Source organism: Priestia sp. FSL P4-0332, from assembly GCF_038005845.1.
In the GTDB taxonomy this organism is placed as follows: Bacteria; Bacillota; Bacilli; order Bacillales; family Bacillaceae_H; genus Priestia.
Window position 1 is genome coordinate 4,843,260 of sequence record NZ_JBBOUA010000001.1, and the last position, 115,343, is coordinate 4,958,602.

115 protein-coding genes, 1 tRNA gene and 1 other RNA gene (1 of these 117 only partly in view) are annotated in these 115,343 nt (G+C 39.0%); 21 read left to right on the forward strand and 96 right to left on the reverse strand.

Features of this window, described 5'->3' with window-relative positions; translation table 11 throughout:
• From MKY06_RS25455 to MKY06_RS25485, 7 genes are all read right to left on the reverse strand, one after another.
• Window positions 1-89, reverse strand: partial view of a toprim domain-containing protein gene (locus tag MKY06_RS25455; RefSeq protein ID WP_013059653.1) — the start only. 262 nt of this gene lie to the left of the window's left edge; only the first 89 of its 351 coding nucleotides appear in the window; the start codon lies at window positions 87-89; the stop codon falls past the left edge of the window.
• 181 nt (window positions 90-270) lie between these two features.
• Entirely contained in the window at window positions 271-516 is a 246-nt protein-coding gene (locus tag MKY06_RS25460; RefSeq protein ID WP_013059654.1) for a YusG family protein, read from the reverse strand.
• Between the two features lie 79 nt (window positions 517-595).
• Window positions 596-979 carry a glycine cleavage system protein GcvH gene (gene gcvH / locus MKY06_RS25465; RefSeq protein WP_013059655.1) on the reverse strand — a complete coding sequence of 128 codons (384 nt, stop codon included), beginning with the start codon at window positions 977-979 and terminating at the stop codon, window positions 596-598.
• 135 nt (window positions 980-1,114) lie between these two features.
• The gene (locus MKY06_RS25470; RefSeq protein WP_013059656.1) at window positions 1,115-1,471 is read right to left on the reverse strand and encodes an arsenate reductase family protein; all 357 of its coding nucleotides are present in this window, start codon (window positions 1,469-1,471) and stop codon (window positions 1,115-1,117) included.
• A 115-nt stretch (window positions 1,472-1,586) separates the two neighbouring features.
• Complete coding sequence (locus MKY06_RS25475; RefSeq protein ID WP_029319253.1) at window positions 1,587-3,371, reverse strand: acyl-CoA dehydrogenase family protein; 1,785 nt, start codon at window positions 3,369-3,371, stop codon at window positions 1,587-1,589.
• Between the two features lie 23 nt (window positions 3,372-3,394).
• Window positions 3,395-4,573: an acetyl-CoA C-acetyltransferase gene (locus MKY06_RS25480; RefSeq protein WP_013059658.1), complete on the reverse strand. Its 1,179-nt coding sequence runs from the start codon at window positions 4,571-4,573 to the stop codon at window positions 3,395-3,397.
• Between the two features lie 12 nt (window positions 4,574-4,585).
• Window positions 4,586-6,967: a 3-hydroxyacyl-CoA dehydrogenase/enoyl-CoA hydratase family protein gene (locus tag MKY06_RS25485; RefSeq protein WP_170960121.1), complete on the reverse strand. Its 2,382-nt coding sequence runs from the start codon at window positions 6,965-6,967 to the stop codon at window positions 4,586-4,588.
• 184 nt (window positions 6,968-7,151) lie between these two features.
• Between MKY06_RS25485 and MKY06_RS25490 the strand changes: the two genes are divergently transcribed.
• Complete coding sequence (locus tag MKY06_RS25490; RefSeq protein ID WP_013059660.1) at window positions 7,152-7,301, forward strand: YuzL family protein; 150 nt, start codon at window positions 7,152-7,154, stop codon at window positions 7,299-7,301.
• 79 nt (window positions 7,302-7,380) lie between these two features.
• Here the strand turns inward: MKY06_RS25490 and MKY06_RS25495 are convergent, their stop codons facing one another.
• From MKY06_RS25495 to MKY06_RS25520, 6 genes are all read right to left on the reverse strand, one after another.
• A complete protein-coding gene (locus tag MKY06_RS25495) occupies window positions 7,381-8,298 on the reverse strand; it encodes a proline dehydrogenase family protein (protein ID WP_013059661.1) in 918 nt (305 codons plus the stop codon).
• 177 nt (window positions 8,299-8,475) lie between these two features.
• A complete protein-coding gene (locus MKY06_RS25500; protein ID WP_013059662.1) occupies window positions 8,476-8,733 on the reverse strand; it encodes a YusU family protein in 258 nt (85 codons plus the stop codon).
• Window positions 8,726-9,496 carry an IucA/IucC family C-terminal-domain containing protein gene (locus tag MKY06_RS25505; protein WP_098277585.1) on the reverse strand — a complete coding sequence of 257 codons (771 nt, stop codon included), beginning with the start codon at window positions 9,494-9,496 and terminating at the stop codon, window positions 8,726-8,728. The genes MKY06_RS25500 and MKY06_RS25505 overlap by 8 nt, the downstream gene beginning before the upstream one ends.
• On the reverse strand, window positions 9,486-10,313 hold the full coding sequence (locus tag MKY06_RS25510) for an ABC transporter ATP-binding protein (protein WP_013059664.1): 828 nt from the start codon (window positions 10,311-10,313) through the stop codon (window positions 9,486-9,488). Before MKY06_RS25510 ends, MKY06_RS25505 begins: the two co-directional genes overlap by 11 nt.
• A gap of 26 nt (window positions 10,314-10,339) precedes the next feature.
• Window positions 10,340-11,389, reverse strand: a complete 1,050-nt coding sequence (locus MKY06_RS25515; RefSeq protein ID WP_013059665.1) for a FecCD family ABC transporter permease — start codon at window positions 11,387-11,389, stop codon at window positions 10,340-10,342.
• On the reverse strand, window positions 11,386-12,390 hold the full coding sequence (locus tag MKY06_RS25520) for a FecCD family ABC transporter permease (protein ID WP_013059666.1): 1,005 nt from the start codon (window positions 12,388-12,390) through the stop codon (window positions 11,386-11,388). Before MKY06_RS25520 ends, MKY06_RS25515 begins: the two co-directional genes overlap by 4 nt.
• Before the next feature lie 179 nt (window positions 12,391-12,569).
• Between MKY06_RS25520 and MKY06_RS25525 the strand changes: the two genes are divergently transcribed.
• Complete coding sequence (locus tag MKY06_RS25525; protein ID WP_081252119.1) at window positions 12,570-13,556, forward strand: ABC transporter substrate-binding protein; 987 nt, start codon at window positions 12,570-12,572, stop codon at window positions 13,554-13,556.
• 111 nt (window positions 13,557-13,667) lie between these two features.
• The gene (locus MKY06_RS25530) at window positions 13,668-13,841 is read left to right on the forward strand and encodes a YozQ family protein (RefSeq protein WP_013085357.1); all 174 of its coding nucleotides are present in this window, start codon (window positions 13,668-13,670) and stop codon (window positions 13,839-13,841) included.
• Window positions 13,842-13,875: 34 nt separating this feature from the next.
• Here MKY06_RS25530 and MKY06_RS25535 read toward each other — a convergent pair whose 3' ends face one another.
• Window positions 13,876-14,013 carry a hypothetical protein gene (locus MKY06_RS25535; RefSeq protein WP_014457868.1) on the reverse strand — a complete coding sequence of 46 codons (138 nt, stop codon included), beginning with the start codon at window positions 14,011-14,013 and terminating at the stop codon, window positions 13,876-13,878.
• Between the two features lie 36 nt (window positions 14,014-14,049).
• On the reverse strand, window positions 14,050-17,160 hold the full coding sequence (locus tag MKY06_RS25540) for an efflux RND transporter permease subunit (protein WP_098277586.1): 3,111 nt from the start codon (window positions 17,158-17,160) through the stop codon (window positions 14,050-14,052).
• A gap of 269 nt (window positions 17,161-17,429) precedes the next feature.
• Between MKY06_RS25540 and MKY06_RS25545 the strand changes: the two genes are divergently transcribed.
• Complete coding sequence (locus tag MKY06_RS25545) at window positions 17,430-18,302, forward strand: TetR/AcrR family transcriptional regulator (protein WP_029319268.1); 873 nt, start codon at window positions 17,430-17,432, stop codon at window positions 18,300-18,302.
• 24 nt (window positions 18,303-18,326) lie between these two features.
• On the opposite strand, the gene MKY06_RS25550 is transcribed toward MKY06_RS25545, so the two are convergent.
• Complete coding sequence (locus MKY06_RS25550) at window positions 18,327-18,911, reverse strand: DUF502 domain-containing protein (protein ID WP_075421564.1); 585 nt, start codon at window positions 18,909-18,911, stop codon at window positions 18,327-18,329.
• A gap of 170 nt (window positions 18,912-19,081) precedes the next feature.
• Between MKY06_RS25550 and MKY06_RS25555 the strand changes: the two genes are divergently transcribed.
• Together MKY06_RS25555 and MKY06_RS25560 are read left to right on the forward strand one after the other, a co-directional pair.
• Complete coding sequence (locus MKY06_RS25555) at window positions 19,082-19,504, forward strand: SDR family oxidoreductase (protein WP_098277587.1); 423 nt, start codon at window positions 19,082-19,084, stop codon at window positions 19,502-19,504.
• A 129-nt stretch (window positions 19,505-19,633) separates the two neighbouring features.
• The gene (locus MKY06_RS25560) at window positions 19,634-20,836 is read left to right on the forward strand and encodes an MFS transporter (protein ID WP_064472187.1); all 1,203 of its coding nucleotides are present in this window, start codon (window positions 19,634-19,636) and stop codon (window positions 20,834-20,836) included.
• A gap of 191 nt (window positions 20,837-21,027) precedes the next feature.
• On the opposite strand, the gene MKY06_RS25565 is transcribed toward MKY06_RS25560, so the two are convergent.
• The 4 genes from MKY06_RS25565 to MKY06_RS25580 form a co-directional block, all read right to left on the reverse strand.
• Window positions 21,028-21,654, reverse strand: coding sequence for an FMN-dependent NADH-azoreductase (locus tag MKY06_RS25565; RefSeq protein ID WP_013059674.1), 627 nt, complete (start codon window positions 21,652-21,654; stop codon window positions 21,028-21,030).
• 142 nt (window positions 21,655-21,796) lie between these two features.
• A complete protein-coding gene (locus MKY06_RS25570) occupies window positions 21,797-23,152 on the reverse strand; it encodes a sensor histidine kinase (protein ID WP_098287162.1) in 1,356 nt (451 codons plus the stop codon).
• Window positions 23,130-23,855: a response regulator transcription factor gene (locus MKY06_RS25575; RefSeq protein ID WP_013059676.1), complete on the reverse strand. Its 726-nt coding sequence runs from the start codon at window positions 23,853-23,855 to the stop codon at window positions 23,130-23,132. The genes MKY06_RS25570 and MKY06_RS25575 overlap by 23 nt, the downstream gene beginning before the upstream one ends.
• A gap of 158 nt (window positions 23,856-24,013) precedes the next feature.
• Entirely contained in the window at window positions 24,014-25,141 is a 1,128-nt protein-coding gene (locus MKY06_RS25580; protein ID WP_013059677.1) for an MGDG synthase family glycosyltransferase, read from the reverse strand.
• 162 nt (window positions 25,142-25,303) lie between these two features.
• On the opposite strand from MKY06_RS25580, the gene MKY06_RS25585 reads away from it, so the two are divergent.
• The 3 genes from MKY06_RS25585 (at window position 25,304) to MKY06_RS25595 (ending at window position 27,443) form a co-directional block, all read left to right on the forward strand.
• Window positions 25,304-25,930, forward strand: a complete 627-nt coding sequence (locus MKY06_RS25585; RefSeq protein WP_029319284.1) for an undecaprenyl-diphosphatase — start codon at window positions 25,304-25,306, stop codon at window positions 25,928-25,930.
• A gap of 406 nt (window positions 25,931-26,336) precedes the next feature.
• Entirely contained in the window at window positions 26,337-26,774 is a 438-nt protein-coding gene (locus tag MKY06_RS25590; RefSeq protein WP_013085370.1) for a MarR family winged helix-turn-helix transcriptional regulator, read from the forward strand.
• Between the two features lie 27 nt (window positions 26,775-26,801).
• Entirely contained in the window at window positions 26,802-27,443 is a 642-nt protein-coding gene (locus MKY06_RS25595) for a nitroreductase family protein (protein ID WP_013059680.1), read from the forward strand.
• Between the two features lie 33 nt (window positions 27,444-27,476).
• Here MKY06_RS25595 and moaD read toward each other — a convergent pair whose 3' ends face one another.
• Genes moaD through MKY06_RS25620 form a run of 5 tightly spaced genes read right to left on the reverse strand, consistent with a single transcriptional unit; the run spans window position 27,477 to window position 30,997 of the window.
• Window positions 27,477-27,710, reverse strand: a complete 234-nt coding sequence (gene moaD / locus MKY06_RS25600; RefSeq protein WP_013059681.1) for a molybdopterin converting factor subunit 1 — start codon at window positions 27,708-27,710, stop codon at window positions 27,477-27,479.
• A gap of 2 nt (window positions 27,711-27,712) precedes the next feature.
• On the reverse strand, window positions 27,713-28,177 hold the full coding sequence (locus tag MKY06_RS25605; protein ID WP_013059682.1) for a molybdenum cofactor biosynthesis protein MoaE: 465 nt from the start codon (window positions 28,175-28,177) through the stop codon (window positions 27,713-27,715).
• A complete protein-coding gene (mobB, locus tag MKY06_RS25610; protein ID WP_013059683.1) occupies window positions 28,174-28,701 on the reverse strand; it encodes a molybdopterin-guanine dinucleotide biosynthesis protein B in 528 nt (175 codons plus the stop codon). The genes MKY06_RS25605 and mobB overlap by 4 nt, the downstream gene beginning before the upstream one ends.
• Entirely contained in the window at window positions 28,689-29,954 is a 1,266-nt protein-coding gene (locus MKY06_RS25615; protein ID WP_013059684.1) for a molybdopterin molybdotransferase MoeA, read from the reverse strand. The genes mobB and MKY06_RS25615 overlap by 13 nt, the downstream gene beginning before the upstream one ends.
• Window positions 29,955-29,980: 26 nt before the next feature.
• Window positions 29,981-30,997: a molybdopterin-synthase adenylyltransferase MoeB gene (locus tag MKY06_RS25620; RefSeq protein ID WP_013059685.1), complete on the reverse strand. Its 1,017-nt coding sequence runs from the start codon at window positions 30,995-30,997 to the stop codon at window positions 29,981-29,983.
• A gap of 161 nt (window positions 30,998-31,158) precedes the next feature.
• On the opposite strand from MKY06_RS25620, the gene mobA reads away from it, so the two are divergent.
• Window positions 31,159-31,728, forward strand: a complete 570-nt coding sequence (gene mobA / locus MKY06_RS25625; protein ID WP_098287160.1) for a molybdenum cofactor guanylyltransferase — start codon at window positions 31,159-31,161, stop codon at window positions 31,726-31,728.
• Between the two features lie 12 nt (window positions 31,729-31,740).
• Here mobA and moaA read toward each other — a convergent pair whose 3' ends face one another.
• From moaA to MKY06_RS25640, 3 genes are all read right to left on the reverse strand, one after another.
• Window positions 31,741-32,757: a GTP 3',8-cyclase MoaA gene (moaA, locus tag MKY06_RS25630; RefSeq protein ID WP_013059687.1), complete on the reverse strand. Its 1,017-nt coding sequence runs from the start codon at window positions 32,755-32,757 to the stop codon at window positions 31,741-31,743.
• Between the two features lie 46 nt (window positions 32,758-32,803).
• Complete coding sequence (gene fdhD, locus MKY06_RS25635) at window positions 32,804-33,550, reverse strand: formate dehydrogenase accessory sulfurtransferase FdhD (RefSeq protein WP_371388474.1); 747 nt, start codon at window positions 33,548-33,550, stop codon at window positions 32,804-32,806.
• A 66-nt stretch (window positions 33,551-33,616) separates the two neighbouring features.
• Complete coding sequence (locus MKY06_RS25640; protein ID WP_013059689.1) at window positions 33,617-33,961, reverse strand: DUF2294 domain-containing protein; 345 nt, start codon at window positions 33,959-33,961, stop codon at window positions 33,617-33,619.
• Between the two features lie 370 nt (window positions 33,962-34,331).
• Here MKY06_RS25640 and fdhF point away from each other — a divergent pair, with 370 nt between their 5' ends.
• From fdhF to modB, 4 genes are all read left to right on the forward strand, one after another.
• Window positions 34,332-37,271: a formate dehydrogenase subunit alpha gene (fdhF, locus tag MKY06_RS25645; RefSeq protein ID WP_029319296.1), complete on the forward strand. Its 2,940-nt coding sequence runs from the start codon at window positions 34,332-34,334 to the stop codon at window positions 37,269-37,271.
• Between the two features lie 11 nt (window positions 37,272-37,282).
• Window positions 37,283-37,762 carry a DUF1641 domain-containing protein gene (locus MKY06_RS25650; protein WP_013085382.1) on the forward strand — a complete coding sequence of 160 codons (480 nt, stop codon included), beginning with the start codon at window positions 37,283-37,285 and terminating at the stop codon, window positions 37,760-37,762.
• 125 nt (window positions 37,763-37,887) lie between these two features.
• On the forward strand, window positions 37,888-38,685 hold the full coding sequence (gene modA, locus MKY06_RS25655; RefSeq protein WP_098287159.1) for a molybdate ABC transporter substrate-binding protein: 798 nt from the start codon (window positions 37,888-37,890) through the stop codon (window positions 38,683-38,685).
• Between the two features lie 7 nt (window positions 38,686-38,692).
• Window positions 38,693-39,349, forward strand: a complete 657-nt coding sequence (gene modB / locus MKY06_RS25660) for a molybdate ABC transporter permease subunit (RefSeq protein ID WP_013059693.1) — start codon at window positions 38,693-38,695, stop codon at window positions 39,347-39,349.
• Between the two features lie 130 nt (window positions 39,350-39,479).
• On the opposite strand, the gene ssrA is transcribed toward modB, so the two are convergent.
• The 15 genes from ssrA to MKY06_RS25735 form a co-directional block, all read right to left on the reverse strand.
• Window positions 39,480-39,841: a transfer-messenger RNA gene (gene ssrA, locus MKY06_RS25665) on the reverse strand.
• A gap of 137 nt (window positions 39,842-39,978) precedes the next feature.
• A complete protein-coding gene (smpB, locus tag MKY06_RS25670; protein WP_013059694.1) occupies window positions 39,979-40,446 on the reverse strand; it encodes an SsrA-binding protein SmpB in 468 nt (155 codons plus the stop codon).
• Between the two features lie 151 nt (window positions 40,447-40,597).
• Entirely contained in the window at window positions 40,598-42,940 is a 2,343-nt protein-coding gene (gene rnr / locus MKY06_RS25675; protein WP_098287158.1) for a ribonuclease R, read from the reverse strand.
• A gap of 38 nt (window positions 42,941-42,978) precedes the next feature.
• Entirely contained in the window at window positions 42,979-43,719 is a 741-nt protein-coding gene (locus tag MKY06_RS25680; RefSeq protein ID WP_013059696.1) for an alpha/beta hydrolase, read from the reverse strand.
• Window positions 43,720-43,986: 267 nt separating this feature from the next.
• Entirely contained in the window at window positions 43,987-44,220 is a 234-nt protein-coding gene (gene secG, locus MKY06_RS25685; protein ID WP_013059697.1) for a preprotein translocase subunit SecG, read from the reverse strand.
• A gap of 209 nt (window positions 44,221-44,429) precedes the next feature.
• Window positions 44,430-45,725, reverse strand: coding sequence for a phosphopyruvate hydratase (gene eno, locus MKY06_RS25690; protein ID WP_013059698.1), 1,296 nt, complete (start codon window positions 45,723-45,725; stop codon window positions 44,430-44,432).
• Between the two features lie 24 nt (window positions 45,726-45,749).
• Complete coding sequence (gpmI, locus tag MKY06_RS25695; RefSeq protein WP_029319301.1) at window positions 45,750-47,282, reverse strand: 2,3-bisphosphoglycerate-independent phosphoglycerate mutase; 1,533 nt, start codon at window positions 47,280-47,282, stop codon at window positions 45,750-45,752.
• Window positions 47,282-48,037 carry a triose-phosphate isomerase gene (tpiA, locus tag MKY06_RS25700; protein ID WP_013059700.1) on the reverse strand — a complete coding sequence of 252 codons (756 nt, stop codon included), beginning with the start codon at window positions 48,035-48,037 and terminating at the stop codon, window positions 47,282-47,284. The genes gpmI and tpiA overlap by 1 nt, the downstream gene beginning before the upstream one ends.
• 175 nt (window positions 48,038-48,212) lie before the next feature.
• Window positions 48,213-49,397, reverse strand: coding sequence for a phosphoglycerate kinase (locus MKY06_RS25705; protein WP_013059701.1), 1,185 nt, complete (start codon window positions 49,395-49,397; stop codon window positions 48,213-48,215).
• A gap of 309 nt (window positions 49,398-49,706) precedes the next feature.
• The gene (gene gap, locus MKY06_RS25710) at window positions 49,707-50,714 is read right to left on the reverse strand and encodes a type I glyceraldehyde-3-phosphate dehydrogenase (RefSeq protein WP_013059702.1); all 1,008 of its coding nucleotides are present in this window, start codon (window positions 50,712-50,714) and stop codon (window positions 49,707-49,709) included.
• Window positions 50,715-50,759: 45 nt separating this feature from the next.
• The gene (locus MKY06_RS25715) at window positions 50,760-51,788 is read right to left on the reverse strand and encodes a sugar-binding transcriptional regulator (protein WP_013059703.1); all 1,029 of its coding nucleotides are present in this window, start codon (window positions 51,786-51,788) and stop codon (window positions 50,760-50,762) included.
• 133 nt (window positions 51,789-51,921) lie between these two features.
• Window positions 51,922-52,170, reverse strand: a complete 249-nt coding sequence (locus MKY06_RS25720) for a glutaredoxin family protein (RefSeq protein WP_025601476.1) — start codon at window positions 52,168-52,170, stop codon at window positions 51,922-51,924.
• A 12-nt stretch (window positions 52,171-52,182) separates the two neighbouring features.
• Window positions 52,183-53,493 (reverse strand): RNA polymerase factor sigma-54, encoded by a 1,311-nt coding sequence (rpoN, locus tag MKY06_RS25725; protein ID WP_013059705.1) that lies wholly within the window; start codon window positions 53,491-53,493, stop codon window positions 52,183-52,185.
• Between the two features lie 286 nt (window positions 53,494-53,779).
• Window positions 53,780-54,454, reverse strand: a complete 675-nt coding sequence (locus MKY06_RS25730) for a hypothetical protein (protein WP_025601472.1) — start codon at window positions 54,452-54,454, stop codon at window positions 53,780-53,782.
• A gap of 201 nt (window positions 54,455-54,655) precedes the next feature.
• Window positions 54,656-54,727, reverse strand: a tRNA-Arg gene (locus tag MKY06_RS25735).
• Between the two features lie 220 nt (window positions 54,728-54,947).
• On the opposite strand from MKY06_RS25735, the gene clpP reads away from it, so the two are divergent.
• Complete coding sequence (gene clpP / locus MKY06_RS25740) at window positions 54,948-55,535, forward strand: ATP-dependent Clp endopeptidase proteolytic subunit ClpP (RefSeq protein WP_013059707.1); 588 nt, start codon at window positions 54,948-54,950, stop codon at window positions 55,533-55,535.
• 34 nt (window positions 55,536-55,569) lie between these two features.
• On the opposite strand, the gene MKY06_RS25745 is transcribed toward clpP, so the two are convergent.
• The 25 genes from MKY06_RS25745 to uvrB all read right to left on the reverse strand — a co-directional run bounded on the left by MKY06_RS25745 (window position 55,570) and on the right by uvrB (window position 79,153).
• A complete protein-coding gene (locus MKY06_RS25745; RefSeq protein ID WP_013059708.1) occupies window positions 55,570-55,824 on the reverse strand; it encodes an HPr family phosphocarrier protein in 255 nt (84 codons plus the stop codon).
• Between the two features lie 28 nt (window positions 55,825-55,852).
• Window positions 55,853-56,797, reverse strand: a complete 945-nt coding sequence (gene whiA / locus MKY06_RS25750) for a DNA-binding protein WhiA (RefSeq protein WP_013059709.1) — start codon at window positions 56,795-56,797, stop codon at window positions 55,853-55,855.
• A 33-nt stretch (window positions 56,798-56,830) separates the two neighbouring features.
• On the reverse strand, window positions 56,831-57,817 hold the full coding sequence (locus MKY06_RS25755; protein ID WP_013059710.1) for a gluconeogenesis factor YvcK family protein: 987 nt from the start codon (window positions 57,815-57,817) through the stop codon (window positions 56,831-56,833).
• Complete coding sequence (gene rapZ, locus MKY06_RS25760; RefSeq protein WP_013059711.1) at window positions 57,814-58,707, reverse strand: RNase adapter RapZ; 894 nt, start codon at window positions 58,705-58,707, stop codon at window positions 57,814-57,816. Before rapZ ends, MKY06_RS25755 begins: the two co-directional genes overlap by 4 nt.
• 41 nt (window positions 58,708-58,748) lie before the next feature.
• Entirely contained in the window at window positions 58,749-59,207 is a 459-nt protein-coding gene (locus MKY06_RS25765) for an 8-oxo-dGTP diphosphatase (protein WP_013059712.1), read from the reverse strand.
• A gap of 303 nt (window positions 59,208-59,510) precedes the next feature.
• Complete coding sequence (trxB, locus tag MKY06_RS25770) at window positions 59,511-60,464, reverse strand: thioredoxin-disulfide reductase (RefSeq protein WP_013059713.1); 954 nt, start codon at window positions 60,462-60,464, stop codon at window positions 59,511-59,513.
• Between the two features lie 111 nt (window positions 60,465-60,575).
• The gene (locus tag MKY06_RS25775) at window positions 60,576-62,078 is read right to left on the reverse strand and encodes a tetratricopeptide repeat protein (RefSeq protein WP_025601653.1); all 1,503 of its coding nucleotides are present in this window, start codon (window positions 62,076-62,078) and stop codon (window positions 60,576-60,578) included.
• A 181-nt stretch (window positions 62,079-62,259) separates the two neighbouring features.
• A complete protein-coding gene (gene hisIE / locus MKY06_RS25780; protein WP_013059715.1) occupies window positions 62,260-62,883 on the reverse strand; it encodes a bifunctional phosphoribosyl-AMP cyclohydrolase/phosphoribosyl-ATP diphosphatase HisIE in 624 nt (207 codons plus the stop codon).
• Window positions 62,880-63,638, reverse strand: coding sequence for an imidazole glycerol phosphate synthase subunit HisF (hisF, locus tag MKY06_RS25785; protein WP_013059716.1), 759 nt, complete (start codon window positions 63,636-63,638; stop codon window positions 62,880-62,882). The genes hisIE and hisF overlap by 4 nt, the downstream gene beginning before the upstream one ends.
• Window positions 63,638-64,372: a 1-(5-phosphoribosyl)-5-[(5-phosphoribosylamino)methylideneamino]imidazole-4-carboxamide isomerase gene (gene hisA / locus MKY06_RS25790; protein ID WP_013059717.1), complete on the reverse strand. Its 735-nt coding sequence runs from the start codon at window positions 64,370-64,372 to the stop codon at window positions 63,638-63,640. Before hisA ends, hisF begins: the two co-directional genes overlap by 1 nt.
• Window positions 64,359-65,006 (reverse strand): imidazole glycerol phosphate synthase subunit HisH, encoded by a 648-nt coding sequence (gene hisH, locus MKY06_RS25795; RefSeq protein ID WP_013059718.1) that lies wholly within the window; start codon window positions 65,004-65,006, stop codon window positions 64,359-64,361. Before hisH ends, hisA begins: the two co-directional genes overlap by 14 nt.
• Window positions 65,007-65,591 carry an imidazoleglycerol-phosphate dehydratase HisB gene (gene hisB / locus MKY06_RS25800; RefSeq protein ID WP_013059719.1) on the reverse strand — a complete coding sequence of 195 codons (585 nt, stop codon included), beginning with the start codon at window positions 65,589-65,591 and terminating at the stop codon, window positions 65,007-65,009.
• A gap of 75 nt (window positions 65,592-65,666) precedes the next feature.
• Window positions 65,667-66,935, reverse strand: a complete 1,269-nt coding sequence (gene hisD / locus MKY06_RS25805) for a histidinol dehydrogenase (protein WP_025601780.1) — start codon at window positions 66,933-66,935, stop codon at window positions 65,667-65,669.
• A gap of 15 nt (window positions 66,936-66,950) precedes the next feature.
• Entirely contained in the window at window positions 66,951-67,583 is a 633-nt protein-coding gene (gene hisG / locus MKY06_RS25810) for an ATP phosphoribosyltransferase (RefSeq protein ID WP_013059721.1), read from the reverse strand.
• The gene (locus tag MKY06_RS25815; RefSeq protein WP_013059722.1) at window positions 67,583-68,764 is read right to left on the reverse strand and encodes an ATP phosphoribosyltransferase regulatory subunit; all 1,182 of its coding nucleotides are present in this window, start codon (window positions 68,762-68,764) and stop codon (window positions 67,583-67,585) included. The genes hisG and MKY06_RS25815 overlap by 1 nt, the downstream gene beginning before the upstream one ends.
• Before the next feature lie 183 nt (window positions 68,765-68,947).
• Window positions 68,948-69,475 (reverse strand): acyltransferase, encoded by a 528-nt coding sequence (locus tag MKY06_RS25820; protein ID WP_013059723.1) that lies wholly within the window; start codon window positions 69,473-69,475, stop codon window positions 68,948-68,950.
• Window positions 69,472-70,119, reverse strand: a complete 648-nt coding sequence (gene ppaX / locus MKY06_RS25825; RefSeq protein ID WP_013059724.1) for a pyrophosphatase PpaX — start codon at window positions 70,117-70,119, stop codon at window positions 69,472-69,474. The genes MKY06_RS25820 and ppaX overlap by 4 nt, the downstream gene beginning before the upstream one ends.
• 60 nt (window positions 70,120-70,179) lie before the next feature.
• Window positions 70,180-71,013, reverse strand: a complete 834-nt coding sequence (gene lgt / locus MKY06_RS25830; RefSeq protein WP_013059725.1) for a prolipoprotein diacylglyceryl transferase — start codon at window positions 71,011-71,013, stop codon at window positions 70,180-70,182.
• Window positions 71,014-71,029: 16 nt separating this feature from the next.
• Window positions 71,030-71,965 (reverse strand): HPr(Ser) kinase/phosphatase, encoded by a 936-nt coding sequence (gene hprK / locus MKY06_RS25835; protein WP_013059726.1) that lies wholly within the window; start codon window positions 71,963-71,965, stop codon window positions 71,030-71,032.
• 191 nt (window positions 71,966-72,156) lie between these two features.
• Window positions 72,157-72,522, reverse strand: coding sequence for a phage holin family protein (locus tag MKY06_RS25840; protein WP_013059727.1), 366 nt, complete (start codon window positions 72,520-72,522; stop codon window positions 72,157-72,159).
• A 2-nt stretch (window positions 72,523-72,524) separates the two neighbouring features.
• Window positions 72,525-72,719, reverse strand: coding sequence for a PspC domain-containing protein (locus tag MKY06_RS25845; protein WP_013059728.1), 195 nt, complete (start codon window positions 72,717-72,719; stop codon window positions 72,525-72,527).
• 41 nt (window positions 72,720-72,760) lie between these two features.
• Window positions 72,761-73,852: a DUF4097 family beta strand repeat-containing protein gene (locus MKY06_RS25850; protein ID WP_013059729.1), complete on the reverse strand. Its 1,092-nt coding sequence runs from the start codon at window positions 73,850-73,852 to the stop codon at window positions 72,761-72,763.
• A gap of 39 nt (window positions 73,853-73,891) precedes the next feature.
• Complete coding sequence (locus tag MKY06_RS25855; protein ID WP_013059730.1) at window positions 73,892-74,203, reverse strand: hypothetical protein; 312 nt, start codon at window positions 74,201-74,203, stop codon at window positions 73,892-73,894.
• 87 nt (window positions 74,204-74,290) lie between these two features.
• Window positions 74,291-77,167 carry an excinuclease ABC subunit UvrA gene (gene uvrA, locus MKY06_RS25860; RefSeq protein ID WP_053487810.1) on the reverse strand — a complete coding sequence of 959 codons (2,877 nt, stop codon included), beginning with the start codon at window positions 77,165-77,167 and terminating at the stop codon, window positions 74,291-74,293.
• Between the two features lie 6 nt (window positions 77,168-77,173).
• Window positions 77,174-79,153 (reverse strand): excinuclease ABC subunit UvrB, encoded by a 1,980-nt coding sequence (gene uvrB, locus MKY06_RS25865; protein WP_289920321.1) that lies wholly within the window; start codon window positions 79,151-79,153, stop codon window positions 77,174-77,176.
• A gap of 335 nt (window positions 79,154-79,488) precedes the next feature.
• On the opposite strand from uvrB, the gene MKY06_RS25870 reads away from it, so the two are divergent.
• Window positions 79,489-81,150 carry a sigma-54 interaction domain-containing protein gene (locus MKY06_RS25870; protein WP_098287155.1) on the forward strand — a complete coding sequence of 554 codons (1,662 nt, stop codon included), beginning with the start codon at window positions 79,489-79,491 and terminating at the stop codon, window positions 81,148-81,150.
• A gap of 65 nt (window positions 81,151-81,215) precedes the next feature.
• Here the strand turns inward: MKY06_RS25870 and pruA are convergent, their stop codons facing one another.
• From pruA to ftsE, 8 genes are all read right to left on the reverse strand, one after another.
• The gene (pruA, locus tag MKY06_RS25875; protein ID WP_025601666.1) at window positions 81,216-82,787 is read right to left on the reverse strand and encodes an L-glutamate gamma-semialdehyde dehydrogenase; all 1,572 of its coding nucleotides are present in this window, start codon (window positions 82,785-82,787) and stop codon (window positions 81,216-81,218) included.
• 27 nt (window positions 82,788-82,814) lie between these two features.
• A complete protein-coding gene (locus MKY06_RS25880; protein ID WP_025601664.1) occupies window positions 82,815-83,729 on the reverse strand; it encodes a proline dehydrogenase family protein in 915 nt (304 codons plus the stop codon).
• Window positions 83,730-84,044: 315 nt separating this feature from the next.
• Window positions 84,045-84,269, reverse strand: coding sequence for a DUF2198 family protein (locus tag MKY06_RS25885; RefSeq protein WP_013059736.1), 225 nt, complete (start codon window positions 84,267-84,269; stop codon window positions 84,045-84,047).
• 26 nt (window positions 84,270-84,295) lie between these two features.
• A complete protein-coding gene (locus tag MKY06_RS25890) occupies window positions 84,296-85,486 on the reverse strand; it encodes a PDZ domain-containing protein (RefSeq protein WP_013059737.1) in 1,191 nt (396 codons plus the stop codon).
• A 162-nt stretch (window positions 85,487-85,648) separates the two neighbouring features.
• Window positions 85,649-87,088 carry a S41 family peptidase gene (locus MKY06_RS25895; RefSeq protein WP_013059738.1) on the reverse strand — a complete coding sequence of 480 codons (1,440 nt, stop codon included), beginning with the start codon at window positions 87,086-87,088 and terminating at the stop codon, window positions 85,649-85,651.
• A gap of 173 nt (window positions 87,089-87,261) precedes the next feature.
• Window positions 87,262-88,470 (reverse strand): murein hydrolase activator EnvC family protein, encoded by a 1,209-nt coding sequence (locus MKY06_RS25900; protein WP_029711202.1) that lies wholly within the window; start codon window positions 88,468-88,470, stop codon window positions 87,262-87,264.
• Window positions 88,471-88,630: 160 nt separating this feature from the next.
• The gene (gene ftsX, locus MKY06_RS25905) at window positions 88,631-89,521 is read right to left on the reverse strand and encodes a permease-like cell division protein FtsX (protein ID WP_014457813.1); all 891 of its coding nucleotides are present in this window, start codon (window positions 89,519-89,521) and stop codon (window positions 88,631-88,633) included.
• Window positions 89,511-90,197, reverse strand: coding sequence for a cell division ATP-binding protein FtsE (gene ftsE, locus MKY06_RS25910; protein WP_013059741.1), 687 nt, complete (start codon window positions 90,195-90,197; stop codon window positions 89,511-89,513). Before ftsE ends, ftsX begins: the two co-directional genes overlap by 11 nt.
• Before the next feature lie 341 nt (window positions 90,198-90,538).
• On the opposite strand from ftsE, the gene MKY06_RS25915 reads away from it, so the two are divergent.
• On the forward strand, window positions 90,539-91,075 hold the full coding sequence (locus MKY06_RS25915; protein ID WP_025601660.1) for a flavodoxin family protein: 537 nt from the start codon (window positions 90,539-90,541) through the stop codon (window positions 91,073-91,075).
• Between the two features lie 25 nt (window positions 91,076-91,100).
• On the opposite strand, the gene cccB is transcribed toward MKY06_RS25915, so the two are convergent.
• The 6 genes from cccB to secA form a co-directional block, all read right to left on the reverse strand.
• Complete coding sequence (gene cccB / locus MKY06_RS25920; protein WP_013059743.1) at window positions 91,101-91,415, reverse strand: cytochrome c551; 315 nt, start codon at window positions 91,413-91,415, stop codon at window positions 91,101-91,103.
• 124 nt (window positions 91,416-91,539) lie between these two features.
• Window positions 91,540-92,256: a twin-arginine translocase subunit TatC gene (gene tatC, locus MKY06_RS25925; protein WP_013059744.1), complete on the reverse strand. Its 717-nt coding sequence runs from the start codon at window positions 92,254-92,256 to the stop codon at window positions 91,540-91,542.
• 59 nt (window positions 92,257-92,315) lie between these two features.
• Window positions 92,316-92,534 carry a twin-arginine translocase TatA/TatE family subunit gene (locus MKY06_RS25930; RefSeq protein ID WP_013059745.1) on the reverse strand — a complete coding sequence of 73 codons (219 nt, stop codon included), beginning with the start codon at window positions 92,532-92,534 and terminating at the stop codon, window positions 92,316-92,318.
• 26 nt (window positions 92,535-92,560) lie between these two features.
• On the reverse strand, window positions 92,561-94,294 hold the full coding sequence (locus MKY06_RS25935) for an alkaline phosphatase D family protein (protein ID WP_371399837.1): 1,734 nt from the start codon (window positions 94,292-94,294) through the stop codon (window positions 92,561-92,563).
• Window positions 94,295-94,599: 305 nt separating this feature from the next.
• Window positions 94,600-95,698 (reverse strand): peptide chain release factor 2 gene (gene prfB / locus MKY06_RS25940; protein WP_115655064.1). Its coding sequence is split into 2 segments (ribosomal slippage): window positions 94,600-95,634 and window positions 95,636-95,698, totalling 1,098 coding nucleotides; the frame shifts between segments, so codons are not numbered across the junction.
• Between the two features lie 99 nt (window positions 95,699-95,797).
• Window positions 95,798-98,314: a preprotein translocase subunit SecA gene (gene secA / locus MKY06_RS25945; protein ID WP_013059748.1), complete on the reverse strand. Its 2,517-nt coding sequence runs from the start codon at window positions 98,312-98,314 to the stop codon at window positions 95,798-95,800.
• 226 nt (window positions 98,315-98,540) lie between these two features.
• On the opposite strand from secA, the gene MKY06_RS25950 reads away from it, so the two are divergent.
• The gene (locus MKY06_RS25950; RefSeq protein ID WP_013059749.1) at window positions 98,541-98,945 is read left to right on the forward strand and encodes a GNAT family N-acetyltransferase; all 405 of its coding nucleotides are present in this window, start codon (window positions 98,541-98,543) and stop codon (window positions 98,943-98,945) included.
• A gap of 71 nt (window positions 98,946-99,016) precedes the next feature.
• On the opposite strand, the gene hpf is transcribed toward MKY06_RS25950, so the two are convergent.
• The 5 genes from hpf to MKY06_RS25975 all read right to left on the reverse strand — a co-directional run bounded on the left by hpf (window position 99,017) and on the right by MKY06_RS25975 (window position 103,195).
• Entirely contained in the window at window positions 99,017-99,568 is a 552-nt protein-coding gene (gene hpf, locus MKY06_RS25955) for a ribosome hibernation-promoting factor, HPF/YfiA family (RefSeq protein WP_013059750.1), read from the reverse strand.
• A 189-nt stretch (window positions 99,569-99,757) separates the two neighbouring features.
• Window positions 99,758-100,096, reverse strand: a complete 339-nt coding sequence (locus tag MKY06_RS25960) for a flagellar assembly protein FliT (protein WP_098287153.1) — start codon at window positions 100,094-100,096, stop codon at window positions 99,758-99,760.
• Between the two features lie 2 nt (window positions 100,097-100,098).
• A complete protein-coding gene (gene fliS / locus MKY06_RS25965; protein ID WP_013059752.1) occupies window positions 100,099-100,500 on the reverse strand; it encodes a flagellar export chaperone FliS in 402 nt (133 codons plus the stop codon).
• Between the two features lie 16 nt (window positions 100,501-100,516).
• Window positions 100,517-102,313, reverse strand: a complete 1,797-nt coding sequence (gene fliD / locus MKY06_RS25970) for a flagellar filament capping protein FliD (protein ID WP_029319343.1) — start codon at window positions 102,311-102,313, stop codon at window positions 100,517-100,519.
• 201 nt (window positions 102,314-102,514) lie between these two features.
• Window positions 102,515-103,195 (reverse strand): hypothetical protein, encoded by a 681-nt coding sequence (locus MKY06_RS25975; RefSeq protein ID WP_029319345.1) that lies wholly within the window; start codon window positions 103,193-103,195, stop codon window positions 102,515-102,517.
• Between the two features lie 331 nt (window positions 103,196-103,526).
• Here MKY06_RS25975 and MKY06_RS25980 point away from each other — a divergent pair, with 331 nt between their 5' ends.
• Window positions 103,527-104,924 (forward strand): amino acid permease, encoded by a 1,398-nt coding sequence (locus tag MKY06_RS25980; protein WP_013059755.1) that lies wholly within the window; start codon window positions 103,527-103,529, stop codon window positions 104,922-104,924.
• A 37-nt stretch (window positions 104,925-104,961) separates the two neighbouring features.
• Here MKY06_RS25980 and MKY06_RS25985 read toward each other — a convergent pair whose 3' ends face one another.
• On the reverse strand, window positions 104,962-106,674 hold the full coding sequence (locus MKY06_RS25985; RefSeq protein WP_340961587.1) for a sodium:solute symporter family protein: 1,713 nt from the start codon (window positions 106,672-106,674) through the stop codon (window positions 104,962-104,964).
• Between the two features lie 618 nt (window positions 106,675-107,292).
• Here MKY06_RS25985 and betB point away from each other — a divergent pair.
• Complete coding sequence (gene betB, locus MKY06_RS25990) at window positions 107,293-108,783, forward strand: betaine-aldehyde dehydrogenase (protein WP_176524224.1); 1,491 nt, start codon at window positions 107,293-107,295, stop codon at window positions 108,781-108,783.
• 21 nt (window positions 108,784-108,804) lie between these two features.
• Window positions 108,805-110,007, forward strand: coding sequence for an iron-containing alcohol dehydrogenase (locus MKY06_RS25995; RefSeq protein ID WP_016765895.1), 1,203 nt, complete (start codon window positions 108,805-108,807; stop codon window positions 110,005-110,007).
• Window positions 110,008-110,049: 42 nt separating this feature from the next.
• On the opposite strand, the gene cudC is transcribed toward MKY06_RS25995, so the two are convergent.
• From cudC to MKY06_RS26035, 8 genes are all read right to left on the reverse strand, one after another.
• A complete protein-coding gene (gene cudC, locus MKY06_RS26000; protein ID WP_013059759.1) occupies window positions 110,050-110,604 on the reverse strand; it encodes a choline uptake/conversion transcriptional regulator CudC in 555 nt (184 codons plus the stop codon).
• A 228-nt stretch (window positions 110,605-110,832) separates the two neighbouring features.
• On the reverse strand, window positions 110,833-111,063 hold the full coding sequence (gene csrA / locus MKY06_RS26005; RefSeq protein WP_013059760.1) for a carbon storage regulator CsrA: 231 nt from the start codon (window positions 111,061-111,063) through the stop codon (window positions 110,833-110,835).
• Between the two features lie 24 nt (window positions 111,064-111,087).
• Window positions 111,088-111,510 carry a flagellar assembly protein FliW gene (gene fliW / locus MKY06_RS26010; protein ID WP_013059761.1) on the reverse strand — a complete coding sequence of 141 codons (423 nt, stop codon included), beginning with the start codon at window positions 111,508-111,510 and terminating at the stop codon, window positions 111,088-111,090.
• A gap of 81 nt (window positions 111,511-111,591) precedes the next feature.
• Entirely contained in the window at window positions 111,592-112,473 is an 882-nt protein-coding gene (flgL, locus tag MKY06_RS26015; protein WP_013059762.1) for a flagellar hook-associated protein FlgL, read from the reverse strand.
• A gap of 2 nt (window positions 112,474-112,475) precedes the next feature.
• Entirely contained in the window at window positions 112,476-113,999 is a 1,524-nt protein-coding gene (gene flgK, locus MKY06_RS26020) for a flagellar hook-associated protein FlgK (protein WP_057275289.1), read from the reverse strand.
• Window positions 114,000-114,017: 18 nt separating this feature from the next.
• A complete protein-coding gene (locus MKY06_RS26025) occupies window positions 114,018-114,479 on the reverse strand; it encodes a flagellar protein FlgN (protein WP_223269021.1) in 462 nt (153 codons plus the stop codon).
• Window positions 114,480-114,500: 21 nt separating this feature from the next.
• A complete protein-coding gene (gene flgM, locus MKY06_RS26030; protein WP_289920357.1) occupies window positions 114,501-114,755 on the reverse strand; it encodes a flagellar biosynthesis anti-sigma factor FlgM in 255 nt (84 codons plus the stop codon).
• Window positions 114,756-114,914: 159 nt separating this feature from the next.
• Complete coding sequence (locus MKY06_RS26035; protein WP_013059766.1) at window positions 114,915-115,328, reverse strand: TIGR03826 family flagellar region protein; 414 nt, start codon at window positions 115,326-115,328, stop codon at window positions 114,915-114,917.
• Window positions 115,329-115,343 lie beyond the last annotated feature (15 nt).

The window sequence follows — 115,343 nt, forward strand, 5'->3', positions numbered from 1 at the left end:
TCAATTGGTTCTCGAATGATATCTTGGATACGTTTTTTATCTGATTTTCCTTCGACAATAATTACTTTTTCGATTTCAATTAGCCCCATTTTCATCACCCATAATCGTCAGTTGTATAGTAACATCATTTCTTTATGCTATACAATATTCGTTAATGTATCACAGTTCACCTGTTTTTTAAAAGAAATTTGCAAGAAAGAACTGTTTTAAAAGGCAGCTTAGGCCATATTGTTTCCATAAAACAAGAAAAACAGCGGCAGTTGCCACTGTTTAGCACCATCCTGCTTCTTCGTCGCAGTCTGTATATTTTTGCGTTTCACCTTGCTTTTGTACATCCGTATATTGGTAGAACTTATTATTTTCTTGCGAATACCCTTCTTCAAAGCGGTATTCATTGCCGCTTGTTCCGTAACTAACTTCACCAATTGGCTGCTTATCAACATATAATTTCATGCCGCCGTCATGAAATTTAGCTGTAACGCGATCTGTAACGTCCATTTTTTGTTTTTCAAACATAAAAAGACACTCCTTTAGCTTGTTTACTAATAGAGTGTCCAGTCAAAAACTTTTCATAAAGACAATTTATGGAGGAATATTATCCTTCGTTTGTCATTTCTTCGTATTGCTCTGCTGTCATTAGCTTGTCTACTTGAGAAGCATCAGACGGTTTGATTGTAATCATCCATGCTTCTTCGTATGGAGATTCATTAACAAGCTCAGGGCTATCGCTTAAGTTGTCGTTGACTGCTACAACTTCACCGCTAATTGGTGCATAAAGCTCAGAAACTGTTTTTACTGATTCAACGCTGCCAAACGGCTCGTCAGCTTCTACTGTTGCTCCTACTTCTGGCAGTTCAACGAATACGATGTCGCCAAGCTCAGCTTGAGCGAAATGCGTAATACCTACGCGGACAACGTCTCCTTCTGTTTTTACCCATTCATGCTCTTCAGAATAACGCAAATCTTTTGGTGTACTCATCTTAATCCCTCCAAAATATGTATCGTAATTTGTTTATATAAAAAGCGCCTTCAACGTGGAGAACACTTTCTACAACCTAAAATAACTTCCTATTAACAGTGTAACGTAAAACGTAAAAATTTTCTATTTGAAAACTTACTTCCACACGTCCTCAAACTGCTCTTCTTTGAAGCCAAGCGTTACTTTTTGTCCATCTGTTAGCAGCGGACGTTTAATTAACATGCCATCTGACGCAAGAATAGACAGAAGTTCGTCTTCACTCGCACTGCTTACTTTATCTTTAAGCCCTAATTCGCGATACTTTTTACCGCTTGTATTAAAGAATTTTTTTAATTCTAAGCCGCTGTTCTGATAATAAGATTGCAGCTGCTCTTTTGTTGGCGGGTTTTCTACAATATGAATTTCTTCATACGCTACTCCGTTATCATCCAGCCACTTCTTTGCTTTTCGGCACGTACCACACTTTGGATATGAATAAAAAAATAATGACATTTCGTCAACCACCCTTTATTTTAAGCTTTTTTCGTATTTTAACACATCCTTTATCATTTACCTAGATAGAGGCTTCTTAAACAAAAAGAAGCTCGCGAAGCGAGCTCCTTTTCCCTTAAACTGTGAACTTTTCTACTTCTAAAAGCGTTTTTGCAATCTCGCGCTTTACGCTAATCACATTGATTGGTGTATAGCGCGTTAACTTGCGAAGAGACGAAAGCATGACTCTAAGCGTATCACCTTGTTCAACGCCAATTAACGTTTCTTTTGCATCTGCTTCAATTCGATTAAATGCTTCTTGGCAAAATACTTGCGTATATTTTACTTTCAAGCTGTTTTGATCTGCACCTGTTTTGGAAATGGCTTTTTCAGTACGTAAAACAGTGGATTCCATTGCATATACGTTACTAATCATATCGGAAATATTAACGAGAATTTCTTGTTCTTTCTCTAATTCTTTACCATACTTCTGTGCAGCCAGACCTAAAAGCAAGAGCGCAATTTTCTTCCCATTTTGCACAAGCATTTTTTCTTGATCTAAAGGCTCATTTCCTACTTCCTGCGGCATAAGCATCATCAATTCTTCTTGAAGCGTTTGTGCTTTTTGAAGCAGCGGAAGCTCTCCTTTTAGCGCTTTGCGTAAATATGTGCCTGGTACTAAGAGTCGATTAATTTCATTTGTTCCTTCAAAAATACGGTTAATGCGAGAATCACGATACAGGCGCTCAATTTCATACTCGCTCATAAAACCATAGCCTCCGTGAAGCTGCACCCCTTCATCTACGATGTAGTCAAGAGATTCCGTGGCAAACACTTTGTTTAATGAGCATTCAATGGCATATTCAGCAATGGAAGCGGCAATTTGTTTTCCGTCTTTTTGCTGTTCTTCTGAAAGCTGGCCCATATGGTCTTCAAAAAGTCCTACCGTACGATAGACGGAGCTTTCAGTTGCGTACAATTTAGAAGCCATTGTTGCTAACTTTTCTTGGGTTAATGAAAATTTAGCAATGGGCGTTTTAAACTGCTGACGCTGGTTAACATATTGAGACGTAATTTCTAACGCACGTTTACCTGCTCCAACTGCTCCAACTCCAAGCTTATAGCGCCCAATATTTAAAATGTTAAACGCAATCACATGGCCTTTTCCAATTTCACCTAACACGTTTTCTTTTGGAACAAGCGCATCTTCAAGAATCAACGTTCTTGTTGATGAACTCTTGATTCCCATCTTCTTTTCTTCCGGTCCAACCGAAACGCCTGGGAATTGGCGTTCAACGATAAAAGCAGAAAATTTATCGCCGTCGATTTTCGCATACACCACGAACACATCAGCAAATCCGGCATTCGTAATCCACTGCTTTTCTCCATTTAACACATAGTGTGTGCCTTCGGCGTTAAGGCGAGCTGTTGTGCGAGCACCGAGGGCATCGGAACCAGAACCAGGTTCTGTTAACGCATATGCGGCTATTTTTTCCCCAACTGCTAAAGCAGGTAAATATGCTTGTTTTTGCTCTTCTGTTCCAAATAAGACGATTGGCAATGACCCAATTCCTACGTGAGCACCATGAGTGATGGAAAACCCGCCTGCTCGAGACATTTTTTCAGCAATTAAAGCGGAGGTAATTTTATCTAAACCGAGTCCGCCGTATTCTTCCGGTACATCTGCACCAAGTAACCCTAATTCACCAGCTTGTTTTAATAACTTGACAGAACGGTCAAACTCATGCTTTTCTAAATATTCCACTTGTGGAAGGACTTCATTTTCTACAAATTCATCTGTCGTTTTGGCAATCATCTTTTGTTCAGATGTATAATCCTCCGGCGTGTAGACGCGGCTTGCATCGCCTTCTTCAATTAAAAAGCTTCCACCTTTAATCATTTGTTTTGTTTTATTTGACATGTTCATATCCCCCTTTGAAATGATTATGCTAACAATTCAAATACACCAGCAGCTCCCATTCCTCCGCCAATACACATCGTGACAATTCCAAACTGCTCATTTCGACGCTTCATTTCGTGCATTAAGCTAAGAGTCAGCTTAGCTCCGGTACAGCCTAATGGATGACCTAAGGCAATAGCGCCTCCGTTTACATTTACTTTATCTTCATTAATATTTAATTCACGAATAACGCCAAGTGCTTGAGAAGCAAATGCTTCATTTAATTCAAACAATCCGATATCAGAAAGCTCCAGCCCTGCTAGTTTAAGAGCTTTAGGGATGGCAGCTACCGGGCCAATCCCCATTACTTCAGGCGGAACTCCTCCAACTGCAAATGAGCGAAACTTAAGCAAAGGCTTTAACCCTTCTGCTTCAGCTTGTTCTTTATCCATTAGAAAAACGGATGCAGCTCCGTCACTTGTCTGCGAAGAGTTTCCAGCTGTTACGGATCCTTTAACCGAAAAAGCTGGACGAAGTTTCCCTAATACATCCGCAGTTGTGCCAGGACGAACTCCTTCATCTTGAGAGAACATCAGCTTTTGTTCACGGAGCTTATTGTTTTCATCCACTTTTCGAAGCGTCACTTCCACCGGAACAATTTCGTCGTTAAACTTCCCTTCTTGAAGTGCTTTTGCTGCTTTTTGATGGCTGCGTACAGCAAACGCGTCCTGGTCTTCACGTGAAATGCCGTATTTCATGGCCACTTGTTCTGCTGTATGTCCCATGCCCATATAATACTCCGGCGCATTTTCAACCAGCTGAACATTCGGACGCGCTACGTTTCCAAACATCGGAACAAAACTCATTGATTCTGCTCCTCCAGCTAACACTGCTTTGGCTTGCCCTAGCATAATTCGTTCTGCACCATAGGCAATACTTTGCAAACCTGATGAACAATAACGATTAATCGTTATTGCTGGCACCGTATAAGGCAAACCCGCAAGAGCGCCAATATTTCGAGCCATATTCAAACCTTGTTCTGCTTCAGGCATCGCACAGCCAATAATTAAATCATCAATTGGTCCTTCGTATCCTCCTGCTCGGCGAAGAGTTTCTTTAACCGCGATGGCCCCCAAATCATCAGGTCTAACACTTGCCAGTGAACCTTTTTTTGCTTTTCCAACCGGTGTCCTAGCACCTGCTACAATAACTGCTTCTCTCATTTTTTCTCCCCCTTAATTACGCAGTGGTTTTCCTTTAACTAACATGTGCTGCATACGTTCTTGAGACTTCGCTTCTCCAACAAGGCTTAAAAATGCTTCTCTCTCTAAGTCCAGTAAATACTCTTCATCAACTTCCGAACCAAACGCTACACGTCCTCCGGCTAACACAAATGCTAACTTACTAGCAATTTTATAATCATGTTCTGATATATATCCTGAATACTTCATGGATTGGGCTCCTAGCAGCAACGTTGCATATCCTGTTTCTCCAACCACAGGAATCTTAGTTCTTACAGGTGGTTTATAGCCCGTGTCATGTAAAGCAAGGACTGAGTTCTTCGCATCATTCAGCAAGTGATCTCCGTTTACGCTGATGCCATCATGGCGGTTTAAAAAGTTTAGCTGTCTAGCTTCTGCAGCAGAAGTAGATACTTTTGCAGTAGCAATTGTTTCAAATGTTTTATTGGCAATTTGCTGGAGATCGAGCGTTACACCGTTAGGTAAACCATTTAGCTGTTTGATATAAAGCTCCTTATTACCTCCTCCACCAGGAATGAGTCCGACTCCTACTTCTACAAGGCCCATGTAAGTTTCAGCAGAAGCTTGGATTTTAGCTGACGGTAAGCAAATTTCTGCTCCGCCTCCGAGAGTCATCGCAAATGGAGCTGCAACAACCGGCTTTTCATTATATTTCACCTTCATCATTGCCTGTTGAAATTGTTTAATAACAAATTCAATTTCAAAATAATTGTCATCTTGTGCTTCCATTAAAATCATAGCTAAGTTAGCGCCAACGCAGAAATTTTTCCCTTGATTTCCTATGACCAGCCCTTTATAGTTCTTATTCACTTCTTCAAGAGACTGATTTAATAAGCTAATAATGTCTAGCCCGATTGCATTGTTAGGAGAGGTGAACTGCAGGCACGCCACATCATCTCCTAAATCAATTAAACTCGCTCCGCTGTTTTCTAAAATGACATTATTTTGAGAACGTAAAGATGACAGGTGAATCACCTTTTTATTTTCTTTTACTGCTTTATACTCATCATCTTCGTAGTAAAGCGTTTGACCTTCCATTTCTTTATAGAAGCTTGTAAATCCATTTTCCTGCATTTGTTTTACCCATTGCGGAACTGCTAAGCCAGACTGCTCCATCTTCTCAATTGACTTTTCTAAACCAATTGCATCCCACGTCTCAAAAGGACCCATTTTCCAACCAAATCCCCACTTCATAGCTTGATCAATGGCCACGATATCGTCGGCGATTTCATTTTTTAACTGTGCTGCATATACAAGAACGGGACTGATCACATTCCAAAGAAGCTGGCCGGCACGATCACCCGAATATATAAGCGCTTTCATTTTATTTTGCAGCCCTTTTGCCTGCTTGCTTAATTCGGTAGAAGCTGTTTTTAACTTCTTTCTCTCGACGTATTGAAGTGTACTAGGATCAAGTTCCAAAATTTCCTTTCCTTTCTTCAAAAAGAAGCCTTGCCCCGACTTGCTTCCCAGCCAGCCATTTTCCTGCATTTGTTTCATAAATAAAGGGACATCGAACACTTCTTTTTCTTTGCCTTCTACTTTGTCAAATACATTGTTGGCCACATGAATAAATGTGTCTAGTCCCACTACGTCTAACGTTCGAAACGTTGCGCTTTTTGGTCTTCCAATTAAGGGGCCCGTCACAGAGTCAACTTCTCCCACGCTGTAATTACCTTTTAACATTTCTTGAACGGTCACAAGTAAACCGTACGTACCGATACGGTTGGCGATAAAGTTAGGCGTATCTTTTGCAATAACTACTCCTTTACCTAATACATCTTCACCAAACGTTTTCACATATTCAACAATTTCTGATTTTGTGTCATGAGTTGGAATGATTTCTAATAACTTTAAATAACGCGGTGGATTAAAAAAGTGCGTTCCTAAAAAATGCGCTTTAAAATCTTCTGAGCGTCCTTTAGCCATTTCGTGGATCGATATTCCTGAAGTATTTGAACTTACAATACTTCCTTTTTTTCGTACACTGTCAATTCTTTCAAACAACTGCTGTTTAATATCAAGACGTTCCACTACTACTTCAATAATCCAATCACAGTCGCTTAACTGCTGTAAATGATCTTCAAGATTTCCTGGAGTAATTAACGATAGTGATGACTTCGACGTTAAAGGCGCCGGTTTTTGCTTCGTTAATTTAGCTAGAGCAGTTGTACTCAACCGATTTCTCACTTGCCTATCTTCAAGCGTTAGCTGCTTTTTTTCCTCGTCTGCTGTTAATGAAGTTGGAACCACGTCTAGCAAAAGCGTTGGAATTCCTACATTTGCTAAATGAGCTGCAATTCCAGAGCCCATAACTCCTGAACCTAAAACGGCGGCTTTTTTTATGTTCATAATTATCCCCACATCCCCTTTAATATATTGAATGAATGGTCATTCATTTTATGCGTAAAAAAAGAGAGTCACTGTTAATCTCTGTTTTTACTATAAAACATTTTTTAAATTTTCGCAATATATTCACAATATTATCTCTAACTATTTTTAATGTGTTTGGTTATCTTAATACACAGGAGGTGATTTTGTGAGCAAATTAAAGAAGGATCCATCGTCAGCAGGCGTAAGCGCAGCAAGCGTTAAAGGAAATGCTGGACCGGTCAATGAACCGCACGGACGCGGCAAAAAGACATCTCAAAACCAACAGTACACAAAGCATAACACTCAAGGACATTAACCTCAAAATCGAACATGAGTAATCGAATCATGTTCGATTTTTGATTATTTCTTACTTTGTCATCACGACCATTTCATTATTATTTTTTTACAATTCCTTTTAAGACAAATGCGACATTTGCAGGTCTTTCTGCAAGGCGCCTCATAAAGTACCCATACCAGTCCGTTCCATAAGGAACGTACACTCTCATTTTATATTGTTCTGCTACGAGCTGAACTTGCCTTTCTGATCGAATGCCGTATAGCATCTGAAATTCAAACTGATTCATTGAAATTCCATGCTTTTTAACAAACTCTTTTGCATACTGAATGATTCGTTCATCGTGAGTAGCAACTGCTGTGTAGTGACCGTTTAATAAGTGGAGTCCAATTATGTTTTTGAAGTTTTCATCTACGTCTTCTTTATCAGGAAACGCCACGTCTGCTGCTTCTTTGTACGCCCCTTTCACTAACCTTAATTTAGGAGCATAAGCATCTAATTCACGGACGTCACTTTCTGTTCGATATAAGTACGCTTGAAGCACCGTCCCTACGTGTTCATACTCATTTTTTAATTGTTTAAATAGCTTAATCGTCTTGCTGCATCGCTTATAGTCCTCCATATCAATCGTCACAAATACGCTATATTTTTCCGCTTCTTCAAGAATACGCCGCATATGATGAAGTGCCAAATCCTCTGAAATATCCAGTCCCATAGACGTTAATTTTAAAGAAATTTCTGAATCTAATCTTTCTTTGTGTATAAGGTGAATGGCCTTTATGCATTGAGCTGCAGCATGATCAACTTCAGCTTCACTTTCCACAAACTCGCCAAGATAATCAATCGTTACTTTTAATCCCTGTTCATTTAGCTTTTTTATCACACTAACAGCTTCATCGATGGTTTCCCCTGCAACAAAACGTGCTGCTCCAAAACGTAAGCCATAGCGCTTAGCCAGCTTTGTTAACTTTTTGCTTTTTGATAACAATAAAAAAAAGTTTCTTATCGTTTGTTCCAAAGCAACCCCCCGCCTTCACTTGTCATACGCCTCACAAAATTTATTTAATTATCATTAATTTTACCATTTTTTAAACTAGATAGATAGGCACCCTTTATTAACATATGCATACAAAATCAAAAAGCGACCGAGAGCTTTTTGATAAAAAAACATCCATCAGCTTTGTGATGAATGTTTTTATTCTGGTTTTCGCTGTGACGCTCGATGCGCTTCATTCAGCTCTTTTATTTCCTTCACAATCTCGACCATTTCCGCTTTTGCTTCTGGATATAATTGATTCCAATGCTTTGTTAAAGGCGGCATGGATTTTGAGATATGGTTGTAAAGTGCCCACATTTTCACTTTTTCCTGCAGCTGTTCGTCACTTTGACCAACCATTAGTTCCGTATACTTTTCAATCAAACCGTCGAATTGCTCTTGAAAGGTTTTACTCATGCACAATCACTCCTTTCTTTGGTTTACAAATAACCGGACACGTTCGACAATAAGTCTTTTTATCTCCTGTTTGGTAAGACAAACAGCACGTTTGCCGACCTCTTATCTCCTGCTTTTGCTTCTCTACATATGGAGGAAGTGAACTGTACCTAGCAAACGGATTATGATGGTATGAACCAAAGTGATGACCCTCAGCTTCTTCCAACACGTATCGTAAATTCTTTTGTACTTGCACATTTTCTATTTCTTCATTTGCCAAAAGCAAATCATAAAGCCAGTGGATATAAACAGCTACGTTTTCCCATAGAGTCAGCTTCGAGATTTTTGTCACTTTACGCAGCGATGACCATATCGGCTCAATGTGATGAGCAAACAATTCATCAAGAAGTTCATCAAGAAGAATTTTCCGATTTTCCTCTGTTACTTCTTTCGTCTCAATTTCTGAGATAAACACTTTTGGGAGCCACATCGTTTCAGCGTCTTCTGTATGCAACGAAACATTTTTAGTCGATGCGTTTATCTTTTTTTGAAACACAATAAATGAATACAAAGCCGCCACCACAACAAAGCTATACCGCTTCGCTAACATGGAAGCAGCTGCTCTCAAGTTATCAGCCTCCATCGTCTGTTGAATCCACAGCAGCTGCATCCTCAGCGTGCTTTCGTCCATGCAGCTGGAGGGAGACAACCTATACAGCGAGTTATCTTTAAACGTACAGCGGAATTTTTCTGCTAACTCGCTTTGCTCTTTCTTATTGAGCATGCTGCGTTTCAACGCGCAGCTTATTCACAATACATCGTCCGCGCCCATGAGGAATACAAAGAGGCGTTCCAAATAACGGATCCACCGTCACTTCACAGTTCATATTAAAGACTCGCTGTACTAAATCGCAGTTAATGACTTCTTCTGGTCTTCCCTGTGCATAGATTTTTTTATCTTGAAGCGCCACAATATGATGAGCATAGCGGCAGGCTAAGTTTAAATCATGCAGCACCATTACGATGGTACGATTTTCTTTTTCATTCAGTTCAAACAACAAGTCCAAGATCTCAATTTGATGCGTCATATCTAAATACGTTGTCGGTTCATCAAGTAAAATAATATCCGTATCTTGTGCTAATGTCATAGCAATCCATGCGCGCTGACGCTGTCCTCCAGAAAGCGAATCAACTTGACGATCAGCCAAGTCTGCTAACCCTGTTGCTTCGAGTGCATTTTGTACTTTTTCTTCATCTTCTTGAGACCACTGACGGAACCAATTTTGATACGGATAGCGCCCTTGTTTAACAAGCTGAAGCACTGTCAACCCTTCAGGTGCAACAGGACCTTGCGGAAGGATTGCTAGCTGCTTTGCAATTTCCTTTGTCGGAAGAGAGGAAATTTTAGAGCCTTCTAGTAAAATAGAGCCGGCATGTGGCTTTAATAATCTTGCTAGTGAACGCAGCAGCGTAGATTTTCCGCATCCATTACTGCCGATAAAAACCGTAATCTCACCCTTTGGGATGGTAACGTCAAGCTCATCTATAATCATCGCTTCTCCATATGATAATGTTAGCGATTTTGTTTCTAACGAATGCATGCGAATCGCTCCTTCTACAAAGAATGCTATACGTTTCTTTGTTTGTATAGTAAATAAATGAAGTACGGTGCGCCAATTGCAGCTGTAAATACACCTGCTGGCACTTCGATTGGCAAGAAAAATGTTCGGCCAATTAAATCTGCTGCTGTGATTAAGATTGCTCCGATTAATGCCGATAGCGGTATTAAAGCTCCGAATGAAGAACCTACCAGCTTTCGGGCAATATGTGGAGCAAGCAATCCTACAAAGCTAATTCCGCCGGCAAATGCAACGGCGCTTCCTGTTAAAGCTGTACTCATCAGCAATAGTGCCAAACGATTTTTTTGAACGCGACTTCCAACGTTAGTCGCAATTTCTTCACCTAATTCTTGAACATTTAAATTTCGAATCATTAAAATCGTGATTATAACTAGCCCTATTGTAACAGGAACTAGTATGGAAACACTGGCCCAATTTGAGCCATACACCGTTCCTGTGATCCAAATATTTGCCTGACTAGCGCGATAGATAGGACCCATAATCATAAACAGCGTGGTCATAGCTTTCGTTAACGCTGTTAATCCAATTCCTATTAATACTAGTGTAATAGGAGAGACGCCATTTTTCCAGGCAAACACATAAAGTAAAAGCGCCACTGCCACTGCACCTAAAAATGCGCTAACAGGCATCCAATTAATACTTACGGTTAACGAGTTGCTTTTATCACTAAATAGTGTCAAAAATAACACTACACCGACTGACGCTCCTCCTGTTAATCCAATTAAGTCTGGTGAAGCAAGCGGATTTCTCACAAGCCCCTGCAAGATAGCGCCTGCAATAGCTAGGCAAATACCGGCACAAATGGCAACAATAATGCGTGGAAGTCTGAAAGATGTAACAACTAATCGTTCAAACTCCAATCCATGACCCGCTAAAATTTTAATCACACGAAGTGGATTAATAAATAAGTCACCCGTACCTGCACTCAATAAAAAGAGAGCAACAAGTGCAGCTGAAAATCCAATAATGATCAGAGCTGCTTTTATGTTAACCAAAAATGAAATTCTCTTTAAGCGAAGAGATAAGTATGTTTTCATGACGCCTTTGCCCCTTTCCTTGCCATATAGATAAAGAAAGGTGTACCAATAACAGCAGTCATGACTCCAACAGGGATTTCTTGAGGCATAATGACATACCTGGCCGCAACATCGGCTAATAAAATTAAGATCCCGCCGGCAACCGCACTATAGGGAAATACCCAACGATAATCTTGTCCTACAATTGCTCTTACAACATGAGGAACAATAATTCCGACAAAGCTGATCGGACCGGCTACTGCAACGGCTCCACCAGCTAAAATGGCAATAATGATGCCGCTTATAATTTTGACAAGAGCCGTTCTTTGACCTAATCCTTTAGCTACATCTTCACCAATCGTTAAAATATTAATTTTTGAAGCGATAAAAAACGTGACAATGATTGCTGGTACTATATAAGGCAGTATGCCATACAGCATTTCCACCTTGCGTCCTTGCACAGATCCAGCCAGCCAAAAGAGAACTTGATCAAGTGAAGATTCATCCACAGCCAGCAGTCCTTGTGTTAAAGAAGAGAAAAAGGCTGCAATAGCCGCTCCTGCGAGCGTCAATTTAATAGGCGTTAATCCTTCTTTTCCGATGGACCCAAGAAAATAGACAACCACTACGGTTAATGCCGCTCCTACAAATGCAATCCATGTAAAAGCTTGAAGTGAATTGACCGAAAAAATCATCACTGCAACAACAATAAAAAAGCTGGCCCCAGCGTTCACACCAATAATATCCGGTGAAGCAAGTGGGTTTTTCGTTAACGCCTGCATCATTGCTCCTGCAATTCCTAAACAAATACCTACCACAGCACCGATTATAGCGCGCGGCAATCGAATATTTTGAATAACTATGTGCTCATTCGAACCGTTAAACGCTTGAAAAGCTTCAAATGCTGTCTTGATACTTGTATCTGTGTATCCGAGTACGATACTTAATCCAATACAGATTAAAAGCAGCATGATTCCAATGATGAGCCCCATTACTTTCATTTGAACACTGCGTAGCATCATTTTCATTGCTCTCCTCTAAGATGATTCCTATATATATCTAACCTTTAGTTTAGGAAACATTGAAAAAAGTGTCAATGATTTTGAGAATCATTTTCAATTTTTAATTGACACCGCTTAAAAGTTAGAATATTATCTTAATTGTTAATGAAAATCATTATCACTTAAGAGGGGGAAGAGATGTGAATACATATTCTAAAGGCAAGTTGTCATATTTGTTATCCATTCTTACCATTATGACACTGCTTGTGCTGGCAGCCTGCGGTAATTCAAACAGCGCTGACGGCGATAAAAAAGAAAAAACGGAAGGTTCTGGCGAAACTTATACAGTAAAACACGCAATGGATAAAACAGAGATTAAAGGAACACCTAAACGAGTGGTCGTTTTAACAAACGAAGGTACTGAAGCTCTTCTTGCAATGGGTGTAAAGCCTGTGGGTGCTGTTCAATCATGGTTAGGAAATCCGTGGTATGACCATATTAAAGGTCAGATGAAAGGCGTTAAAAGTGTAGGTACAGAAAGCGAGCCAAGCTTAGAAGCAATCGCAGCTTTAAAACCTGACTTGATTATCGGAAATAAAATGCGCCAAGAAAAAGTATACGATCAGCTGAGTCAAATTGCTCCGACTGTCTTCTCTGAAGAACTGCGCGGAGACTGGAAATCAAACTTTAAGCTATATGCAAAAGCTGTAAATAAAGAAGAAAAAGGTAAAGAAGTATTAGCGGACTACGACAATCGCGTAGCTGATTTAAAGAAACGTCTTGGTAATCAGTTAAAACAAAAAATCTCAGTTGTACGCTTTACAGCTGGAGACGTTCGTATCTATCATAAAGATTCGTTCTCAGGCGTTATTTTAGATCAGCTTGGCTTTGCTCGCCCTGAATCTCAAGACAAAAATGATTTTGCTGAAATGAATGCAACAAAAGAACGCATTCCGGCAATGGACGGCGATCAGCTATTCTACTTCTCTTATGAAACGGGAGACGGCGAAGCAACAAAGCTTGAAAAAGAATGGATAAACGATCCGCTTTTCAAAAAGTTAAAAGTAGCTCAAGAAGACCATGTTCATAAAGTAGATGATGCTACTTGGAATACAGCAGGCGGTGTGTTAGCAGCTAATATCGTACTTGATGATATTGAAAAAATCTTCTTAGATAAAAAACAATAATAATATGAAAGAAAGAGCTTCGACCAATCGAAGCTCTTTTTGCATGTATAATGTATTTCCTTTCATCGCACACTAACCGTGGTCTCACTTTATTAAATAGGAGTGGTGAAAATGAATTCAAAAAAACAGCCTAAAAAGCAGCCTGATACAAATGAAATGGCTGACCGTCAGTTCGAAACAGAAGATTATAACCGACAAGATGCACTCTCACAAGGTCTAGCGGAAACACATGAGCAAGTAAGCGACGCCTATCAAGAAGGATCATTTGAAGATACAGATCGTTAATAAAAAAAGAGCTGACTCTAAGTCAGCTCTTTTTTTATTTTGAATGCTGCCATGCCGTTTTAGGCAATGACATGGACATCCACTGCTGGCGCTTTGATTTATCAATCGTTACTTTCTTTGCTTTAATTCCTTGTTGAATCAGCTGTTTCATTAGTTTATCAATTGACTTCATCGCTATTCACCTCAAAAGCGGAAATTTGTTTTGCTTCTATTTTTTTACTTTTTTGCGCTTAAACTTCATAAAAAACTCATAGACAATTGGAACGATAATGAGCGTAAGCAGCGTAGAACTTGTTAGTCCTCCGATTACCGTAACCCCTAGCCCTTTTGAAATAAGGCCTCCACCTTCAAATCCAAAAGCTAATGGAAGCAGTGCACCAATCGTTGCAATAGCTGTCATTAAGATCGGGCGAAGACGTGTCATTCCAGCTTCTAGTAACGCTTCACGCGTCGACAGACCCTCTTGCTCTTTATGAATCACGCGGTCAATCAGCACAATTGCATTTGTTACCACAATTCCAATCAGCATAAGAGCTCCAATCATCGAAGAAATGCTGATCGTTTCTCCAGAGATTAAAAGCGCCACTAGTGCACCGATGAGTGTAAATGGAAGTGAGAATAAGATAGCAAATGGTGCTAGCCCTCCACCAAATGTCAGTACTAGTACGAAGTACACGATACCGATGGCTGCGAGCATAGCAATTCCTAATTGACTAAATGAGTCATTAATTTGCTCTGATGCTCCGCCAAAGTTAATATCCATATCACTTGGCAAATCAATTTTCTTCACTTCTTTTTGGACGTTAGAAGAAACGCCGCCTACATCGTCACTCTTAATATCGGCACTTACCTCTGCATAAATTTTATTATCACGGCGAGTTACCGTATTCGATGTTTTACCCTTTTTAATATCGACAACTTCATTTAATGTAACTTCCTGTCCAGTTTGAGAGGTCACTTTTGTGCTTGAAAGTTCGGCAAAAGTAGAGAAATCCTCTTTTTCTTTTGGAAGGTATACGTTAATTTCGTTTCCGTCTTTTTGGATAGTCGTTAATACTTCACGCTGTCCAAGGTTCGAAATTTGCATGCCGATTTGACTAGCAGACAAGCCCAGTTCAGCGGCTTTCTTTTGATTCGGTACTAGCGTATATTCATCAAACGTATCTGAAAGCGTAGAATCGACATTTTTCAGTTCTTTATGCTTTTCTAAAACATGCTGAACTTTATCAGCATAAGGTTTGATTTCATCTAAGCTATCTCCGTAAATAAGGACGTTTAATGAATTATTGCTGCCGCTAGACGCCGTATTCATTGAGCCCCATTCACCTTGATTCGCTTGTTTATTAAGAGCTTTTAATACTTTATCCTGCTCTTTATCAAAGTTTTGTGTATCCTCGTCATATTGCACAAATGTTAAAACGTTATTTTTGCTTCCCGGATTAAAAGAGTTACCTTCACCGAACGAATACTGAACCGTTTTGACACCATCTCGCTTCATCAAGTACGCTTCTGCGCGATTTGCTGCTTTTTCTACGTCGCTTTGAGACTGTCCGGCTTTCGGTGTATACGTAAGCGTCAGCGTTTTTTCTTGATCGGATGATAAGAAGCTCACGCCAATAGAAGGAACTAAGAATAAACTTCCTACTAACAGTAGTACGGCTAACCCAAAGGAAATAAGCTTATGGTTTAGCGTCCAGTTCAAAATTCGCTTATATCCGTGCGCTAGTTTGCTTGGTTTTTCTTCTTTTACTTTTACATTTGTTTTAAATAACGAATGAGCAAGCATTGGCACGAGTGTTACCGCTACTAGCAGTGATGCTAACAGTGCAAAAACAACGGTTAACGCAAACGGTAAGAATAGCTCTCCTACCGGTCCTTCTACTAGACCTAACGGTAAGAATACGGCCACGGTTACGATTGTAGAAGAGAAAATTGGAACAAACATCTCTTTCGTCGCCGCGACAATTAAATCTTTTCCTTTAAGTTTTTCTTCCTGATAAGCCATGCGGCGGTAAATATTTTCAATAACGACAATGGAATCATCTACAACCCTTCCGATGGCTACAGTCATCGCTCCAAGCGTCATAATATTTAAAGAGATATCCATTGATTTGAGCGCTAAAATGGCGATTAATAACGAAAGCGGAATCGAAATAACGGCAATAATCGTTGAACGAATATCACGTAAAAATAAAAGAATAATAATAACCGCAAAGACCGCACCGATAATAGCTTTATTTAGCATCGTATGAACAGAATCTTCAATCGGTTTACCTTGATCAAAAATATTGTCAACGTGAAGGTCTTTATTTTTCTTTTCTAGGCTATTCATTTTTTCTTTAATATCATTTACAACATTTACTGTGTTCGCATCCTTCGCTTTGACAACTTGTACAGCAATTGAAGGTTTTCCGTTCGTGCGAGAAATAGATTCTGCTTTCCCCGTCACTTTAATATCCGCAATTTCTTTTAATTTCACAGTTGGAATAGAAGCTGCGGACGGCGCCTGCTGCACGGCTCCTTGTGTCTGCTGCTGGCTCATTCCTTGTTGCTGATCTTGAGCAGCTCCTTGACTAGGAACAGCTGGAATCTCTAAGTTTTCCAAATCTTTTTCTGTTGTCATCTTTCCGTCTACCACAACAGATTTTTGAGATCCATCCATCGTATACGTACCAGCCGGCACTTTTGCATCAGATGCTTGGATAAGCTTTTTCACCATATCTTCATCGAGTCCCAGCTGCTTGAGCTTGTCTTGTTTGAATACAAGTTCTGCTTCTTCAACTTGTTCTCCTGACACACTGACCGAAGAAATCCCTTGCACTTTTTCAACTTGTGGAACAACGGTATTTTTTACATACTTCGTTAATTCTTCTAATGATTTTTTATCATCTGAAACGCTTAATGAAATAATCGGAAAATCACTAATGCTTTGTCTTGAAACATTTGGTTCCTCTACATCACCTGGCAGATCTACGTTTGAAAGAGCTCGTCTAACTTCGTCTTCTGCCTTCTCCATATCTTTACTAAAGCTATATTCAACTTGAATAGTAGCCATATTTTCATAAGAAGATGAGCTAACTGTCTCAACGCCGCTCAGTCCCTGAAGCTTTTGTTCAATCGGCTTACTCACCTTATCTGCCACTTGTTCCGGAGTGGCTCCCGGATAAGTTGCAGTGACTGTTACAACAGGCGTTGAAATATCAGGAATGGTCTCTAGTTTCATATTAAACCCTGAATACAGCCCTGCAATAATGACAAAGAGTGTTAACAGCCATACTGCAAATTTATTTTTCAATGAAAATTTAATAAACTTCCCCAATGCATATCCTCCTTCAAATATATGTATACTAATAAAATTGACTGATCGGTCACAACAACTTAAAATATAAATGACTAATCGGTCAGTGTCAACCCTAAGCAGGCTCTCTCCTAACATGTTCATAATAAAGACATATTTACGATAAATCGTTTTTTAAAGGAACTGACTCCCGGTTTTAACTTTGATATATACCTTTATCTTTTTTAGTGTATGATACTATTATCTAACGAAATGAATAGCTAAATTGTTCAATAAAGGAGGTAGAATACATGAAAGAAAAAGAAAAGAGAATAATTGAAGCTTCGATTAAGCTTTTTGCAAAAAAAGGATTTAATGCTACCTCTGTGCAAGAAATTGTAGATGAATGCAACATTTCAAAAGGTGCATTTTACCTGCACTTCAAATCTAAGGATGCACTTCTATTATCAATTCTAAACTTTTACTATGAAAAGCTCTTTAGCTCTGTTTATGCTCTCGACGAGGAAGTAAACGATGCCCGCAGCCGCTATATGAATCAGCTCATCTATTTCTATGAATTTATTACGGAGCACAGAGATTTTATTATCATGCAAATTCGTGAAAAATCTATTCCATTTAACAAAGAAGTGGAGACCTTTGTTCATAAAATGCAACGAGAAACGTTTTACTTTCATCGCAAAAGCCTCGTTAGCGTATATGGAGAAGACGTAACTCCTTATATCTCGGATTTAACGAAAATGATTGAAGGTATTCATCATTCCTTTTTAGAAATTATTATCTTCAATCAATTCGAGCTTACCTTTAAAGAAGTAGCACAGTACATAATGGACCGAGTTGATGTGTTAGTAGAAGATTTATTAGCTAGAAAACCTCGTCCCCTTATTCCCGCTTCTTTTGGTGAAGATATATACGGAAAGGAACGAACGACTTTTCTAAGTAAAAATGAGCAGGTAAAACAAGCTCTTGAGGAAATTAAACATCTGCTAGACACCAGCGATCATATTTCTGATGAGTACGCAGACAGCTTTCACATTTTACAAACGGAGCTAAAAAAAGATAAGCCTACCGCTGCTATTGTAAAAGGCATGGTTGGAAATTTAACGGAACTTAAATCGTTGGAAGAACCGCTTAATCTTTTAACAGCCTTACTCCAACAAAAATAACAGAAGGCTTCAACAAGCCTTCTGTTATTTTTCTGCTTTTGAACTAGATACTCCCCCAGATAACACGAACTTCATTGCTTCTTCCGGCTTAATATCTAACCATTCAATTTCTTCTTTTGGAATCAAAAAAGTAAAACCAGCTACTTGAAAAGTTTGTGGAACATAGACGGCGAAATGGTCTTTTAACGAGTGAATCACCTCTTCTACTTCTTCAGAGGTCACAAACCCTATGACTTTCATTGACGTGCCGGGCATCGTCACTAAAACTACTTTTGAAAAGGACTTTTTCTCTCCAAGAAAAGATTGAAACGTATCTTTAATGACGGTATATAGCGTTTTAACAAGCGGTATTCTTTCTAACAATCGGTCAATTAAGTTAATGATTTTCCCTGCAAAAAAACGAGTGGATAACCATCCTAAGAACGTAATTAAGACAAGAGTCGCTAAGATCCCAACCCCCGGTATATAATCCTGCTTCATATAGGGCTTCAATACGTTTCCTAAAATGCTGTCTAAAAAATTAAACACTCTTACCAAAATATAAATAACAAGGATAATAGGGACAATCGTTAAGAGTCCGTTAATAAAACTTTTTATGATTGCTTTCATGCAAACACCTCATTTTTTCTGACATACTGCTGTTCATTATACACTGGATTTGTTTTGCTGCGTCTCTTTATTTCTATTCACATATGTATAAACTAGCAACGTTTTATCAAAATAATAGATGGGTACATGAACATACATACTTATATATTTATTTTTTCGGAGGGATACAATTGGGACGTCTAGAATCAAAAATTGCTGTTATTACAGGGTCAAGCTCTGGTATAGGAAAAGCAACCGCTGAGCGCTTTGCGAAAGAAGGCGCGGCTGTTATTTGTGCCGATATTAATGTAGACGGTGTGAAAAAAGTAGCACAAGAAATTAAAGATGCTGAAGGTGAAGCATACGCCTACTATATCGATGTAACTGAAGAAGAAAAAGTAAAAGAGTTCGCAGCGAAAATTGAAAAGAAATTTGGAACAGCTTATGAATGGGTCGATCCGATGGGCCGTCTAGGCAAACCGGAAGAAGTAGCCGGTGCTGTATTATTTTTAGCATCTGATGACAGCTCATATGTAACAGGTGATTGCATTACTGTAGACGGCGGTCATATGGCGTATACATGGCCTGGAAAAATGCTGTACGATAAAATGTAAGAATAAAATTAGCTCTATACCATTAGGTATAGAGCTTTTCCGTTTGAATTTTTTCTTTAAAATAGACGTGACATTATGTCAAGACAGGTGTAAACTTAAAGCAAAATTCTTTGCTTCTAGGAGGAAGACATGAAAACAAAACAATTATCAGAACGTCAGCTTCTTGGCATCGCGGGGCTCGGATGGCTCTTCGATGCAATGGATGTTGGCATTTTGTCTTTTATCATTGCAGCTCTTCACGCTGAATGGGGACTTTCCCCTACTGAAATGAGTTGGATAGGCAGCGTTAACTCGATCGGAATGGCGGTTGGAGCTCTGGTGTTCGGATTGCTGGCTGATCGAATTGGGCGAAAAACCGTTTTTATTGTAACTCTTGTTCTTTTTTCAGTGGCAAGCGGCCTTTCGGCTCTTACTACTACCCTTGCTGCTTTTTTAGTATTTCGATTTTTAATTGGAATGGGTTTAGGAGGAGAGCTGCCTGTTGCTTCTACACTTGTTTCTGAGACCGTGGCGCCGGAAAAACGCGGTAAAGTGGTCGTCTTGTTAGAAAGTTTTTGGGCGTTCGGCTGGCTACTGGCAGCGCTTATTTCTTACTTTGTAATCCCAGCTTACGGGTGGCAGCTAGCGCTTATCCTAACGGCTATTCCAGCGTTTTATGCCATTTATTTGCGCATTAAACTGCCCGATTCTCCTCAGTTTGTGGAAGCGACAAAAGAAAAGAAACCGTCGATTGCGGACAATGTAAGAAGCGTGTGGTCTAAGCCTTATCGTCAATCTACCATTATGCTGTGGGTTCTGTGGTTTTGCGTTGTATTTTCATATTACGGCATGTTTTTATGGTTACCTAGCGTCATGGTCATTAAAGGTTTTAGCTTGATCAAAAGCTTTGAATACGTATTGATTATGACATTAGCTCAACTGCCTGGCTATTATACGGCTGCTTGGTTTATTGAACGCATGGGCCGAAAATTCGTATTGGTTACTTATTTGTTAGGTACTGCTGCCAGCGCATATATCTTTGGAAATGCGGAGTCACTTTGGCTGCTGCTAACAGCAGGTATGCTGCTGTCTTTCTTCAATTTGGGCGCTTGGGGAGCTTTATACGCGTATACACCTGAGCAATATCCGACATCTATCCGAGGCACAGGAGCTGGAATGGCCGCTTCTTTTGGACGAATTGGAGGAATTTTAGGGCCGCTGTTAGTTGGATATATGTCAACGCAAGGTACGTCTTTAACCGTTACGTTCTCAATCTTTTGTGCAGCTATTTTGATTGGTGTCATTTCGGTTGTTTTTCTAGGAAAAGAAACTAAACAAAAGCAGCTCGCATAAAAAAGACGCTCTTTTAGAGCGTCTTTTTTTTCTTATTATTTATTTCCTACTAAACCTTCTTTATTTACCTCCACTTTGATATCATAATGAGCAGCTATTTCTAATCTCGTTTTACCGGTTATATTTTTAAAGGTATACAATAGAAATATAAAGAAGCCAGACTTTGTAAGCCTGGCTTTTACTACTGTTATTTAAAATGTTTTGGCTGCTTGTACTGCTTGTTCTAGGCCGCTTTTAATAATTTGTTGAGCACGATCTGGAAATTGATTATGCCCTTCAATAATAACAGAGTTCACCTTTGTGATGCCAAAGAATTGAAGTATGCTGCTGACATATTTAACAGCCATTTCGACAGCGGCTGACGGACCTTCTGAATATACTCCACCTCGTGCATTTAATAACATCACCTTTTTATCGCCTAGTAATCCCACAGGACCTTCTGGCGTATACTTAAACGTTTTGCCTGCTTGATTTAAATAATCAAAGTACGTATGAAGAACGGCCGGCACAGTAAAATTCCAAAGCGGAAAAGCAATGACAATTTTATCAGCTTTCACAAATTGTTCTAAGTAATGATTCGCAATTTCTGCTGCTTTATTTTCCGCTGCTGTCACTTCTAATCCTCTTGCTAATTTAAACTGACCGTTTATCATGTCTGCATCTAAATAAGGAAGTTCTTCTTTGAACAGATTCAATTCTATTATTTCTTCACCTGGATGCGATTGTTTGTAGCTTTCTAAAAACGCATCATATAGTTTCACGCTTACGGCTTCACTTGTCGATCTGTCATTTGCTTTTATAAAAAGAGTATAACTCATACTAAAACCTCCACTGATTGTTGATACTCTTATCTTATTCGCTTTTTTCTTGCATTTCGAACGACTTTGTAATGAAATACCTTCATACTTTAGTCGGAGAAAAATCATATAATCACACAAAAGCCGCCTAACGGCGGCTTTCTCAGTTTGTAGATGAAATGGGAAGATGAATAACAACTTCCGTGCCTTGTTCTTCTTCACTTTTAATAAAAATCTCGCCCTTGTGCTGACGGACAATAGTTTGTGCAATCGATAGTCCAAGCCCCGTTCCTCCCGTAGCTCTGCTTCTAGCTTTATCAACTCGATAGAAGCGTTCAAAAATATGTGCAAGATCTTCTTTTGGAATGCCAATTCCATAGTCTTTTACTTTGATAATGACATCTTCCTGCTCTTTTTCAACGGTCACTTCAATTTTATCCGTACTGTATTTAATTGCATTATCAAGCAAAATAATCAACACTTGCTTCATTTTCAGTTCATCCACTTCAATCATAATGGGCGTTTGATCATAATGAAGAACTAATTCTCTTTTGTATACCTGCTGCAGCTGCTTAACGATTTGTTCAAAAATAAGAACAAGATCTGTTTGCTTCATATCAAGCGTTTGTTCTTTTTCCACACTTGCCAGATCAAGCAGCGTTTCAATCATTTTTTGCATTTTGGTTGCTTCCGCATAGATGGTGTCGATCGCATCCAGCGTAATTTCTTCATTTTTAATCCCTCTTCTTCTTAATAAATTAGAATAACTGCGAATAACGGTTAGAGGGGTTTTTAATTCATGAGAAGCATCGGAAACAAACTGGTTTTGCTTTTCAATATTTTCTCGCAAGCGGTCAATCATATGATTAAAGGTAACGGTCATACCCTGCAGTTCATCTCTCGTTTCCGTTTGAATTAGGACTTTTTTAGGAACACCGCTCTCTTCAATCTCTTTCATCGTTGTGACCATATTTTTAATAGGATGCATAATGACGCGTGATAACCATCTTCCTCCTAAAAGAGACAGTAAAATGGACACAAGCGAACAAAAAATCAAAATTGATAGCAAAATATCTTTACGGGTTTCAAAACCAGTCAGGAGCTCACCAATTTCCAGCGTTTCAACGACTTGATTATTGACTTTGACAGGCATGCGAATAACCAATACTTGCTTTTCTCTGATTTTGCGAAGCTTCACCTTTTTTTTCTTTGAAAATTCGGGCTTAATTTTCACCAGATGAGGATCATTTGATACTTGGTTAATGACCGTAGAATTTTCTGAGACTGTTCGGATAAATGAATGGTTGGTCAAATAAAATTTTAGTAACTCTGGCGAGAGCTCCACGGAATGATTTTGTTGACCTTTTTGAATAATCTCGCGTGCTTTTTCGAATAAAATGTCCTGTTCCATATTCACCGTAGATTTAGTAAAGGAGAAAAAAACAACGATGTTCATGATTAATAAAATAACCACTAGCCATGCTGTTGTCAGCAAATTAATCTTCGTCGTGATCTTCATGTTTCTCCTCTTTCATCATATATCCTACGCCCCGCACCGTATGAATGAGAGAAGTAGAAAAACCTTCATCTACTTTTTTTCTTAAGTGGCGAATATACACATCAATTACGTTTGTTTCTCCTTCATATTCATAGCCCCAAACGTTTGTGAGAATTCCTTCTCTCGTGACAATTTTATTTTTGTTCGTAAGCAAATACACGACTAAATCATACTCTTTCGGTGTCAACGTAATGGATTCATTGTTTCTTAGGACTTCCCTTGTTTCAAGATTAATGGTCAAATCACTGATCGTTAAGAGCTCCGCTTCAGCTTCTTTCGTTCCTGATGCTTCTACGAGCGAACGATAGCGAATACAAGAGCGAACCCGTGCTAACAGTTCTTCAATTTCAAACGGTTTTGTAACATAATCATTAGCTCCTTGGTCTAAGCCCATTACCTTATCCAGCGTCGTATTTCTGGCAGTTAATAAAATAACTGGCGTAAATACTTCCGCTTTCCGAAGTCTTCTTAACACCTCAATACCGCTCAGACTTGGAAGCATCACGTCTAGCAAAATGAGGTCATATTGAGCCGATGTTGCCGTCTCTAACCCCGCTTTCCCGTCGTACTCAACATCTACTTCATAATCTTCAAATTCCAATTCAATCTTTAACACTTTCGCAATTTGCGCTTCATCTTCCACAATTAAAATTTTCTCTTTCATGTTATACACCTCTCACCACATGTCTTAAGTGAAAGAATAGCTTCTTTAGATAAAAAAACAACACCTTTTTCAAAAGATGTTTGTTTTTTTATCTAAACCCTACTTTTTCAACATACTTGTCTTTTAGCTTATCCTTATTGTTTGTAAACATGAATGTTTTACGCATGAAGACCAATCGTTTGCTTTTCACCTAAAATCCAATTGACTACTGCTAAAAGTTCTTCAGGCGTTTGTGCTTCGATTTCTTTATGGTAAGCAGCAATCGCGTTATATAATGTGCTCATTTTATCAGCATCCTGCAGCACTGCCTGCAGCTGACTTTCTAACGATTGATCCGCCTTTAGTTCTTGAACTAAGTTTCGTTCTGTTAAATAGCGTAAATTCACTTCTTCTTGACCTGGTAAAGCAGAATGAACAAAAATCGGTAAATTCTTGCGAAGAGCTTCACTGACCGTTATACCACCTGGCTTTGTTACAATAGCATCCACTCGTTCATACAGTTCATTCATTTCTGTGCGTGATGAAATGTACGGAATTGGTGTAACGTGCTGTAATTCCCATCCCTTGATTTCTTCATATAACTTTTGATTTTTGCCGCATAAGACAAAGTAATGAAAATGGCGCGCATCTTTTAAATCATTGTAGAAATCCATAATATTGCCTAAGCCGCTGCTGCCTCCAGCAATTAAAATATTTCGGTTACCAGGATGCTTAAATGTTCTTGTTTTTGTTATTTCTTCATGTACCGGTATTCCTGTGACCATCATATTTTGAAGTGGAATTTCACTTTGAGCACGAAGTCCTTTTTTTACTTCTTCACTAGGGAGAAAGTGAAAATCAATCTCTTCTTTTCCCCATAAATTATTAATAAAGAAATCCGTGTAGACATTTATAATAGGTACATCGCACTTGCCTTTTGCTTTTAATTGACTGAGCAAATAAGAAGGAAACCCATGTGTGCATATAATTAAATCCGGATTTTCTTCTTTAACTAAGTGCTCCATTTTTTTTGCGAATACGTGATGATACCATTTGAATGAATGAACAGGCGGTTCATAAAAGAGATGTTTGTATGCCATATTGTACGTTTCTGGAGCATAACGAATCCATTTCAAATATGTGCCTGTGACCACTTTTTCTAATAGTTCGTTTGTATAGCTTAATAAATCTATTTTTTTATAACAAATATTTGTTGTTCTTCTTTCCAATATATCCATTAACGCCTCTGCCACTTGATGATGGCCAGAAGGCATTTTTAGAAGAGGTAAAAATAAAACCTTTTTCAACTGTTTCATCTCCTATTCTAAAAGCAGTTTCTTCCTCTCCTTTTTATATCATTAAATGCCCTTAAATTTTGGATTTTAATTGATTTTTAATGTGAAATTCATTGTTTTTTTAGAGTGTCAATCTAAACTAAGAGTGAAAAGTACTGCATAAGGAGAAAACAAATGAACCTTAATTACGAAGTATTTCAATGGATTAACTCGTTTGCTGGTAAATCCAGCGCAATGGATTCTGTAATGATTATCATCACGAATAGCGTTCCTTATTTTATAATGGCTTGTTTGCTTTTGCTTTGGTTTAGCGGAAAAACAGAAAGAACAATTTATCACCGTTATACGGCTTTATACATGTTGTTTACAATTGTACTTTCTCTATGTATCAATGAAGTCATTCACCTGGTGTATTACCACCCGCGTCCGTTTGTGACTCATCACGTTCATAAGCTGATTCCGCACCCGGCTAATTCATCTTTTGTGAGTGATCATTCGATTTTAGTCTTTTCTGCTGCTTGGATCATGTGGTTACGAAAAAACAAATGGAGAAGCATCATTTTTATATGGGCTGTCATTTCGGGCCTTTCACGTATTTACGTAGGCGTTCACTATCCAGCAGATGTACTTGGAGGCATGGTGATTGCGGGAGCTATCGGATGCTTTATTATATACGTTTCAGCTAAAACAGCTCCTCTTATTCAGCGATTATTCTGGATTCACGATTTGATTATCAAGCGTATTCCGTTTCTATCTCCCTATACGCATGAACAAATTAGCAAAAAAAATCATTCAGCTTAAAGAGGCTGAGACAAAAATAGTTTAGCTGAAGTGAAAAACGAACCACTAATCAAACAGTTTGATTAGTGGTTCGTTTTTTTTGTTATGGTGAACGTAGATTTTATCTGTTTCGTTCCTTCCAGCAGTTAATTGGAGGGCAAGGCTCACGGGACGCCCGCGGAAAGCGAAGCCTTGCACGGAAATCAACTGCGGTCGAGCAAGCAGTCCAGATTATATATCCAGATTATTCGCCTTTGGATGGGATTCATTTCGTTACGTCTTAGCCTCTTTTTTTATTATTTTTAAAAACCAACGTTCACTTTCTTGACTTTCACTTTTATTTATTTTATATTAGTTGATGTATCAAACATTGATGTATCAAATATTAATCCATCTATAAATATCATAGAAAAAGGGAGCGACTTTCTTGTCACATTCATGTTCTGAAAAAGCAAATGTTCTGTATGCTCTGCAAGAAGTTAATAAACAAATTAATCAAAAGTTTGAGCATTGTACCGGTGTTAGCCAATCACGTCTTGATATTTTACATCAGCTTTATGAAACAGGTGAAATGAGTCAAAAGGCGCTTCAACAGCAAGTAAACATTGACAATGCTGCAATTACAAGGCATTTAAAGCAGCTCGAAGAAAGAGATGTTGTATCACGCCGTAAAAACCCTGATGACAACCGCGTAACATTTGTAAAGCTTACGAAAAGCGGACATGAAAAAATCGGTGCATTTCGAAACGAAAAAGCTCGCTTTATTGATGAAGCATTTAAAGATTTCAGCGAAGAAGAACAGCTGCTGCTTTCCAAAATGCTCGAGCGTTTAAAAGTAAACATTTCGGCCATTGAACGGTCATAACATTTTTAACATAAAGGAGAGTTCATCATGACACAAACAAAAACACTAAACAATGATTTCCAAGATATTATTACAGGGCGCAGATCTATTCGTTATTACGACCCATCTGTCAAAATCAGCCGTGAAGAAATGAAAGAAATTTTAACAGAAGCGACGCTAGCTCCATCTTCTGTTAATGCACAGCCTTGGCGCTTTCTAGTAATTGATAGCCCTGAAGGAAAAGCAACATTAGCTCCGCTTGCTAAATTTAATCAATCACAAGTAGAAACATCAGCAGCTGTTATTGCGATATTCGGCGATTTAAAAAGTGAAGAAAATTTAGATGAAATTTACGATAAAGCTGTTGAACTAGGCTATATGCCACAAGAAATTAGAGACATGCAAATTCCTAAAATCAAAGCGCACTACGCAGCTGCTTCTGAAGAATTAAATAAAGAAACAGTATTAATTGACGGCGGTTTAGTATCCATGCAGTTAATGCTTGCTGCACGTGCTCACGGTTATGATACAAACGCTATTGGCGGTTATGAAAAAGATCAAATTGCCGAAGCATTCGGTTTAGACAAAGAGCGCTATGCACCGGTTATGTTACTTTCAATCGGCAAAGCAGCAAATAGCGGTTACCCGTCTGTACGTTTACCAATCGAAAAAGTAGCTCAATTTAGATAATAAAAAAAGGTGCTGTATATTCAGCACCTTTTTTTATCCTCCACTAACGGGCGGAATAAATGCGACGGTATCTCCCGTTCCAATGGTTTCTTCATCTGTTACAAACTCTTCGTTGACTGCGGTCATCGTTTGCTTCAGAGAGGACAGCTTATACGTTTCTTGCACATATTCCTTTAATTCCTTCACTGTTATATCTTGTTTATCAACTGTTACTTGTTCCACTCCAGCCTCTTCACGTATAGCAGCGAAAAATAAGACGTTAATCATTTTTACATCTCCTTCATTGGCTTTCCTTCAGGATATTCTTTCGTTTCTAACTGATCTCCAATCCATTTTGTTCCGTCTTCCCAAAATTCCTTTTTCCAAATTGGCACAATTTGCTTAATACGTTCAATAGCATACTCGTTTGCTTCATAAGCTGTTTTGCGATGCGGAGAAGAAACGGCAATAACTACTGCGACTTCTGTTATATCAAGCTTCCCGATTCGATGAGTAATAGCTGTCAAAGCATCGGGCCACTTTTCCTGAATTTCGTCACCAATTTGGCTAAGCATTTTCACTGCCATTGGCACATAGGCTTGATATTCAAGAGAGAGCGTCTTCTTGCCTTTTGTAAATTCTCTTACCGTTCCAATAAATGTCGTAATAGCTCCCGCGTCTCTTCTAGAAACTTTTTTAATTATTTCATCTACGGCAATTGGCTGATTTACTACTTCAAATAAGTGCTGGTTCATCTTCTTTCCCCCACTTCTTTCAATAAAAAATTAAGATAATGCTCGTCTTCTTGTAAGTGAAATATTGGATATGCTCGCTGCACTTCTTTTTTAAGCGGAACGTGGCTAATCACGCATATAATATTGGTTAGAGAGGAAAGCAGAACAAGATCTTCTTCACTTCGAATCAAGACTGCTTTTGGATAGGGTTCTTTTTTATATCCTTCAACAAAAATGACATCTGGCGAGAAAAATTGATAAAAATCAATCAGCTTTTTTAGGCTCCAGTCTTTACTATCTGCCGTAAGCTGAAGGATTCCACCTCCCTCTACACCTGCCACATTGGCACCTGCTTGCTGGTGGCGATGACTGTCTTTTAGCTCACTGCTGCTGTCTGGAGGTCCGCCGTGTCCATGGTGCTTAATAGAACCTACACATAGATTGAATTGTTTCGCTCTTTTAATTAGCTTTTCCACTAAAGTAGTTTTTCCGCTGTTTTGAAATCCAACTACTTGTAAAACGGTACAACAAGCTACCAAGGCCATTCACTTCCCCGCACGTCATCTAGCAATAAGACGTCAACCAGCATTCCTTCTTTGTATCCTCTCGTCCCTCCAGGAAATATAATTAACGTATCCGCATGAGCTAAAGAAGAAACAGCACTAGATTTTGTAAAGCTTAATGGAGAAGCAATCAGCTGTCCTTCCCTGTATGAAAGCCTCCCAGATACAAATCGCATAAAAGGATTTGGCTTTAAGAAGTCCTTTCCTAACAAAGCTTTTTCTTTCCGAAGATGAGGGGTTCTTTTACCCGCATATGTACTGATTACCGGACGAGCCAGAAGTTCAAAACCGACATAGCACGCTGTGGGATTTCCCGAGAGGCCAAATAAAAGCTTTTCTTCCATACGAGCAACCGTTGTTACACTGCCTGGTCTCATCGCTATTTTATTAAAAAGAACTTCGGCTTGTAATTGTTTATACACATCTGGTAGATAATCATAGTCTCCTACTGAAACGCCGCCCGTTGTAATCAGCATGTCCACTTCTGATAGTGCAGCTTTTACCGCATTGTAGCACTGACTTAAATCATCAGGCATAATACCAAAATAGTTCACTTCGCCTCCAGCTTTTTCAATTTGCGCACGCAGCATATGAGCATTGCTATTACGAATTTTGCCCCGTTCAACAGGATCACTCACTTCCACTAGTTCACTTCCAGTTGCAAGTAATCCAACTACAGGTTTTTTGAAGACAGCTACGTTACTATAGCCAAATGTGGCTAAAAGAGCAGCTACTCCCGGAGTGATATACGTTCCTTTCGAAGCTAACACAGTTCCTTTTGTTGTTTCTTCTCCTTGAAAAGAAATGTTATCTCCGCTGTTAAACGAACGCTTGATTTGAACGATCGGCTGATTGTCTTTTGTATATTCTTTTGTTACTTCAAGCATGGCAACCGCATCGCAGCCTTTGGGAATAGGAGCTCCTGTCATAATACGCACAGCCTGCATCGCGCTGACTGTATGTTCAAAAACAGAACCTGCTCCTATTTCTCCTCGAACAGCCAGTTCTACTGGATGAAGTGATGATGCTTCTTTCGTATCTTGCGACCGAACGGCAAAACCATCATATGGAGAACGATCAAAAGCAGGAATATCATGATCTGCTATTAAATCTTCAGCTAAAAATCTGCCGTGAGCTTCTTCAAGCGCAATGATTTCTTGCTTTCTGTTTTTTGCATACGGCATCACTCGTCCAACGCATTCTCCGACAGGAATAGGAGTTCGCTTTTCTCTCATTCTTTTCATTCTTTTCACTCCTTTACTCATCCTAGTAAACGATAATATAAGCTTCTCGCAAATTGAATATCATTCGTTCCATGAATAAATACACGGCCATCTTGAAAAATTACAAAGCGCTGCTCTGGAAGCTGACATGACAGAAGATATGGATTGCGGTCCACTTTCCCCTGTTTTTTTAACCGTTTTTCCAATTCATCGAAGTTGTACAAATGGCGCTGCGAGGGTCTGATTTGAACCGTCTCTCTGCCGCACAGAACTTCTGTTTTAAGCTGATTTTCATACGCTAAGTACGGATATGTTTGGGTCGATCCGCAAGAAGAACATTTATCACTTTTCATTTTGCCCGTCTTAAATTCAGCATGCTGATTATTCCAGACGTCAAAGGTTAGAAATGTGTGGCGCAAAGCTTCAACATCTTCGACTAAAATTTTTAATGCTTCGGTTATTTGATAGGCTGCCACAATTTGAACAGCGGGACTAATGATTCCTGCTGTCTCACAGGTTGCTCCTCCGACAGGCACTTTTTTCAATATGCAGTGCAGACAAGGGGTTACATTTGGGATAACGGTATAAGTGGCGCCATAACTCCCTACACATGAGCCGTATATCCATGGAACTTCATACTTATGTGACAAATCATTTAAAATAAAACGGATGTCGAAGTTGTCTGTCGCATCGATGATTACATCAGCTGTTTGGACGATACTTTCTAAATTAGCAGGCTGAGCATCCATCACCAGCGCTTCAATCTTCACTTCCGTATTTATTTGACGCAGACGATTTTTTGCTGCTACAGCTTTAGGTAGTTTGTTTTGCGCATCTTGTTCTGTATAAAGCTGCTGACGCTGTAGATTACTCCATTCTACATAATCACGATCTACAAGAGTCAATTTTCCAATTCCAGCACGCACGAGGGCTTCTGCGCTAGCGCTGCCTAGAGCCCCTGCACCTACAACTAAAACATGCTTACTTCTAATTTGCTGCTGCCCTTTGTTTCCAACGGGCTGGAAAAGCTGCTGACGTGAATAACGTTCTGTCACTCTTTTCTCTTCCTTTCTCATTCAATCTCTGACTTCACTATCTATTCCTTCGTCAAAGATATTTCTTTAAAAACATGCTATTATACACATAAAGCTACGCTGCTTTACGGAGGCTTTTTTGCATAAATATACAAATATGTTTTGATGGAGGTATTTAATAAATGTCCATTGCCGGCATTGTATTAGCAGGAGGAAAATCTTCTCGCTACGGTCAACCAAAAATGTTTGAAACCTATAACAAGAAATCATTTTACGAATATAGTATAGATGCACTAAAAGAAAATCACGTCACACCTATACTTGTGTCTACCAACCAAGATTTACTCCCTTATTTTCAAAGAAAGGATGTTGCATTTGCAGCTGAAAAATGCCCGTATCAAGGTCCTTTGTATGCAATTCATCACGCTTTAACTGCGATCGATTGTTGCGCTGAATGGTTCTTTATTCTTTCTTGCGATATTCCTTTTATTAATGCTGAGTTTGTTCATCACATGATCACACTGACTCAAACGGACTCACCTGACATTGTTCTTCCTGTTCAGCCTGATCACATTCACCCGCTTCTAGCACTCTATCACCGTAGAACGCTTCCTCTTATTGAACAACTCGTTACACAAGGTGAAAGAAGGCTTACGCAATTGTTGAATCAGACAAACGTCCTTCGCGTGCCTTTTTCAGCAGAAGATCCCACTTTTATAAATGTGAATCATCGCAGTGATTGGCATGTATAAAGCTTTTTTGAATTATCCACCAATATGAGACATTTCCACTTTTTCAGCGTCTTGGACCTGTCTTCCATTAGCTCGTTCGTCTGAGTACCGATCTTTCCGATGATTCCAGATATCAGAAATGGTGTCACAAACAGTATGATCAGAGGCTTCTGACCGTATCAGTGTGCGGAGGTCATATCCTTTTGACGCGAACAAACAGGTATAGAGCTTTCCTTCAGCCGATACTCTTGCGCGTGAACAAGTGGAACAGAATGAATCTGTGACAGATGAAATGATACCAATTTCCTCTTCTGTCCCGACGTATCGATACCTGGTGGCTACTTCTCCCGTATAATGAGGTGGAATTTCTTCAAGAGGCATTTCTTTTCCAACTATATCAAGAATTTGTTTCTTTGTTATAACCTCATCCATTTTCCATCCGTTTGAATTTCCCACATCCATATATTCAATAAAACGCAGCGTATGTTTTTTGTCTTTAAAATATTGAGCCATCCGAAGAATATCCTGCTCATTCTTGCCTTTTTGGACAACCATGTTTATTTTGACTGAAATCCCTGCAAGAGCTGCTGCTTCTATTCCTTCTAATACTCGTTTTACGCTTCCTCGGTTTCCATTCAACTCTTGAAATCTCACTTCATCAAGCGAGTCTAAGCTAACGGTTACTCTTGATAATCCCGCTTTTGATAAGGCTTCTGCATGCTTCTTTAACAGTGAGCCGTTTGTTGTTATGGCAATATCATCTATACCCTCAATTTGCTTCAGACGATTGATTAGATCTGGCAAGCCTTTTCTTAGCAGCGGCTCTCCTCCCGTTATACGCACTTTTTTTACTCCTAGCAATGCAAATAATCTAGTGAGTCTCTCTAATTCATCAAACGAAAGAATGTTTTCGGCAGGTAAAAATGGATAGTCTGCCCCAAAAATTTCTTCAGGCATACAATATCGACAGCGAAAGTTACAGCGATCTGTTACTGACAAACGCAAGTCTCGTAAAGGACGCTTTAAAGTATCAACTATAGCGTATGACATCTGCTTCATCTCTCCTCTCTCTAGCTGTCAGCTTCTCCACAGCAGATTAACTCTCTCTTAAAATTCTTTCCGGGCATGTATAAATATTCAACGAATCATTTCGAATAAACCCTACCGTTGTAATTCCCAATTCTTCTGCTAGATTTAAAGCAAGTTCAGTCGGGGCAGATTTTGAAAGAACCACTTCACACCCGATCTTCGCTACTTTCAACAAAATTTCTGAAGAAATACGGCCGCTGAAAACGACTACTTTATCTCTAATTGAAATATGGTGTTTTAAGCAATACCCGTATAGTTTATCTAGAGCATTATGCCTACCAATGTCCATTCTGCTAAGCATAAAGCCATTTTTATCACAAATAGCAGCGTTATGAACGCCACCCGTTTCTTGAAACGTAGCAGCAGATTGCTGCAGCTTATTCATCAATTGAAAACAATCCTTAATTGAAAGTTCTACCGATATACCGTTCATTTTTTTAGCAGTCAGCGCATCATTTATAAAGACAAACCCTTGTCTGCTCGCCCCGCAGCAAGACGTGATATATCGTTTATTTTGAAGGTTTTGAAAATACGGGTTTAATTTATCTATTGTAACATGAACATACCCTTCCTTTTCTTGAACCCATATGTTTTTAATGTCTGTGTATGCTCGAATAACCCCTTCAGATGCTAAATAGCCAATTACCATATCTTCAATGTATTGTGGGCTACATACCATCGTGACAAACTCTTCTTCATTAATTTTCACAGTCACAGGAAACTCCGTTACAATTTTATCTTCCACGCTTTCCATTTGACCATTTTTAAATCTAAGAACTGTACGCTTCTTAACGGTCGAGTTCATGTGATGTCTCCTTTTTTAAATAATGTTTTTATCAAAAACGAATACGGAAACCGCTATATTTTCTTTTATTTTCATATCTGAAAATAAATTAACCAACTTTGCTCCTACCAATTCTTCTAGCCCTTCCGGCGGATTCGATGCATATACATCTTGGATCATTTTTGTTCGAGCTAGATGAACCATGTCACATCCTTCAGAAGTGCTTGCAATAAATGTTTCTGTCGGAGTTAAATTTCCATACAGTGTTGAGACAGCCATATTTTCAACAAAAACCGTATGTATTCTTTCCGGTCCTTTTCCAAATAAATCTTTTCGAAGCTTCCGAATAATATCATTAAATTCATGAATAGTTTTTGACATAATCAACGCTCTCCCACCGATTAAAATTAAATTGTGCATTTTATTCCTACAGTTTTTTTATCATAAATCAACACTTCAAAAAATAAAAGCCTAAAATCTTTGCAGCAAAACTTTTGAAGAGAGTTGGGTATTTAAAAAAGTTGTGCATTTAAAAACGTAGCGATATAATTATAAATAACCGAGATGGAATAATAATAATAATAATGAATTGTTATTACTCTATCACTTTTTCTTAACGATATAAATGGGCCGGATTGGCATATTAGTAAGACCTGCTAGTAAACTATTCCACCATGATTGCACTTCCCTTATTTAATTAGGCGTGTGTATTCATGGTGGTTTTTTGTTTTTATATAAAGGAGGAAAACAAATGAGTCGTGAAACCATCACTGTTCATATAAATGGCAACGAATACAAGGCAGCTTCAGGCTCTACCATACTCGAAATTATTAACCAGCAAAGCATTGAGCACCCTCAGATTTGTTATGTGCCTGAAGTAGACCCTATTCAAACTTGTGACACATGTATCGTTGAAATGAATGGCGAGTTAGTTCGTTCTTGTTCTACAAAAGCTGAAAACGGCATGAAGATTGAATTACAATCAGCACCCGCAAAAGCGGCACAGACGGAAGCAATGGATCGTTTATTAGAGAATCATTTGCTATACTGCACCGTTTGCGATAATAACAACGGAAACTGTAAATTACATAACACGGCTGAAATGATGGAGATTGAACATCAAAAATACCCCTATACGCCAAAGGCCTCAGAGAATGAAGTCGATATGTCTCATCCGTTCTACCGTTATGACCCTAATCAATGCATTGCTTGTGGACAATGCGTAGAGGTTTGTCAAAATCTTCAAGTTAATGAAACACTCTCTATCGACTGGGAAGCGAAACGTCCCCGCGTTCTCTGGGATGACGGTGTAGCAATCAATGAATCTTCTTGTGTGAGCTGCGGTCAATGTGTAACCGTATGCCCTTGTAATGCCTTAATGGAAAAATCCATGCTTGGAGAAGCTGGATTTATGACTGGACTTCCAAAAGACGTTTTAAACCCAATGATTGATTTAGTTAAAGAAGTAGAACCTGGATACAGCGGAATTTTTGCTGTTTCAGAAGTGGAAGCCGCTATGCGCGAAACACGCACGAAAAAAACAAAAACTGTCTGTACATTTTGCGGAGTTGGATGTTCATTTGAAGTATGGACAAAAGGCCGTGAAATCCTTAAAGTTCAGCCTAGCTCTGATGCTCCCGCAAATGCTATTTCAACCTGTGTGAAAGGAAAATTCGGCTGGGATTTTGTAAACTCTGAAAAACGTATTACTAAGCCTTTAATCCGAAAAAATGGCGCATTTGTAGAGTCGTCATGGGAAGAAGCCCTCGACTTAGTAGCAAGCAGGTTAAGCTCTATTAATCAGCAGTATGGACATGGATCAGTTGGTTTTATTTCTTCTTCTAAGATTACAAACGAAGAAAACTATGTTATTCAAAAGCTGGCTCGCCAAATGTTTGAAACAAATGACGTAGACAACTGCTCTCGCTATTGTCAGTCTCCTGCAACTGATGGATTATTTCGAACAGTGGGAATGGGAGGCGATGCCGGCACGATAAAAGACATCGCAAAAGCTGGACTGGTTATCATCGTTGGAGCTAACCCTGCTGAAGGTCACCCTGTATTAGCAACTCGTATCAAACGCGCGCATAAGCTTCATGACCAAAAACTAATTGTCGCAGATTTGCGCAAAAACGAAATGGCTGAACGCTCTGACATTTTTATCAGTCCAAAACAAGGTACGGACCAAGTATGGCTAATGGCTGTAACAAAATACATGATTGACCAAGGATGGCACAATGAAAAATTCATCCAAGAAAACGTCAACTATTTTGAAGACTTTCACTCTTTGCTTGAAAAGTACACGCTTGAATATGCTGAACAAATTACGGGTATTCCAGCAGCAACGCTCATTCAAATAGCTGAAATGATTCGAGACGCCGATGGAACCTGTGTGCTGTGGGGCATGGGCGTAACGCAAAATACGGGAGGCTCTGATACATCAGCGGCTATCTCAAACCTGTTGCTTGCTACTGGAAACTATCGACGCCCTGGAGCAGGCGCTTATCCGCTCCGAGGCCACAATAACGTCCAAGGAGCATGTGATATGGGAACTCTTCCGGCTTGGCTTCCAGGCTATCAGCACGTCACAGACTCAGTCGCCCGGGCGAAATTTGAAAAAGCATACGGTGTAAAAATTAAAGATAAGCCAGGGCTTGATAATATTCAAATGCTGCATTCAATTGATGAAGGAAAAATGAAGGCCATGTACCTTGTCGGAGAAGATATGGCTCTTGTTGATTCAAATGCTAACCACGTGCATGAAATATTATCAAATTTAGATTTTTTTGTCGTCCAAGACATTTTCCTTTCGAGAACGGCTCAATATGCTGATGTTGTACTTCCTGCTGTTCCTTCTCTTGAAAAAGACGGAACGTTTACCAATACAGAGCGACGTGTCCAAAGATTATATCAAGCATTACCAACGCTCGGTGATTCAAAGCCGGATTGGTGGATTGTTCAAGAGATTGCCAACCGCTTAGGGGCGAACTGGACGTATGCACATCCTGGTGATATCTTTGCAGAAATGGCTAGTCTATCCCCCCTATTCAGCCAAGCCAGCTACGAAAACCTTGAAGGCTGGAATAGCTTCTTATGGGGGAGCTTAGAGGGGAAAAGCACGCCGTTACTTTACGTCGATGGGTTTAATTTCCCAGATAAAAAAGCGCGCTTTGCTTTATCACATTGGGTACTTCCTGCCGAATTCCCAGAAGAATATGATCTACACATTAATAATGGAAGAATGTTAGAACATTTTCATGAAGGGAATATGACCAATAAATCGAGCGGCATCCAATCAAAAGTACCGGAAGTATTTGTAGAAATTTCACCTCAGCTTGCCAAGGAGCGTGAAATTGAAGAAGGTTCGCTTGTCAGATTAATCTCACCGTTTGGAACAGTAAAAGTACAGGCATTAATTACAGAGCGAGTAAAAGCGAATGAGCTGTATCTTCCAATGCACTCTGTTCATAAAGATTCGGCTATTAACTTCTTGACGGGACCTGCAGTCGACCAACGAACAAATACGCCGGCTTACAAACAAACAAAAGTACGGATGGAAGTATTAAGTAAAGGTGGAGAAACGCCTTTACCGTCTACAAATCCGCGTAACAAAAAACGTCATCCTCAAAATGGGGTCGAGGTTCAGCGTAAATGGAACCGTCCTGGCTACGTCCATTTAACAAGTAAATAGGAGGAGAAAAGATGGCACAACCTATTACAGAAATTAAGAAACCTCTTCTAAGCGAGGAAGAAGAAAAACAACAAAAATTAGAAGATTTAACTTCTCTGCTGGCAGATAATGAAGAAGCGTTGAACCGTATTCTCGGTATTGTTGGCGAACTTAACGACATGGGTGTTCTTGAAGCTGCTGATTCAATGATTCAAGCGAAAGAAAAAATCTCAAAAATTGCGCTTCATCAAATTTCCAGAGAACCGGTAACTAATTTAATTAATACTCTTATGGGTGCAAGCAGCGGTTTGATGAAGGCAGATCCAGAGGTAACTGCTAAACTTGTAAATAGCGCAACAGCTGGTATGAACGAAGCGAATGAGTATGTAAAAACAGGAAAAAAAGTAAGTGCATTAGCTCTTATAAAAGCGCTAAACGATCCAGATGTCAATCGTGCAATTGGATTTGGGCTTCACTTTTTAAAAGGAATGGGCAAAGCGTTGGAAGAATAAATGAAGCAGCGACTTGAAAGTTTTCCCCCTTTCAAGTCGCTGTTTTCTTTTTAGGAAGTCAAATTTTAAATGAACGTGATATAGTTATACTAAATTGCTTTACTACAACTAACTGAGGTGACACGATGCAACAATACTTTAAACCCTTATTCGCACTATTATTTTTAATTATGTTTACTGCTGCTTGTTCGAACGAAACAAATACCGATCAATCCGCAGCTCAGCACAAAAACATCAGCTTAACGATATCCGCTGCGGCCAGCTTAAAAGATGCGCTCACTGATATTCAAAAGCAATATGAAAAAAAGCATCCAAATATAGACTTGAAATTTAATTTTGGAGCTTCAGGCTCGCTGCAACAGCAAATTACAAACGGCGCACCTGTTGATTTATTTTTTTCAGCAGCAGAAGACAAGTTTGATGCACTAGTAAAAGCAGGAGCTATCTCCAAGGAGAATGGTACTGACTTGGTTGGCAATGACCTTGTGCTTATCGTGCCAAAGAATAATACGTCTGCTATCACAAATTTTGAAGATCTATCAAAGCCGGCTGTTCAAAAAATTGCACTTGGAATACCAGAATCCGTTCCTGCCGGACAGTATGCGAAGGAGACTTTTGAACACATGAACCTTTGGAAAAACATTGAGCCAAAAACCGTCTATGCGAAAGACGTACGCCAGGTGCTTTCCTATGTGGAGACAGGAAACGTTGAAGCTGGGGTGGTTTATAAAACCGATGCCTTGATTTCAAAAAAGGTGAAGATTGTCTCTACTGCAGATAATAGCACTCACAAACCAATTGTATATCCTGTAGGCGTTATTAAGGATTCGAAACATCCACAAGAAGCAAAAGCTTTTTATCAATTTTTACAAAGTAAGACAGCTCTTGACACTTTAAAGAAATACGGTTTCACTGCACATTGAGGCCGCTATGATTCAAGAATTTTTATCTCCTCTTCAGCTATCGCTTAAAATCGCATTAGTAGCAGGATTTGTCGTTATTATTTTAGGCACTGTTATAGGAAAACTGTTATCCAGGAAACACTTTAAGGGAAAAGTGATGATTGAAACCGCGTTAATGCTCCCGTTGGTGCTCCCTCCGTCCGTTGTTGGATTTTTATTGATTGTCATATTCGGGAAACACAGCCTGCTCGGCCGGGCAATTGAATGGGTCTTTCAACAACCTGTTATTTTCACATGGTGGGCAGCTGTTATTGCATCCGTTGTCGTTGCGTTTCCGCTTATGTATCAATCTGCCAAAACAGGCTTTCAAGGCGTAGATTACGAAATTGAAGACGCAGCTCGAGTAGATGGTGCAAGCGAATGGAAAGTCTTTTTCTTTATTTCCATCCCTTTAGCTTCTAAAGCCATCGTAACAGGAGGAGTGCTAAGTCTGGCAAGAGCACTCGGAGAGTTTGGAGCCACTTTGATGTTTGCTGGCAATATTCCAGGTGAAACTCAAACTGTGCCTACCGCTATCTACGTAGCGATTGACTCTGGAAACATGAATCTCGCTTGGCTATGGGTTATTTCAATCGTCTTTCTTTCCTTTCTTATGCTGCTTTTTGTTCAGCTTAAACAAAAGTAAAAGGATGTCTCTTTGTGTAAGAGGCATCCTTTTTACATACATCATAAATTAAAAAGGAGCTAATCAAATAAAGAACATACATTTGATTAACTCCTGTTATAAGTAAGGTAAGCCACCATACAATATGTATTGGTGGAGACGGTGGGAGTCGAACCCACGTCCAGAAATATCGCCACTTAAGCGTCTACGAGTGTAGTTGGCATATTGATAATTCGCGAGCTGTTCTGCCTACCAACAGGCGTCCCAGTCGCTAGTCTGATTATTCTCTTCCTTCGTCCTCAGACGGCGAACTCCGGCGTAGCCCACTTAAAGTGAGTCCCTTACCCTACCACATGGGCGATGGAGGGAGGAACCGCTAAGCTACTATTATGCAGCTAAAGCGAAGTTATTGTTAGATTTGCCAGTTATTATTGGCGTTGATGTTTTAACGAGGCCATCTCCTCGACTCGCAACCTAAGCTCGAACTACCCCTGTCGAATCCGTAACGTCCCCATATAAAAGGGAGTCGGAATGTGTAAGAAAAAATCTTACATCAGATAGCGACTTCAGTATGCAAAATGAAATCTAACTGATAACAATACTTATTATATCACAAAATGAGCATTTTGCAATTGTAAGATTTTGTAATGTCACATCTTTTGACGATCACGAAATGCTCGTTCGATATCGCGCTTCGCTTCTTTTCGCTTTAAGTCTTCACGCTTGTCATATTTCTTTTTACCCTTACCAAGCCCTAGTAAAACCTTTGCGTATCCATTTTTTAAATACACTTTTAAAGGAACTAATGAATAACCCGTTTCTTTTGAATAGCCAATTAGCTTGCTGATTTCACGCTTATGGAGCAATAGCTTTCGTGTACGCAACGGCTCATGATTGTATCGATTTCCTTGTTCGTAAGGACTAACGTGCATATTGTGTAGAAATACTTCTCCGTTTTGCACACGAGCAAAAGAGTCCTTTAAATTTACACGCCCATTACGAATTGATTTGATTTCCGTTCCTTGTAGAACAATACCCGTCTCATATGTTTCTTCAATAAAAAAGTCGTGGCGGGCTTTTTTGTTTTGTGCAATTAATTTCCCTTCACCTTTTGGCATAAAACGTTCCTTCCCTTCAGCCGTACTTACGTATATGTATGATATTATGTATCATTTTACTGTATGGAAATCTAAACAACAACTAAAACGTTTAATGGAGCTGTTTTGAAGCAGAAGGAATACCCTTCTGCTTCACTGCTGTCGATTTCGATTATTTACGCTTTTTCTTTTTGCGCTTAACATTTGGGGCACCCTCGAAGAATCTCTTTTTCTTTTTCTTCTTTGGCTTTTGAGTAGACCACTCTTCATTTTTGCTTCGGCTGCCCTCGCGACCTTTTCCTTTATCATCTTTGCGTGACTTTTGTTTTGCTTTAATCACTTTAGGACGGTCTTTAGATAAGCGTTTGCGGCTTTCTTTCATTCCTACAATAATAAAGTCAACTGAACGCTCGTCTTTATTCACATCGGCGACTTTCACTTCAATTTCGTCTCCAATTCGGAAGACATTGCCCGTTTTTTCTCCAATCATCGCATAGTGACGTTCGTCGTAACGATAATAGTCATCTGTTAAGTCACTGACGTGAACTAAACCTTCAATCGTATTTTCTAGCTCCACGAACATTCCAAAGTTAGTAACAGAGCTAATAATACCATTAAATACTTCCCCAACTTTATCAGCCATAAACTCAGCTTTTTTCATATCGTCCGTTTCCCGCTCAGCGTCAACTGAACGACGTTCCATATTAGAAGAATGCTCAGCAACATCAGGCAGAAGCTCGCGCCATTTTTCTTGCGTTTGCTGATCTGTTTTTCCTTCAATTAAATACGTGCGAATGAGACGATGAACGATTAAATCCGGATAACGACGAATTGGAGACGTAAAATGCGTATAGAACTCAGCTGATAAACCAAAGTGGCCTAAACTTTCTGCCTCATATTTCGCTTGTTTCATCGAACGAAGCATAACAGTTGAAATAACCATCTCTTCAGGCGTACCTTTTACTTCTTCTAAAATATCCTGCAGCGCACGCGGATGAATATCGTTTCCTGTTCCTTTCACCGTGTAACCAAAGTTTGTAATGAACTCTAAGAAACGAGTAAGCTTCTCTGCATCTGGATCTTCATGAATACGATAAATGAACGGTACGTTCATCCAGTGAAAATGTTCTGCTACTGTTTCATTCGCCGCTAGCATAAATTCTTCGATTAGCTTTTCAGCAACCGAACGTTCACGCAAAATAACATCGTGAGGATGGCCATCATCGTCTACTAATACTTTTGCCTCTTTGAAATCAAAATCAATGGCACCGCGATCCATTCTCTTTTTACGAAGAATAGCTGCCAGCTTTTCCATACGCTCAAACATCGGAACAATTGGCTCGTAGCGTTCTAACACTTCTTCGTCTTTATCCACTAAGATTTTGTTAACGTCTGAATACGTCATTCGTTCTGTCGTTTTGATGACACTTTCAAAAATCTCATGTTTCACTACTTCACCCTGTGGATCAATTTCCATCTCACAAGAAAGCGTAAAACGGTTAACCTTTGGATTTAATGAGCAAATTCCATTAGATAAACGGTGAGGAATCATCGGAATAACTCGGTCTACTAAATAGACGCTTGTTCCGCGCTCTGCTGCTTCTACATCAATCGGAGAACCTTCTTTAACGTAGTGACTTACATCTGCAATATGGACGCCTAATTTGTAGTTTCCATTTTCAAGCTCTGTAACCGTTACGGCGTCATCCAAATCTTTTGCATCTGCTCCGTCAATGGTTACAATAACTTGATCACGAAGATCGCGGCGGTTGCCGATATCTTTTTCGTCAATCGTTTCAGGTGTATCAATTGCTTGTGTTAAAGCATCAGCAGGAAATTCTTGAGGAAGACCGTGCTTATGGATAACAGAAATGATATCGATCCCCGGATCGTTTTTATGTCCAAGAATTTGAACAACTTTTCCTTCTGCGTTCATGCGGCCTTCCGGATAGGTTGTCAGTTCTACTACTACTTTATGGCCTTCAACTGCACCGTTTCTTGCTGCTTTGGGAATAAAGATATCACCTGCAATTTTTTTGTCATCCGCAATCACAAAGCCAAAATTTTTGCTTTGCGTATACGTACCTACAATTTGCTGGGTACCTCGTTCTAAGATTTTTACAATGGTTCCTTCACGACGAGCACCTGATGATTCTGATGACACTCTTGCAAGCACAATATCTCCGTGCATAGCATTGTTTGTTTCAGTAGGGGGAATAAATACATCACCCGCATCTTTTTCTTCAGGAACTACGAATGCAAACCCTTTTGCATGTCCGCTTACTTTCCCTTTGACAAAATTCATTTGTTCCGGCAGCCCGTAGCGATCGTTTCTTGCTCGGATAATTAAACCCTTCTCTTCCATAATAACAAGTGCCTTCACAAACTCTTTGAATGACTCTGCATCCTCAGTATTAAATTCTTTTGCAAGCTCTTGGACAGTCAAAGGTTTGTAATTATCCCTTTTTATAAAATCCAATATTTCATTTATATAGGGCTGATTTTCTTCTTTCACATCATGTCCCTCCTTTTTCTTTATTCGTATTATCTCTATCACCAATCAAGTGATTCCAAAAATGCATATACATCCTCGTGAAGCTGATCACGCTCTTTATCAAAGGTAATGGTATGACCAGATTCTTCGTACCATTTTATATCTTTTGTAGGAGACTCGACGCTATTATAAATAATATTGGCGCTGTCTGTATTAATCATATGATCATGACGACCTTGTACAACAAATGTCGGTGCATAAATCATATCAACTGAATTTCGCACTTCAGCGATTAATTCCTGTAAAGACTTTAATGTGTTCATTGGTGTTTGCTTGAACTCTTCCATTTCTTGTTCAATCTGTTCAGACGATTTACCTTCACGCTTTTTATATTCGCGTGCATACGCTAAAACACCTTCATACATGACTTCTTCACTCTTTATATACATAGGGGCGCACATAGGCACAATACCCTTTATAGGTACAGTGTAACCTAATTTCAGTGAAAATACGCCACCTAGTGAAAGACCTACAGCGGCAATACTTTCATGACCTTTGCTTTTCAAAAACTCATAGCCGTCCATGACATCTTTCCACCAATCTTTTGGACCAGTATGAACAAGTTCTTCAGGCGCTACGCCATGTCCTTTGTAATGAGGTGCGTGGCATGTGTATCCTTTTTTCTCTAAAAAACGACCTAACATACGAACGTCAGCAGAATTTCCGGTAAAACCATGAAGTAATAAAACAGCTTTTTCGCCGCCTTCAAATGTAAATGGCTTTGGTTGTGCAATTTTCATATATCATTTAACTCCTTTTAGTTATAATATCTGCAGTCCTAATAGAAAAAAACATGTATTTATGTGACGGCCATCACATAACAAGAGATGTGGCCATCAACTTTTACGCTTTTATACTATATTTAGTACTTTTTTCTAAAGCTATATTATATCATTACTTAAAAATGAAATTAAAGTATTCAACACACCCATTAAAAAACCACCTAATACATAAGTTGGTATACACCAAGTACATATGCATTAGGTGGCAGTCTATCCAGTAACATATTAAAGTTTGAAATAAGATACAGCAAGTGTTAATACAAAGAATAGGATAGATAACACTACTGTCAAACGGTGTAAAACTAAGTCAATTCCACGTGCTTTTTGTTTCCCAAATAACGTTTCAGCTCCACCGGAAATAGCTCCAGATAATCCAGTAGTTTTACTTGATTGTAAAACGACCACAACAATCAAAGCAATTGAAACAATCACTAGCAAAGTAATCAGCAATGTATGCACTAAGACACACCTCCTACACCAAGTAATAGTCAATCAGCGGGGTTTCTTCATCCCTTCTGATTGGCATTACCGGGGATAAAGTACGCGCACTACGCTAAGGTTAATTTATCATAAAAAACCCTCTCGTACAAGTAATGGCAGTTAAATACAACGGATTTTAACGTAAAAAAAACGGATGACAATCGTCATCCGTTTTTTTTACTTTCAACTTATTTTTTTAAGTTGTAGAAAGATTTAGCGCCATCGTATACAGCTAGAACACCTAGCTCGTCTTCGATGCGTAGTAATTGGTTGTATTTCGCAATACGATCTGTACGGCTCATAGAACCAGTTTTGATTTGACCAGCGTTTGTTGCAACAGCGATATCAGCGATTGTTGCATCTTCAGTTTCACCAGAACGGTGAGAAACTACTGCTGTGTAACCAGCACGTTTAGCCATTTCGATAGCTTCGAACGTTTCAGTTAATGTACCGATTTGGTTAACTTTGATAAGGATAGAGTTACCTACGCCTTGTTCGATACCTTGAGCAAGTTTTTTCGTGTTTGTTACGAATAGATCGTCACCAACAAGCTGTACTTTTCCGCCAATGCGCTCAGTTAATAGCTTGTGACCATCCCAGTCATTTTCGTCTAAACCGTCTTCGATTGAAACGATTGGGAATTCGTTAACTAACTGCTCGTAGAAATCTACCATTTCAGCAGAAGTTACGCCTGTACGGCCTTCGCCTGCTAAGTCATATTTACCAGTTTCTTTGTTGAAGAACTCAGAAGAAGCTACGTCCATACCTAATTGGATGTCTTTACCAGCTTCGTAACCAGCTTTTGTGATTGCTTCTACAATTACTTCTAATGCTTCACGGTTAGAACCTAAGTTAGGAGCGAAACCACCTTCGTCACCTACAGCTGTGTTTAAGCCTTTAGCAGATAAAACAGATTTTAACGCGTGGAATACTTCAGCACCCATACGGATTGCTTCTTTAAATGTAGGAGCTCCTACAGGTAAGATCATGAATTCTTGGAAGTCAACGTTGTTATCAGCATGAGAACCACCGTTGATGATGTTCATCATTGGAGTTGGTAATTGCTTAGCGTTGAATCCACCAAGGTAACGGTATAATGGAAGACCTACGAAATCAGCTGCTGCGTGAGCTACTGCCATAGATACACCAAGAATAGCGTTGGCACCTAATTTACCTTTGTTTTCAGTACCGTCTAACTCGATCATAAGGCGGTCGATACCGATTTGATCAGTTACGTCCATACCTACTAATTCAGGAGCGATAATTTCGTTTACGTTTTCTACTGCTTTTAATACACCTTTACCTAGGTAGCGAGATTTGTCACCATCGCGTAATTCTACTGCTTCGTATTCACCAGTAGAAGCACCACTTGGTACTAAAGCGCGTCCGAAAGCGCCTGATTCAGTATATACTTCAACTTCAACTGTTGGGTTACCGCGAGAATCTAATACTTCGCGTGCATAAATGTCAAGAATTGCTGGCATTTTAAAACTCTCCTTTATAATTAATTATTTAATTAATGTTTTACCTGTCATTTCTTTTGGCTGTGCTACGTCTAGAAGAGTAAGCATCGTAGGAGCTAGATCTCCTAGAATACCGTCTTCACGAAGCTCTAAGCCTTGTTTGGTTACGATTACTGGAACAGGATTCGTTGTATGAGCCGTCATTGGATTACCTTCAAGCGTAATCACTTCATCAGCATTACCATGGTCTGCTGTGATGATTGCTGTACCGCCTTTAGCTAAAATTGCATCTACAATTTTGCCTAAGCACTCATCTACTGTTTCAATCGCTTTTACAGTTGGTTCTAACATACCTGAATGGCCTACCATATCAGGATTTGCAAAGTTTAATAAAATAGCGTCTTGCTTATCGCCTTCGATTTCTGCAAGCAACGCGTCCGTCACTTCATAAGCACTCATCTCAGGTTTCAAGTCATATGTTGCTACTTTTGGTGAATCAATTAAGATACGTGTTTCACCAGGAAACTCTGCTTCACGTCCACCGCTCATAAAGAACGTTACGTGAGGATATTTTTCTGTCTCGGCAATACGAAGCTGCTTTAAGTTATTTTGAGATAATACTTCACCAAGCGTGTTATCCAAGTTAATTGGCTTAAAGGCTACATATCCGTCAACTGTTTCGCTGAAGTGAGTTAAACATACAAAATGTAAGTTTTTTGGATGTTTTTCACCGCGATCAAATGAACGGAAATCTTCGTTTGCGAACGTATTTGAAATTTGAATTGCGCGATCCGGACGGAAGTTGTAGAAAATAACTGCATCTTCGTCTTGAATTGTCGCAACTGGCGATCCGTCTTCTTTTGTAATAACAGAAGGTAAAACGAATTCGTCATAGATTCCATTGTCATACGAATCTTTTACGCACTCTTCAGCGCTTGTATATGATGGACCTTCGCCGTACACCATTGCGCGGTATGATTTCTCTACGCGCTCCCAGCGTTTGTCGCGGTCCATTGAGTAGTAACGTCCTGAAAGTGTTGCAATTTCACCAACGCCGTACTCTTCAATTTTTTCATTAAGTTCTTTTAAATACGTTTCAGCAGATTGAGGTGCTACGTCACGACCATCTAAGAAGCCATGAATGTAGACTTTTTCTAAGCCTTCACTCTTAGCTAGACGCAATAATGCATATAGATGTTCGATATGACTGTGTACACCGCCATCAGATAAAAGCCCGAAAAGATGAAGGTTTGTACCCTTTTCTTTCGCGTGCTTTACAGCTGCTAGAAGCGTTTCGTTTTGTTCAAACTCGCCTTCACGAATTGCTACGTTTACACGAGTTAAGCTTTGGTACACAATTCGGCCTGCGCCGATGTTTAAGTGACCTACTTCAGAGTTACCCATTTGGCCTTCTGGTAAGCCTACAGCTTCTCCAGACGCCTGAAGTGTAGCATGAGGATACTCGTTCCAGAAACGGTCGAAGTTTGGTTTTTTTGCATGTGTTACCGCATTACCTTTATCTTCATCGCGTAATGCAAAACCATCTAAGATGATTAATGCTACTGGCTTTTTACTCATTACTTACCAGCCTCCAAAAGCTGTAAGAAAGAATCTGCTTCTAAGCTTGCTCCACCTACTAAAGCTCCGTCAATGTCTGATTGAGACATATATTCTTTAATATTAGCAGGTTTTACGCTACCTCCGTATTGAATACGTACAGCATCTGCAACATCTTGAGAGAATTGTTCTGCAACAACGCTACGGATGTATGCACAAACTTCGTTTGCACCTTCAGCAGTTGAAGATTTACCTGTACCGATTGCCCAGATTGGCTCATATGCGATAACCGTTTGTTTTACTTGCTCATCAGTTAGACCAGCTAATGCTTTTTGTACTTGATTAGCTACAACTGTTTTTGTTTGATCTTGTTCGTACTCTTCGTTTGTTTCACCGCAGCAAACGATTGGTGTTAAACCGTGTTTGAATGCAGCAATTGTTTTTTGGTTTACTGTTTCGTCCGTTTCAGCAAACATTTCACGACGCTCAGAGTGTCCTAAAATGACATAGTTCACACCTAAGTCTGCTAAAGCAACAGGGCTCACTTCTCCAGTGAACGCACCGTTTTCTTCAAAGTGCATGTTTTGTGCACCAATTTTTAAGTCTGTGCCTTTAGTCGCTTCTACTAAACGATCTAAAAATAGTGCAGGTGCACATACTACTGATTCTACGCTTTCAGGAGATGGTACTGCTCCTTTTACTTCTTCAACAAAGCTAGTTGCTTCAGAAAGTACTTTGTTCATTTTCCAGTTTCCTGCAATAATTGGTTTACGCATGTATAACACCGTCCTTTGTTTATTGTGGGTTTTCCCTTCACGCGTTGGATGTCCAAGAGGGTGCTGTTAAAAGTGATTCGGTCCCTTTTATCTCTTGGTCATCCATCTTCGCTGCTTGATAATTTTTTATATTATCAGTCGTCAGGTCGGTCCTCCGTCTTACTGAAACATAAACTTACTTATCGTTTAATGCAACTACGCCTGGAAGTTCTTTACCTTCCATAAACTCTAGTGACGCACCGCCACCTGTAGAAATATGGCTCATTTTATCAGCTAAGTTGAATTTTTCAACAGCTGCTGCAGAGTCTCCTCCGCCGATTACTGAATATGTGTCAGTTGCTTCTGCTAAAGCTTCTGCTACTGCTTTTGTTCCGTTAGCAAATGCATCTAATTCAAATACACCCATTGGTCCATTCCAAATAACTAACTTAGAGTTTTTGATTACGTCAGCATAGATTTCACGCGTTTTCGGTCCTGCGTCTAAGCCTTCCCAATCGCTTGGAATATCTTCAATTGATACAACTTGAATATTAGCATCATTTGAGAAGTCATCTGCTACTACCACGTCCACTGGCATGTAGAAGTTTACTCCGTTTTTCTTAGCTTTTTCCATGAAAGATTTTGCAAGTTCAATCTTGTCTTCTTCAAGAAGTGATTTACCTACTTCATGGCCTAGTGCCTTAATAAATGTGTAAGAAAGTCCTCCACCGATGATTAAGTTATCTACTTTATCAAGCAAGTGGTCAATTACACCGATTTTGTCTTTAACTTTTGCTCCACCAACGATTGCAGTAAATGGACGTTCTGGGTTTGATAATGCTTTTGAAAGCACATCAAGCTCTTTTTCCATTAAGAAACCTGCTACTGCTGGAATATGTTGTGCAATTCCTTCTGTTGAAGCATGCGCACGGTGAGCTGCACCGAATGCATCGTTTACGTACACGTCTGCTAATTCAGCAAATGCTTTTGCTAATTCAGGATCGTTTTTCTCTTCACCTGGGTAAAAACGTACGTTTTCAAGTACTAAAACATCGCCTTCGCTCATACCGTCGATTGTTTTCTTTACTTCTTCGCCAAAAGCTTCGTCAGCTTTTGCAACGTCTTTACCAAGAAGAGCTTGTAAACGTTCTGCAACAGCATTTAGACGTAACTCTTCAACAACTTCGCCTTTTGGACGTCCAAGATGGCTAGCTAAAATTACTTTTGCACCTTGTTCTACTAAATATTGAATAGTAGGAATAGCTGCACGAATACGAGTTTCGTCTGTTACTTTTCCGTCTTTCATTGGTACGTTAAAGTCTACGCGACAAAATACTCGCTTTCCTTTTACATCGATGTCTTTCAACGTTTTTTTGTTCATCGTTAAAAGGCCTCCTTAAGTATTTATGGTACTAAGCAAGTAGGCTTCTATGTAATCATCAATCCACAAACCACCGTACATTTCATTTTATATATTGGCGCCTTTCTATATAAAGTGAAACTCCAGTTAGCTGCTTATGATGCTTTTTCATGTAGAAGCCAATACATAAATCAAGGAAGAGGGGGTATGCCCCTCTCTTCCTTAGCAAGTCTTATTATAGTCGTTCTATTTTCAGATATCCAATAAAAAAGGAAAGTCTAGTCGATTTCTGTCTTATTGAATCAAATAGAAGCGAATTTTAAGTTATTCTTATAGTCCTTTAGCAGCGATGTATTGAGCAAGGTCTACTACACGGTTAGAATATCCGCTCTCGTTATCGTACCAAGAGATAACTTTAACCATGTTACCTTCCATTACCATTGTAGATAATGCATCGATTGTAGAAGAGTTGATGTTACCATTGTAGTCACCAGATACTAGTGGCTCTTCGCTGTAACCAAGGATGCCTTTAAGATCGCCTTCAGCAGCTTCTTTAAGAGCGTTGTTTACATCTTCAACAGTTACTTCTTTGTCAAGTTCAGCAACTAAGTCTACTAAAGAAACGTTTGGAGTTGGAACACGCATAGCTCCACCGTTTAATTTACCTTTTAATTCAGGTAATACTAGAGATACAGCTTTAGCAGCACCAGTTGAAGTTGGGATGATGTTTTCAGCAGCCGCACGAGCACGACGGTAATCTTTATGTGGTAAGTCTAAGATTTGTTGGTCGTTTGTGTAAGAGTGAACTGTTGTCATCATTCCGCGTTTAAGACCGAACTTGTCATTTAACACTTTAGCAAATGGCGCTAAGCAGTTAGTTGTACAAGAAGCGTTTGAAATTACGTTGTGGTTAGCCGCATCGTATTTGTCTTCGTTAACACCCATTACGATTGTGATATCTTCGTCAGATGCTGGAGCAGAGATGATTACTTTTTTAGCTCCTGCTTCTAAGTGTTTCGCAGCGTCAGCGCGTTTTGTGAAGAATCCAGTAGATTCAACAACGATTTCTACGCCTTGTTTGCCCCAAGATAATTGAGCTGGGTCACGTTCAGCAGAGATTTCGATTGTTTTACCGTTTACTACTAAGTTGCTACCATCTACTACTACTTCTGCATCTAATTTTCCGTGTACAGAATCATATTTTAAAAGGTGAGCAAGCATGTTAGCATCTGTTAAGTCGTTGATTGCTACTACTTCAACGTTATCATTTTTTAAAGCTGCGCGGAATACATTACGGCCGATACGACCAAATCCGTTAATACCAATTTTTACTGCCATGGGTATTTCCTCCTTGAATGTAAAAAGTATTTTTTATATGAGGGATTAATTAAAATCCCTTACTAACTCTTTTGCGGCGCCTTCATCTGTAATGAGAATCGAATCATGCGCTTGTTGCATAAACGCTTTAATTGCCTTTGCTTTTGATGAACCTCCTGCAACAGCAATAACACATTTATTGTTCTTTAAATCATCGAGTTGTATGCCAACTGTTTTAACTTTATGAACAACTTCGCCTTGATGATTAAAATAGTATCCAAATGCCTCACCTACAGCATGTCCATTTTTCACTTTTTCTAAGTCAGCCTGTGGTGTTTTACGGCGTTCTGCCATTGTCATAGCGTCTCCTATTCCGTGAACAACCATACCAGCGGACTTGATTAAATGAAGCATGTCTTTAATAGATGGCTCACCGATAATGGATCGGTATGCTTCATCACTAAGCTGATCTGGAACATGAAGCAAGCGATAGTGACTCATGGACTTTTCAGCCATCTTAGCACAAATCGTGTTTGCTTGGTTTTGTACATTTTCACCTAGCCCTCCGCGAGCAGGTACAAAAAGTATATCAGGGTGTTTTGAATCAGGTGTCATCATTTCGGCAACGGCGGCAAGCGTTGTACCACCTGTAACAGCAACGGTATTTTTTTCACCAACAAGGCGCTCCTTGATACACGAAACAGATGCTCGACCCATTTCATTTTTGACCCAAGGAGACTGATCACTATCTCCAGATACAACAACAACTTCTGATAAAGAAAACGCCTCTTTTAATGTTGTTTCCAATAATCGAAGTCCTGAAACTTCCTTCATTACTTCTTCTAATTCAGCTAGAAGTAGTTCTCCCTCGTTTGTAAGCGTCATCCCACTAGGGTAAATGTCAATCAAATCTTGTTCTTTTAAGAATGTTACTTCGCTTCGTAACACACGTTCTGTTAGCCCAAGGCTTACAGCTAAGTTTCTGCGGCCAATCGGCTGCATTAAACGTATGTATTGCAAGATTTGATAGCGCTTTTGCATAACTGAGAGAAGTTCAGGTAATAATTTTCGTTGTACTTCTATTAAAGAACGCATGTTAAAATCCCCTTAAGGCATAAACTCGCTGGACATATTTTGTCCCGTATAGACATATTATGTCCCACCTTGCGCAAAAAAAATTCACCCTGCTACAAAATCTATTCTAACAGGAGTGAATCCTTTATTCAACTCATGTGTTGCCTATTTTTAAAAGTAAGCGTTTTCTTAATGGAATACCTGTTATTTTTCCATATTCCACTTCTTCTCCATCCATTTCTACTACAGGAATCGCAAGGTGATACTTTTCCAGCCACTCATCGTTTTTGTAAATATCTCGTTCAATAAGCTGCAAGGGAAACTCAGACTGCATCTCTGCAAGCAGCTTCTTTGCATCATCGCATAAATGACAGCCATTTTTGGTATACAGTACGACTTCCACATTCTCACTCCTTTACTGCGTCACAAAAAGTTTTCGTTGACTGGATGGTAGAACGTTTAATTGGTCTCTATATTTGGCTACCGTTCTTCTTGAAATAGTAACGTTATAATTGCTTTGCAAGACGTTAGCCAACTGCTGATCTGAAAGCGGACGCTGTTTGTTTTCTTCTGCTACTAGCTTTTTAAGCAGTTCTTTTACGTGAGTTGTAGAAGTCGCTTCGTTGTTGCCCAGTTGAATACTAGTTGAGAAAAAAGATTTCATTGAAAAGGTGCCAAAAGGCGTTTGAATATATTTGTGCCGAGTAGCACGGCTAATCGTTGATTCATGCACAGACGTTTGTTCCGCTACTTCCTTCATTGTTAACGGCTTCAAATACGAAGGACCCTTTTTAAAAAATGCTTCTTGTTCAACGAGTAAGGTATTCATTAATGCGTTTAATGTATCTTTGCGTGTGTGTAAACTTTTCATAATCCATTGGAATTCACGATATTTCTCTTGCAAATAAGAAAACATTTCTTGGTTCTGCCTATTTTTCAGCTGAAGTTTGTATTGTTCATTCACTGAAAGTCGAGGTTCCAAATCCTCATTTGCATAAGCAACGACATTTCCATCTTCAATTTTCACAATAAAATCCGGTACAATGAATCGTTCATTGGACTTCATATAAAACGATCCAGGACGAGGATTTAATTTCTTAATCTGTTCATGTAATTGTTGAAGAGCTTCAAGTGAGATTTGACATAACTTTGAGATTTTCATCCATTTTTTATACGCAAATTCCTCAAAGTGATGTGTCAAAATTTGCTCTATTTTTTCTGTCCATTGATTATTCCTTTTTAATTGAAGCATTAAGCACTCTTGTAAACTTCTTGCCCCTACTCCTGCCGGGTCCATCTGCTGCACAAGCTGGAGAGCCTTTTCAACCTGCTCTTGACCTTGGCCAAGCTGGTTAGCAAGTATGATTAACTCATCGTGCAAATAGCCAGCATCATCCAGACTATGAATAACAAACTCAACGGCTGCCTGCTCACATTCATCTAATTTTAACAATGCGGATTGATTCATTAAATGTTCGTACAGCGTTTCTTTAGGAGCTGGTATACTGCTCATATAATCTGTTGAATCAGAAGTTGCATGATTTTTTTGATTGTGAGATGTATAGACGGGCAGCTCTGAAAAATCTATAAGCGGATTTTGAAGCGCCTGCTCATGTAAAAACGCTACAATATCCATCGATGAATATTGTAAAAGAGAAATAGCTTGTGATAATTCTTTTGACATCGTCAGCTTTAACGACTGCTGCTGAAATAATCCAATCTCCATTATTTCTCCCCTCCCCTTCATCTATTTTACTATAAAAACGCTTTCAAAGAGCATGTAACTATTTTTTATATGTAATTTTTTCATCAAAAAATCTCCGTCAACCTTTGTTAACGAAGCGGTTCATCCTATTTTTAATTACTAACCATCAAAAAAGTAATAGAGTTATGCACCTTTATAACTTTTCATTATAATTCGCACCAACCACATGATCCGAGTAATAATCCGACATGACGTTTTCTTCGTCATGTCGAATTTTCTGCATGTGTATAATATATAGAAAAATTACTTATTGAATGGTTTGTGCCATTTGCATAAACTTGTCCAAGTTTTCTTCGTCATTTTTCGTGAAGATGGTTAGCTTCATTGGTTTCTTTCCTTTAACCAACACAGCGTTTACCGTATGATCGCCAGATGTGGCTTCATACCAAACAGAATCTTTGAAGATTCCAGTCTCTTCAAGATTCTTTTTCTCTGCTGCATTTTTATTAACTGCTGTTGCCGTTTGTTTAACAGATTGAGCAGCGTCGTCCATCGATGCTTTTGATGAAAGCATTTCGATACGCATAAATTGAGAATCATCTGAAGTTAATACTAACGCATCTTTTCCTGGTTCTTCACCCGTTAGTTTATAACCGTCCATTACTTGAATAGAATAATCTTGTTCTGGGCTTTTTGTTAGTTTTGTTTCTGAAGAAAACGTTGACTGTTCATCATCCGCTGTTTCGCTAGTTGATGATTGACTTCCTGAAGGTTTGGCTGAGACCTTGGAAGAATCCGCATCTTTTTTCGAATCTTCTTTTGCAGCGCCTGATGTTTGATCAGATTTAGAAGCTGTGTCCTGCTGAACATTTTCTGCTTGATCATTAGACTTCGGCTGAGCAGAATCTTCGTTCGTCCCGCATGCAGACAGCAATAGTGCTACCGATGCACTGACAATGAAAAGTTTGTTCATATATTTCATATTTATTCCTCCTCCGTGTTTCTTTTCCTTATATACTGTTTTATAGTATTCTGACAAATTCCGCAACCGGTACAATGGAATTAATTTCTTGCTTCCTTACGCGTATAAAGGGTTATAGGAGGAAAATAAATATTATTTTTTGAGAAGATGAGCCTTTTTACTCAAAATAAAAAACGTTGCGTAAAACGCAACGTTTTAAGACGCCCTCGACAGGATTCGAACCCACCCTAAGAGAACCGGAATCTCTTGTGCTATCCACTACACTACGAGGGCATATTTGTCACAACTTCCATTATAGGAGAGAAAACTTCTCTTTTCAATAGAATACTACGTTTATTTTTTTTAGAAGGGGGAAAAATTTTAATAATGTCAAAGAGGAATACATAGTCTTTTAAGCGAATATGTGTAGTAGAGGTTCTTTTGTTTGACCTTTATTGACCATACGTGTATTATAGGTACATAACAAATTATTCTTGTTAAGGAGGAATTTAATATGAACTTAATTCCTACAGTTATTGAACAAACAAACCGTGGTGAACGTGCTTATGACATTTATTCACGTTTATTAAAAGACCGCATTATTATTTTAGGTAGTGCTATTGACGATAATGTAGCTAACTCAATCGTTTCTCAGCTTCTATTCTTAGCTGCTGAAGACCCAGAAAAAGATATCTCACTTTATATCAACAGTCCAGGTGGCTCTATTACAGCTGGAATGGCTATCTACGATACGATGCAATTCATTAAGCCAAAAGTTTCTACAATTTGTATCGGTATGGCTGCATCAATGGGTGCTTTCTTACTGGCTGCTGGTGAAAAGGGCAAACGTTTTGCTCTTCCAAACAGCGAAGTAATGATTCATCAACCTCTTGGTGGTGCTCAAGGACAAGCTACTGAAATCGAAATTGCGGCAAAACGTATTCTATTCTTACGCGAAAAACTAAATTCAATTTTAGCTGAGCGTACAGGTCAACCGTTAGAAGTGCTACAACGTGATACAGATCGTGATAATTTCATGACTGCTGAACGCGCTTTAGAATACGGTCTAATTGACAAAGTATTAGAAAACGACCCTAAATAAGAAAAAAGCCTTTCCCACTTTGGGAAAGGCTTTTTTATGCATCGTTCTCTACGTAAGCTACTAACGCATCCATTGCTTCTTTTTCATCTACCCCTTCAACAATGAGCGTAATAAGAGACCCATTATTAATCGCTAAGCTCATTAACCCCATGATACTTTTAGCGTTGACTACTTTCTCATCTTTCTTCAAGTACACATCAGATGTAAAACGAGTTGCTTCTTGCACAAATAGTGCCGCAACACGAGCCTGTAATCCCGTTTTTAATTTTACTTCTACTTGTTTTTCCATGATAAAATCCTCCCCCTTGCAATTCCCCTTATGTGACTGGCTGACCGGCGCGAAGCTTGTCTGCTATTTGGTCAATTTTACGCAACCGATGGTTAATGCCCGATTTGCTAATTTGACCTCCAGATACCATCTCACCAAGCTCCTTTAACGTAACGTCTTGGTATTCCACACGCAAACGAGCAATTTCTCTTAGCTTTTCTGGTAAGATGTCTAATCCAGCTGTTTCATCAATATAACGAATGTTTTCCACTTGACGAATAGCCGCTCCGATCGTTTTATTTAAGTTAGCTGTTTCACAATTAACTAAGCGATTAACGGAATTTCGCATATCTCGGACGATTCTTACATCCTCAAACCGTAACAGAGCGTTATGGGCTCCAATGATATTTAGAAACTCCGTAATTTTTTCAGCTTCTTTCAAATAGTTAATATAGCCTTTTTTCCGTTCTAATGTTTTACTATTCAATTGAAATTCGTTCATTAAATTGCATAAAGCTTCGTTGTGCTCTTCATACAATGAAAAGATTTCAAGATGGTACGATGATGTCTCTGGGTTATTAATAGAACCGCCGGCTAAAAATGCGCCTCTTAAGTAGGATCGCTTACAGCATTTTTTTTGTACTAGCTCTGCTGAAATACGATGTGTAAACGTGAATCCTTCTTCTACAATTTTTAAGTCTTCCAAAAGCATTCTCGTTTTCTCTACTAATCGAACAATATACACATTGTTTTTTTTCAACCGCATTTTCTTACGCACAAGCAGTTCTACTGAAACATCATAATTTTTCTTAAGCAGGACATAAATGCGCCGAGCAATCGCTGCGTTTTCTGTTTGAACATCAACCGTGAATTTTTTATTCGAAAAAGAAAGTGAACCATTCATTCGAATTAATGCAGAAAGCTCTGCTTTTGCACAGCAATCTTTGACTTCTAAATTCGTTAACTCTTTTTTTGTTTCTGATGCAAATGACATAACTTCACCTCCAATCTACATACGGAAATAGTGTTAAACACCCGTATTCGTTTTACCTTGCAGCGATGTCAGCATAGAATACACAAGCTTTGCTACTTTTTTTGTATCATGCCTAATTACGCTGCCGTCATACTGAATAATTTGATCTTCAATCACTTCTAACCCTAATTTTAGCAATACTTCACGATCATATTCTACAGGCTGAGCCTGCTCTACTTGGTATTTCTTTTTCAAAGGTGCTGGAATAGGTGCATTATTGACGATAATCGCATCTAAAAATGCACAAGGCATATGATTGTAAAGCGCTTTAATATGATCACTTGCCTTAAAGCCCAATGTCTCACCCGGCTGCGTCATCACGTTGCATACGTACACTTTCTTTGCTTTTGTCGAACAAAGCTCGTTACAAATATCCTGCACCAGTAAATTCGGCAAAATACTTGTATAAAGACTTCCGGGCCCCAACACAATTAAATCAGCTCGTCGAATCGCTTTTATTGTCTCGACAAGCGGTTTCACATCGGCGGGCGATAAAAATACTTTATTAATTTTTTTATTAACTTCTGGAATTTTAGATTCACCTGTTACGATGGATCCATCTTGCATCTCCGCATGCAGCACAACACTTTGATTAGCTGCTGGAAGTACTTTCCCTCTGACGTTTAGTACTTTGCTCATTTCTCGTATAGCATGCACAAAATCGCCAGTAATAGACGTCATAGCTGCAAGCAACAAATTGCCAAGAGAATGGCCTGTAAGCTCATTTCCTGTATCAAATCGATGCTGAAAAAGCTCTTCAACTAGTGGCTCTACATCAGATAAAGCAACTAGCACATTTCGAATATCACCAGGAGCAGGGATTTCAAGTTCATCGCGCAATCGGCCAGAACTTCCCCCGTCGTCTGCTACGGTTACGATGGCTGTAAGATCAAGAGGGTATTCCTTCAACCCTCTTAACAGCACTGGTAAACCCGTTCCTCCCCCAATGACGACAACTTTTGGAAGCTGTTCACTGCTCATCTATGATTTTCCTTTCTCCTCTCAATGTCACGATGAGAAATATGAGTTTTGTATTCATTCTGGAAATGGTGACCTAAATATTCAGCTAATGTGACGGAGCGATGCTGTCCGCCTGTGCATCCTATAGCAATGACCAGCTGGCTTTTACCTTCTCGCTTGTACTGTGGAAGCATAAACGAAAGTAAGTCTACTACTTTTTCAATGAACTTTTGAGTTTCCGTCCATTTTAATACGTAAGAAGAAACCTCTTCTTCAAGCCCTGTTTTAGGACGCATATGGTCAATGTAGTGAGGGTTTGGCAAAAAGCGCACATCAAAGACTAAATCAGCGTCAATAGGTACACCATATTTAAAACCAAACGACATCACATTAACAGTAAAAACCTGTGAAGCGTGCGACGAAAACTGAGTTAAAATCTTTTCTCTAAGCTCTCTTGGTTTTAACTCTGACGTCTCATAAATAAGCTGAGCTCTTCCCTTTAACTCCTCAAGAAGCTCACGTTCCATACCAATTCCTTCTAAAGGTAAACCCGAAGGAGCTAGCGGATGTGAACGTCTCGTTTCTTTATAGCGCGTCACCAATACAGAATCTTTTGCATCTAAAAATAAAATTTGTGGCGTGACCCACGTTGTTTCACTCATGTTATCTAATGCTTCAAACAGGCTTTCAAAAAACTCTCTGCCTCGCAAGTCCATAACAAGAGCAACTTTATTCATTTTATTCCCTGACTCTTTCATGAGTTCTAAAAATTTCGGTAGCAATGTAGGGGGTAAATTATCTACACAAAAGAACCCTAAATCTTCAAAACTCTGAATTGCTACTGTTTTTCCTGCACCTGACATTCCAGTAATAATCACTAATTGAATATCGCTTACAGACCCAGTACTCATTTTCCATCCCCCTCAATCTATGCATACATGTCTATTTATCATTAACAAGGATCAATTCGATAAGATAATAACTCGAAATCCGTTGTATACGTAAAGTTGCCATAAATAACACCCGACCCTTTTGCTACATAATCGATAATGTGATGATCTCCCGGTGCCATCGGCAATTCACTTACTTCACTCAAATTATGCCAACCGAGTTTGCCTTCTTCTGATTCTAGCACATTTGTCCCATCAAAATCTGTAGCAAAAAAAGTAAACATCATCCATTCAGATGAAATTTGATCGTTTTCTTTCATCGTAAAAGTAAAGATACCTTTTACAGTGGGATTTTTCAAATAAATTCCCGTTTCTTCACGAAATTCTCTCACAACAGAGTCTTTTACAGATTCTCCTTGCTCCATTTTCCCACCCGGGGCCACCCACCAGTTTCTTCGTGGCTTTTGAAGCAACAATACTTTATCGTCTTTCATTAATACACAATTTGTGACCCTTTGCATGTTTTCCACCTCATCATATGTATACTGACATTTTCTTTTATTATACTACGAAACAAACTTCTCTCACAACGGAGATGAACTAACTATTACTAAATTTTCTGAAAATAATCTATTGCTGTTATATACGGAAATTCAATCTGTTATAGTCACAAAAAAGAGGCATAGGAACACGTCCTATGCCCGACATACATATATTTTATAAAAGGGGGTCAATTACTATCTATATAGTACCCCATCAATGTTTCACAGGTGTTACAGAACAGTTAAAACCGAATTACGTTTTGTAAAAGATTGATTTCAGCCTTATTGCTGAATAGCTTTTAACTTTTCTTTTAACTCTTCTACATAGTGCTGAGCCGCTTGAGCAGCAATGCTGCCATCACCTGTAGCTGTTACAATTTGACGAAGAGCCTTTTCACGAACGTCTCCAGCTGCGAACACACCTGGTACTTTTGTTTCCATTTGCTCGTTCGTTTCAATATATCCTTCTTTATTCGTGATGTTTAGGCTTTCGAATGGTTTTGTTAGTGGAACCATTCCAACATAAATGAATACGCCGTCCGCACCGAACTCGCGCTCTTCACCTGTTTTTGTGTCTACTAACGTTACGCTGCCTACTTTACCGTCTTTTTCATTTACTTCTTTGACCGTTGTATTCCAAATAAAATCAACTTTTTCGTTGTCAAATGCACGCTGCTGTAGGATTTTCTGCGCGCGAAGCTCATCGCGTCGGTGAATAATTGTTACTTTTGTTGCGAAGCGTGTTAAATATACGCCTTCTTCAACCGCAGAGTCTCCACCGCCTACAACGACTAGCTCTTTACCTTTAAAAAATGCGCCGTCACATACAGCACAATAAGATACGCCGCGGCCGCCTAGTTCTTTTTCTCCTGGCGCGCCTAATTTTTTATATTCTGCACCAGTAGCAACGATTACTGAACGTGTTTTATATTCTTTGCTGCCTGCACGAACTGTCTTGTATTCTTCTCCGTCGATGATTTCTTTAATATCACCGTACGCATATTCCGCACCGAATTTTTTTGCATGCTCAAACATTTTGTTAGAAAGGTCAGGGCCAAGGATATGATCATAACCTGGATAGTTTTCTACATCTTCTGTATTAGCCATTTGACCGCCTGGAATTCCGCGTTCAATCATTAGTGTTGATAAATCTGCACGAGATGTATATACAGCAGCAGTCATACCTGCTGGACCTGCCCCAATAATAATGACATCATAAATTTTTTCTTCTGTCATTGCTTTACACTCCTTTTAGGAAATTCCTTCGTAGTTGATTCCAAATTTATGGATAATTATTTCGTTACCACTATCCTAATATGTTCTTCCTATTACCGTCTATTTTTTTGCTCAATTTAATAACGTATTCACAATTTTACTGTACTTTCTAACTGTTGCAGCGGAAATGGAATATTGTTTTGCCGCATCGGCTTGAGTAATAGCCTGCCTTTTTTCTTTCGCCCATATATATGTGACGGCTGCGGCCCATGCATTTACGTTCACATGCTGAAAATCATAGGATTGTTTATATACCTGTACGTATACATAAAACCAAAAGCTTAAAAGATCCTGGGTATCACTTTCATTCTGCGATTCCATCTCCAGTTCAATAACATCTGCCACCTCAAAAATCACATGTTGTTTATCCTGCCATACATACGTATATACTTCATCCAAAAGTGTACTCATATGTATGGACGACTTGATTTCTTCTAAAAGAAGCAGACGCTGCTGTTCAGGAAGCTTTTTTGCCATATACAAGCTGTAAAGCTGATCGTGAACATTTTTTGTTGCACACTTCTTTTTCGCTGTAACATCCACTTTCGATTGAAAAACCTTCGCAGCTTTTTGACTGATGCGCCAAGGCTCCTCTCCTTCTTTATCAGGAACGTCTTCCAATGCCAGCTTCCACATTTCTTTAGCGAACGCTTCACGTCCGGTATAGTAAGAGGCATATGAGAGCCAATAATGAAATGAGTTGTCTCCTTGAAATCCTTGTGTATAAAGCTTTTTTAACCATCTGTATGATAGTTTGTATTGACCAATCAATGCAAATGTTGCTCCAAGCTTATAGCGGTGTTCAAATGACATTGGATAAACGCGGCTAAGCCCGTCTGTAAGCTCCTCAACTTCTTTATGCTTATGGCAATAATAATAGAAAATCAGCTGATTGCATAACGCATGAAGATTTCCAGGGTTTTTCTCCAATACTTCATTCAGCAAATCCATTGCCTCATCAATTTTATTTAAATAAAAATAAGCTAACGCTAAATTATTATATGCAGACCAGAATTCTGGATACTCATCAATTATTTCAGTTAACAAATCCACTGCTTCTTCAAAATTCGTTGCTTCAAGCAGTCGTTTTGCTTGTTCTTGTTTTATAATCAGCATGTCGCCTAGCTGATTTTTAGGCTCTTCATCTTCTTCATCCACATCAATTGATAGTAAATCTAACAGATCTGTAGCCGATCGAAAGAGGTCACCATTTGGAAAATGCTCAATGTAATACATCGCGTATTTTTTTGATTCTTCAAACAGTCCAAGATGCGCATAGCTGTTGGCTATATAGTAGTAACAGCTTCCTAATTTATCGTCCATATGATGAATCACATGGAGAAAAAGCTCGTTGGCATCTTGATAATCTCCCTGCTCCGTTAAAGCTACTCCAACGTTTGTAAGAAGCTGTGGATTACGGGCATTCTCTTTGTTTGCACGCGTTAAATACTTGAGCGCTTTATCCGACTCCTCTTCTTCAAACGCCTGCAGCGCTTTTTCGAAATAGAAGTCACCCGTTTGCGAAAATGGAATTACTTGTGCCATTTTTTGAATTACTTTTGAGTGTTTTTCCATTAAGCCCTCCAAATAAGTTGATAATTTCGACGTTCGTAGTATATCACATTTGCCAAGAAGTTTAATACCTCTATTCAAAAAAGGAGCCTGTAAGCAGTCGTTTCTTGACACAAATAAGAGAAGGTTTTGCCTCTTTTATCTAAAATGAGACAACTCCTTCTCTCCTTTCACTATGTAGCTATTAGCTAGAGTGACGCTCCTTTAATACTGATAGGACATCGTCTAAAGGCAGCTTTTGCTCACGAAGTAAAACAAGTACGTGGTACAATAAATCTGCAACTTCCCACTTCAGCTCATCATGGTCACGATTTTTTGCTGCAATAATCACTTCACCAGCTTCTTCTCCTACTTTTTTGAGGATTTTATCTACGCCTTTATCGAATAAGTACGTCGTATAAGCTCCTTCTGGCATTTCAGCTTCACGCTTAGCGATTACTTCTTCTAGCTCATTAATAATAGCAAACCGATTATCGTTTTGTTTATTTTCGCCAAGAATTGTTTCATTAAAGCAGCTGTAAGCGCCCGTATGACAAGCAGGACCTTGAGGCTCCACTTTTACAACAAGAGAATCGGCATCACAGTCATATGCCATGCTCACAATTTTTTGTGTGTTTCCAGAGGTTGCGCCCTTGTGCCACAACTCTTGTCGAGAACGGCTGTAAAACCATGTTTCACGTGTATCAATTGATTTTTGAAGTGATTCTTCGTTCATATAAGCCAATGTTAAAACTTCTTTGCTCACAGCATCTTGTACAATAGCTGGCACAAGTCCATCACTGTTGAATTTAATGTTTTCAATCGTCATCGAATGCTCACTCCTTGTTGTTTTGCATAGCTTTTAATTTCTTTTACAGATGTTTCTTTATAGTGAAAGATCGAAGCCGCCAAAGCCGCGTCAGCTTCCCCTTTCTCAAACGCATCGACAAAATCTTGACCATTTCCTGCGCCGCCAGAAGCAATAACAGGAACGCTCACCGCTTGGCTGACTGCTTTGGTTAATGCTAAATCAAACCCTGACTTTTCACCGTCTTTATCCATACTCGTTAACAAGATCTCACCCGCACCGCGCTTCACTGCTTCTCTTGCCCAGTCGATTACTTCCCAGTTCGTTGCGTTGCGGCCTCCGTGTGTATAGACTCGCCATGATTGTAAGCTTTCATCGTACTTAGCATCGATGGCTACTACAATACACTGAGCTCCAAAAAAATCGGACCCTTCTGTAATCAGTGTTGGATTGAGTACGGCCGCTGTATTTAATGACACTTTGTCTGCACCAGCACGAAGCATTCTTTTCATATCTTCTAATGCATTAATTCCTCCGCCCACCGTAAAAGGAATCGCTAGCTGAGATGCTACTTCTTCTACAACATGTACCATCGTTTTGCGTCCTTCATGAGAAGCAGAAATGTCTAAAAAGACTAATTCGTCTGCGCCTTCTTCATCGTAAAATTTCGCCAACTCTACAGGATCTCCTGCATCTCGAAGTTCCACAAACTGAACTCCTTTTACCACACGGCCGTCCTTTACATCTAAACAAGGAATGATTCGTTTTGTAATCATTACGCTTTCACCTCTTGAAGTGCTTCAGCTACTGTAAACTTATTTGTATAAAGTGCTTTCCCTACAATCGCACCAATAACGCCGTCAGCTTCATATTTCTTTAGCGCATCTAGATCAGCAAGTTTACTAACTCCCCCTGATGCAATCACACCTTTTCCAGTAGCCTTAGCCATTTCAACAATTCCTTCCACATTAGGACCAGACAGCATACCATCAGTAGAAATATCCGTGAAAATAAATGTTTCCGCACCAGCATTAGCCAATTCTTTTCCTAGTTCTGTCGCTTTGATTGTAGATGTTTCCACCCAGCCTTCCGTTGCAACATAGCCATCACGTGCATCAATACCAATAGCAATACGCGCACCATATTCCTTCAGCATTTTTTTCACAAATTCAGGATTAGAAATAGCTGCACTTCCTAAAATAACGCGGTCAATTCCGTTTTCTAAATAGTAAGCAACGTCAGCTTCTGAGCGAATGCCTCCTCCAATTTGCACACGTACATCTAATTTCTTTTTCACGCCTAGCACAAATTCATCATTCACACGCTTGGCCGCTTTTGCACCGTCCAGATCAACCATGTGAATCCACTGAGCGCCTTCACTTGCGAATTGTGTGGCCATATCTACCGGAGAATCTCCGTACACTGTTTCTTTTGTGTAATCTCCTTGAAGCAAACGGACGCACTTTCCTCCGCGCATATCAATGGCTGGATATATTTCAAATTTGCTCATACGATGGGCTCCTTTTCTCTAAGAAGTTTGCATAATTTTGCAGCATTTGCATTCCGATTGCACTGCTTTTTTCAGGGTGGAATTGAGTGCCAAATACGTGTTCTTTTCCAACAACTGCTGGAACTTCAACATCGTAAGGACTTGTTGCTAAAAGCACGTCTTGATCATTTGTTTTTACGTAATAAGAGTGAACAAAGTACACGTGACCTTCACTGATTCCATCAAGCAGAGCAGACTGCTGATGAAAATCTAAAGAGTTCCAGCCCATATGCGGAACTTTATATGTCTGTCCTTCGGCAGTAATGCCGGGAATACGCTCCACTCTCCCTTTTAACAGTTCCAGTCCTTTTGTTACGCCGTTCTCATCGCTTTCTTCAAATAAAAGCTGCATACCTAAACAAATTCCAAGTAAAGGCATTCCTTTTGCTACTTCTTCTTTAATAAAGTCCGTCAGCTTTGTTTGATTCAGCTGTTCCATCGCATCTTTGAATGCTCCAACTCCAGGAAGAATCAGCCCTTTTGCCTTTCTTAGTTCTGCAGGATCTGCGGAGATAATATAGTCATAGTTTAATCGTTCAAGAGCTTTACTTACGCTGTATAAGTTGCCCATCCCATAGTCGATAATGCCAATCATTTACAACATCCCTTTCGTCGAAGGCACACCTTTGACACGCGGATCAATCGTTGTCGCTTCGTCCAAAGCACGTGCTAATGCCTTAAATACCGCTTCAATAATGTGGTGTGTATTTTTACCGTAGTGTACAATTACATGTACATTCATGCGAGATTCTAATGCAAATTTCCATAAAAATTCATACACAAGCTCTGTATCAAATGTACCGACGCGCGACGCGGGAATGTCACCTTTAAATTCAAAATGAGGACGATTGCTTAAATCCACTACGACTTGAGCCAAAGCGTCATCCATTGGTACAAAAGCATTTCCATAGCGTTTAATTCCTTTTTTATCACCGAGCGCTTCTTTGAACGTTTGACCAAGGCAAATACCGATATCTTCCGTTGTATGGTGATCATCAATCTCCGTGTCTCCATCTGCTTTTACATCAAGGTTAAACTGTCCGTGTTTTGTAAATAAATCGAGCATATGATTTAAAAAAGGAACGCCTGTATCAATGTTCGCTTTTCCTTCTCCATCGATTCCAATGGCTAATGCAATATCCGTTTCGTTTGTTGTACGTTTAATACTTGACTCTCTCATTGTGAAACTCCTTTCAACTGTGCATGTAATAAGTAAAGAAAAGAACATTTCTACTCTTTTCTTTTAATCTCCACCTTATTTTTTAAAGCGTTCTTCAACCGCCCTTGCATGAGCTTCTAGCCCTTCTAAACGAGCAAACGCTGCGATTTTCGAGACATTTTTCTGCAGAGCTTGTTGGCTGTATGAAATGATACTAGACTTTTTCACAAATGAATCAACTGATAAAGGACTTGAGAATTTTGCTGTCCCATTTGTTGGAAGAACATGGTTTGGTCCCGCGAAATAATCGCCAACAGGTTCTGAGCTGTATCTCCCTAGAAAAATAGCACCGGCATGACGAATGGAACCTAAAAGTTCAAGCGGACTTTCAGTCATAATTTCTAAATGCTCAGGAGCTAATTGATTAACAGCTTCAATCGCTTCTTCTAATGACCCAGTCACATAAATAGCGCCATGGTTATCAATAGAAGGTTTTGCAATTTCTTTACGAGGTAAAGATTCCACTTGTCTTTCCACTTCTTCTTTAACAGCTTCGGCTAATTTCATAGAAGGTGTAACTAAAATGCTTGAAGCTAATTTGTCATGTTCTGCTTGAGACAATAAATCAGCGGCCACTTCGTTCGGCTTGGCCGTATCATCTGCTAGTACGACAATTTCACTAGGTCCAGCAATTGAGTCAATGTCTACTAAGCCATATACTTCTCTTTTCGCTAATGCAACAAAGATATTACCTGGCCCTACAATTTTATCGACGGATTGAATTGTTTCTGTTCCATAGGCAAGTGCTCCTACTGCCTGAGCTCCCCCTACTTTATAAATCTCTTTGACCCCAAGCTCACTCGCTGCTACCACTACTCCAGCAGGAAGCGCGCCGTCTTTTCCTGGAGGTGAAACCATCACGATACGTTTTACACCTGCCACTTGAGCAGGAATGACATTCATTAAAACGGAAGAAGGATAAGCCGCAAGGCCTCCCGGTACATAAACACCTACTGCATCTAAAGGCGTTACTTTCTGCCCTAAAATGGTGCCGTCTTCTTTTGTTGTCATCCAAGACTGCTCGACCATTCTTTCGTGGTAATCACGAATGTTGTCAGCAGCTTCACGAATGGTTGACAGCATATCTGCATCAACCAGCTCATAAGCACGCTTCTTTTCTTGTTCTGTCACAAGCAAAGAAGAAAGCTCAACGCCGTCAAATTGGGCTGTATACTGTTTTAAAGCTTCGTCTTTTTGCTCTTGCACCTGCTTTAAAATATTTACGACAATTTCTCTTTGAGCACTTGTCCCTTGATCAATCGTACGCTTTAAGCTCACTTGTTCTGTTACACGTGTAATTTTCAATGTATGTCACCTCTTTTATACAGGTTGAACCACTTGGGCTAAACGATTCACTAAATCATCAATTCGTTCGTCTTTTAAACGATAGCTCACAGGGTTCACAATCAAACGCGATGTAATATCTTCAATGTGCTCCAATTCAACAAGTCCGTTCTCTTTTAGTGTTTGTCCCGTTGATACAATATCAACAATCCGATCAGCCAGGCCGATTAAAGGCGCTAATTCAATCGAACCATTCAATTTTATAATTTCTACTTGCTCTCCTTGCTCCCTGAAATAAGTAGATGCTACATTTGGATATTTAGTTGCCACTTTTTGAGCAATTTCTGATTTTTTAGCATTAGGCAAACCGGCAACGGCCAGATGACATTTACTAATATTTAAATCCAACAGCTCATAGACATCTCGTTCTTCTTCTAACATTACGTCTTTACCTGCAATACCAAGATCCGCTACTCCGTATTCTACATAAGTAGTAACATCCATTGGTTTTGCTAAAATAAAGCGCATGTTCTCTTCAGGAATATCTACAATCAGCTTGCGCGAATCGTCAAATTCTGGCGGCAATTGAAAGTCTGCTTGACGCAAAAGTTCAGCTGCTTCTTCAAAAATACGTCCTTTTGGCATTGCAATTGTTAATAGTTCACTCATTATTGTCCCCCCTTGCCTCGTTTTCCAATTAGAAACGTGACTTCTTCAAACTGTGCAGTAAATACATCAACATCATCAACGCCTGCAATTTCCTGAGTCACTACCCGGTATCCTTGCTTGCGCTGTTCAGCAGCTAAAGCTAATGCCTCATCCAAACGCTCCTGGCTATATAATATGCCGTATACTGCTGAAGGCTCATATACTTCTTCGCCCAGCGCTTCAATTAAGCGGTCCAGCTGAATTCCAAATCCTGTAGCTGGTGTTTTAGACGCAAATTTTTCAAGAAGCTGGTCATAACGTCCTCCATTACCGATATGGAAACCAACGTTTTCAGCAAAGACTTCAAATAAAATACCTGTGTAATAGCTCATATGACTGACTAAGTTAAAATCAATTTTAATTTCATCCGTTACACCGTATGCATCAAGCATATTCCATAGCTTTTTCAAATCGCCGGCTGCTTTTTTACCAGCTTCGTTTTCAACTAGTTCAACCGCTTCTTCAATCTTCTTTTCATCTCCGCGCAGGTTAAGCAGCTGAAGGAGACGCTGTTTATCAATAGAAGATAGATTCAAATCTTTTACATGATTACGATAGCCCACGTAATTTTTCTCATATAAAAAGCGGCGAAGCACGTTAGCACGTTCTTCATTTCCGACAATTTCTAAAAAAAGCGAATTAACAAACCCGATGTGGCCAATTGCCACTTTAAATGATTTAAGTCCCGCTCTTTTTAATGCGCCGATCATGAGAGCAATCACTTCAGCATCGCTGCTCATCGTAGCGTCTCCAATTAGCTCAACGCCTATTTGTTCAAACTCCGCCGGGCGGCCACCCTCACGCTGCTGAGCTCGGAATACATTTGCTTCATAAGCTAAGCGCAAAGGAGAATTATTTAAAAGTTTTGAAGCGGCCACACGTGCAAATGGTGTTGTTACATCCGGTCGCAGCACAAGCGTATGCCCTTCTTTATCTAAAAGTTTAAACAATTGTTGATCTAAAATAGCTGATGCGCTTCCTACCGTCTCGTAGTATTCCACAGTAGGCGTTGCCATATATTGATAGCCCCAGCTGCCGATTTCATCTGCCAGCTGATTGCGAACTTGTTTTTTTCTTTCAAAAAGAGCTGGCAGGGTATCCCTCATTCCAAGAGGTTTTTCAAACATAAATAACTTTGACATTCCGACACGTCCTTTAAGCTTGATTTTATCTATTAAGGAACCATTGATAGGTTGATTTTACTTTATTACGCTAATGCATTAGCGAAATAACAAATTAAAGTTATTGATAGTTTACACCCGATAAAGTCAGCCGTCAACCGCCAGCTGTTCAAATTTACAAAAAAAACCACAGCTTAGTTCTTGCTAAGTTGTGGCTTTAGGTTCTGCTTCCCTGCGCTTTTCCATTTCTTCTTTTGTATAGATGACACGCATAGGGTTACCTCCAACAAAGAAACCGGGTGCTACATCTTTATGAACCACCGTTCCAGCCGCTACAACCGCTTCGTTGCCGATTGTTACGCCTGGAAGGATGGTGCTATTTGCTCCAATCATCACTTCATCCCCAATGATGACATCTCCAAGACGATATTCCGTTATCAGATATTCATGAGCGAGAATAGTTGTATTGTATCCGATAACCGTATTGCGTCCTACTTGTATTTTTTCAGGAAACATAATATCGAGCATCACCATAAGGGCAAAGGATGTTTGAGGTCCTACTTTCATCCCTAAGCACGCTTTGTACAGCCAGTTTTTCATCGAAAGAAAAGGCGTATAGCGAGCGCATTGAATGATTAGGAAGTTGCGCACTACTTTCCAAAAAGGCACGGTCTTATAGACATGCCAAAGGGAATTAGCTCCTTTAACCGGATAGCGCGTCGTTTTTCTCACTGACGTTCTCCTTTTAATATATCAATTAAATCCGTCATATTTTCTAAAATAATATCAGGATTATAAGAAGCGATATGATCTCTTCCTTTTGCACTCCAAGCAACTCCAGCTGTTTTCGTATAAGCTCTTTGGCCAGAAACGATGTCATGATGGTTATCTCCCACCATCAGCGCTTCTTCAGGTTTAGCATTAAGCAGCTTCAGTGCTTTTTCTACTGGCTCAGGATGCGGCTTTGCATTTGTCACGTCTTCAATTGCGACAATCGTATCAAAGAACTGATCTAACTTTGTTAACTTAAGCCCCATCATGACCGTATTTCTTTGCTTTGTTGTGACAATACCTAATTTATAATCCTGCTCGTGCAGCCATTTAACTGTTTCAAGTACGCCTTCAAATTCTTTAACAAGCAAATCGTGATTGGCTAGATTATGCGTGCGATACATCTCAATCATTTCGTTTACTTTCGTTTTATCCATTTCTACAAACGTGTCGTATAAAGGAGGTCCCATAAACTGTAAAATATCTTCACGAGTATATTGTTCAGGATAATAGTGATTAAGCGTATGAGTAAAAGAGGCAATAATTAATTCATTTGTATCAATTAGAGTACCGTCTAAATCAAACAAAACCGTATTAATCGTCATTATTCATTTCCTTCCCTTGCGTCAAATCAAGTTTGTGTAAACCTTGTAGCTTTTCTTCATTTACGCCTTAGATTGTTCTTCTTCATTCTCTAAGTATTTCTGTTTACTCATTCCCGTCACGCGGCGGATAATAATTAAAATAATGGCTATTACAATCAGTGCAAGTGAAACAACTTGAGCGATTCTGAGTGTATGCGTCAGCATTAAGCTATCCGTGCGAAGCCCTTCTACAAAGAAGCGTCCAACTGAGTACCAGATTAAATAAGATAAGAAAATTTCTCCTTTTCGCAGACTGGTGCGGCGAAGTACCATCAACAGGATAAATCCAGCAAAATCCCATAATGATTCGTATAAAAACGTAGGATGATAATATGTACCGTTAATATACATTTGGTTAATAATGAAATTTGGAAGGTGTAACCCTTCTAAAAAAGCACGGGTAACCGGCCCCCCATGTGCCTCTTGATTCATAAAGTTGCCCCAGCGCCCAATGGCTTGGCCAAGGATTAAACTAGGCGCAGCAATATCAGCCAACTTCCAAAATGAAATCTTTTTTACTTTCGAATACACAATGGCAGTTAATACGCCTCCGATTAAGCCTCCATGAATGGCAATCCCACCTTGCCAAACCTGAGGTATTTCATTTAAATGCTTTGAATAGTATCCCCATTCAAAGGATACATAATAAATTCGCGCACAAATAATAGCTATTGGCACAGCAAATAAGATAAGATCAACAAATGTATCTTTTGATAAGCCTCTTCTTACGCTTTCTCTTGTCGCAATATAAAGACCTAATAGAACACCTGCACCGATAATTACGCCGTACCAGTAGACCGTTAGAGGGCCAATTTCAAGGAAAACGCGATCTAACGGCTGAATAGTTGCTTCCACAAGTTAACACCCTTTCTTATAAATCTTCACGATCTCCTTCTTCAATTACATCTGTTAGGCGTGCAGAAAATTGTTCTGCTGCGTTAATACCCATACGCTTTAAGCGGAAGTTCATTGCTGCCACTTCAATGATAACAGCTAAGTTTCGTCCCGGACGTACTGGCAATGTAATTTTTGTAACGTCTGTATCAATGATTTTCATTTTATCTTCTTCTAAACCAAGGCGATCATAATGTTTCTGCTGATCCCATGTCTCTAACTGAATAACAAGTGAAATTCGCTTATAGCTTCGTACAGCTCCTGCGCCGAATAGCGTCATCACATTGATGATCCCTAGTCCTCGAATTTCAAGCAAATGCTCGATTAAACCAGGCGCATTTCCTACAAGCGTGTCTTGGTCTTCTTGACGGATTTCCACACAGTCATCGGCTACTAGGCGATGGCCCCTCTTAACAAGCTCTAGAGCTGTTTCACTTTTACCAACGCCGCTTTTTCCCATGATTAATACACCAATTCCGTATATATCAACTAATACGCCGTGCAGGGCAGTAGTAGGTGCTAGCCGGCTTTCAAGAAAATTCGTTAAATGGCTGGAAAGTCGCGTTGTTTTAAAGCTTGAACGCAGCACAGGAACTGACTCACGCTCTGAAGCTTCAATAAGTTCTTTCGGTACATCCATTTCACGCGAAACGATGATAGCCGGCGTGATATCTGTACACATCTTTTCCATTCGAACTTTTTTTTGTTCATCATCTAACTGTTTAAAAAATGATAGTTCTGTTTTACCTAACAGCTGGATACGTTCCGCTGGGTAATATGTAAAATAACCTGCCATTTCAATACCTGGACGTGAAATATCACTCGTTGAAATAGGACGGTCGATTCCTTCTTCTCCGCTAATAAGCTCTAATTTAAATTTCTCAATGATGTCTTTTGTACGTACTTTAACCACCGTGCATCCTCCTTTTATGAACAGTCATATACCTGTTCATGTCTACAGTATATCCAACTCTCGCTTTTATGTCGCGTTTGGTTCTACTAGCCACTTTATTTTATCATTAATACGGAAAGAAAAGAAAAAAAAGATGGCATAGGCTGCATCGCCTTACCATCTTTTTTAGAAAATTAAATATTGCAAGAAAGTTATCTTCTATTTTGAAGCGGTTCAACAATCACTCGTTGAATAAGCGCATTTAAAAGCGACATGATTACCGAGGCTAAAAGCGCTGTACCAAACCCGTCAATATTAAAAGAATCTCCCATAACACTTTGTGTAATCATCAGCGTAATGGCATTAATAACGAATAAGAATAGGCCAAGCGTAAGAAATGTCACCGGCAGGGTAAGTAAAATTAAAATCGGCTTAACAAACACATTCAAAATCGATAGAATCAAGCTCGCGATAATAGCTGCACTGACTGATTCCAAGTGAAAGGTGTCAATATAACCTGCGATTACGATTAATACGAGGGCATTGATTAAAATACTAATGATTCCACGCAATAACATTTTTAGAAATCTCCTTCTTCATTTGGAACTAAAAACACAAAAATCATATATAAAATGACCGGGGTACCTACTGTAAAAAATAAACTGATGATAAACAATACGCGCAGTAGTGAAGCATCTATTCCGATATACTGAGAAATACCGCCGATAACACCCGCAAGCTTGCGATTTGTTCGCGAACGATACAACTTTCGCACGTTAATCATCTCCTTTGCTTTTTTACTAAACCAAGCGTTTTCTATTTTATAACAATTGAGCCCGTTTTGGATTCAGCTAACAATTTATAGCCTTTAGGCGAAGCGATATTGGCTTTGAAACGAAGTTGTTTCATCACCGTTTCTTTTTTCTCATCTACTATTTCCATCTCAGGAAGTGTACATGTAAAATTCCCAAAGTTAGATTTCAAATCTCCATCAACGGAGAGGTGGGGCGGCGTATAGAGCGTAATGCTCCCTGTAGTCGTTTTGAAAAATGCTTTTTCAATGCGCTCTCCTTTTAAATACGTATCAATATCTCCGTTAAATGTTTGAACGTCAATTTTCTTTGTGTCCCCATCAAATTTAACCGTTCCATTGATTGTTTCAAGCTCACATTTTGAAGCGAGTATTCGAGAAAGTTCCATATGCCCATTTGATGTCTCCATTTCAAGAGAATGGCTATTCACATCGTAAAAGCGGATGGTACCATTAGCTGTTTTGGCTTTCAGGTCTCGTACGCTTAGTCTTTCCCCATCGATTGAACCATTAAACATACGGAGCTTGACGCGTTCATATTCCATTTCTGGAATATAAATAATCGCCTTCACCTTCATTTGTTTTTGCTGAATTGCAAAGCGCAATTTGCCATTTTCAATGGAAAATGCCGTATGCTGCAAGAAAGTGCGGCGCGCTTCATCCGAATTCTCTACTTTGTAGATAGCAGCTTCACATTCTATTCGTACTTCTGTACTTCCCCAAGGGCGGAGTTGGACGCTTCCATTTGCTAAATCTACGTCAATCTCTTGAATATATGCTTCTGATTGTTGAAAGATGTGCTGAACGTCAATCGAAGGCCCAAAGTTAAAATCTAAATCTCCTTCTTTTACTTTTTTTACCGTTTGATCTACAAATGTAAATAATTTTTCCTTTAAAGAGCTTTGAGATGATTTAGAAGCGTACGTTTTTTTCTGTTTTCCTCCTACATAAGGGGATAGCTCAGCTTTATCAGGCGTAGCATAGGAAGAATCATTAGCTGAGTCTTTTTCCAGTGAATTTAGCAAAGTTAAAGCCTCATCCACGCTAAGTTTTCCTTCTTCTACCATCTGTAAAATTTGTTTGCGCTTTTCACTCATACGTTCCATCTCCTCTTTACGTTTTAGTCATTTAACTTTCTACCTGCTTAATATTTGTATCCCTTTTACAATATTCCATACAAACACAACAACATTAACTAAAGAAACAACAACTAAAGCTACAATTAAAAGAATAAATACCGTTCCACTAGAGCCAGTAAGAGCAGGAAGCAAGAAAAATAAGAATAAGATCGCTGTAGCGATAGGTAATAAATGTGACAAAAATGCAGTTTTTGCATGTTTCTTTACTTCTATGTTATGAACAACAAAATAAATAATAATAGGTAATAAAAATGGTGCAAAGAAAACGCTAAAATAATTTAAGGAAGATAGTATGCGATTTCCTTCCATAATAATCAGCTCCTTATATCATGTATTACGGTTTAATGAGTTAAAAAGTTTCATTCTTTATAAAAAAGACACCAATGCTGGTGTCTTTTAACGAGTTAATGCCTCTGCTTTTTCAACTTTTTTCTCCATACGCTTACGGTCACGTTCTAAAATTGGCTTCAAATAATGACCCGTATAGGATTCTTTTACTTTTGACACTTCTTCTGGCGTACCCGCAGCCACAATTTGTCCGCCTTTATCTCCACCTTCAGGTCCTAAATCAAGCAGGTAATCAGCAGCTTTGATGACGTCTAAATTATGTTCGATCACTAGAACCGTATCTCCATTTTCAACTAAACGCTGGAGCACTTTTAATAATCGTGCAATATCATCGACATGAAGACCGGTAGTCGGTTCGTCTAAAATGTACAGCGTTCTTCCTGTTGAGCGGCGGTGAAGCTCTGAAGCTAACTTTACACGCTGTGCCTCTCCACCAGATAAAGTAGTAGCCGGCTGTCCAAGCGTGATATAGCCAAGTCCTACATCGTAAATTGTCTGCAGCTTGCGCTTAATCTTTGGAATGTTTTCAAAGAAGTGAAGCGCGTCTTCAACGGTCATATCCAATACATCTGAAATGTTTTGATCTTTGTATTTCACTTCTAAAGTTTCACGGTTGTATCGTTTGCCGTGGCAGACTTCACAAGGGACGTATACATCTGGCAAGAAATGCATTTCAATTTTAATAATACCGTCTCCTCGACAAGCTTCACAGCGGCCGCCTTTCACGTTAAAGCTAAAACGACCTTTTTTATATCCACGCACTTTTGCTTCGTTTGTTTGGGCAAATACATCTCGGATGTCATCGAATACACCTGTATACGTTGCAGGGTTCGAACGAGGCGTACGGCCTATGGGAGACTGATCAATATCAATGACTTTATCTAAGTGTTCAATGCCTTTGATTTCTTTATGTTCTCCTGCTTTGCTTTTTGCTTTATGCAGCTTTTGCGCCAATGATTTATGAAGGATATCATTTACCAGCGTACTCTTACCTGATCCAGATACACCTGTAACAGCCGTGAACATACCTAACGGAAGCTTTGCTTTTACATTTTTTAAATTGTTTTCTTTTGCTCCTATAATTTCAATCATTCGATCTTTATCTATTGACCGTCTTTCCGCTGGAAGAGGAATAAACTTCTCTCCTGATAGATATTGACCCGTTAAAGAGTTTTCATCCTCCATCACTTCCTGAGGCGTACCTTGAGAAACAACAGCACCCCCGTGTACGCCAGCTCCTGGTCCGATATCAATTAAATAATCAGCTGCCATCATCGTATCTTCGTCATGTTCTACAACAATCAACGTATTTCCAATATCGCGCATATCTTGCATCGTGCGAATTAAGCGATCATTGTCACGTTGATGAAGACCGATAGAAGGTTCATCTAAAATATAAAGAACCCCCGTCAAACGAGAACCAATTTGAGTAGCTAAACGAATCCGCTGTGCTTCTCCTCCTGAGAGAGTTCCAGCAGAGCGGTTTAATGTTAAGTAATCAAGTCCCACGTTAATGAGAAAGCTTAGACGCTCACGAATTTCACGCAGTATCATATCCGCAATCTTCATGTCTTTTTCAGATAGGCTGAGACTTTCAAAAAAATCATATGCTTCTTTTACCGAGAAGCGGGTTGTATCTCCTATATGCTTTTCGTCAATAAGCACCGCTAAGCTTTCACGTTTTAAGCGATTTCCTTTACATTTTGGACAAGCTTGCTGAGCCATGTACTTTTCCATTTGCTCACGGATATAATCTGAACTTGTTTCATGATAACGGCGCTCTACGTTCCGAAGCACGCCTTCAAATTCGATATGATTTTCTCTTACTTGGCCAAAATCATTTTCATAGCGAAAGTAAATTTTTTCTTTACCGCTGCCATATAATACTTTATCAAATAAATGTTCCGGGATATCTCGCACCGGCACGTCCATATCGATGCCGTAATGTGTACATACGGCTTCAAGCAGCTGCGGATAGTATTGAGAACTTGTTGGCTCCCAAGGTGCAATTGCGTGCTGACGAAGCGTTAAGTCATAGTTAGGAATAACTAAATCTTTATCCACTTCCAATTTCGTTCCTAACCCGTCACACGTTGGACACGCCCCGTACGGACTATTAAATGAAAACATGCGGGGCTCAAGTTCTCCAATGGAGAAACCACATTTTGGACAAGCATGATGCTCACTAAAAAGCAGTTCTTCTTCACCAATCACATCAATAATTACTTTCCCTTCTCCAAGGCGAAGAGCTGATTCCAAAGAGTCCGACAAACGAGCGGCTACACCTTCTTTTACAACAACGCGATCAATCACTACTTCAATGGAGTGCTTTTTGTTTTTTTCCAGTTCAATTTCTTCTGTTATTTCACGCATTTCTCCGTCTACTCGAATGCGAACGTACCCTTCCTTTTTAATATCTTCTAACACTTTTACATGGGTACCTTTTCGTCCAGATACCACAGGTGCCAGTACTTGAAGTTTTGTGCGTTCAGGGTATTCTAAAATTCTATCTACCATTTGCTCAATCGTTTGAGATGTAATTTCAATTCCATGATTAGGACAAATCGGCTTTCCTACACGAGCAAACAAAAGGCGTAAATAGTCATAGATTTCCGTCACAGTTCCGACGGTTGAACGAGGGTTTCGGCTCGTTGTTTTTTGATCGATTGAAATAGCAGGGGACAATCCTTCGATCGAATCTACATCTGGCTTATCCATTTGACCTAAAAACTGTCTTGCATATGCCGAAAGCGACTCGACATAACGTCTTTGTCCTTCTGCATAGATTGTATCGAAAGCCAAAGAAGATTTACCAGAACCTGATAACCCTGTTAACACCACTAATTTGTCTCGTGGGATTTCAATATCGATATTTTTCAAATTGTGGGCTCGTGCACCTTTTACCACGATTTTTTCCATCGCCATGTTTTGTCACCCTTCCGCTTTTAATTCTAGAATCAAGTCACGAAGCTCAGCTGCGCGTTCAAAGTTAAGCGCTTTGGCTGCTTCTTTCATTTCTTGTTCCATTTCTTCTACGAGCTTTGCTTTTTCTTTTTTGTTGAGCTTATCAAATGCCGGTGCTTCTTCATACGTTTCTGTATCTTCTGCTACTACTGTTGCACGAATTGAGCCTCGAACTTCTTTTTGAATCGTTGTTGGTGTAATACCATGCTCTTCATTGTAAGCTTCTTGAATACTTCTACGACGCTTGGTCTCATTGATAGCAATGTCCATGGAGTTTGTGATGCGATCTGCATACATAATGACATGTCCATTAGCATTTCGCGCAGCACGTCCGATGGTTTGAATAAGCGATCGTTCTGAACGCAAGAATCCTTCTTTATCCGCGTCTAATATGGTTACTAACGAAACTTCCGGAATATCTAAACCTTCACGAAGTAAGTTAATTCCTACAAGCACATCGTACTTTCCAAGCCGCAGCTCTCGGATAATTTCAATACGCTCGAGCGTCTTCACTTCAGAGTGAAGATATTGAACTTTAATGCCGATTTCTTTTAAGTAGTTCGTTAAATCCTCAGACATTTTCTTTGTTAACGTCGTAACGAGTACTCGTTCATTTCGCTTAATCCGGTCATGAATTTCTCCAATTAAATCATCAATCTGCCCTTCAATTGGTCGAACTTCAATATTTGGATCCAATAATCCCGTTGGACGGATAATTTGTTCAATCACATCAGGTGCCTTCTCAAGTTCATAAGGACCTGGTGTTGCGGAAACATGAACAATTTGGTTAATATGCTGTTCAAATTCATCAAATTTAAGCGGGCGGTTATCTAATGCGGACGGCAAGCGGAAACCATGCTCCACTAACACTTGTTTACGCGCTTGGTCTCCATTGTACATTCCTCTAACTTGAGGAATCGTAACGTGTGATTCATCCACAACAAGAAGGAAATCTTCCGGGAAGAAGTCCAGCAGTGTATAAGGTGTAGAACCAGCGGGACGAAGCGTTAAATGACGAGAGTAGTTCTCGATTCCCGAACAAAAGCCCATTTCTCTCATCATTTCTAGGTCGTAGCGCGTGCGCTGCTCCAAGCGCTGCGCTTCTAAAAGCTTGCCTGCTTCTTTTAGCTTCTCTAGCTGTTCTTCTAGTTCTTTTTCAATATTTTGAATGGCAACACGCATTTTTTCTTCTCTCGTGACAAAGTGAGATGCCGGGAAGATAGCTACATGTTCACGATCACCAATGATTTCTCCTGTTAGAGCGTCAACTTCTCGGATACGGTCAATTTCATCGCCGAAAAACTCGACGCGAATACAGTGTTCATCTCGAGACACAGGGAAAATCTCCACAACATCACCGCGAACGCGAAACGTTCCGCGCTTAAAGTCAATATCATTTCTTTCGTACTGTACATCTACTAGCGTACGAAGCAGCTGATTGCGCTCTTTTTCCATTCCTACTCGAAGAGATACGACCATTTCTTTGTATTCTTCCGGAGACCCTAAGCCATAAATACAGGATACGCTGGCAATAATAATGACATCTTTTCGTTCAAAAAGAGAAGAAGTTGCCGAGTGACGAAGTTTATCAATTTCATCATTAATGCTCGCATCTTTTTCAATAAATGTATCTGTTTGAGGTACATAGGCTTCAGGCTGATAGTAATCGTAGTAACTGACAAAGTATTCGACTGCATTATTAGGAAAAAACTCTTTAAACTCACTGTACAATTGACCAGCAAGCGTTTTGTTATGAGCCATAATTAGTGTCGGCTTATTTATTTCCTTAATAACATTAGACATGGTGAAGGTTTTTCCCGTTCCTGTAGCACCTAACAAAACTTGATGCTGCTTACCTTCTTTAATTCCTTTCACAATCTTTTCAATTGCCTTTGGCTGATCACCTTGCGGTTGATATGGGGATACTAATTCAAACTGATCTTTCAAATGAAGGCCTCCGTTTCTATTTTCTTGTTTTATCTATTTTTATTACGATATGTAAAAACCGAAAACACGAACTGATATTCGTATTTTATCACTTTATAATCATAAATGAAACTAATGAGTATTAATCTTATATAGTGTTTGTTTGTTTTTATTTTTTACCCTGTTACTTTATTACCCACTAAATTCTTATACTACCCTTTTCGAAGGGAATACAACTCTTTAGATGAAAGCAACAAAAGAAAGTAAGCTGCGTTATTGTTTGAAAAAGATAGGCTTTTGCGCCAATTTCTAAATTATGATACAGTATAAAAAATATGTACTGAGAGGGGTTTAGTATGGCAAGCGTTGATCAAGTTCTTATAAATAACTCCTTTACAACAGTTGAAGAATCAACTTCTTTAGCTAAAGTGAAATCTGAACTTTCAAACTATGACTTCGTTGTAGTCACAGCAAATACCTTTTATGTAATACACAAAGATGAACGATACCTTTTAACAGGTCATGACAGGGCATCTTCCATAAAGAAAGTAATAGCGGATACAAATTGGCCTTCATCTTCTACTTCTACGTTAGCCAATTTACAAGCCAACATAAACTGGAACAGACCAGTCCTCATTCAAGCAGAAAACCAAGAAACCACAATAGGACTTGTAACACCTTCACAGTGGATTACACATTTGCATAGCCAAAATGAGATATTAGCTTCCTATTTTGATACATTGGCAGAAACCATTAATGATGCAGTGACAGCGGTCGATAATGAAGGAAATGTAATCTTGTGGAATACTGCTGCGGAACATACGTATAAGATTCAGAGAGATGATATTATTGGTAGAAAAATCGGAGAGCATTTCAAAGATGAATCCATCATTCTACATACGATTCTAAATGAAGGGCGCCCTGTTCGCGGAACGTATCATCGTCCTAATGAACAAACTCACGTGCTCATCAATGCATCTCCTATTATAAGAAACAATCGAGTCATAGGTGGAGTCGCAACTGAACATGACATTACCAATATTGTAAGGTTAAATGAAGAAATTGATGTGTCTCTTCTCATTCCGAAAGATAATCCATTTTCTTCTTTCGCGGGTATCAGTCCTGAAATTAAGCAAGCCGTTGACATTGCCAAAAAAGTGGCATCTACAGATATGCCTATTTTATTAACAGGAGAACCTGGTTCTGGGAAAGAAATGCTGGCTCAGGCCATCCACTACGGGGGATCCAAACATAAAGAACCTTTTTTATCTTTAAATTGCGCCACTATTCCATCGGGACTCCTGGAAATTGAGCTCTTTGGTCATCAAAAAGATGTCTTTTCAGAAGATCCAACGACCATTGCGGGAAAACTGGAGCAGGCTCATAACGGGACGTTATTTATTGAAGAAATTGATAAAATGCCTCTTGAAATTCAAGTGAAGTTTCTCCGTTACTTGGAAGAACGATCCTTTTATCACGTTGGAGGCACGGAAGAAATTCAAGTCCAAACCCGAATTGTAGCCTCTACCACGACGCCTTTGGAAGAGTTGCTAAAAGCCGGTGAATTCCATGAAAATCTTTACTATTTGCTGACCGTCATCAACATTATTATTCCGCCGCTTCGAGACCATAAAGAAGACATCGAAGCATTGACTCAGCAATTTGTACAGGAATTTAGTAAAAAGTATAAAAAGAAGGCTCCTTTCATCAGCTCTGAAGTTCTCGAAGCCTTTATGCAATACGACTGGCCAGGCAATATTCGCGAGCTGAGAAATACGATTGAACGAATGATTTTTCTAAGTGATCAGTCATTGATTACCCTTACGCACCTTCCTGACAACCTGAAGGATGCAAGTTCTTTCACAGAAGTTCAAAAAGAGGAAGATTCTCTTCAAGAAGCTAGGCTAATAGAAGAGACTCTTCAAAAAACCTATGGAAACAAAAGTGCAGCAGCAGATCTGCTTGGCATTTCACGCGGCACCCTTTATAACAAAATCAAAGAATATGGATTAAACTAATCAAAAAATTCGACACAAGCATCTTTAGCTTCGTGTCGAATTTTTTGATTTCCTTTAGACTGAACTTATTTCTGTTTTCTCGCTGTCATCTTCCCTTGTGTAAATAATAGAAGATAATCATACCCTCCGGCTTTCGAGTCCGTTCCGGACATATTAAAACCTCCAAAAGGATGAACGCCAACTAATGCTCCTGTACATTTTTTGTTAATATATAAGTTACCACAGTGCATAGTAGCTAACGCCCTTTGAATTCTCTCTTCGTTTTCAGAGAAAAAAGCTCCCGTCAAACCGTAGTCAGTTTCATTGTAAATCTCAATGGCTTCTTCCCAGTTAGCTGCTTTTGTCAACGCAAGGACTGGTCCAAAAATCTCTTCTTGCATAATTCGTGCTTTTGAATCCACATCTTTGAATACTGTAGGCTCTATATAGTAGCCATTTCCAGGAGCTTTAGCTCCCCCGGCAATAAGCTTTCCTTCCTCTTTGCCAATTTCAATGTAGGCTAATACTTTTTCATACGCTTTTTGATCAATAACAGGCCCCATAGAAGGATTGTCTTCAGGCAGTCCGACGGTTAATTCTTTTGTTAATGCGGCTACCTTTTGGGCAATCTCTTCATAAACAGATTCTACAACAATCGCTCGAGAGCCAGCAGAACACTTTTGTCCTTGAAATCCAAACGCAGATGCTACGATCGCTTGCGCTGCTGCATCTAAATCTGCCGTTTCATCTACCACAACGCCATCTTTTCCTCCCATTTCAGCAATGACGCGTTTCAGCCAAATTTGTCCAGACTGTACTTTTGAGGCACGTTTATAAATGCGACATCCTACTTCTCTTGATCCCGTAAAAGAAATAAAACGAGTTTGAGGATGTTCGACTAAATATTCTCCAACTTCTATGCCATCTCCAGGGATAAAATTCAGAACACCAGACGGAAGACCGACTTCTTCCATTAATTGAACAAATTTCGCAGCAATAACCGGTGCAGAATCAGCTGGCTTTAAAATAACCGCATTTCCAGATACAATTCCCGCTACAGTCGTTCCAGCCATGATGGCAAGCGGAAAATTAAAAGGTGAAATGACTACTCCTACGCCTAAAGGAATATACGTCATCTCTGTTGTTTCACCTTCTACCGGCGTTAAAGGTTGATGCTGATTCGTTTCACTTAAACGAATCATTTCTCGCGCATAAAATTCCATAAAGTCAATAGCTTCCGCGGTATCCGCATCAGCTTCTGCCCAGTTTTTCCCCACTTCATAAACGAGCATGGCAGAAAATTCATACTTTCTTTCTCTCATCAGCTCTGCTGCTTTGAATAAATAATCAGCACGTTCAGCAGGCGGGACGTTCTTCCATAATTGAAATGCTGCTAACGCTTCTTGCATTGCCTGCTCAGCATAAGCTTTAGTGCCACGGCTTACTCTACCAATCACTTCATCTACCTTTCCCGGGTTCGTAGAGACAATCACTTCTTCTGTTGAGATTTTATCTTTTCCAATCGTGAGAGGATACGTTTGTCCCAGTTCTTTTTTCACTTTCACTAACGCCGCTTGCATCGCTTGTTTATTCTCTTCTAATAAAAAATCAGTAAACGGTTCATTTTTAAAAACTGAGTTTTTTGTACTTACTGTCATTTCAACCAGTCTCCTTTAATTAGAAATTTATTTCGCGAAGTTTTTCAGCACAAACCATACGTTGGCGGGACGTTCGGCTAGGCGTCTCATGAAATACCCAAACCAATCAATGCCGTAAGGAACATAAACCCTGACTTTATATCCTTCTTTTACTAGACGGTCCTGCAGCTCTACACAAATTCCATAAAGCATTTGGAACTCAAATTGGTCATTTGAAATACCATTTTCTCTTACTAATCGTTTTGTGTACTGAATCATTTCTTCATCATGACTTGCTACAGCTGTATAGTGCCCATTTAATAAATGCATTTTAATGATTTTTTTATAGTTTTCATCTACGTCTTTCTTTTCCGGAAATGATACTTCTGGTGATTCTTTATAAGCTCCTTTTACTAGACGTAAATTGGCTTGATATTGATGTAAGTCATTCATATCTTGTTCTGTACGATAAAGATACGCTTGAATCACAATTCCAACATTATCGAATTCTTTGCGTAATTCTTTATACATATCAAGGGAGATTTGGCAGTGCAAGTAGTCTTCCATATCAATTCGAACAAAAATATTATTCATCCTGGCCGTGTGTAGAATTCTGCGCATATTTTCCATACAAAGCTCTTTGCTAATATCCAATCCTAAAGAAGTCATCTTTAATGATAAATTTGATTGAACGCCCGATTCTGCAATGGCTTCTAGTGCCTGAATGCACATGGCAGTAGACAACCTGGCCTCCTCTTCTGTAAAAACAAATTCTCCTAAATGATCGAGTGTAACAACTTTCCCACTATTGTTAAGCTCCTTGGATGTTTGAATTGCTGATTCGGTTGAGTCTCCAGCAACAAAACGAGCTGCCCCCATCCTCAATCCATACTTTTTAGCTAATTTGTTCATTGAATGATTTTTGCCAAGCGACTGAAACATCGTTCTCATTAATACTTCCATCAATCCTAAACCTCCTTTTATTTTTAAAAATCGAAAATAAACTAAATTTTCAGATTAATAATTTTATTTTTCTATACCCTTCTCACATTTCTGTACACTTATTTAAATATATTTATACACAAGTGTTTAAAATATTTTATACATAAACATATTTGTCTAATTAATTTGATTATACTCGTTCATTAAATGAACCGAAACAATATTGTTATAAGTTCTAACTCATTTTTTTACATAAAAAAACTCTCCACGTTGTGTAGAGAGCTTTTGTGTACAGTTTAATAATAAGCGATTAACTTATCATCAAAGCAACAATCTTTATTTTCCAGCAGCTAACATGCTTTTTGCATATATAAAACCGATGGCTGCTGAAAGTAAATCTATTAAAATAATAAGCGGATAATCTGCGTACCCTTTATATACAGAAACAGCTATCAACAAAAGCGTCAGCGCTGTGGCAACATATAAGTTATATGTTACTCTAGCAAACAGAACAAGCAATATGGCGGGTAGAAAAACTGCGGCAATCGTTTTGACTTCCACAAACATTTCTCCTTTTTATCCGTCTTTTAACCAGCTTGTGAATCACGTTTTGTATAATTGTGTACAAACAAAATACCTAGTTCATGATGTTCGTTGTCATACAATGCTCGCTGAGTAAAGCGAACTTCTCCATTTTCGTCAATAACTTCTAGCTTACAAAAAGCACGGTTATTAACTTGTAATGCTTCATAAAATTTATGGACCTCAGATACAGCGATTCCATTTACCTTAATAATCACTTCTCCTACTTTCAAACCCATTTTCTCTGCCGGAGAATGAGGGATGATTCCTAATACAACCAAACCTTGTGTACGCTTAGTAAACAGTGCGGGCGCCTTTTCATCGCTTCGACGCTGCTGCAAACGAATCCACTCTCTTCCTATGATCGCTAGAATAACAACAGCTACAGCGGCAAGAGGATAAAAAATAGCAGCAATCGTAATGATCGTTAATCCCACGCCTAATGCTAATACACGCTTACCGGTAAATTCAATAGATTTAAACGGCACCATACTTTGAATTCGCTGATAAAAACCGATAGCAAAAGGAACAAAAAACAGGCTAAATGATGTTCCGTCAATAGATAACACAGGCCACCATGGAAACACAGACGTAATGGCGCTGCCTGGAATTAAGACAAAAAGCGGGACAACCCATAATTTTTGAGAGTAATGAGCCCCAATCTCCTGCCCTCTTTTACTTTTCACAATGGCTGGAGACGTACCTTTTGCTCCAAATTTCCAAATTAAATATCCTTCTGCTAATACAAGCAGAGACATTAAAATAGTCAGAGAAGGTAAATCTGCGTTATGAGCTTGCACAGACCACGTTTGAATAAATCCTTCACCGAAACCAGATGCCGGAATAACCAAGGTTGCAAGCACAGCCAGTCCTACGGTGTAAGAAGGAGAAAGCCATTTAAACGTCCAAGGGCCGCTTATGATAAAAGTTAAAACAGCTACAAGCACAATCATTCCTATAGATACATAGACACCTAGCAACACGGTAACAACGGATAAAATCAACCCAATAATGATACCTGGAAAAAATAAATATTTTGCTTCTAAAATAAAATCAAACACGCGAACATGAAAATTCTGACGCTCTCTCTTGACGCGAGAAAGACCTACAAAAAACGAGACGAGCAGAAATAGATACGTTAACGGATGCAAAAACAAACGCCCGATACCTTTTAAGAGCTCTAATGCAAAATCCATTTTTTCACCACCTGTATTTTTCACATTTTTATTACAACATTTACGATTGATTGTTATGTATCATAGGCTTCTTTATTTTATCAAAATGCATCACTAACCGACAATGTTGTTTTTACTAAAAAAGTTCCGTGCTTTGGAAAAGCACGGAACTTTTTCTACTTCTTATTGACTAGCTAGCTTTAAAGCCGTTTGAAGCTGACGATCTTCATCTTTTGATTTAATTTTTTCTAGAAGTTTTGTTTGTAAAAGCGCTGCTGTATCTTCATCGATTTCACCTGTAGCTTTTTGCTTATTGGCTTTTTGGAATGCAGTTACAGCTGTTTCTGTCTCTTTACTAAAATATCCGTCTGTACGTCCAGGTTCAAAGCCAAGGCCTTTTAGCATCACTTGAGCATTCTTCACTTGGTCACCTGTCATATCACGTGTTAATGGCTTTTTATCAACTTGAATTGGATTTGCATAATAATAATCCGGCTGTTTGACTTCTACCGTTGGTTTTATACCTTTTTCGTTAATCCAGTTTCCATCAGGCGTTAGCCATTTATAGAACGTTAGTTTTAAATTACTGCCGTCTTCCATTGGAACAGCTTGTTGAACCGTTCCTTTTCCATAGGATTTTTCACCGACTAGCTTGTATCCTCCTGCTTCTTTTAATGCCCCGGCAAGAATTTCAGAAGCGGATGCACTTCCTCCATCAATCAAGGCCACAATTGGATAATCCTTTTGCTTTTTCATTGAAGAAACCACTTTTTGACGTTCACCGTTACGATCTTCAATTTGGATATATGGCTTTTTATTCGTTACTAATTTATCGAGCATTTTTTCAACACTCGTTAAATAGCCACCAGGATTTCCCCGAACGTCTAGAACTAAGCCATCAATATTTTTATTTTCAAGTTTTTTCAACTGTTTCGTAAATTCGTCTCCCGTTGACTCAGAGAATGACGTAATTTCCATGTAGCCAATTTTTTTATTGTTTACATTTTTAACAGAAGAATAGACGGTTTCAATTGGAATCTCATCTCTTACAACTTTTACTTTCATCGTTTCTTTCACGCCTGGTCGTTGAACATCTAATGTCACGGTAGAGCCTTTTTTACCGCGAATTTTTAATACTGCTTCGTTCAATTCCAGACCCGCGATACTTTTACCATCGATCTTTAAAATCTGATCATTTGGTTTTAATCCTGCTTTTTCCGCAGGAGATTGTTTAAACGGAGCTACGATTGTTACTTTTCCATCTACCATGCTTACTTCAGCACCAATTCCCTCAAACGATGAATCAAGAGACTGCGTGAATTGCTGTGCCGTTTTCTTATCCATGTAAGATGAGTGAGGGTCTCCTAAGGTTTGTACCATTCCTTGAATTGCGCCATCTAATAATTTTTTGTCATCTACATCTTTGTAATATTTTGAAGATATCAGTTCATAAGCTTGCTTGATTTTGTCTAGCTCTTCCTTTTCCACTTTACTATCATTTGAAGAAGTTGTAAGGGGGGTACTGACCGTTCCAGCATTTGCATACTGAATGCCAAAATATGTACCTGCTGCTCCAACAACTAAGGAGAGTGCCATTAATAGTGCAACGATTTTCCGATTCAAGTTCTTTCATCCTCCTCAACCTTAAGCCATCTCTTCTTATTATAATAGATACAACCAAAACTATGTAATAAAAAGGATGCATGTGTTATTTGTAGCAAAAGGCACCACACAAATCAAGTGCGATGCCTTTTTGTTAAACTATATGTTGAGCTTGTACCACGTATGCTAGGAACTTAAAATTTAATATAACTTTCAGGGTTTACAGCGGAACTTTTGCCTTTCCAATCGCCTTTATGCAATTCAAAATGCAGGTGAGCACCAAACGAACGTCCTGTGTTCCCTATATAACCTAATTGTTGACCTTTATTGATAGATTGACCGCTTGAGACGCTGTAGCTCTCTAAATGAGCATAAACTGTAACCCACGTCTGACCTTCTACATTGTGACGAATAAATACAGCATTACCAAAAGAAGAAGAATGATATGCTCTAATTACCTTTCCGCTTGCTGCGGCTACAACTGGCACACTTTCTCCTCGCTTTCCAATATCAATACCGTAGTGTCCTCTTCCAAACGTTTCTCGATACCCAAAATGAGATGTTACCGGGCCCTTTGCCGGCCTCATAAACGACCCGCTTGTAACAGGGGGTGCCTCCTCTGTTGCCCCGGCTTTTTCAATTTCTTGCTGTTGAGCTTGTGCTGCATTTTTTTGATCAGCTAAAATAGAAGCTTGCTCTTCTAATCCAACGGCTTCTTCATTAAATTCTTTTTCCTGATCTTTGAGCGTTTGCATGAGCTGATTCTTTTCATCCACTTGTTTTTGCAGCTGCGCACGAAGATTTTTAAGTTCTTCAAGCGCTTGATTTACTTCCGTTAGCTTGTTTTGAACTTTTGTTTCTTTCTCTTCTTTTGCCTTTTTATCAGCTTCATGCTGCATTAACAAATCGCGGTCAGCCCCTACAATTGTCGAAACCGCACTCACTCTGCTAATAAAGTCTCCGAAGCTTTCAGAGCCTAGCAGTACATCTATGTAATCCACAGACCCGCCATTTTCCTGTAAAGCACGAGCACGTTTTTTTAATAGCTCATTTCGTTTGTCAATTCGTTTTTTTACAACGTCAATCTCGCTTTTCACCTTTTCGATGTCTTGCTTTGCTTTTTCTACTTCAGATTCACGGCTGCGGATATCTGCATTCGTTTGTCCGACTTCTGAATCCAAGCGCGCGATCTCAGCTTCTTCGTTTTTTTGCTTTTCTTGAACCTCTTTTAATTTCTCTTTATTTTGATTAATATTTTGGTTCACATCATCACTTTTTTTCTCTAAATCACTGAGTTTAGTAGTGCTGGCACTTTGTGCATAAGCAATTTTTTCATTACCTATCCAAGCCGCACTTAGTCCAACTAAAACTGCTGCTGTCATTACTAATGTCTTACGTGTCATTTGTTTCTCCCCATCTGCACATATTTCCCCGTATAAACGGGCATTAGTAAGACCCCCATTAGCACTTTTTTCTATTTTTATGTGTAATTACACAACAACCTCACATTTGATAAGCATCAAATGTGAGGTTGTTGTAATCTATTATGTTAAAAATCTATTCTTATTTTCGCAAGAACTTACGGATGGATAATGTACTTCCCCACATCCCAATTAGACCGCCGATCACTAGTAATAATAGCGACACTTGAAGCACGAATGGAAAGGCAGGTAAAAGTTCGAAGAATCCATCAAACTTAGGTTGAACTTCATTATATAAAACGCTGTACACACCGATAATAACTGCAATTGGCACAATAGAACCAAGCACTCCTAAAAACAGACCTTCAATAAAGAACGGCCAGCGAATAAAGGAGTTTGTGGCTCCAACTAAGCGCATAATTTCAATCTCTTCACGGCGAGCTACAATCGTAATTTTAATTGTATTTGAAATTAGGAACATTGCTGTAAATAGAAGCCCTAAAATCAGCACTACTCCGATATTACGAGCTACTTTCAGCACTTTAAATAACTTTTCAACTTGATCTTGTCCGTATTGAACTTTTGCTGCATACGGATATTTCTCAATTTGTTTAGCTACTTTTGCGACATCAGTCGGCTCTTTTGTTTTAACAACAAATACATCATTTAATGGGTTTTGCTGTTCAAACGGTTCAAAAGCTTGTCCTTCATCACCCATACTATTAATTAAATCTTTTAACTCTTTATCTTTAGAAGAAAACGTCACCGTATCAACTTGCTTAATTGCATCTAGCTTTTCTTTCATTGCTTTTCGATCATCTGCTGTCGCTGCAGCATCAACGTGAACGCGAATTTCCACATCATTTTCAATCAATTTAGCAATGTGGTTTAAATTCATCATCAACATAAAAAATACGCCTACAAGCAAGAGCGTCACGGTAACAGCACTTGCAGATGCGAATGTCATCCAACCGTTTCTTCCTAAACTTTTAGATCCTTCACGTAAGTGGCGACCGAATGTCCTAGCCTTCATATCCGTATTCACCTCTTACTTCATCGCGCACAACATTTCCATTTTCAATCGCAATTACGCGCTTTCGAATTGCATTTACAATTTCACGGTTATGCGTTGCCATTAAAATAGTCGTACCGCGTTTATTAATCTCCTCAAAGATATCCATGATTTCCCACGAAGTCTCCGGATCAAGATTCCCTGTCGGTTCGTCGGCGATGACAACCTTAGGACTATTCACAATTGAACGCGCAATAGACACACGCTGCTGCTCTCCTCCAGATAGTTCATCAGGGAAAGAATCCATTTTACCCTTTAACTTAACAAGCTCTAGCACCTCTAGCACTCGCTTTTTAATTTCTTCGGGACTTTGCTCAATTACTTCTAGTGCAAAAGCAATGTTTTCATAGACTGTTAATTTTGGAAGCAGCTTGAAATCCTGAAAGACTACACCAATATGACGTCTAAAGATAGGAACTTTGCTATCTTTTATTTTTGCTACATTTGCACCGTTTACAATGATATTTCCCGAAGAAGGCTTTTCTTCACGATACATCATTTTAATAAAAGTGGATTTTCCTGCTCCACTTGGTCCTACGATATAAGCAAACTCACCTTGATTAATCTTGATGCTAATGCCATTGATTGCTTTTACACCGTTCGGATACGTTTTATATACATTTTGCATTTCAATCATAAGTAATCACCTAATCAAGTGTGTTATTTTAATACTATGTAAAACTTGTCAAAATACGACAAAACTCTACAATTCAAACCAAAAATTCGACTCTTCTCACGCGCTTTCTCATTATAACATCACTCTTCGTGAAAATAAGCCCCAAAAATATTACATTTTTATTTCAAATATGACATAAGTAGGATATTTTTAGTAAGGCATGAGAATTTATCCTTATTTTTAATTTTGTTATTTTTTACTGTTTATTTGCTTCTTATGAATATCGTTAGGCAGAGCACATTTATGTCTACTTTTGTACAAACAAGGTATGATAAATAAGAAAAAAGATGAGGAGAGATAGCATGATCACCATTTATGGAAGTTCACGAGAAAATGGAAATACGGAAGAATTGGCTAAAGCAGTCTTAAGTGGCATTGATACTGAAGAAGTTTACTTACGTCATCATACCATTCACCCCATTACTGATATGCGTCACGATGAACTTGGGTTTACCAATCAACAAGATGATTATTATGATATAGCGAAAAAGATGGCAGCGCATGACACTATTTTATTTGTTACGCCTCTTTACTGGTACGGTATGAGCGGATTAATGAAGAACTTTGTGGATCGTTGGTCTGAAAGTCTTAGAGATTCGACAATCAACTTTAAAGAACAAATGAAAAATAAGCGCGTGTATGTATTAGTAGTAGGAGGCACAGGCGCATCTGTAAAGGCTCTTCCTCTTATTATGCAATTTCAATACATTGTCGATTTTATTGGCTCTTCTTTTAGCGGATACATCATTGGAGAAGCAAATGCACCTGGAGACATAGCGAAAGATGTCAAAGCTCAACAGCAGGCCGTTGTCTTAAACCAAAAATTAAAGCAGTTTTAACACAAAAATAAGACGGATATCCGTCTTATTTTTTCTTTGCCAGCCAAGCGGCAACTTTTTTTGCATCTTCTTCATTAATCAGTCCCTTTGGCATACCGCCTTGACCATTATTGATAATGTTTTCAATTTCAGCTTCTGAGTGCTTGCTGCCTACATGCTGCAAGCTCGGCCCATTTGCTCCTCCTAAATCTACACCGTGACAGCCTGTACAGTTTTTCTTCACAATATCTTCTGCACTCGCTGAAGATTCACCAGCAGATTCATTTTTAGAGCTTCCTCCGCCGCACGCGGACAAAACAAGCGCTAGACCGATTGTTAACGTCAGTAATACTTTTTTCAAGCCTTCTCCCCCTTGCTGTAGAGTTTTCACTCTATTATAACCTACTCCAGAATGTTTAAAACACTCTGTTTACAAGGACTTTGTTTCAATTTCATGAATTCTCTCATCACACTTATGTATACGATTAAGCAATTGATTCGTTTCCTAAACGTTTTTTGTATACTACGCGCGAAATTGTCACACTGAGCTCATATAAAAGCAGAAGTGGGACAATAACTAAAATATCTGAAATAAAATCAGGAGGAGTAATAAGTACGGATATCACAATTAAAACAAAATATGATAGCTTCCTTGCTCTTGCTAACCTTAATGGATTTAGAACCCCTAAGCGCGTTAAGAATAGAACAACTAAAGGCATTTCAAATAAAAAACCAAACGGTAAACAAAGATTAAGCATAAAACGAAAATAATGCTCAGCCGTAAACATCAGTGAAAACTGATCATTCGACAGGCCCGTTAAAAATGCTAAAACCATTGGAAATAAAATAAAATAACCGAACCCCAGCCCGCTTACAAACAAAAGAAAAAAGAATGGAATGAAGGTAATCAGAACCTTATATTCTTCCTTTTTTAACCCAGGTGAAACAAACTGAAATACTTGATAAGCAGCTACTGGAAGTGTAAAAGCAAGCGCAAAAACAAATGCAATCACCATATAAATCCATACGATTTCACTTGGTCCAAGTACCGCAAGCTTGCCGTCCAAATCTTTCACTAGCCACTGATAAATATCTTGTACAAATACAAAACTGACAATAAGTAAAACTACAAATGCACAAAGTGTTTTAATAATACGAACACGCAATTCTTCAAGGTGCTCCATCAAGCTCATTTCTCCCATTGTATTTCTCTCCTTTCTGACAAGTAGAAATAGACGAGTTTCCTCGTCTATTTCCTTACTTACAATGTGGATTCATTCTCTTTTTGTTCAGAAACGGTTGCAGTCTGCTTTTCTTTAACACTTTCATCATCTGATACGAGCCCTTTTGCTGCTCCTTTAAATTCAGTTAATGTTCGTCCAAACGCTCGTCCAACTTCCGGCAGCTTAGACGGTCCAAAAATTATTAAGGCAATGACTAAAATAATAACCAAACCAGGGATTCCAATATTAGAAAACATACTTGACCTCCTTTTCCTTACTCAGTTTACTGCTGGACTTTTTCTTTCTTTTTCAACTCTTGTTTTTCATGTGCTTTTCCGTGTGCCCGCATACGATCTTCCTCTACTTCCTTAGAAATCTTTAGTCCACGCGGTACGTTATTTACTTCAACTTCCTTCATACCTTTGCCATCTTTTTTATATTGAAAGGAAGCTCGAGTTGAAATTTCTGCACCAGGTTCTGTTACAAAAGGCACAACGCGATAATCGGCTTGCCATACATCAGGAGTCACCGTACACCTTACATATCCTCTGTAATCATTAAAAAATGTGAGGTGTGGATTTTGACTTAAAATTTTATCCGTATCAGCTCGTTTATCTGCTCCGTCCCCTCCGGAAGTGATGGAGGTGCCGATGAACTCTGCACCAATAATTCTTGAATTAAGGTTAGCAAAATCCGCGTATAAGTTAGAAGCCCAGTTAGCGTGTACATCTCCAGTTAGTACAATGACGTTGTCCAACTTTTTCTTTTCAATAAAATCAATGACGCGCTGACGATTCGCCGTATACCCATCCCATGCATCCATGCTGTATGTAGGCTTAGCAGCCGTTCCAAATTTTCTTGGCGCAAAGAAAATTTGTTGAGCCAGTACGTTCCAATGACACGCTGACTTTTCAAGATTAGTAAACAGCCATTTTTCTTGTTCATTCCCCAATAGCGTACGTTTGGGATCAAGAGATTCTGGCGTTTGCGGCTTTGTTCCGTCTCCGTTTGCTTGATCGTCTCTGTATTGACGCGTATCCAACACTTGAAAAGAAGCTAGTTTTCCATATGAAAAGTCACGATATAATCTCATATCCGCTCCGTGGGGCAAAGATGTTTGACGCAAAGGCATGTGTTCGTAATAAGCTTGATAAGCTGCCGCGCGGCGTTGGATAAATGCTTCTACTGATTGGCCTTTTTCAGGAATTACATTTGCATAATTGTTTTCTACTTCATGATCATCCCACGTCACAATCCACGGAAAAACAGCGTGAGCAGACTTCAAATTGGCATCTGACCTGTACTGAGCATGCCTGTTTCGATAGTCTTGCAGCGTTTGAATTTCTGCGCTGCTGTGAGTACGAACGTTTCCGCTTGCAGCCACGTACTCGTTTGGTCCATATTCATAGATGTAATCACCCAAATGAACGACAAAATCTAATTGTTCTTTAACCATATGCTCATAGGCTGTAAAGTACCCATGTTCATATTGCTGACACGAAGCAAATGCAAACGTCATACTGGCTACTTCTGCATTTGCTGAAGGAAGTGTTTTTGTTTTTCCAACCGGGCTTAACTCATGGCCGCTTTTAAATCGATAATAATAAATATGACTCGGCTTCAATCCTTTTACATCAACGTGAACCGAATGAGCAAGTTCAGGTCTAGCCACTTCTGTTCCTCGTTTGACAATTCGATGAAAGTCTTCATCTTCACTAAGCTCCCATTTTACTGGAATAGGTTGATTAGGCATTCCCCCGCCATTCAACGGGTCTGGTGCTAATCTTGTCCAAAGAACAATGCTATCTGCTAAAGGATCTCCTGATGCGACGCCTAGAGTGAACGGATAACTTGAAAATTTAGGCGCTGCAGCTGAAACTTCTACTGCATTTAAACCAATAGACTGAGCAATTGTTAAGCCAAGTGATACTCCCGCTACTTTTCCAGCTCCTTGCAAAAAACGCCGTCTATCAAACCCTTTACTCGAAGAAAAGCTATTCTGTTTCACTTGCTCTATTAATTCGTTTAACGATTTATTTTCCACTGCACATGCCCCTTCCTCATGATTTAACTCAAATTATAAATACTGTTTGTAAAAGGAATATAAAGGATTGTAAAGAAGCACTTACTGCAAAACAGGTATTTTTAACCATTTTGTTTCATTGACAAAATAAGCGAACTGACGACAGCAACCTTTAAATTTCTGCATTTTCTTAATTTTCTTTTTAACAATAGTTCTTTACGCTCGTTTTTCTTCATCCAAATTTCACAAATTCCCAACAACTAAAAAAAGGCAGCATACCTAAGTATGCTGCCTTTTGATTAAATATGAGAACGTAAATACGCATCGATAAACGGATCTAGATCTCCATCCATTACGCTTTGCGTGTTTCCGACTTCCGTATTTGTGCGGTGATCTTTTACTAATGAATACGGATGGAATACGTACGAACGAATTTGACTTCCCCACCCAATATCTTTTTGTTCTCCGCGAATTTCAGCTAGCTGTTCTTGCTGCTTTTCAATTTCTAATTGATACAGCTTAGATTTTAACATTTTCATTGCTTGCTCACGGTTTTTAATTTGTGAACGTTCCGTCTGACAAGATACGACTACATTAGTTGGGAGGTGAGTAATACGAACAGCTGAATCTGTTGTATTGATATGCTGACCTCCGGCACCGCTTGCACGATACGTATCAACCTTCAAATCTTCCGTACGAATATCAATTGAAATTTCATCATTAAATTCCGGCATTATGTCGCACGATACGAATGATGTATGACGACGGCCTGATGAATCAAACGGAGAAATACGAACGAGGCGATGAACGCCTTTTTCAGCTTTTAAATACCCATACGCATTATGACCTTTAATTAAAAGCGTTACACTTTTAATACCAGCTTCATCTCCAGGTAAGTAATCAAGCGTTTCTACTTTGAAACCTTTTTTCTCCGCCCAGCGCGTATACATACGTAGTAACATTGAACCCCAATCCTGTGATTCTGTTCCACCAGCACCTGGGTGCAGTTCTAAAATGGCATTATTTTTATCATACGGCTCGCTTAAAAGCAGCTGTAATTCAAAGTCATTCATGCCTGATATAAGCTCTTTTAATTCACTAACTAGTTCTTCTGCTAAATCTTCATCGTATTCTTCTTTTACAAGTTCATAAGACACTTGTAAATTTTCATATGTTTCATCCAAGTGGTTAAATTGATTTACTGCATCTTTCAAACCATTGGCTTCATTAATAACAGTCTGAGCTGCCTGCTGGTCATTCCAAAAATTTGGATCAGCCATAGTCTCATCTAATTCATCGATACGAGCTTGTTTTGTATCGAGGTCAAAGAGACCCCCTAAAGTCCGCTAATCGCTTAGCTGTTTTGTCAAGTTCTTGCTTAATTTCTACTAAATCCATGAGTTGAACACCTCTATTTTATTTTTGACGCACAGGAAGGAAATGAGAAGACTCATTTCCTTCCTGTACTAATTCATTCTATACTAATTGACTCTTACTTTATGATTCTTTACCGCAGCAGTTTTTATACTTTTTGCCACTTCCGCAGATACAAGGATCATTTCGGCCAACTTCTATCGCATTTACTTTTGGCTTCTTCTTAGCCGGCGCGTCTCCTTCTTTTGGATGAACAGCCGCCTGACCTTGCGCTACCTCTTGACGCTCAAGGTTGTTGTTAATTTCTGCTTTCATGATATACTTCGTCACTTCTTCTTCAATGGTTGCAATCATGTTTTCAAACATCGCAAAACCTTCCATTTGGTATTCGCGAAGAGGATCTGTTTGGCCGTACGCACGAAGGTGGATACCTTGGCGAAGCTGATCCATCGTATCAATATGATCCATCCATTTAGAATCAACCGCTCTAAGAACAACAACTTTTTCAAATTCACGCATTTGTTCTTCAGGGAGCTGCTCTTCTTTTTCATTATAACGAGCTTTTGCATGATCTACCAGCAGTTCTACCATTTCTTCAGGCTCTTTACGGCGAAGATCTTCTTCTGTGACTTCACCTTCCTCAAGAACATTAGCATTTACGTAATCAATAATCGCTTGTAAATTCCATTCTTCTTCTAATTCTTCACGCGGTGTGTTTACTTCAACCACACGCTGTAGCGTTGATTCAATCATACGTTCTACAATCGCACGCAGGTTGTCTGAATCAAGCACTTCAAAGCGCTGTTTGTAAATAACTTCACGCTGTTGACGAAGCACGTCATCATATTGAAGCAATTGTTTACGCGCATCGAAGTTATTACCTTCAACGCGTTTTTGAGCGGATTCAACAGCTCTTGTTACAATTTTACTTTGAATTGGCTGTGAGTCATCCATGCCAAGGCGATCCATCATTGCCATCATATTATCTGAACCAAATCGGCGCATTAATTCATCTTCCATGGATAGATAGAATTGAGATACCCCTGGATCCCCTTGACGTCCAGCACGTCCGCGAAGCTGATTATCAATACGGCGTGATTCATGACGCTCTGTACCAATTACAGCAAGACCTCCAGCTTCAACGACACCTTCACCTAGTTTGATATCCGTACCACGACCGGCCATATTTGTTGCGATTGTTACCGCACCTTTGTGACCCGCATTTTCAATAATATCCGCTTCACGCTCATGCTGTTTTGCATTTAACACGTGATGGCGAATGCCTTTTTTCTTTAATAAAGCTGATAAAACTTCAGATGTTTCGATCGCAACTGTACCAACAAGGACAGGCTGCCCTTTTGCGTGGCGCTCGGCAATATCTTCTACTACCGCATTAAACTTGCCTTCCATTGACTTATAAATTAAATCCGCTTTATCATCACGTGAAATTGGCTTGTTTGTCGGAATAACAACAACGTGCATGTTGTAGATATTACGGAATTCTTCTTCTTCCGTTTTAGCTGTACCCGTCATACCTGATAATTTTTCATACATACGGAAGTAGTTTTGGAATGTAATTGTAGCTAATGTCATGCTTTCATTTTGAATCTCAACGTTCTCTTTAGCTTCGATAGCTTGATGCAAGCCGTCGCTAAAACGTCTTCCTTTCATTAAACGACCAGTAAATTGGTCAACGATTACGACCTGATCTTCATCAATTACATAATCCACATCATTTTGCATCGTTACATGTGCTTTAAGCGCTTGGTTGATGTGATGATTTAGCGCTACGTGTGAAATATCAAATAAGTTTTCAATGCCAAATGCGCGCTCTGCTTTTGACATACCTTCTTCGGTTAGCTGAACGCTTTTTGTTTTGATATCAAAAGTAAAATCGGTTTCTTTATCAAGCGTGCGAACGAATGCATTAGCTTGAATATAAAGAGCAGTCGATTTCTGTGCGCTGCCGGATATAATAAGCGGCGTACGTGCTTCATCAATTAAGATAGAGTCAACTTCATCGATTACAGCAAAATGAAGCGGACGTTGAACCATTTGTTCTTTGTACAGCACCATGTTATCACGTAAATAGTCAAATCCGAGTTCATTATTTGTACTATACGTAATATCGGCTGCATATGCTTCTTGCTTTTCTTCACGCGTTAAATGGTTTAAGTTTAATCCTACTTTCAAGCCTAAGAATTCGTATAAACGACCCATTTCACTAGCATCACGGCTCGCTAAGTATTCATTGACTGTTACTACATGTACACCTTTTCCTGTAATAGCGTTTAAGTATACAGGCATAGTAGCTGTCAACGTTTTACCTTCACCCGTTTTCATTTCCGAGATATTCCCTTCATGCAGAGAAATACCCCCCATTAGCTGAACTTTGTACGGATACATGCCTAACACACGTTTCGCTGCTTCACGTACAACCGCAAAAGCTTCATCTAATAAGTTATCGAGCGATTCGCCATTTTGGTAGCGTTGTTGAAATTCAGCTGTTTTTTCACGAAGCTGATCGTCCGTTAAAGACGCTATTTCAGGACCTAACGCATCAATTTGGTCCGCCATTTTTTCTAAACGGCCGATTTGGCGTTGATTGCCGTCAAACACTTTTTTAAATAATCCAAGCATATTAAAACGCTCCTCTATTTATAATCAGTACATTTTATACTATTTTCATTCATATCTGTATCTTTCATTATAAAACATTCTGAGTAAAATTGTAACATTGCAGCTAAACAAGTAGCAACTTGTACCCTTTTTCGTCTGTCTCTTTACGAGTACTACTCTCTTAACGAGTTATTTTCTATTGTGATTTCCCCTACCTCACTCTTACAATAAAAAAGGGGAATGTAGAATGAACGTTCAATCGATTACAAAAGAACAAGCTTGGGAAGTCAGACATACCGTCATGTGGCCTGATAAAGATTTCAGTTATATTCAACTTAAAGATGATCCATCAGGCATTCACTATGGACTGTTTGAAGAAGGAGAGTTAAAATCAGTTGTTTCCTTATTTATAACAGGTGATGAAGCTCAATTTCGAAAATTTGCTACTCTCAAAAAAGAACAAGGAAAAGGATATGGCAGTCGTCTACTAGAGGAGGTTTTTCTCAAAGCCAAGAACCTTGGGGTACGAAAGGTCTGGTGTAACGCACGAGAAAATAAAGTCTCTTTTTATCAGGCGTTCAACATGAAAAAAACGGCGCGTGTATTCACCAAATCTTCTACACGCTATATAGTGATGGAACTATTTTTTTAAGCAGCTAAAAAGCAGCGTGCGGAGGCACGCTGCTTTTACTTTACTGCTCTTGTTTAAGAGAGCCTATAATCTTAGTTTGGTTCAATCAATCCATATCGTCCATCTTTTCTTCGATATACAACATTTGTAATATTGGTCTCAGCGTTTGTAAATACAAAGAAACTATGTCCTAACATATTCATTTGCAAAATAGCCTCTTCACTATCCATTGGCTTTAAGTTAAATCGTTTTGTACGAACTAGCTCTAATTCATCTTCTTCAGTTGCAACAGCTACGTTCGCTTCGCTTTCTAATGCTGCGAACAGATACTTCTCAGCGCCTTTTTCACGCATTTTTCGATTTACTTTTGTTTTGTGTTTACGAATTTGACGCTCTAATTTATCTAGGACAAGATCGACAGCTGCGTATAAATCACTGTGTGTCTCTTCAGCTCTCAATACGAGATCATTCATTGGGATTGTGACTTCTATTTTTTGATCGTTATTGTAGACTTTTAAGTTTACATTTACGTCAGCAGTTGGTGTTTCGTCGAAATAACGCTCTAACTTACCAAGCTTTTTCTCTACGTATTCCCTAATTGCTGGAGTCACCTCAATGTTTTCACCGCGAATGTTATACATCATGTTCGAACTCCTCCTTTAATCCATTGCTATACCTCTACAATTCTACAATACCCGACACAATCCCTTCCTAAACTATTAAAATTTTTTGAAAATTTAGTGAAAATTTATGGAACCTGAGAAAAGTTTATGAAAAAACCAAAAAAATAGACCTTCTTCATAAGAAGAAGGGTTGTATTTTTTTACGTAGAATTAATTTTTTTTATCGTAAAACATCCCATCAAACGTTTTTGTTTCGTAAGGGTTTACATAGCTGTTACTATGCTTTTTTTTCGCTTTTAACAAACGGAGATCTACCATAATTTGATGCCGAATTAAGATCAGCTTTTGATCAATTTCCTTATTCATTTCGACAATTTTTTTACCCATCGATTCATTATCCCTACTTTTTGGCGGCAGTTTCTCTATGAGGTTACGTCTTTTTAATAGAAGATACTCTAACTTTTGAATGCCTTCTTCTCGATTTTTGTCAGAAAATGTTTGAATAAGCCGATAAATCTCATCCGTTAGCTGATATAGGTCGTTAATCATATTTATGCTTGACCGCCGCTTCCATGGACTTGCTGGCGGTGAAGCTGCACAACTTGCTTCCATGTATCGCGGAATTCTGTTACATATTGTTCGGCTTCATCCAAGCTTGCTGTGTCATTTTTTGTATTTGCTTCAATTAAACGCTGGTTAATATAGTCATACATAGCCATCATAGACTTAGCAACTTGCACGTTTGTATCAAGGGTAATCATTAATTCTTGAATAATATTTTGTGCTTTTAACAGATTCGTATTTTTCAGCTCAATATTTTTTTCCTGTATGCCTGTTCGTGCAAGCTTGATAAATTTTAAACATCCGTTATACAGCATAAGCGTTAACTCTCCTGGAGAAGCAGTCTGAACAGCTCCTTGCTGATACGCTTGATATGGATTATTTGCTGCCATAAACGTTCACTCCTTCTTAACTAAAATATTGCGATAACTGCGCGCTTTGAGCATTTGCATTTTGAATGGCTTTTTCCATTGCTGTAAACTGACGATAATACCGGTCCTCTACTTGTGTGAGCCTGCTTTCAAAACTAGTGATTTGGCTATTTACGCTTTTTAAATTCCGCCCAAGCAAAAATTGTTCACTTGTCCATGTTGAACGGCCAGCGCGCTGCTCAACTTTGGATACGGTTTGAGTAATCGTATCTCGTAAACGTCGTACAATCCCTTTTTCACTTGTTGTACTTCCACTTTTCATAAATAAATCCATCACAGACTGCGGATCTTTTTCAATTGCTTCTTTTAATTTAGTTCCATCGCCTTCTATGACTAGCTTGCCTCGATCGCTATAGTTTGCGCTAGTTGAAATACCAATGTCGGTTAGCTGCGAAAATGCTCCACTCACTCCTGATACAGAGGCATACCAGTTAGAACGCATTTGGTTTAGCCCGCTTGATAAAATTGAGTCTCCTTTTAACAAACCGCTTTTCGCCTTTTCATCCCACTGCTCAGCTTGTTTATCCGTTAGTTTTTCTCTTTCTTCATCAGTCAAAGGCTGATAGTTCCGGTCTCTTTCTTCCGTAATCTTTCCATTAATTTTCTCAATCAGTTCATTGTATTTGGTCACGAAATCTTTAATGGTATCAAATACTTTCTGCGTATCATTGCTTACGTTAACGCGCACATCTCCTGTGAAATTGTTTTGAAGGGTATAGGTAACGCCTCCCGTTGTAAATGTATTGGACTTACGAGTTGTTTCTAGACCGTTTAGCGTAAATTTTGCGTCTGTTCCACCGGTTTCTTTTTGAGTATCTAATTTTAAGAAATTTGTTAAAAACGCTCCTGAAAACACCATCTTTTGACCGCCTGCACCACCGGCTTTTGACAAATCTCCTGTGTCTTTGCGAGTAAAGACAACTTTATCTGTTCCTTCATCGTAAAAGGCTGAAATACCTACTTTTGAATTACTAAGTTGGGTCAAAACAGTATTTAATGACGCTGAGCCATCAAATTCAAATGACATACTGCCGTCTGCATTATCTCCTGTTGCTTTTCCGCTGCTGTCATACGTTGTAATAGAAAACTGGAGGACATTTTGCTTATACGTAAATCCTTGAACAGTGCTACCGTTTGTTAACGTGGAACCGAATGTCATTTCGCCCGTATTCATATTAACGAATACATCATTCTCTCCTATTAAAGTAGGATCGCCTGTAGTTTTTATATTAAATTCTTGAGAAGATTCTCCATTTTTCACTTGAATAGAAGAAGGCAGGCTTCCCTCGAAAATAGCTCCTTTGGATAACTTGGCAGTCTTTGTATCATCACTTATTGTAATATCAGGTTGCTTGACCTCTTTTCCACTCCACGCACTGCCAAGCAAGTTTTTTTGCTCCCATAAACTTTTAGCAGGGTCAATAGTGCCTTCTGAAATTTTCCCATTACTGATATTTTGCGCAGCAGTCGCCATTGTCACGTTTGAAAGTGTATAAGACGCGTTACCTGCTGAGGAAGTAGCTGCTGCTTTTACTTTCGTTTCATCCGATGAAGATACCGTTTTGGATGAATAAGAAGACTGCAAGGTCATATTAAAAGCGAGATTATTAAATTCCGATAACAGCAGGTTCATAGAGCGATAATCATCTCGCTGCCACTCTAACGTTTGCTTTTGTTTTTTCATTTTATCAATAGGCATACGTTCAGCCTTCATTAAATCACTGACAATTTGATCAATATCCATTCCGCTTGCTAACCCACTTACTCTTACCACTTACCATCACCACCGTTTTTTATTCATCTATTCATCAACTGTTAGCCATAAAACATGAGTATATTTTTTCGAATCACCCTATTCGTTTATAGGTTCAACACTTCTCTATTTTGTATCGGTAAAACAGTCATTTTTTTCATAGGTCAAATGGTGCAAGATAGAAAAAGCTCACTTATTTTTCTACAATAAGTGAGCTTTTTATTATTGGCCAAACAAGTTCAGTTTCTGGGATAAATTTCTTTGAATATCCTTAGGAATAAGATATGGTGCTAGATTTATAATATCTCGTAACGAATCAATGGTTACAGAGGCAGATAAATTTATATATTCATCCGTTGTATCTGCTTGCTCAAACGAAATGGAATCTGGCAAATTATTGAGCAGAGTAATTTCATTCATTTCTTTATCAACCGTGACATCAGAAGCCTTATCAATATTTAAGCGATCCCATACAACAGACATCGGAATCGGCATTCTTCCTAAATGCACGCTATTCACCTTTAAAACAAGCTTTCCATTTTCGGCATTTGGTGTTACGTCAACTACAAACTGTGATTCCATAAAAGATACTACATGTTTATTAATATAAAATTTTATATGTTCCGGAAGCAACTCGGCTTCTGCTCCGTCAACTGTTTCATCACTTTCATAAAGGTAGCTGCGCAAATAATCATTAACATCGCTCTCGCTTAACCGGTATCCTAGAACAGGAGATCCGCCGTTCAGTTCTAGCGATGTGGCATGATCGGACTTTTCTTGTGCCAGTGAAGATAATGAAGCAGTATGATCAAGCTTTTCAACATTTCTAACGGGACTAACGAAAAAATACACCCCAACTAAAAGAATAATAAATAGAAAAAGAACAGCTATAAATTTTTTCAAACACACGCACCCTCTCAAACATTCTTCTTGGAATATAATACCGATTTCTCTTTTATCATACAAGATATATAAGATAGTTGTCGAAAACTTGTATAAAATGTACGTATATACCAGACATCCCAAATGGCGAATAAGTCTATGATGAATAAATCGAGTCTTTTTTGACTTAAAATGCGTCAATTTTAGTAACTTAAAGTCGATTTTTATAGGAATTTGATAATTGGCACACTTCTTGCTTATTATAAAGGTAAGGGGAGGAATTTCTATTTATATTTTCAGAATTTACTTTATTTTCTAATAGTATTTCGATAATTTTAAAGGAGTGAATACGATGGGAAACAAAACAGAATCACACGGAAAGTTAAAGCAACGTCACGTTTCCATGATTTCCATTGCAGGTATTATCGGAGCCGGCTTGTTTGTAGGAAGCGGATCCGTTATTAACGCAACAGGCCCAGCAGCAGTAGTTTCATATGCAGCAGCCGGACTGCTAGTCGTTCTATTGATGCGTATGCTCGGTGAAATGGCTATGGTAAACCCAGATAAAGGCTCATTCGCAACATATGCTCAGCAAGGAATTGGCGCGTGGGCAGGTTATGCTGTTGGATGGCTTTACTGGTTTTTCTGGCTAATTGTAATTGCGATTGAAGCCACTGCAGGAGGAGCAATTGTTCATGAATGGCTCCCTTCCGTACCAATTTGGCTTTTAAGCTTAATCTTAACCTTTGCATTAACTCTAACAAACTTGTTCTCTGTCAAATCATTTGGAGAATTTGAATATTGGTTTGCTATGATTAAAATTGTGGCAATCGTTGCTTTTATGGGAATCGGTTTAGCTATTATTTTCGGATTGATCCCAGGTACATCTTCACCTGGTCTAGCTAATTTAACGGGCCACGGAGGCTTTATGCCAAAAGGTACGAACTCTATCTTTTTAGGAGTTATTACCGTTATTTTCTCTTATTTTGGAGCTGAAATTGCGGCTATTGCAGCTAGTGAATCAGAAAATCCAGCAAAAGCTATCACCACTGCTATTCGCAGTGTCGTATGGCGAATTTTAATTTTCTATATTGGTTCAGTTGCTATTTTAGTAACTCTTTTACCTTGGAACTCAGCTGATTTACTAAAAAGTCCATATGTAACAATGTTAGAAATGGTCAATATTCCAGCAGCTGCACAAATTATGAATTTAGTCGTATTAGTATCCGTTTTGTCTTGCTTGAACTCTGCTTTGTATACGAACTCACGAATGATTTTATCATTAGCTCAAAAAGGACAAGCTCCTCGCGCTTTAGCAAAAGTAAGCAAATCAGGCGTGCCGGCAAGAGCTGTATGGATTAGCACAGCTGCCGCATATGTATGTGCTATTTTTAGCTTCGTTTCGCCGGATAAACTCTTTTTATTCTTAGTTAATGCATCGGGAGCCATTGCTCTTATTGTGTACTTAGCTATCGCTATTTCTCATTTACGCCTGCGCAAGAAAATGAATCGAGCAAACCAGCCAATTAAAGGGATGAAAATGTGGTTGTTCCCGTATTTAACATACGTAACAATTGCTGTTATTACCGTGATCTTCTTATCAATGGCATTTATTGATTCGATGCGCTCACAGTTTTTCTTAACTCTTGGATTAACCGCTGTGGTTCTTCTTTCATACTCGTTCATCAAAAAAACAAACAACAAGCGACCTGACGATCAATTTTCCGAGTCAGAAAATATTGCAAAATAAAAAAGCCGCAGATGCGGCTTTTTTATTTTGCTTTTGATTATTTCTCAACCGATATGTCACGATGAAGATTTCGAAGCGGCTGAGGAGGGCAAATACGTCGCGTCGCGTAAGAAACGATAAGAATGGTTAACAACCCGCCTGCCATCGCAAATGTACGAAACGGAAACATGACCACTCCGTCTTCAATCATCGGATACGGAAGTAGCGCTTTTAAATGAAGCAGCGGTTCTCCTCCACCTATTCGAAGAACAAGAGACACAATAAACCCAGCCAAAGATCCGTACCAGTTAGCTCCTTTAAAGAATAAAGCACAAACCAACTGCGGAAAAAGTATACAATACACTAGGTCCCCTGATAAATACCATAAAGAGTAGACACTCTCAGAGTTTAAAGCAATTAGAGTTGCTCCCGTTCCAATGATAATGATAGAACGTTTAATAACTTTATCTAACTGCGCCTGTGTCGCATTTGGTTTTACAATCGGACGATACACGTTCCAGGCTGCCATCCCCGACGCTGAAAGCAACGAAGCCGCTACTGCAGCCATAACGGCAGCAGCTAGGCCTCCAAGCGCAATCGCTCCTACTAAATCGGGCGTTAGGTATTTAAATACATACGTTAAAATCATGGACGCGCTCTCAGGGCTTGACGCTCCAAATGAAGACCAGTCTGCACTATAACCTATCATTCCTATTAATGTTGGAGGCAAGGCCGCTAACGCGCAAAAGATGCCGGCTGTAATAGATAGCCACATTGCTGCTTTTTCATTTTTAGCAGATAACACGCGCTGAAAATAAATTTGCCATGGAATACCACCAAAAATAAGTAAAAATGTGCTATCCCACCATTGCCAATATGTATTTCCCCATTTCGGATCTTCCCAGCCTTTTAATGGAGGAAATAAATGAAGAGAACCAGTCATGCCTTCTGAATAAGTAGAAAAAACGGCTCCCACCCCTCCCGTATTCGAAAATGCAAAGGGAAGCACCAGAAATAGCCCTAAAAACATAATAGAAAGCTGTAAGATATCGGTATGTGCTACTGCCCACAAGCCGCCAATCACGGTGTATGCAATGGCAATAAGTGCGGAAAGAATGATGGAAATTGAAAAACTGAGGCCTAAAATCACACCGAATGTTGTTCCTAAAGCAGTTAAGATAGCTGCGCTCCAAAACAGCTCTCCCAGTATAGCTGGAAAATAAAGAACCGTAGCCATTTTCTTACCGAAACGAGATTCTAGAGGATCGAGCATTGTCATAAACTCAAACCTTCTCATCTTTCTAGCAAAAAAGATACCGCCTAAAATCAAGCTGATTGAATAACACCATGGCGCTTGAGTCCATGTCAGCCCTGAGGAATAAACGGTTTCGGCCGTTCCAGCAATATACCCTCCACCTACCCAAGTGGCGGTCATTGTGAACATTGAAATCCATAGCGGCATAGATCTTCCTGCAACAAGCATATCATCTGATTTTCCTTTTTTACTTGCAGCGGCTCGAGCACCAATAAAATAAATAACACCATACATAATGAACATTAAAATGAGGCCTGGCCAATAGAGATCTGGATTATAGAGAGAATAGATAAATGCGACAACCATAAAGATGGAAAATCCTATAATAGTTGTCCATAAGGGGGTTAGTAGACGGTTGTTCCTGTTTGATTTCCCTGAAAAGTCAGAAGTCTCATTCGACTTTTCAGGCCTGGCTTGTTGTTTGTCTGAACGAAATGGTTTTTTAGCATTTTGCATCGTCTCACATCCTTTAAATTGATAAAGAAATCTAAAGACAAACTTGTCCTCTATTCCTTTTTCCTACCAGCATACAATTAAACCTAAAAATAGATTTTTTAGAATAAAATATAAATAGTTGGATTATAAATACCAATGCGAAGGGGAGAAATTACGTTTATATAATTATATTAAAATAATTTAAACCGACTTTTTTTATTGAATTCACAATTATTTTCATCTTCCATCTAAACTCCTTTCTTAATTTCCACATTCAAAATCCTTTGTTTTTCAAGGTTTGTATGCAAGCAGATATAGTACTATGGTTAATATATCTGAATGTTTAGGATATTGTCAAAAAAGTTTGAGTGTTCTCATATAAAAAAAGAATAATATTCTCATAGCTCATACATAAAAAAACCTTTTGTATCAAGGGACATAGCAATCAGTGATTTTTTATCACTTTTTGTTAAATTTTTTCTTAATATCCGAATGATTAGTCTCTTACAGAGCAGATAATCTAATAAATTCTGAACATTCCGAGTTTTTGGATTTGACTAAATTAAATAACCGATGCTATAATTCGAATTGTTAAGAACGTTAAATATAAATTTAACAAATTCTATTATTTGGAGGTTGATGCTATTGGAACAAACACTTACGCTTGAAAAAATGCACATAAACGGCGAATGGGTTGAAGCACGCAGCGGCGAGAAAAGAGAGATTATAAATCCTTTTAATCAAGAGGTTATCGCTGTCGTTACAGAAGGAAATCGTGCTGATACTGTAGAAGCTATTGAAGCAGCTAGAAAAGCTTTTGATGCAGGTCAATGGTCTAAATTTACAGCGGCCCAAAGGGGTTCTTTACTATTTAAAGTTGCGGAAGAAATTCGTAATGATCGTGAAGAACTCGCAAAACTTGAAACCTTGAATACTGGAAAAACCCTCGTTGAAAGCCTGGCAGACATGGATGGAATTGCTGATGTCTTTCAATACTATGCTGGATTAGCAGATAAAGATGGTGGACAGATGATTGAGTCACCTAATCCCGATTCTGTTAGCCGCGTTGTCCGCGAACCTGTAGGTGTATGCAGCCAAATTACTCCTTGGAATTATCCTTTATTGCAAGCCTCTTGGAAATTGGCTCCGGCACTTGCTGCTGGGAATACAATTGTTATTAAACCAAGTGAAATCACCCCTTTAACAACTATTCATATGATGAAAATTTTTGAAAGAGTTGGCTTTCCAGCAGGCGTCATTAACATTGTACTCGGCCCGGGTGCGACCGTTGGACAAGAAATGGCAGAAAGTCACTTAGTAGATTTAGTTTCCTTTACAGGTGGCGGTGTATCTGGACGTAAAGTCATGCAGGCTGCCGCAGGCAACTTTAAAAAAATCGCTCTTGAACTTGGTGGGAAAAATCCGAATATCGTCTTTGCTGACGCTGACTTTGACACTGCGGTTGACTATGCATTAAATGCGGTCTTCTTTCATGCCGGTCAAGTTTGTTCAGCTGGTGCAAGATTACTCGTTCAAGATGATATTCACGATAAATTTGTTTCAGCAGTTATTGAACAAGCCAAAAAAATTAAGCTAGGAGACGGCATGGATGAAGCCACTCAAATGGGACCCGTCATCTCAAAAGAACACCTAGCTAAAGTGGAACATTACATTGAGCTTGGCAAACAAGAAGGTGCTTCCCTTGTTTTAGGAGGCAAACGTCCAACTCAAGAGTCTTTACAAAAAGGTTTATTCATTGAACCAACTATTTTTACAGACTGTCATGGAGATATGAAAGTTGTCCAAGAAGAGTCATTTGGTCCAATTATGACCATTGAGCGCTTCAGCACCGAAGAAGAAGCGGTGGCACTTGCTAACGATACAATCTATGGATTAGCTGGAGCCGTTTGGACAAGTGATATGAATCGAGCTGAACGTGTAGTGAAAGTACTCCGTATGGGAACAACTTGGATTAACGATTATCATCCCTACTTCCCGCAGGCTCCTTGGGGAGGATATAAGCAATCTGGGATCGGAAGAGAGCTTAGCCACATTGGGCTAGAAGAATATACGGAAATTAAACATATTTATACGAATACAAATCCACAGCCAATGCGCTGGTTTCAATAAAATTCAAGGGGGAATGTAAAGATGTTTATGCGATTTGAAAGAATGGAACGTTTAAAAAGTTTTGAGATGCCAACGGTTGTAAAACATGGAATTGGTGCTGTTAAGCATACTGGAGAAGAAGTAAAAAACCTAGGTGTATCTAAGGTTTTACTAGTAACAGATCCTGGTGTAAAAAAAGTAGGTTTAGCAGATCCTGTAATCGCTAGTTTAAAAGAAGCGGACGTAGACGTTATTCTATTTGACCAAGTAGAAGCCAACCCTTCTATTCACGTGGTAGCAGACGGCACAAAAATGTACAAAGAAAATGGATGCAACGGACTAGTAGCTGTTGGAGGCGGAAGCTCAATGGATACGGCAAAAGCTATTGGTGTAGAAGTAGCTCATAATGCTCCCGTCTTAGATTATGAAGCAGCTGAAGGAAAAAAACCTTTAACAAAACGTATCCCTCCTTTAACTACCATTCCTACAACTGCGGGTACAGGAAGTGAAGTCACACAATGGGCTGTCATTACAGATCCTGTTCGTGAGTTTAAGTTTAATACAGGTGGACCTTTAATTGCTGCTCACTTAACAATTATTGATCCAGAACTGCACGTATCTATGCCTTCACATATTACGGCCGGTACAGGAATTGACGCATTAGCTCATGCAATTGAATGTTATACATGTCACTTTGCACAACCAATGACGGACTCTGTTGCTTTATTGGCTATTGAGTACGTTGGAAAATACTTACGACGTGCAGTTGCAAATGGACAGGATATCGAAGCACGCTATGGAATGGCGCATGCAGCTATGCTTGCTGGCCTTTCATATGGAAGTGAATCTGCAGGAGCAGCTCACGCGATGGCTCAAACATTAGGAGGCATTTATCCAATTGCCCATGGCCCTTGCGTAGCAGCAATGCTAGGTCCTGTAATGGAATATAACTGGATGGGCGAGCCTGAAAAATTTGCGCGCATAGCTCAAGCTTTAGGAGTTAATACACACGAATTAACGCTTGAAGAAGCAGCTCAAGCAGCTGTTCGTGAAGTATATCAACTAGTTAAAGATGTACAAATCCCTTCTTTAGAAGAACAAGGTGTTCCAAAAGAAGCGGTTTCTCGCTTAGCTCAAGAAGCATTTAATGATCCACAAACAGTTGGTAACCCTCGTGATTTAACTGTAAAAAGTTACGAATGGATTTATAACCGCTGTTTTGAAGCTACACCATTAACCGTATAAAAATGATAAAAAGGCTGTTGATTTTTCAACAGCCTTTTTTATTTACTCTTTCGCTAATTCTTCATTTAAAATATCGATGATTCTTCGGTCGTCAAAAACTTTCACTACTTTTTTCAAGAAATGATAATAATGTTTGGACTCTATAATCTGCGCTAAATTACGCTTTGCTTTTACTGCGATCTCCTCAGGCACATCTTCATTATTTAAGAGAATCTGCAGCTTGTTTTCCGCTTCTTCGATTGCCTCTAAATTAACTGAAATTTCTCTTTGCCACTTCTTACAGAAAAATGAAAAAAAGGACTTAGAAAAATCTTTTTCTGCTTCATATAAGTCTTTTCGAACACCTTTTTTCCACACTTTGTGGACCATATCAATATTTTGCAGTGAACGAATGGATGTACTCATCGTTGGTTTACTCATACCCAATTCTTCACTCATTTGATCTAATGTAACAGGCTCATCCATAAAATAAAGCATGCCATACAGCCTTCCTACTGAAGGTGTGACCCCATATAAATCCATTGTATCAGCTAAAGCACTGACAACCACATCTTCTGCTTCTTTTAATAAATCATGATACTCTTGAACATCACTCATTTACTCTTCTCCTCTTTTGTTAAATTTATTTGAATTATATTTAATAAATTTAATGATACACGATAAAAAGGAAAAAAACAGAAATTCAGTTCAATTTTTTTGATAAAAAAGAAGCCTTTCTCTTAAAGAGAAAGGCTTAAGACATAGTGGGGAATACTATATGTTTATCTTTCCCGATTTAGATATTATTTATACTGTATATTTTTGATGATTTTCAAACTGATCGTTTTATTTCTTTTTCGGTAATTGTTTCAGCATATCAATAGCATGTAATGTAATTTGAGAAGCACTTTTATTTTCGTTACGTATTTCTTCATAAATCTCTTGTCTATGAATATCTACAGACTTTGGAGCTTGAATTCCTAACTTTATTTGATCACCATTAACTGCAAGGACGGTCACTTCAATTTCATCACCTATTTTGATTGTTTCATTTAACTTTCGTGTTAAAACAAGCATGGACTCACTCCTTATCTATTCATCTTACTCAAATAACCTGTGCTTCGTTTCGTAAGCTGTATTCATTAAAATCACTTGCTTAGCAAGCTGTTGCTTTGTATTAATAATAACAGGAGCCTGCAAATTAGCCGTTATCTTTTCCACAGAATCTGACATCGTAAGCAATACGTAAACAGCTGCATCTTCCGCTTGTTGTAATTGAAGCTTTTCGATTTCCTGAAGTTCTAGTTGAAAATCATAATCTAAAAAAAACTGAAATGGATCCGTGATAATAAAAGCTAATTCTTTGGTTTGAATAGACTGCAGAACTTGGAAAGCTTCGGCTTCTGGAAGTGGTAAAATAACAAATTCAGTTTCTTCCAAAAAACCTGGAATCCCTTGATTGAATGTCAGTGTTTGCTGATTATCTATTTCTATATCTCCATGATAGCTTGTTGAAATTTTCATCTCATCACACCTTTGCTAATTGATTTTTTCTTGTTATCTTTTTTCATTGTAAAAAAGCTCCTTCTGTTTAGAAGGAACTTTTTAACGCAAGAAATCTAGCAGCGTAGGCTGAATAATTTGAGCCCCTACTCCCAAAGCAGCACGATGCACGCTTTCTTGTACGGTTAAATCCGTAATGACTTTTTCAATATCTGCATCTTCATTATTTGAAAGCATCTTAGTAGCCGTAATTTCCTGTGAATCAAGGCGGTTTTCAATCAGCTCAAGCCGATTGCTTCTTGCTCCCAATTCAGATCGCTCCGCTAATAGCGTAGACAGCTGCGTGTCTACCTGTGTAGAGAGATCTTTTAGTGAGTTTACATCGTTTTGTTCAAAAGCTGTTTGAACATTGTTCATTAAGTCGAATGCACCTTGTCCAAAAATATTTTCAGGGTGAATATTGACTCTCAGCTGGATACCTTTTGAGACTTCAACTGAAAAAGGATCCAGGTTAATATTCGATTCTATCATACCGCTTGCATTCTCACTTATAGGCGCTGCTCCTACATTTACACCGTTAAAGATATAGTTTCCTGCCACCTGCGTATTGCCTACTTGCATATAATCCAGCTTTAACTGTTCAATTTCACGTGCAATTGCTTGGCGGTCATCACTTTCATTCGTACCGTTTAACCCTTGCACGACCAGCTCTTTAGTGCGCTGAAGAATGGAGTTGACTTGTTCAAGTCCGGATTCTGAACTATCAAACCAAGACTGAGCTTCTGTTAAATTACGTTTATATTGATTTACTTCAGAAAGATTAGAACGATAAGCCATTCCTTTAGTAGCCACTATCGGGTCATCTGAAGGACGAGTAATTTTCTTTCCCGTTGATAATTGGTTTTGAAGTGTCTCCAGCTTATTATAGCTATTGCTAATCTGTTTTAATGAATTAGCCGCTAACATTCCTTGTGTGACGCGCATCTTTACCTTCCTCCAGTTCCAAGACCGTTTACAATTTTATCAAGCATTTCATCAATCATAGTCACCATACGGGCACTAGCGTTATATGCATGCTGAAACTGAATCATATTGGTCATCTCTTCATCTAATGAAACTGCACTGGTAGACTGGCGCCTTTGCTCTACAGCTCCCTGAAGAGTTTCTGAATTACTTTTTAAGCGGTTGGCTTGTTGGGCATCTACTGACATTTGGCCAATAACAGATTGATAAAAGCCATCTAGGGAAACAGCTTGATTCCCGGAATTAATAAGCACCTTTTGACGAAATTGAGACAATAGCTGAGCATTTTGTCCATCTCCTTTGCGGCCAGTTCCATCATCCCCAGAGGAGGCCGAAGAAGCAGCAGCAATATTGTTTGTGTTTTGTTTAATTTTATCAGCAATAACAATTCCAGCTGCAGCTCCTTCTTTCTGAGAAATCTCATTAAAAAAGGACATACCAGTATCACCATCTAGCGTGACACCTTGTTGGTGCTTATCATTAAACCAATTTACAAATTCATATGCCATTTCATCTAAATCATCAATCATTGAAGCGTAAACACCTGTTTTATTACCACTATTATCTATATATCCAGAAGCCTCAATTAACCCTTTAAGTTTTCCTTGAGGAAATGACTCAGGGTTCCGTATCTCATCCCCTATATGAATTTCCGTCACATAGGAATCTTGATTTGTTTTCAAACTGATGGCATTTACTTGATGAGTTTTCCCATCTAAAAGAGTAATAGGCCCTTGAGACGTTTGAAGCTGAACCGTTACCACTCCTTCTGACGTTGCAGAAGCGTTCCCGCTGCTTTTTGTATACTCTAAAGAAACCGGCATAAATTTAGAAATCTCATCTAGCAGCCGATCTCTTTCATCATACAAATCATTAGGCAAATAGCCATTCGGTTCTACGTTTTGTATTTGTTGGTTCACATTACTTATTTGCTCTAACAAAGAATTCACTTGTGTTACCGCTACGTCACGCTCGTTTTGTAAATCACCTTGAACCGTTTTTAAAGAAGTAGATAAATAAGAGAAAGTATCGCCTACTGCTTCAGCTCGTTCAATCATAACAGACCTGGCTCCTGCTTCTGAAGGGTGTGAAGCTACATCTTGAATGGACTCAAAGAATTGATTAAAAACAGCTGAAAGTCCATCTTCAGTAGGTTCATTCATAATTTCCTCCATTTTTTCAAGAGCACCAGCGCGCGCATCCCAATACCCCACTTTAATGGTTTCATCTCGATACTGGGTATCTAAAAATGTATCACGTATTCGCTCTACCGTGCTGGCTTCTACTCCCATTCCTATTTGGCCCGCAGTTCCAGTCTGATTCATCCCTGGGGCTGGATAAGCTGGGAACGTTTCTAAACTTACTCGCTGACGCGTATAGCCCGGCGTATTTGCATTAGATACGTTATGGCCAATCGTGTAAAGAGCCGCTTGTTGGGCATCCATTCCTCGTTTAGCCACCTGCAAACCATGAAATGTTGAACTCATTCTGCTTTCCTCCGTTCTTTATGCCTTCGAATTAAAAATAGAGTTGGACTGAAACGATCTATTATTTGTTTTTGTGTAATTGAACGAATCCTCTCGTTTCGATGGAACAAGAAGGTCTAGTTCGGTATGAATCAGCTGCAAAGACTGTGTGAGCAGCTGATTGTTTAAGTCATTTGCATACTTTATATCTTGAATTATATCTATTAGCTGTTTTTGAAAGGGTATCAAGATGGAGTACTCAGAGAATGAGCCTGCTATTTCTTCAATGGAGCGAGCAGCATGTCCGCTTTTTTCCATCGCTTCTATACGTTTTGTTTCCAGTGCAGAAATAGCAGCTATATGAGATTGCTCTTTTTGCAAAGAAGCCGTCAATGCCTTTACATCTTGTTTAATAATAAAGTTCGTTTTCTCTTTAACAATAACAGACAAACTTTTGTGAAGCGTTACTTGTTTTTCTAGTATCGTTTGAATTTCTTGCACGTTCAATCAATGTCAGTCCTTTTATTTTTTATAGAAATCTACAATACTTTTAGCAATTTCTTTTCCGTTAATTTCGTATGTTCCGCTGTTAATTTGCTGTTTTAGTTTCTCCAATTTTTCAAGTCTTTCTGGAGATGGTTTATTTCCCTGAAGTTTCTTCGCCTCAGATGAAATATGAATCTGATCTTGTGGATTCTTTTTAGAGACCTGTTCTATTTTTTCTGATTGTTTTTTGTACGGATTTATTCCAAATAAGTTCGATGGGTTAATCTTCATCTCTCTCACCTCTTTTTATATTTGTATCCGTTATCTCTATTCATTATATCGGAATTTCCGCCTAAACCTTTAGCATCGGCAAGGAAGTTGAGACCATTTTCACAGTCCACCTTAAACATAGGTCTATAGATAGAGAATCTGCAAACACTCAGCACACTTTCACTCTTTTTTCCTTTCGTTAGAACGATAGGTGGGACGCGTCGGCTCTTCATTTGAACGAATCATCTCACGATTATGCTTTTCTAACCCATGTTTAATTTCTTGAGAGCATGAATGACAAAGTTTCCCTTCTCGAATCTGAGCGTTGCATTGCATGCATGGATAGCTTATATTTGGAAAATTAGTTAGCACTAAGCGACCTTGTCGAATAAATTGATAAATTAACGAATCTGAAACGCCCGTTTCTTTCATCACTTCGTAAGTCGTTGCTGTACGATTTGCTCTCTTCTTCAAGAATGAAGAAACACGTTGAAACAGAGCTTCTTCTTTGTCAAAACATGATTTACATATGTTTATTGATCCACTTTTTACAAATAAATGACCGCATTCCCTGCAATTATCTAACGTTCCCATATTCGAAACTCCTCA

What these genes read in the sequence shown, in the direction of transcription:
- MKY06_RS25715 (WP_013059703.1), bottom strand. Translation starts at nt 51,788, where the DNA reads ATGCGTTCTTTAATAGAAGTACAACGAAAATTATTACCTGAACTTCTC.
- fliW (WP_013059761.1), bottom strand. Translation starts at nt 111,510, where the DNA reads ATGAAAATTTCAACAAGCTATCATGGAGATATAGAAATAGATAATCAG.
- MKY06_RS25980 (WP_013059755.1), top strand. Translation starts at nt 103,527, where the DNA reads ATGGGAAACAAAACAGAATCACACGGAAAGTTAAAGCAACGTCACGTT.
- rapZ (WP_013059711.1), bottom strand. Translation starts at nt 58,707, where the DNA reads ATGAGTACTGGGTCTGTAAGCGATATTCAATTAGTGATTATTACTGGA.
- MKY06_RS25565 (WP_013059674.1), bottom strand. Translation starts at nt 21,654, where the DNA reads ATGAGTTATACTCTTTTTATAAAAGCAAATGACAGATCGACAAGTGAA.
- MKY06_RS25730 (WP_025601472.1), bottom strand. Translation starts at nt 54,454, where the DNA reads ATGAAATATATGAACAAACTTTTCATTGTCAGTGCATCGGTAGCACTA.
- hisB (WP_013059719.1), bottom strand. Translation starts at nt 65,591, where the DNA reads ATGAGAGAGTCAAGTATTAAACGTACAACAAACGAAACGGATATTGCA.
- MKY06_RS25605 (WP_013059682.1), bottom strand. Translation starts at nt 28,177, where the DNA reads ATGAACCAGCACTTATTTGAAGTAGTAAATCAGCCAATTGCCGTAGAT.
- MKY06_RS25775 (WP_025601653.1), bottom strand. Translation starts at nt 62,078, where the DNA reads ATGGAAAAACACTCAAAAGTAATTCAAAAAATGGCACAAGTAATTCCA.
- trxB (WP_013059713.1), bottom strand. Translation starts at nt 60,464, where the DNA reads ATGACAGAAGAAAAAATTTATGATGTCATTATTATTGGGGCAGGTCCA.
- gpmI (WP_029319301.1), bottom strand. Translation starts at nt 47,282, where the DNA reads ATGAGTAAAAAGCCAGTAGCATTAATCATCTTAGATGGTTTTGCATTA.
- MKY06_RS25480 (WP_013059658.1), bottom strand. Translation starts at nt 4,573, where the DNA reads ATGAGAGAAGCAGTTATTGTAGCAGGTGCTAGGACACCGGTTGGAAAA.
- MKY06_RS25880 (WP_025601664.1), bottom strand. Translation starts at nt 83,729, where the DNA reads ATGGAAGTATTAATGAGAACGATGTTTCAGTCGCTTGGCAAAAATCAT.
- flgK (WP_057275289.1), bottom strand. Translation starts at nt 113,999, where the DNA reads ATGAGTTCAACATTTCATGGTTTGCAGGTGGCTAAACGAGGAATGGAT.
- MKY06_RS25560 (WP_064472187.1), top strand. Translation starts at nt 19,634, where the DNA reads ATGAAAACAAAACAATTATCAGAACGTCAGCTTCTTGGCATCGCGGGG.
- MKY06_RS25570 (WP_098287162.1), bottom strand. Translation starts at nt 23,152, where the DNA reads ATGAAGATCACGACGAAGATTAATTTGCTGACAACAGCATGGCTAGTG.
- MKY06_RS25745 (WP_013059708.1), bottom strand. Translation starts at nt 55,824, where the DNA reads ATGGAAAAACAAGTAGAAGTAAAATTAAAAACGGGATTACAGGCTCGT.
- MKY06_RS25475 (WP_029319253.1), bottom strand. Translation starts at nt 3,371, where the DNA reads ATGTCAAATAAAACAAAACAAATGATTAAAGGTGGAAGCTTTTTAATT.
- secA (WP_013059748.1), bottom strand. Translation starts at nt 98,314, where the DNA reads ATGCTTGGATTATTTAAAAAAGTGTTTGACGGCAATCAACGCCAAATC.
- MKY06_RS25850 (WP_013059729.1), bottom strand. Translation starts at nt 73,852, where the DNA reads ATGAGTGAAAAGCGCAAACAAATTTTACAGATGGTAGAAGAAGGAAAA.
- MKY06_RS25900 (WP_029711202.1), bottom strand. Translation starts at nt 88,470, where the DNA reads ATGACACGTAAGACATTAGTAATGACAGCAGCAGTTTTAGTTGGACTA.
- MKY06_RS25515 (WP_013059665.1), bottom strand. Translation starts at nt 11,389, where the DNA reads ATGAAAACATACTTATCTCTTCGCTTAAAGAGAATTTCATTTTTGGTT.
- MKY06_RS25505 (WP_098277585.1), bottom strand. Translation starts at nt 9,496, where the DNA reads ATGCTCAATAAGAAAGAGCAAAGCGAGTTAGCAGAAAAATTCCGCTGT.
- smpB (WP_013059694.1), bottom strand. Translation starts at nt 40,446, where the DNA reads ATGCCAAAAGGTGAAGGGAAATTAATTGCACAAAACAAAAAAGCCCGC.
- MKY06_RS25500 (WP_013059662.1), bottom strand. Translation starts at nt 8,733, where the DNA reads ATGAGTAAAACCTTTCAAGAGCAATTCGACGGTTTGATTGAAAAGTAT.
- ppaX (WP_013059724.1), bottom strand. Translation starts at nt 70,119, where the DNA reads ATGACGATTAATACGGTTTTGTTTGATTTAGACGGTACTCTAATTGAT.
- MKY06_RS25985 (WP_340961587.1), bottom strand. Translation starts at nt 106,674, where the DNA reads ATGCAAAATGCTAAAAAACCATTTCGTTCAGACAAACAACAAGCCAGG.
- modA (WP_098287159.1), top strand. Translation starts at nt 37,888, where the DNA reads ATGCAACAATACTTTAAACCCTTATTCGCACTATTATTTTTAATTATG.
- tatC (WP_013059744.1), bottom strand. Translation starts at nt 92,256, where the DNA reads ATGGGAGAAATGAGCTTGATGGAGCACCTTGAAGAATTGCGTGTTCGT.
- MKY06_RS25550 (WP_075421564.1), bottom strand. Translation starts at nt 18,911, where the DNA reads ATGAAAGCAATCATAAAAAGTTTTATTAACGGACTCTTAACGATTGTC.
- MKY06_RS25650 (WP_013085382.1), top strand. Translation starts at nt 37,283, where the DNA reads ATGGCACAACCTATTACAGAAATTAAGAAACCTCTTCTAAGCGAGGAA.
- MKY06_RS25705 (WP_013059701.1), bottom strand. Translation starts at nt 49,397, where the DNA reads ATGAACAAAAAAACGTTGAAAGACATCGATGTAAAAGGAAAGCGAGTA.
- rpoN (WP_013059705.1), bottom strand. Translation starts at nt 53,493, where the DNA reads ATGGAGATTGGATTATTTCAGCAGCAGTCGTTAAAGCTGACGATGTCA.
- MKY06_RS25520 (WP_013059666.1), bottom strand. Translation starts at nt 12,390, where the DNA reads ATGATGCTACGCAGTGTTCAAATGAAAGTAATGGGGCTCATCATTGGA.
- MKY06_RS25595 (WP_013059680.1), top strand. Translation starts at nt 26,802, where the DNA reads ATGACACAAACAAAAACACTAAACAATGATTTCCAAGATATTATTACA.
- modB (WP_013059693.1), top strand. Translation starts at nt 38,693, where the DNA reads ATGATTCAAGAATTTTTATCTCCTCTTCAGCTATCGCTTAAAATCGCA.
- MKY06_RS25615 (WP_013059684.1), bottom strand. Translation starts at nt 29,954, where the DNA reads ATGAGAGAAAAGCGAACTCCTATTCCTGTCGGAGAATGCGTTGGACGA.
- gap (WP_013059702.1), bottom strand. Translation starts at nt 50,714, where the DNA reads ATGGCAGTAAAAATTGGTATTAACGGATTTGGTCGTATCGGCCGTAAT.
- moaD (WP_013059681.1), bottom strand. Translation starts at nt 27,710, where the DNA reads ATGATTAACGTCTTATTTTTCGCTGCTATACGTGAAGAGGCTGGAGTG.
- MKY06_RS25530 (WP_013085357.1), top strand. Translation starts at nt 13,668, where the DNA reads ATGAATTCAAAAAAACAGCCTAAAAAGCAGCCTGATACAAATGAAATG.
- MKY06_RS25950 (WP_013059749.1), top strand. Translation starts at nt 98,541, where the DNA reads ATGAACGTTCAATCGATTACAAAAGAACAAGCTTGGGAAGTCAGACAT.
- MKY06_RS25915 (WP_025601660.1), top strand. Translation starts at nt 90,539, where the DNA reads ATGATCACCATTTATGGAAGTTCACGAGAAAATGGAAATACGGAAGAA.
- MKY06_RS25995 (WP_016765895.1), top strand. Translation starts at nt 108,805, where the DNA reads ATGTTTATGCGATTTGAAAGAATGGAACGTTTAAAAAGTTTTGAGATG.
- mobB (WP_013059683.1), bottom strand. Translation starts at nt 28,701, where the DNA reads ATGGCCTTGGTAGCTTGTTGTACCGTTTTACAAGTAGTTGGATTTCAA.
- moaA (WP_013059687.1), bottom strand. Translation starts at nt 32,757, where the DNA reads ATGTCATACGCTATAGTTGATACTTTAAAGCGTCCTTTACGAGACTTG.
- hisG (WP_013059721.1), bottom strand. Translation starts at nt 67,583, where the DNA reads ATGAGTGAACTATTAACAATTGCAATGCCAAAAGGACGTATTTTTGAA.
- fdhD (WP_371388474.1), bottom strand. Translation starts at nt 33,550, where the DNA reads ATGGAAAGCGTGGAAGATAAAATTGTAACGGAGTTTCCTGTGACTGTG.
- whiA (WP_013059709.1), bottom strand. Translation starts at nt 56,797, where the DNA reads ATGTCATTTGCATCAGAAACAAAAAAAGAGTTAACGAATTTAGAAGTC.
- csrA (WP_013059760.1), bottom strand. Translation starts at nt 111,063, where the DNA reads ATGCTTGTTTTAACACGAAAGTTAAATGAAACAATCAAAATAGGTGAT.
- MKY06_RS25815 (WP_013059722.1), bottom strand. Translation starts at nt 68,764, where the DNA reads ATGTCAAAGTTATTTATGTTTGAAAAACCTCTTGGAATGAGGGATACC.
- hisF (WP_013059716.1), bottom strand. Translation starts at nt 63,638, where the DNA reads ATGATTACAAAACGAATCATTCCTTGTTTAGATGTAAAGGACGGCCGT.
- MKY06_RS25930 (WP_013059745.1), bottom strand. Translation starts at nt 92,534, where the DNA reads ATGTTTTCTAATATTGGAATCCCTGGTTTGGTTATTATTTTAGTCATT.
- flgM (WP_289920357.1), bottom strand. Translation starts at nt 114,755, where the DNA reads ATGAAGATTAACCCATCGAACTTATTTGGAATAAATCCGTACAAAAAA.
- MKY06_RS25960 (WP_098287153.1), bottom strand. Translation starts at nt 100,096, where the DNA reads ATGATTAACGACCTATATCAGCTAACGGATGAGATTTATCGGCTTATT.
- flgL (WP_013059762.1), bottom strand. Translation starts at nt 112,473, where the DNA reads ATGCGCGTCACACAAGGAATGTTAGCGGCTAATTCATTAAAACAGATT.
- hisH (WP_013059718.1), bottom strand. Translation starts at nt 65,006, where the DNA reads ATGATTGGCATTATCGACTATGGGATGGGCAACTTATACAGCGTAAGT.
- MKY06_RS25470 (WP_013059656.1), bottom strand. Translation starts at nt 1,471, where the DNA reads ATGTCATTATTTTTTTATTCATATCCAAAGTGTGGTACGTGCCGAAAA.
- MKY06_RS25680 (WP_013059696.1), bottom strand. Translation starts at nt 43,719, where the DNA reads ATGAAAATTGCACAACCAAAGCCATTTACATTTGAAGGCGGCGAAAAA.
- clpP (WP_013059707.1), top strand. Translation starts at nt 54,948, where the DNA reads ATGAACTTAATTCCTACAGTTATTGAACAAACAAACCGTGGTGAACGT.
- hisIE (WP_013059715.1), bottom strand. Translation starts at nt 62,883, where the DNA reads ATGACGATTGAAAACATTAAATTCAACAGTGATGGACTTGTGCCAGCT.
- MKY06_RS25640 (WP_013059689.1), bottom strand. Translation starts at nt 33,961, where the DNA reads ATGTCAAAAACTATTCATGAATTTAATGATATTATTCGGAAGCTTCGA.
- MKY06_RS25460 (WP_013059654.1), bottom strand. Translation starts at nt 516, where the DNA reads ATGTTTGAAAAACAAAAAATGGACGTTACAGATCGCGTTACAGCTAAA.
- fliS (WP_013059752.1), bottom strand. Translation starts at nt 100,500, where the DNA reads ATGGCAGCAAATAATCCATATCAAGCGTATCAGCAAGGAGCTGTTCAG.
- MKY06_RS25890 (WP_013059737.1), bottom strand. Translation starts at nt 85,486, where the DNA reads ATGGATTTTGCATTAGAGCTCTTAAAAGGTATCGGGCGTTTGTTTTTG.
- eno (WP_013059698.1), bottom strand. Translation starts at nt 45,725, where the DNA reads ATGCCAGCAATTCTTGACATTTATGCACGCGAAGTATTAGATTCTCGC.
- MKY06_RS25535 (WP_014457868.1), bottom strand. Translation starts at nt 14,013, where the DNA reads ATGAAGTCAATTGATAAACTAATGAAACAGCTGATTCAACAAGGAATT.
- fdhF (WP_029319296.1), top strand. Translation starts at nt 34,332, where the DNA reads ATGAGTCGTGAAACCATCACTGTTCATATAAATGGCAACGAATACAAG.
- ftsX (WP_014457813.1), bottom strand. Translation starts at nt 89,521, where the DNA reads ATGAAGGCTAGGACATTCGGTCGCCACTTACGTGAAGGATCTAAAAGT.
- pruA (WP_025601666.1), bottom strand. Translation starts at nt 82,787, where the DNA reads ATGACAGTAAGTACAAAAAACTCAGTTTTTAAAAATGAACCGTTTACT.
- MKY06_RS25765 (WP_013059712.1), bottom strand. Translation starts at nt 59,207, where the DNA reads ATGCAAAGGGTCACAAATTGTGTATTAATGAAAGACGATAAAGTATTG.
- ftsE (WP_013059741.1), bottom strand. Translation starts at nt 90,197, where the DNA reads ATGATTGAAATGCAAAATGTATATAAAACGTATCCGAACGGTGTAAAA.
- cudC (WP_013059759.1), bottom strand. Translation starts at nt 110,604, where the DNA reads ATGAGTGATGTTCAAGAGTATCATGATTTATTAAAAGAAGCAGAAGAT.
- MKY06_RS25510 (WP_013059664.1), bottom strand. Translation starts at nt 10,313, where the DNA reads ATGCATTCGTTAGAAACAAAATCGCTAACATTATCATATGGAGAAGCG.
- MKY06_RS25585 (WP_029319284.1), top strand. Translation starts at nt 25,304, where the DNA reads ATGAACCTTAATTACGAAGTATTTCAATGGATTAACTCGTTTGCTGGT.
- uvrA (WP_053487810.1), bottom strand. Translation starts at nt 77,167, where the DNA reads ATGGCGATGGAAAAAATCGTGGTAAAAGGTGCACGAGCCCACAATTTG.
- betB (WP_176524224.1), top strand. Translation starts at nt 107,293, where the DNA reads ATGCTATTGGAACAAACACTTACGCTTGAAAAAATGCACATAAACGGC.
- MKY06_RS25755 (WP_013059710.1), bottom strand. Translation starts at nt 57,817, where the DNA reads ATGAGCAGTGAACAGCTTCCAAAAGTTGTCGTCATTGGGGGAGGAACG.
- MKY06_RS25855 (WP_013059730.1), bottom strand. Translation starts at nt 74,203, where the DNA reads ATGGAAGGAAATCGCATACTATCTTCCTTAAATTATTTTAGCGTTTTC.
- MKY06_RS25840 (WP_013059727.1), bottom strand. Translation starts at nt 72,522, where the DNA reads ATGTTATTGCGTGGAATCATTAGTATTTTAATCAATGCCCTCGTATTA.
- hpf (WP_013059750.1), bottom strand. Translation starts at nt 99,568, where the DNA reads ATGATGTATAACATTCGCGGTGAAAACATTGAGGTGACTCCAGCAATT.
- tpiA (WP_013059700.1), bottom strand. Translation starts at nt 48,037, where the DNA reads ATGCGTAAACCAATTATTGCAGGAAACTGGAAAATGAACAAAGTACTT.
- MKY06_RS25545 (WP_029319268.1), top strand. Translation starts at nt 17,430, where the DNA reads ATGAAAGAAAAAGAAAAGAGAATAATTGAAGCTTCGATTAAGCTTTTT.
- gcvH (WP_013059655.1), bottom strand. Translation starts at nt 979, where the DNA reads ATGAGTACACCAAAAGATTTGCGTTATTCTGAAGAGCATGAATGGGTA.
- mobA (WP_098287160.1), top strand. Translation starts at nt 31,159, where the DNA reads ATGTCCATTGCCGGCATTGTATTAGCAGGAGGAAAATCTTCTCGCTAC.
- MKY06_RS25870 (WP_098287155.1), top strand. Translation starts at nt 79,489, where the DNA reads ATGGCAAGCGTTGATCAAGTTCTTATAAATAACTCCTTTACAACAGTT.
- MKY06_RS25575 (WP_013059676.1), bottom strand. Translation starts at nt 23,855, where the DNA reads ATGAAAGAGAAAATTTTAATTGTGGAAGATGAAGCGCAAATTGCGAAA.
- MKY06_RS26035 (WP_013059766.1), bottom strand. Translation starts at nt 115,328, where the DNA reads ATGGGAACGTTAGATAATTGCAGGGAATGCGGTCATTTATTTGTAAAA.
- hisA (WP_013059717.1), bottom strand. Translation starts at nt 64,372, where the DNA reads ATGAGCAAATTTGAAATATATCCAGCCATTGATATGCGCGGAGGAAAG.